Source organism: Lentzea sp. NPDC004782, assembly GCF_040609115.1.
Lineage (GTDB): Bacteria > Actinomycetota > Actinomycetes > Mycobacteriales > Pseudonocardiaceae > Lentzea.
The window spans coordinates 55,532-170,874 of sequence record NZ_JBEXJN010000006.1 but is presented as its reverse complement, the minus strand read 5'-3'; the positions used below and the strand labels follow the sequence as shown (position 1 = coordinate 170,874).

Genomic DNA, 115,343 nt, shown 5'->3' with positions numbered 1-115,343 from the left:
GCTGGTGTCGTCCGGCATCGCGTTCGACCGCCGGGTGTACGAGACGCTGCTCGGCCTCGGCCTGGTCGTGGTGGTGCTGCTCCCCTTGGCAGCACTGGGGATTCGCCGGTACGGCACTCTTGCGGTCGCGGCCGGTCTGCTCGCGTGGAGCGGGCTCGCCGCGATTCCCCCGCCGCAGGAGCTGCCCGTGCCGGGGGTGCCCGTGCTGGCCTCGGCCGGGCGGGTGCCGGTGCTGATCAGCCCGCACCGGCCGGGGCGCAACCTCGTGCACTTCCCCGCCGGTGGCATGTCGGTCAGCGTCGGTGGCGTCGAGGTTCCGGCCGTGCCGCTCGCCGGTGCGGACGGCACGTGGGCGTCGGTCGACCTGCCTGCCGGTCGCGGCTCGCTGACCGTGCGTTCCGCGTCCGGCAGCGCTTCCGTCGAGTTCGACACCGGTACCGCGCCCGGTCCGGCACCGGACGCCGAGTGCGCTTCGGCGGCGTTGGGCGGCCTGATCGCGGGCAGGCGGGACGCGCTCACCTCCTGCCCGGCCGACGGTCTGTCCACCGAGGACTCCGACTCGCTGACGAAGCTGGTGGCGTTCTTGAAGAACAAGGGCGTCACCAGCGTCCGCATCGTCTCGGACTCCTCGCCTCGCGGTGTCGCCGCGGCCGCGCTGGTGGGTTCCGGACTGCCGGTGTCGGACTCGGGTGACGCGCTGGTCGTGCTGTCCGGCTGGTCGCAGGCGTACAGCGCGTTGTCGCGGGCCGGCGTCGAGCAGGCCGAACGCCCGGTCTACCCGCACGGCCTGTACGTGGCGCCGTGGTTGCTGACGTCCGCGATCGCCGGCTCGGTGACCACGCTGGCCGCGCCGCTGCGGTTCGACCCGCGGGAGCGGCTGCCGATCGGGTACGCGGTCGAGGTCGGCAACCGCTTCGGCGGCGAGAACCCGACCCCCGCCGGGTTCCGCTCGTGGCTTGGTGGCCGGCCCTCCGGTGACCAGGTCCAGATCTACGCGGTCGCGCAGGTGACCGCGATGCCGATGGGGCCGGACGAGGCGCACGGCCCCGGCATGCCCATGCAGGAAGAGCTTGCGGGGCAATGGGTCCCGAAAGCCACCGTCGTACCGGTCAGCCCGGTGCTCAGCTGAAGGAGTTCTGCTGTGGTCGCTCAGTTCCTCACCTCGGAGACGCCGATCTGGGTCCTGCCGGGACTCGACCTGGGTTCGGTCCTCGACCCGGCCGTCGGCGTGCCCGCGGCCCTGGCGCCGATCTTCGAACTGCTCAAGTTCATCGGCGGCTGATTTCCCCACCACGAAAGGAAGTTCTCCATGAAGAAGATCGTCACGGCGGCTCTGCTCAGCGGTGCCGTGCTCGCCGGGTTCGCCTCGCCCGCGTTCGCCGACCCGGTCGTGGTCGACAAGCCGGACACCGGCGGGCTGACCGACAAGTGGACGACGGCGCCGCTCGGCGTCCCGGTCTTCGGCCTGATCGAGTCCGTCGTCAAGGCCCCGAACCACATCATCCCCAACTAGTCGCTTGAGGAGATCCCGGTGACGACGCAGTACTTCCCGACATCCTGCGCGGCCCCCGTTCCCGCCCCCGAGGAACCGGTCCGCACCGTCCCGCTCGTCGTCGCCGGGCTCCTGGCGGTCGGCCTGACCTGGTTCGTCTGGGCCTCCTACGGCGCGAAACAGGGCGTGCTGCTCGCGCTCGGTCTCGCGCTGGGCCTCGCGTTGTTCCACTCCCGCTTCGGTTTCACCTCCGCGTGGCGCCAGCTGATCGCCGTCGGCAACGGCGAGGGTGTGCGCGCCCACACCGTGCTGCTCGGCACCGCGGCGACGCTCATCACGTTGATCATCTCGACCGGCTCCGGCCTGTTCGGCTCCGTCCCGAAGGCCGTCGGCACCCCTTTGGGCCTGGCGTTGCTGGTGGGCGCGGTGCTGTTCGCGATCGGCATGCAGCTCGGCGGCGCCTGCGCGTCGGGCACGTTGTTCGCGGTCGGGTCCGGCCAGTCCACGATCGTGCTGACGCTCTTCGGTTTCGTCGCCGGGTCCGTGTTCTACACCTGGGCTTTCCCGCTGTTCGACGGCTGGCCCGCGTTCCCGGCCGTGGTGCTGTCCGAGCACGTCGGCTGGTGGGGTTCCTGGCTGATCACGATCGCCCTGCTCGGCCTCATCGTGCTCGCGACCCGGCTCGTCCAGGCCCGTCGCACCCCACCGCCCGTGGACGTCGTGCCGACCGCGCGTGGTTTCGCCCGCGTGGCCCGCGGCTCGTGGCCGCTGCTGGCCGGGGCGGTGGTGCTGGGCGTGCTGGCGGCGGCGGTGTTCCTGGTGTCGGGCGGCATCTGGGGCGTCACGTTCGCGTTCGCGCTGTGGGGCGCCAAGATCGTGCAGCTGCTCGGGCTGCACCCGGAGACGTGGCAGTTCTGGCAGACCCCGGCCAACGCCAAGGCGCTCGCCGCTCCGATCTGGACGGACAAGACCTCGCTCACGGACATCGGCATCATGATCGGCGCCGCCATCGCCGCGGCGGCCGCCGGGGCGTGGAAAATGCACAGCACCATTCCGTGGCGCACGGCACTGGCCGCCGTGCTGGGAGGAGTGCTGATGGGCATCGGAGCCCGGCTCGCCGGTGGCTGCAACATCGGCGCGTACCTCGGCGGCATCTCCGTCGGGTCGCTGCACGGGTGGCTGTGGGGCGTGTTCGCGCTCGGCGGCACGTGGATCGGGCTTCGGCTCCGGCCGTTGTTCGGGCTCGCGAACCCGAAACCGAGCGACTCGGTGTGCTGATCCAACGGGCGGCCATCGCAGGAGTCCAGGTCCTCGGCCTGGCCGTGTGGTTCTCGATGTCCGCCGTCGTCCCCGCGCTGCGGCACGAGTGGGGCATCAGCGCCGGCGCGGCGGTGTGGTTGACCGCGTCCGTGCAGCTCGGGTTCGTCACGGGCGCGGTCGGGGCCACGGTGCTCAACCTGGCCGACCGCGTCCGCCCGCACCTGCTGCTCGCGGTCTCCGCAGCGGCGGGTGCGGCGCTCACGCTGGTGCTCGGGCTCACCGCGGACGGGCTCGCGTCCGCGGTTCCCCTGCGGTTCCTGACCGGCGTGGCGCTGGCCGGGGTCTACCCGGTGGGCATGAAGCTGATGGCGTCCTGGTCCGAGACCCGCAACCGCGGCCGGGCGCTGGGCGTGCTCATCGGGGCGTTGACGCTCGGCAGCGCGCTCCCCCACGTGTTCGGGCAGCTGCCGTGGCGCGCGGTGCTCGTGACCGCCGCCGCGATCGCGTTCCTCGGTGCGCTCACGGCACTGCTGTTCGTGCGGCCGGGGCCGTTCCTGAACGCCACCACCACCCAGCTCAACCCGCGCTACGCGGTGCAGATGTTCCGCGAGCGCAAGCCGCGGCTGGTGAACCTCGGCTACTTCGGGCACATGTGGGAGCTGTACGCGCTGTGGACGTGGCTGCCGACGTTCCTGCTGAGCTCCCGCGCTCCGGTCGGCCTCACCGTGTTCCTCACGATGGGCGTGGCCGGGTTCACCGGCTGCCTGATCGGCGGCTGGGCGGCGGACCGGTTCGGCCGCGCACCCGCCGCCGTCGGGGCGCTCACGGTGAGCGGACTGTGCTGCCTGCTCTCGCCGCTGGCCTGGGGCACGCCGCTGCTGGTCGCGTTCTGCGCGGTGTGGGGCGCGTCGGTGATCGCCGACTCCGGCGTGTTCAGCGCGTCGCTGAGCGAGGTCGCCGACCCGCGCTACGTCGGGACGGCGCTCACCGCGCTGACCGCCACCGGGTTCGGGCTGACGGTGGTCAGCATCCAGCTCGTGCCGCTGCTCGCCGAGCTCGTGACCTGGCGCTACGCGTTCCTGCTGCTCGTGCCCGGACCGGTGGTCGGCGCGCTCGCCATGCTCAGGACCAGGTCGTAGTAGCCCTCGGGGTTGTCCGCGCCGGACCGTCCGTCGATCAGCTCCCGCACGACGTCGCAGTGCCCGGCGTGCTGTGCGGTCTCCGCCACGACGCGCACGAGCAGGTGCCCGAACGTGGTCCGGCGCTTGTGCTCCGGCCACCACTCGACCGACGCCGGCGCGTCCAGCGGCAGCGCGGCGATCGAGGAATCGGTGTGCCGCCACGCCGCGCGGTAGAGGTCGAGGAGGTGCTCGCGGCTCTCGTCGGGCTTGGCCCACATGTCGCCGTTGTCCCAGATGGACTGGTCCTCGACCCACGGCAGCAACGGACCTGGGCGCCCGACGCTGTCGCCGAGGTAGCCGAACTCGATGCCGATCAGGTGCTTCACCAGGCCGAGCAGGTTCGTGCCGCTGGGCACGAGCGGCCGCCGCACGTCGTACTCACCCAGACCATCCAAAGAGGACACGACGGAGTCGCGCGACGCCTGCAGGTAGTGCTGGAGATCCTCAGCGATCATGCCCCGACACTAGTGCCGCCGGGCCACGACCTCAGCCGGTTTCGCGACGGTCTGCGGTGGCGGCGGCTGCACGTCCGGCGCGGTGCCCCACTGGCTGTACGCGGCAATGAGGTGCTCCTGCTGCCGATCGCCCGACGGCAGGTTCTGCTCGACGCGGACGACACGGCCCTCGTCGTCCTCCTCGACGACGAGCCGCACGGGCCCGTCCACGTAACCGCCGGACCTCGGCACGCCGCCCGCGGTGAACACGTAGCGGTCGTCCTCGTGCTCGACCAGCCGGACCGTCCTGCGGTCGATGTCGCCGAACAGGTTGCCGGGCTGGTAGTCCTTGCCCGCCATCGACAGTTCGACCGCGTACGGACCCACCCACGGCGCGTCGTTGAGCCCCATGCTGGAGAACGTCCTGCCGGGCGGCATGGTGAGGTCGCTGTGCTTCAGGTAGCTGGTGCCGTCCACGGTGATCAAGCGGTAGTCGGTGGTGCGGTACCGGTCCTCGAAGTGCGCGGTGACGTCCTCCTGCGTGGTGCCACCGCCACTGCTGACGTGCTGCACGCCGGCGTAGGTCCGGTTGCGCGGGTCCTTCCCCTCGACCTCGATCGTCACGTCGAACCGCACCGACTGGTACTTCTGCACGGCCCACTGCCACTGACGGAACAGGACCGCCGGGTCGGACGAGGCCGCCGAGCAGGCGGTCAGCACGAACAGCAGGCACAGCGCGGGACGCATGCGACGAGTTTCGCAAAACGCGTCGCCCCGGCATGCCGGAATGAGAAGGTCGGGTACGTGCAGAAACTGATCATCGCCGCCGCGCTCGGCGCCACCCTCGTCGCCACGGCCGTCCCCGCGTCAGCCGGCACCCACCGCGTGGACGCCGCCGCCGGGTGGCTGACGAGACAGATGGCCGACGGCGAGCGGATGGAGACCGAGTTCGGTGGCGTGAAGTACCCGGACCAGGGCCTGACCATCGACGCCGTCTTCGCGTTCGCGGCCGCCCGCACCGCGCGCGAGCACTCCGACCGCGCCATCGCCTGGCTGGCCGAGCCCGACGTGCAAGGCGCCTACCTGGGTACGAACGGCGAGTCGTACGCCGGTGCGCACGCCAAGCTCGCCGTCGCGGCCAGGGTGAAGGGCAAGAACCCGAGGAACTTCGGCGGCACGGACCTGATCGCCGGCCTGAAGGCGTTGCAGGCACCGTCCGGCCGCTTCTCCGACCGCTCGCAGTTCGGCGACTTCTCCAACGCCTTCACCCAGTCCTACGCGCTGATCGCACTGGGCAAGGACATCAAGGGCGCGGACTACCTCGCGAACACCCGGTGCCCCGACGGCGGTTTCCCCGTCACGTTCGAGAGCTCGCCGTGCGTGAGCGACGTCGACGCCACCGCCCTCGTCGTCCAGGCGCTGCGCACGCAGGGCAAGCCGACCGCGAACGCCGTGACGTGGCTGGAGTCCAGGCAGCAGGCCGACGGCGGGTTCCCGAGCGCGCAGGGCGGTTCGAACGCCAACAGCACCGGCCTCGCGGCCCAGGTCGTCGGCGCCCGGTCCGCGGCGAACGCCCGCGACTACCTGAAGTCACTGCAGGTCTGCGACGGACCGGAAGCGGGCGCGATCGCGTTCGACGCGGGCGGTTTCAACAAGGCCAGCGCCCCGCGCGCGACCACGCAGGCCGTGCTGGGGCTGACCCGCGCGAACCTCGCGACGCTGAGGGCCTAACGGCTCCACTTCTGGTTGCTCTGTCCGGTGCAGGTCCACACGATCAACCGCGTGTTGTTCGCCGTTCCCGCACCGGACGCGTCCAGGCACAGCCCGGACTGCACACCGACGATCGTGCCGTCGCTGTTGAACCGCCACTGCTGGTTCGTGGCACCGTGACACGACCACGAGACCACTTTGGACCCCGGCGAGGTGCCCGCCGCGTCGAGGCAGCGGTCGCCGAACACCCGCACCTCACCGTTCGGCCACGACGTCCACAGCTGGTTGGCCGCGCCGTGGCAGTCGTAGAGGATCACGTTCGCGCCGGGCGCGGTGTTCGGCCCCTCCACGTCCATGCACCGCCCGGACCCGTTGCCGCGCAACGAGAAGGTGCTCGACGGGATCGGCGTGCCACCGCTGACCTTGAACACCGCCACGTCGTGCGCGGGCACCGAGGCCGACAGCGAGCTCACGGTCGCACCGGTCCACTGGTCGACGACCGTGAACCCGTCCCCCTGCAAACCGATCTCGGCGAACGACGCGCTCAACGTCGTGGACGCGGTGCCGCGGTTGAACAACCCGACGGCGACCGAACCGTCCTGCAGCGGCTTGACGTAGACGTTGTCCCGCACCCGCCGCCCGCCGGCGCCCAGCGGGTCCTGGTTGATCGCGATCAGCCGGGAGTTCCGCAGCAGGGCGCTGATGTCCGGGGACATCGAGCGGATGTCGTTGCCCGCCATCAGCGGTGCCGCCATCAACGCCCACAGCGCGAAGTGCGACCGCGACTCGGTCGGCGTCAGCCCCGGCCGTCCGGCGACCAGCATGTCGGGATCGTTGAAGTGCCCAGGACCCGTTTGCGCCGCAAGGGGTGCGGTGACGTCGAGTGCGTTGACGACACCCATCGGGTAGCTGTTGGTGTTGCCGTTCTGCCAGATGTCCAGCACGTCCTCGGTCGTGCGCCAGAGGTCCGCGACCTGGCCCCAGTTGTAGTCGTCGCCGGTCACGGCGTGGTAGCTGTTCGGGTTGATGCTGAAGACGATCGGCCGTCCGGTGGCGCGCAACGCGTCGCGCATCAGCGAGAACCGCGCGACCTGCTCGTCACGGGTGCCCTCCGGCGAGCACCAGTCGTACTTCAGGTAGTCGACGCCCCACGAGGCGAACGTCCGCGCGTCCTGCGCCTCGTGCCCCGCGCTGCCGGTGGAACCGGGGTAGGCGTTGCCGCGCTGGGCGCACGTGCGGGCGGTCGGCACCTCGTAGATGCCGAACTTCAGGCCGCGTTCGTGCAGGTAGTCGCCCATCGCCTGCATGCCGCTGGGGAACCGGTCCGCGGACCCGCGCAGCGCACCGGAGGCGTCGCGCTCGGGGTCGAACCAGCAGTCGTCGATCACGACGTACTCGTAGCCCGCGTCCCGCATGCCGCTCGACACCACGGCATCAGCGGTCTCGTGGATCTTCGACTCGCTGATGTCGCAGCCGAACGTGTTCCACGAGTTCCAGCCCAGTGGTGGCGTCGGCGCGGGCTCCTGCGCGGTCGGTGCGACGAGCAGGGAGGCGAGCAGGGCACCCACGACCAGCATCGGTTCCCCCAAGAAGCGAAGATTCTTCACCTTAGCCACCGGCACACCTCGTGGAAACGACTCGGACCAGACCGAAGCTCCACTTTCGGCTGAGTCACCCACAGTGACACCCAGGTCAAGCCCTGATCGCTCAAGCGGCGCTCGAATTTCACCGGAGCAGCCGCTCGTCTAGGACACAAGCTGACCTCAAGCGGTCATACAGTCCTTCATGTCGGGACAAACGAGCGAAGGACAAGACCAATGACCAGCACCGAGACCCTCACCGGCGAGCGCGCGGACCTCCTGGAGACCATGCGGCAGCACCGCTGGTTCCTGACGTTCACCGCACAGGGTCTGACCGACGAGCAGGCAGCGTCGAGCCCGACCGTCAGCGCGTTGTGCATCGGCGGGCTGATCAAGCACGTCGCGGCGGTCGAGGCGAACTGGGTCAAGTTCATCGAGCAGGGCACCGAGGCCATGGCGCACGACCCCGAGTCGACCGACTACGACAACCACGAGGCCAACTTCCGCATGGCGCCCGGCGAGACGCTGGAGAGCATCATCGCCAGGTACCACGAGGTCGCGGCCCACACCGACAAGCTCGTCGAGACCGTCGACCTCGACCTCTCACACCCGCTGCCGTCCGCGCCGTGGTTCCCCGAGGGCAAGACGTGGTCGGCGCGGCGGGTGTTCGCGCACATCATCGCCGAGACCTCGCAGCACGCGGGCCATGCGGACATCATCCGCGAGACGATCGACGGCCAGAAGACGATGGGCTGAAGCGCGCGGCCTCCGTTGTCGATGAAGGGCGCCTTGTTCCACCTGAGGTGGATGAAGGAGCCCTTCATCCACCTCAACGAGCGGGCGACGCGCACCGGTTGTCGGCACGCCGGTCCGCTCAGGGCCGCGGTGCGCTGAAGGTCGAGAGGAACTGGTCCCGGAAGTCGCTCATCTTCGACACCGGGGCCGTCCCTCCCGGCCTGATGCCGTCGTCCCACTTCCAGGCCCCGACCTTCGCCAGCACGGCGGGGTCCTTGGCGACGACGGTGATCGGCACGTCCCGCGACGCTCCCTCCCCGGTCACCATCTGCGCCGGCTGGTGGTCGCCGAGGAACACGAACACCAGGTTCTCGTCGCCGTAGCGCTCCAGGTACGAGACCACCGACTCCAGCGAGTACGAGATCGAGTGGCCGTAGTCGGCGCGCACGGCGGCCGGGTCGCGGCCGAAGATCGACTCCGGCGGGTCGTTCGAGGACGGCATCGTGCGGTAGATCGAGCCGTCGCCGAGCTTGTCCCAGGCCACGGAGTCCGGGGTCGGCGACCACGGCGCGTGTGAGGACACCATCGGGATCGCCGCCATCAGCGGGCCCTGGGCCTTGGCGCGCTCGTTGCGCTGGAAGGACTCCAAGGTGAACTGGTCGGGTGTCGTCGCGTAACCGAACCGCGGTCCGGTGTAGCCGAGGTCCTGCGCCGCGTAGACCTTGTTGTAGTGGAAGAAATCGCCTTCCGGCCACGCCTGCGTGATGCCCGGGACGACACCCACCGAACGCCACGACGCCTCGCGGAACGCCCGCGGCAGCGTCAGCCGGTCGGAAGCCACGAGGTTGCGGTAGCGCTGCTGGTTGTCGATCCACAGCCCGGACAGCAGCGTCGCCTGCGCCATCCAGCTGCCGCCGCCCGCGGTCGGTGAGGTCAGGAACGCCGACTTGGCCGTGTACCCCGCCGCCTTCAGCCGGTCGTTGCCCTGGGCGAGCTTCGCGGAGACCTCGGGCAGATCGAGCGCCGTCTTGCCGTAGCTCTCCACGAACGTGATGACGACGTCCTTGCCCTGCAACGCGGACAGCAGTCCCGGCTGTCCGCGGAACGCGTCGACCGAGGCCTCCGCGGCGAACGCCTCCTGGTCGTGCAACCCCGCCTGAACGCGCCGCGCGTGGTCGACGACCGACGTCGCCGCCGCGTCCGAGTAGACCGGAACTCCCGGCACCGCAAGGGAAACGCACCCCACGACGGCCAGCGCCACCGCGCGGATCGCCGCCGGGCGCCGCCCCGCCGCCACGGAACTGAGGCGCAGCACGGAGATCGAGGCCAGCGCCACGATCCCGGCGACCAGCGCCACGGCGGCCAGCACGGCCAGCACCGAGGCGGCGCGGCCGAACGTCACGTCCACGAAGTCGACGGCGGGCACCAGCAACGGCCAGTCCAGGACCAGGTCGAACGGCCGGTACAGCACCATGTCGAAACCGATGTCCATGATCTTGACGACCGTGAACAGCCCCAGCGCGACACCGCCGGCGAGGGCGAGCGGCTTGCGGAACCGGTCCGGCACGAGCACCAGGACCAGCACGCCGACGAGTGCCTCCAGCGGCACCCGCAGGAACGCCTCGAAGGTGAACTTGTCCAGGTCGCTCGGTGCGATGAGCACGAACACCACGAACAGCGCCGCCAGGAGCGTGGCCGTCCGACGCAGCAACATCCTCACCGAGAATCCCCTTTCCTGACCTATGAGAGAAACGCACGGCGACCCGTGTGCGGTTCAACTGCACTACCATCGAGCCCGTGACCCGCCCGCACGTTCTGCTGAGCGTCGCCGTCAGCCTCGACGGCCACATCGACGATCGCGGGACCGAGAGGTTTCCGCTTTCCAACGCCGAGGACTTCGATCACGTCGACCGGATGCGCGCGGAGTCGGACGCGATTCTGGCCGGAGCCGAGACGTTGCGCCGCGACAACGCGCGGCTGCTCGTCTACAGCGACGAGCGGCGTGCGCGGAGAATAGCGGACGGCAAACCGGAGTTCCCACTGCGGGTCGTCGTGACCAGGAGCGGCGAACTAGATCCTGAGCTGCGGTTTTGGCACTGCGGCGGCGCCCGGCTGGTCTACACCAAGAGCGCGCGGACCACCGTCGGCCACCTGGCCGAGACGAAAATCTTCAGCAATTTCGGAGAAATCCTGGACGATCTGGGCGCGCGCGGCGTGCGAAAGCTCATGGTCGAAGGCGGCACGAGCATTCACACGGCGTTCCTGAGCGCGGGACTCGCGGACGAGATCAGGGTCGCGGTCGCGCCGATGCTGATCGGACAGGCGACGGCCCCGCGTTTCGTGAATCCCGCCGAATTCCCCGGCGGACCGGCCCGCCGATTCCACCTGGAGGACGTCACGAAAGTCGGGGACGTCGCGGTTCTCCGCTACTTCCCGAAAGTCACTTCCGCACCAGCTTGAGCAGGCCGAGGATCTGCTCGCGGCGGTAGACGGCGATCATCAGCGCCCACAGCGCGAAGATGATCGGCAGCACGGCTGCCTTGAAGCCGCCGTTGGTCACCAGGAAGAGCTCGGTGAGCGTCGCGCCACCCATGATCCCGACGAGAGCGAGTGCGGCGATGCCGCAGATCCGCGGGATCACCAGGCCGATCGCGGCGGCGATCTCCAGGACGCCGGTGAGGTAGCGGAACCACTGGCCGAAGCCGATGTCGTCGAACTTGGCGACGAACTGGTCGGTGAACAGCGCGTAGCCGCTCTGCACGAACGTGACGGCCAGAAGGATCTGCAGGATCCAGACGACGACGTTGCCGATCTTCGCCGCGGTTGAGGTCTGCTCAGACATGATGGGATCGTCCCACCGCAACACTGGCGTGACGCCACAGCCAGAGCACGTCGCGGCCGAACGACCACACCAGCGACGCCAGCGCGAGACCGACGAGCACGGCGGCGAACGGCAGCAGGCCCGAGGCCGCCACGACGAGGAAGACGCCCTGCACCGCGGCCACGGTCTTGCGCGCGTAGCTGGCCGGCAGCGGCGCGTTCATCCACCGGAAGCGCCACGACGCGGCGACGAACACGTACCGCATGAGGCCGATCGCGAGCACCCACGGCCCCATCTGCACGGCCACGTACGCGCTCAGCACCAGGATCAGGAACGCGTCGACCTCCATGTCGAACCGCGCGCCCAACGCCGACGACGTGCCGGTGCGGCGAGCGACCTGCCCGTCCACCCAGTCGAGCGACAACGCGACTGCCGCCAGCGTCACGACCAGGGCGACCGGCACGTCCTGACCAGCACGATCGGCCACCAGAGCGGTCACGGCGCCGACCATCAGGCCGCGGGCGAGCGTGACCCGGTCAGCGGGGCCGAGCGAGGCCGTGCGATGACGTTGCATGCCGTAGCCGAGGAACGCCCAGGTGGCGAACCCGTAGGCCAGACCGGCGGCCCAGCCGAGCGGACCGAGGCCGGCCGTGGCGGCGACCACGCCCAGCAGGACCACCTGGCCAGCAGCCCAGACGGCGGGCTCCAAGGAAACGCGGGGCCCCCGCGTTACCCACGAGGAAACGCGGGGCCCCCGCGTGCCGGGAGCAGAGGCGGGCGTCCTCGTGTGCTGAAGTGTGGTCATCAGGTGCTCCTGGTGGACTTCGTGCGGCGGAGGTGTTGTGAGTGACACGTACGGCGAGTGCCTTTTGGCTCAATGAATCCGGAAAAGGGGAAGTTCGGCCGGTCGCGCTGGCCGAACCGGGTCCGGGTGAGGTCGAGGTGCGCACGCTGTTCTCCGGCGTCAGCCGCGGCACGGAAACGCTCGTCTTCCGCGGTGGCGTGCCGGAGAACCAGTACGCGGCGATGAGGGCCCCCTTCCAGGACGGCGACTTCCCGTGGCCGGTGAAGTACGGGTACCTCAACGTCGGCGTCGTCGAACATGGCCCCGAACGACTGCGCGGGCGCACGGTGTTCTGCCTCTATCCACATCAGACTCGTTACGTGGTCCCGGAATCCGCGGTCACGGTCGTCCCGGACGACGTCCCCGCCGAACGAGCCGTGCTCGCGGGCACCGTCGAGACGGCCGTGAACGCCGTGTGGGACGCGCGTCCGTTGATCGGCGACCGGATCGCGGTGGTCGGTGGCGGCATGGTCGGGTCGAGCATCGCGGCGGTCCTCGCCACGTTCCCCGGCGCGCGCGTCCAGCTCGTGGACGCCGATCCCGCCCGTGAGTCGACTGCTCGGGCCTTGGGTGTCGGATTCGCCTTGCCGGACAACGCTCTCGACGGCTGCGACCTCGTCTTCCACGCCAGCGCGACCGAGCCCGGCCTCACCACCGCGCTCGGCCTGCTCGCGCCGGAGGGCCGCGTGGTCGAGCTGAGCTGGTACGGGGACCGCAAGATCGCGGTGCCGCTCGGCGAGTTCTTCCACTCGCGCCGGCTCACGATCCGCAGCAGCCAGGTCGGCGCGGTCGGCCGCCCGGACCGCACCTACGCCGAGCGCATGGCGCTCGCGCTCGACCTGCTCGCCGACGACCGCTTCGACGCGCTGATCACGGGACACAGCCCGTTCGAGGAGCTGCCGGACGTGCTGCCGAAGCTCGCCGACGGGACGGTTCCGGCGTTGTGCCACCGGATTGACTACCGCCACATTAACTACCCTGAGCACCATGTTTCCGAGTGACACCACGGTCGACGTCCGCGACCAGCGCGTGGCGGTGCTCCCGGTCGGCAGCACCGAGCAGCACGGTCCGCACCTGCCGCTGGCCACGGACTCCGTCATCGCGTGGACCATCGCCTCGGAGATCTCGAAGGCGCACGGGGTCCGGTTGCTGCCGCCGATCCAGTTCTCGTGCTCGCAGGAGCACGCCGACTGGCCGGGCACCGTCAGCATCTCCGCGCGCACGTTGATCTCAGTCGTCGAGGACATCACGGACTCTTTGCGGCGCAACGGTGTCACGAACGTCGTGCTGGTGAACGGGCACGGCGGCAACTACGTGCTGCAGAACATCGTGCAGGAGGGTGAAGGTCTGGCGCTCTTCCCCGGACGCGACGACTGGGCGTCGGCGCGGGAGAAGGCCGGCATCGTGACCTCGGCGTACAGCGACATGCACGCGGGTGAGCTGGAGACCTCGATCCTGCTGCACGCTCACCCCGATCTGATCAGGCCCGGTTACGAGACTTCCGACCACCTGGCGGAGGACCGGCGGCACATGCTCACCCTCGGTCTGGCGCCGTACACGGAGTCCGGCGTCATCGGGCGGCCCTCGCTCGCGTCAGCGCGCAAGGGCGAGCTCCTGCTCGCGGGCCTGGTCGACGCGTTCCGCCACTACCTCGACCTGTTCGGTCTTGGCACGGCGTGACGTGACCAGCACGATCGCGCCCGGCAAAGCCGCGATCAGCGCCAGCACGCCGTAGACGATGCCCGTGGTGAAGCCGTGCTGGGCGCCCAGCCCGGCGGCACCGAACGCCACCGCGAGGAAGGCCTCGCGCGGCCCGAACCCGCCGATGTTGACCGGGATCGCCATGATCAGCAGGGCCAGCACCACGACCGGCGCGAGCTGCGTGATCGTGGCGTCCGACCCGGCGGCGCGGGCGGCGACGACGAACATCGCCACGTAGCCGGCGACCGTGGCGACCGACAGGCCGAGCACCGCGGGCCACGTCTTCAGCGAAAGCAACCGAATGCCGTCCGCGAGCGTCTTCACGAGTAGCTGGCGCACCACCCTGACCCGCCAGCCGGCCACGACGAGCACGACGAGGCAGGTGAGGATGACCGCGACGGTGGTGCCGTTCAGCGTGAGGTCGAAGCCTGGCGACGGGTGCACGAGCAGCACCGCGAGCCCGATCCCGATGAGCACCACCTGCCCGGCGAAGCGTTCGAAGAACACAGCGCGCACACCACGTCCGACGTCGCCCGACTCACGCCCGTGGTTGACCGCGCGGTGCACGTCACCGAGCACGCCCGCGGGCAGCACGGCGTTGACGAGCAACGCGCGGTAGTAGTCGCTGACCGCGGTGCGCAGGGACAGCGACAGGCCGAGGCGGCGCGCGATGAGCACCCAGCGGCCGGCGCTGAGCAGCGTCGTCACGAACCCGATCGCCAGCGCGGCGACGACGGAGAACGCGTCGATCGCGCGCAGTCCGTCCAGGAACGCCCCGGTGCCCAGGCGCACGCCCATGGCCACCAGGATCGCCACCGCCAGCAGCAAGCGGAGCCACGGCCAAAGTCGCTTCATCACACAGCCCTCGGTATCGCTAGCAGGTCGACGTGGTGGACCACTGCGGAAGCCTCCGACCTGCGGCGCAGGTAGTCGTCAGCCTCAGCGGCGAGTGCGGGTTCCTGCTCGACGGCCGCACCGACCCAGCCCTTCAGCCACTCGCGCTGCAGGGCGTCGGCGTTCAGGCGCCACGGGCTCGAAGCCGTCCGAACCGAAGCGCCCGCTGCCACGAATGCCTGTTCAGCAGCGGCCGGAGCGTCCGGTCCGAGCAGCTTGCGCCCGTCCACGACGCGGCGCTGGTGAGCGTTGAACGCGTCCTGGTAGGCGGCGTCGAGCGGCTCGGCCGGGTCGAACTCGATCCGGCCTGCCACCGAGAGCGTGAACAGTGCGGGCACATGTGCTTCTACGCATGCAACCGCGAGAGCGTTCATCTCGTCAGCAGTGAGCAAGTCCAGCAGCGCGGAGCACGTGACCAGGTCAGCGCCCGCGAGGTCGGCGGCGGTGAGCTCGGTGAGGTCGCCCTCACGCGTCTCGGCGGTGACGTTCTCGACGGCGCTCATGCCGGCCTCCGCCAGCCCGAGCAGCCGGGGGTCGCGGTCGTGCAGCACCCAGTGCTGCACACCGCCGAGCCTCCCGGCGAGCCATCGTCCCATCGATCCCGTGCCACACCCCAGGTCACGGATCGTCAGCGGGTTTCGGTTCACCAGAGTTGCGCGGACCACGCCGACGAGTTCCGTCGAGCGTGCGTCGGCGTCCGCTTTCTCCCGCAGTGCCAGCCATTCCGGCGCGAAGGTCATGGCCGCAGACTAGCCAGCACCCTCCGCAGGTCCTCTGTGGATCTGTCCCATGTGGACAGATTGGCCCGTCGCGCGAGCGCCCGCGCCCGCAGTTCCGCACGGAATTCCTGATCTTGAAACCAGCGCGTCAGTGCAGCTTCCAACGCATTTTGATCACCCGGCGGAACCAGCAGGCCGCCGTCTCCGAGCGCGTCGGGAACGGCGCTCGCGATGACCGGCAGACCGCGCGCCAGCGCCTCGGTGACGACCATGCCGTACGTCTCGTTGCGCGACGCCAGCACGAACAGGTCAGCCGCGTCGTATGCGCTGGTCAGAGCCTCGCCGGTGAGCGGTCCGGGAAAGCTGACGCGATCGTCTTCCGGCAGCTGTCCGACGAACGGCCGGATCGGTCCGGCGCAGACGAGCCGCCACTCGTAGTCGACCCTCTGCAAGGCCCTGACCAGCAGGTCGTGACCTTTGCGGGGTGTGATCGAGGCAACGCAGAGGAGTTGGCTGACGCCGTCCGTGCCGCGTGCCACCGGTGCCGGATCGGTGCCGGGCACGACCACGTGCACGGTGTCCAGTCCGTGCCTGGCCCTGAGGTCGCGCGCGGCCGTCGGGCTGGTCGCGACGACCGCGCTCGCGGCCCGCAGGACCTGCCGTTCCTTCTCGTCGAGCAGCGCGGCGGTGGTGGGATCGAGGCCGGTCTCGTCGGCCAGCGGCAGATGCACGAGCACGGCGAGCTTCAGCCGCCGCGCGTGCGGCACGACCACCTCGGGCAGACCGCAGCCGACCAGGCCGTCGATCAGCACGACGTCGCCGTCCGGGATGCTCGCAAGCGTTTGCGACAACGCCGTGGTGTCGCTCGGACGCGGCCAGTCACCGGCGACGGCGAGGAGGTTCAGCCCCGCCCCGACCCGCAGGTCGTAGACGTTGCCGCCGCTGGGACTGGCCGGGTCGCCGACGTCAGCCGGCAGTACGAAGTGCACGTTCGTAGCTCGCCCACGCCACATGGGACTCGTGGAGTGTGACGGCGATCGCATCGATGCCGTGAGCGCCCTCACCCAGCGCACCCTCGGCGATCTTGTCCGCGAGCTGGTCCGCGATGTGCTTCGCGAGCCACTCCGTGGACGTGTTGATGCCCGCGAACTGCGGTTCTTCGTCCAGGTTGCGGTAGTTGAACACGGCCAGGACCTTGCTCAGCTCACTCGTCGCGAGTCCGATGTCGACAACGATGTTGTCCGAATCGAGCTCAACACGTTTGAACGTCGCGTCCACCAGGAACGTTGCTCCATGCAGACGTTGTGCCGGACCGAAGACCTCGCCGCGGAAACTGTGGGCGATCATCACGTGATCGCGGACGGTGATGCTGAACAGGGTGACCTCCGCTGTGCGGTCGGGTTACGGTGCGACCTCGCACCCGAGCGTAGCTGCACGCTCGGGAGGCGCCGGGTGGACGAGGGGACCGAGATGTTCGAACAGGCCTTCAACGACGAGGACGTGGCGGAGTCCGACCTGGTGACCCGCCGTGGCACTTTCCGCGCAGTCGCGTTCCGCGCGGACGGCCACGAGCACATGGCGCTCGTCTACGGCAAGACCAAGCTGCGCGAGAACGTGCTGGTGCGCATCCACTCCGAGTGCATGACCGGTGACATCTTCGGTGCGATGCGGTGTGAGTGCGGCGAACAGCTGGACGCCGCCCTGAACACCATCGTGCGCGAGGGCAGCGGAATCCTCATCTACCTGCGCGGTCACGAGGGCCGCGGCATCGGTTTGGTGGCGAAGGTGCGCACGCACGTGCTGCAGGACGCCGGTCTGGACACGCTGGACTCCGCCACGTCGCTCGGGTTGCCCGTCGACGTGCGCGACTACTCCCCCGCCGCACGTGTGCTGCGCCACCTCCGCGTGCAGTCGGTGCGCCTGATGTCCAACAACCCGGACAAGATCGCGGCGCTGGAGAGCAACGGCATCCCGGTGACCGCGCGCGTGCCGTCGTTGATGGCGCCGAACCCGCACAACATCGCGTACCTGACGGCGAAGCGCGACCGGCTCGGGCACGACCTGCCGCAGGTCGACTCGTTCACGCTGCCGCACGCCCGCTGAGCGTTGATTTCTCCGAGTCCGGCGCTCAAAATGTGCCGATGCTGGCGCTGCGGGCCGGGCGTGCCTTCGACGGTGAGCACTCGCTCGCCGGACCGGTCACGGTCCTGACCGAGAACGGCGTCATCAAGGCGGTCGAGCGCGGCCATCCGGACGTTCCCGGTGCCGAGGTCGTCGATCTCGGCACCGCCACCGTCCTACCCGGACTGATCGACACCCACGTGCACCTCGGTGGTGATGGCGCGCTCGGCGCGCTCGACCGGCTTCCGGCCTACACCGCGCGGGAACGCGACGCGGTGATCGGGGAGAGCCTCGACCGGCAGCTGCGGGCCGGGGTGACCGCGGTCAGGGACCTGGGCGACCACGAGTGGTCGGTCGTCGAGCAGCGCGACCGGCACCGGCAGTGCGTTCTCGCCTCCGGGCCGCCCATCACCAGCGCGAAAGGCCACTGCTGGTCGATGGGCGGGGAAGCCGCCGGTGAGGACGAACTGCGCCGTGCCGTGCGCGAGCGGGCAGAGCGCGGAGTCGACGTCGTCAAGATCATGGCCAGCGGTGGCTTCACGACCACGGGCACCGCGGTGAACGGATGTCAGTTCACCGAACAAGAACTGCGTGTGGTGGTGGAAGAAGCCCACCACCACGGCCTGCCGGTGACGGCCCACGCCCACAGCCTCGACGCGGTGCAACGCGCCGTGGCCGCGGGTGTGGACGGAATCGAGCACTGCACGTGCCTGACGGACAAGGGCATCCACGTCCCGGCCGAGCTGATGGACGCGATCGCGGAGGCGGACATCTTCGTCTGCCACACGCTGGGAACCGTGGTGGAGCCACCGCCCCAGTTGCGGGAACTGTGGGCGAAGGTGGGGATGAGCTACGCCCGCAAGGTGGACACGGCGGGCAGGATGTACGACCGCGGCGTGAAAACCGTGGCCGGTACCGACGGCGGGATCAGTGCCGGCAAGCCGCACGGCATCATCGGGGTCTCCGTCGCCGACCTCGTCAAGGGCGGCGTGCCGAACGCGGCCGCGCTGGCCGCCGCCACGAGCCAGGCGGCGAGGGCGCTGAGCGTCAGCAAGGGCGTGCTGAAGCCCGGGTGGGACGCGGACATCATTGCCGTGCAAGGAGATCCCATGCGGGACATCACGGCGCTGCACAACGTCACGACCGTGGTGATCGGCGGTCAGATCGTGACGACCACCTCGCCGGCCGACCGTCGCGAGTAGACGTGCTCGATCGCGTTCAGGGCTTCGGACAACGGAAAAGTCCGGTCCAGCGCCGGCTTGACCGTGCCCGCCTCGATCATCACGCGCAGCTCGTCGTAGACCTCGCCGCGTTCGGCGGACATCAGCGGCACCAGCTTCTGCGACACGAACGGATCCGCCGAGCCGTATCTTCGTTGCACCACAGCCTTCACGCGTCTTCCTCCTCCGGGTACTGGAAAACCTCTTCGAGCGACACCCCGAACACGCGCGCGATCCTGAACGCGACCTCCAGCGAGGGCGAGTACTTCCCCTGCTCGATGGCGATCAACGTCTGCCGCGTCACGCCGATGGCCTTGGCGAGATCCGCCTGCTTCATCTCGCCGTGCGCGAACCGCAGCGCGCGGATGGAGTTCGTGACCTTCGTGGGCTTCACCGCAGTCCCCGCCGGTAGGCCGCGATCTTCGCCATCGAGCCGAAGAGCGCGGACAGCACGAAGCACAGGTAGAGCACGTTGGCGATCCAGAAGTGCGCCACCTCGAACATCGCCAGCACCATCGCCGAGATGCCGCCGATCACGACGAACGACTGACCGACGTGGTCGCCGAACCGGCCGATCTCGCGGTCCCGTTCGTCGACCCGCAGGCCGTCGTTGCGCGCGGCGATGCCGAACCAGACGCCCGACACGATGCCGGCGACGATCCCGAGCGCGGTCGTCCATAGCAACGCGCCGACGTACGGCGTCTCCGCCAACGGCCGTCCATCCATCCGGTTCAGGACGAGCAGCACGTACACGACACAACCGACCACGGCGGACACGGCCAAGGCCCATGCCCGCTTCTCCTCGACCGCCACGGCGCCGCTCCCGATGTCACAGAAACCTGACACGGGCAAGGTAAAAAGAATTGGACACGGTGTCAAACATCTTTGACTTTCGGCCGGACTTGACCGCCGCGTCCGTATGGCGGTCGACTACCGCCGATCGGACCCATTAGCGTGCGGCACATGCTCCGTCCGGTCCTTGTTGCGTGCGCGCTTGCCCTCACGGCGTGCAGCAACGCCGTGACGGCGGAACCACCCGCCGCCACGAGCTCACAGCCGTCGTCCTCGCCGTCACAGCCGCCGTCGCCCAAACCGGCCGCGGCCGTCACCACGCCCGAGGTCTGCGCACTGCCCGACAGCGGCTTCGAGTGCGCGTTCCAGAAGCGCATCAAGGACGCGCAGGCCTACGCCCAGACCAGGCCCGGTACCGTCGGCATCGTGCTGCGCGACCGCAAGACCGGGGCGACGTGGCGCAACGACCACGCGGGCGACATGACGTGGACGGCCTCCACGATCAAGCTCGCGATGGTGGTGAACCTCCTGGAGCGCAACCGGTCCGGCGCGATCACGCTGACCAGCGACGACCGCCGGTTGATGACCGCGATGCTGCACAGCTCCGACGACGACGCGGCCGACGCGTTGTGGAAGCGCTACAGCGGCACGACGTTCAACGCGGCGTTCCCGAAGTACGGCATGACCGATCTGGTGCCGCAACGGGGTTACTCGGCCGCCTTCCCCTACTGGGGCTTCCAGAAGTGCACGGCGAACGACCTCGACCGGCTGATCAACTACGTGCTCGACCGGGTGCCTGCGGACGACCGCGCCTACATCGTCGGGCAGATGCGCCAGGTCGGACCAGAACAGCAGTGGGGCGTCTGGGGACCGGACTCCGGCAACAAGAACGGCTGGTCCGAAGAGGACGGCGGCTGGGTGATGAACTCCGTCGGGTTCGTCGGCCAGGACGCGCGGTACACGGTCGCGATCATGAACAACCTCAGGGGCCAGGGCGGTTACGACGCCGGCCGCCAGACCGACACGGAGATCAGCCGCATCCTGTTCCGGTGACCGTCACGCCATCGGTTCGAAGTGGAACGAGCGGATGAAGCAGTCACGTGGCTGGTTCACGGCGAACAGCACGCAGTCGGCCACGGACTGCGCGGTCAGCACGCCGTCACGGGGTGCGTTGTCGTCGTTGTCGAAGTCCGGCGGGTACAACGAGATCATCCGGATGCCCTCCGGCCGCAGCCGTTGCGACATGATCTCCGCATACCGGCCCTGGCCCGCCTTGGCCGCGTGGAACGCCGCGTGCGCGATGTGCGCCGGATCACTGCGCGACTCGGCTTCCAGCGACACGATCGTCACGACATCGGCACGCTCGGAACGGCGCAACAACGGCAGGAAGCTCTCGGTCGCCAGCACCGTTCCCGCGGTGCCGGACAAGATCGTCCGCACGATCGCGTCGTCGTCCGCCTGCGACTCGGCGAGAAACGCCGCCCCGTTGTTGACCAGCACGTCGACGTGCCCGAGCAACTCCCCCACCTGCCCGGCACAACGCCGGATCGACGCGGCGTCCGTCAGGTCGCACGACAGCGCGTGCGCGCCGGGCAGCGTCGCGGAGGTGCGTTGCGCGGCAGCGAGATCACGTGCCGTGACCACGACCGTCGCGCCCTGTCGCGCGAACCCGCGCGCGATCGTGCGCCTGAAACCCCTGCCACCACCGGTGATCACCACGTTCACACCGGAGAGGGTGCAACCTACATCGCGCTGGAGGTCAAGTTGCTAGCGTGATGGCGACTTGTTCGACACTGGGGAAGGGGTCGCCGTGCCGGACCGGAGGGCACAACTCGAGGAGAAGATCCGCTCGTTCTCCGAGCAGGCCGCCAGGGCGGGTCAGCTCAAGGACAAGATCGCCGAGCTGCGCGGGCAGGCCCGCAGCGGCGACGGCTCGGTGACGGTCACCGTCGCGCCGTCGGGTGCGGTGCTGGGCCTGCAGCTCAGTCCCAACGCGATGAAGTACAGCCACACGCAGCTGCAGCAGGAGATCCTCGCCACCATCAGGGCCGCGACGCAGCAGGCCGCGCAGATGCTGCAGGAGACCGTGGTGCCGGTGCTGGGCGACCAGGCCGACCGCTTCAAGGAGGCGTTCAACGCCCACGCCGGCGTGATGCTGCCGGACGCGCCGCCCCAGCAACAGCAGCAGTACGCGCCGCCGCCCCAGCAGCAGTACGCGCCACCCCCGCCGCCTCCTCAGCACATGTCGAGGTCCGCACCGGGGAACCGTCCGAGGCCCGCGCCAGTCTCAGACGACGACGACTTCGGTGGCAACTCGATCCTGAGGTGATGGGGGAATGACGGGATTCCAGGTGCAGGGCGGTGCGCTGCTCGCGCACAGCTCCGGTTCGAAGGAGGCCGCGGGCCACTTCGGACAGTTGGCGACCCTGCTCGAACAGGCACGGGTGAGCGACGACTGCTTCGGCCCGCTCGGCGAGCTGCTCGCGTTCAAGTACTTCGAGGGCCTGCAGGAATGCCAGGACATGGCCAACAAGGCCAAGACCTTCCTGGAGGGCGTGGCCGAGCGCACCGAGCAGACCGCGCAGACCTACCGCGACGTCGAGGACGCGATCCACCAGGGCCTGCAGAAGCTGGGCTCCGGCGACGGCCCCGGCACGCTGGCCGACCTCAACAGCGCGGGTGACGCCGGCCGCAAGAGCTACCTCGAACAGAACGCCGGTTACGGCAGCTCGTGGGTCAGCTCGAGCGGCGACATCGCGCGGGCGAGCAGCCCGCCGGACGTCGCGATCGCGGCGGTCAACGCGCGCATGGAGCAGCTGCAGCTCGTGATGAGCCCAGGCAAGTCGTTCATCGACAACGGCCTCGGCTTCCTGATCGGCATCGTGATCAGCCCGATCGTCGAGTTCGTGCTCGAACCCGCGATCGGCGACCCGGAGCAGATGCGCAGCACGGCGACCGGATGGGGCAAGGTCGCGGACTGGGTGCAGTCCTCCGGCCAGCACGAGAAGAACCGGGCCGCCGCGACGTCGCAGCCGTGGACCGGCCAGGCGGGCGACAAGTTCCGCCAGCAGATGAACGAGTTCGGCGAGGGCACCGAAGCGTTCGCCAACGAGATCCGCGGCCTGCAGCAGATGCTGGACCTCGCCGCGGACCTCTTCGACGCGTTCGTCGAGACCTGCATCGACATCCTGCAGGAACTCGTGATGGGCCTGATCATCGAGTGGCTGGCCGCGCTGGCCGCCTCGTGGATCACGGCCGGCGCCTCGGTGGGCGCCGCGGGCGCCGCCACCACCGCCGAGGTCACCGGCACGATGGCGCGTCTGGGCCTGAAGGTCAAGCAGCTGCTCGGCAAGCTCATGCCCTTGATCAAGAGGCTCGAGGAGATGCTGCAGAAGCTGCGCAAGGGTCCGTTGAAGAAGCTCGTCGAGAAGGCCGAGGACCTGCGCAACGGCAACAAGGCAGAGAAGTGGCTGATGCGCAAGGTCGACAGCCACCCGCTGGCCAAGATCGTCACCAAGGCCGAAACCGAGATCAAGAGCGGGGCAGAGGCGGCGACGATGGCGTCGAAGACGGGCAACCGCTTCGCCGAGCGCTTCGGCGTGAACGGCGAGGGGGAGAAGGCACTGACGACGAACCTCGTCGAGTCGGGCCTGCGCATGGCGGGTATGGGCGGCACCTCGCGCGTGTCGACCGCGGCCTTCGACAGCGTCATGGAGAACGCGCCCGGCCTGGCGATGGAGCAGGGCATCAAGTACGGCTACAACAAGAGCCAGGACCCGTCCTCCGACGAGGAACGGGCTGAGGCCATGAACCGAGGATTCGAGTACGAGTGATCTTCTCAGCGCCACTCGGCCCCGGCCGCGTCGCCCGGCAGCACGTCTGCCAGGCCGGCGAGACCTTGCAATGGGCGATGTACCGGCGGACCTTCTACTATGCCGTCAAGGGCCTGGACCGGCTCGGCGCACCGAGTCGGTCGTTGCTCGCCAAGGGTATGTCGGCCGTGGGCAGTGGTGTGGCTGAGTTCACACTAGCGCTGACCGGTGGTGGCGACGAGTCCTCCGACAAGGCCCCCGACGCTGATCATCTGATCTTCGGACCGGCCGGTGACTCGCTCGCGGTCCGCACCATGTCGCGGTTCAAACCCGGCAGGCAAGAAAGGCTGTTGTGGGCGTTGACGTCCGAGCGGCTGGTGATCGCCGTTCGGGTCCAAGCGGCCGCTCCGGAACCGGAACCGGAGCCGAAGTCGTTCCTGGGCAAGGCGATCGAGTTCGGCAAGGACATCGGCAAGATCCTCGCCGACAACCGCATGAAGTTCGGCGACAACGTCGAGGGAGAACCGATCGACGTGCCGCAGTACCGGGTGGTCGTGGAGATCCCACGCGCGCAGATCGCAGAAGCCAGGCCGGACCGGGTGGTGCTGGTCGACGGCTCGGGCTTCGAGTTCCTGCTCGAACCCCCGGCGGTGTCCGAGAAGGACGCCGGAATCGTGCGGAAGGAACTGACCAAGCACTGGCTGCGCCGCGGCGAGAACCTGGTCCTCGGCCTGGCACCGGTCATCGGCTACGTGGGCGCCGTCGTCGCCGGTTCCCTGCACGTGCCGTGGACGGCAACCGGCCCGATGCCACCACTGGAGCTGGGCAAACTGCGCTGGCCGCTCCCCGCACCGCCGTCACCGCAGGACTGGCTCGACGACCCGACCCTCGGCTACTGGGTCGAGGCACCCGCCACGTCGAGCCTCGCGATGCAGTTCGCCGACCACTTCGCGTTCAGCCGCGGCAACGCGCGCCTGGCCGTGAGCGACCAGCGAGTGGCCGTGGTGTACCCGACCCACCTGTTCGAGGCCAAGCCTTCCAACGTCTTCACGACGTTCGCGGAGATCCCGCGCACCGCCGTGCGATCCCTGGAAACGGTCTTCACGGGCTGCACCCTGCCGGCGCATCCGGTCGTGCGGCTGACGTTCGCCGACGGCTCCCGCCTGCACCTGCGCCAACCCTGACCCCTCACGCCTGGTGCTCGATGAAGGGCGCCTTCCTCCACCTCAGGTCGATGAAGGCGCCCTTCATCGACCTGAGGCGCGCCTTGTCAGCGCGCGAGGTCGGGTACCTGCGCCACGAGGTCGTCCGGCGCGGACAACCGCCACGCCTCGAACACGAGCTCCGCGAGCTCGTCGGCCTCGATGCCCTCCAGGTACACCACGACCCACCCGAACCCGCCGGACGTGAACTGCTCCTCGAACACGTCCGGCCGTTCGGCCACCAACGCCTGCTGCTCGGACAACGTCTGCTTCAGCCCGACGGTCTGCGTGCGCGGCCAGTAGTAGCCGAACACCTTGCCCCGCACCCGGAAGGTGTCGTACTGCTGCCCGGACGAGCGCTTCGCCTCGGCGAGCCCGTCCACGATCCTGAAGAGTTCCTTGTTCGATGCAGCCACTGCCGACCCCCAAAGCCGAAGGCAGGCAGTATAAATCCGGCCGGTTCGCTCAGCCCTGCCGAGAGGCGGCGGCACTCAGGTGGCCGACGATCAGCGCCGCGTGGGACAGCGGAGTCCGCAGATCGTCGACGTCACCGTTGGTCGTGTAGTCGAGCAGGACGACGTCCGCCGACTCGGCCAGCTCGCGCAGCCGCGCCACTTCCTCCTGCAACCGGTTTTCCAGGACCCAGCGGTACGTCGGCAGGTAGATCTCGTGCCGGGCCGTGCGGTAGTCGAGCAGGCGGTCGCCGGTCAGGCCCGCGCGGTGACCGCGGACCTGACCGAAGCGGCGGACCGTGCGCTTCAGGCCCTTCATGGACCGCACCGAGAGCTTGGACGGGTCCACATCGGAGCTTTCGAAGACCTTCAGCGCCTGCCAGACGCCCTCGACGGACTCGCTGGTGGCGCCTGGCGACATCGGGACCGGGATCTGGCCGTGCGGGTAGAACGGGCTGAAGCGCACCCACGGGTCGGGGCCGCGGGAGGTCACGTCGACCACCAGCGCGTCCGGGCGGGTCACCTTGCGGCGCTTGCTCGCCACTTCGATCGGCACGGGTCGAGGATGGCAGACGGGCGTCAGCGGACGAGCTGGGGTTCGGCGGCCGGTGCGACGCGGCTGCGCTGGGTCAGGACCACGCAGACGACCACGACCGCGGCCGTGGCGAGGGCCGGCCAGCCGACCGGTTCACCGAGGACCAGTGCCGACCACATGAGGGTCAGGACCGGTTGGGCCAGCTGGATCTGGCCGATCTTGGCCACTCCGCCCGCGGCGAGACCCGCGTACCAGGCGAAGAAGGCCAGGAACATCGAAATCAGGGCCACGTAGGCGAACCCGGCCCAGACGACCGGGGTGGCGCGGGAGAAGTCCGCTGTGTACAGCGAAACCGGGATCGTCACGGGCAGCGCGACGACCAGCGCCCAGCAGATCGTGCGTGCGCCGCCCAGTTCGCGAGAGAGTGCGCCGCCTTCCGCGTAACCCAACCCGCACAACACGACCGCGATCAACAGGTAGGCGTCGGCGAGGCTGAGGGAACCCGAGAAACCGCCGCCGGTCGCCACGAACGCCAGCACGGCCAGCAGTCCCGCGCCGCTGGAGAGCCAGAACGCGGTGGGCGGGCGTTCGGAGGCGCGGACCACCGCCCAGATCGCCGTCGACATCGGCAGGACGGCGATCACGACGGCGCCGTGGGCCGAGGTCTGGGTGGTGAGGGCCAGCGAGGTGAAGAGCGGGAAGCCGATCACGATGCCCGCGGCGACGACGACCAGGCGGCGGAGCTGCGTCACCGACGGGAACGGAGCGCGGGACGACGCGAGGTAGCCGATCGCCAGGACGGCGGCCACCAGGGCGCGGCCGAACGCGACGAACCACGGGTCGAGGCCGGCCACCGCCAGGCGGGTCGCCGGGAGGGAGAAGCTGAAACCCAGCACGCCGAGCGCGCCGAGTGTTACCCCCGCTGGCACGATAACGTTACTCTTGGCTCTCATGAATGAGGATAACGCAGCCGTTCGCGTTATCGAGGACCTGAGAGCCACCGCACTGGCCGGGCGCGCGGGCGACCGGATGCCCTCGGTGCGTGACCTGATGACGAAGCACCGCGCCTCACCCGCGACGGTGCAGCAGGCGATCCAGCGCGTGGCGGCCGAAGGGCTGGTCGAGGTGCGGCCCGGGCGCGGCAGCTTCATCGCCCAGCGCACTCCGACCACGAGCCAGGACCTGTCGTGGCAGGCCGTCGCGCTCGGCGAGGGACGGCCGGGCGAGGACCTGGTGGCGAACCTCCTCGCGGTGCCGAAGGCCGAGGCCATCCCCCTGTCCAGCGGGTACCTCGACCCCGACCTGCAGCCGACGGACGCGCTGGGCGCCGCGCTCAGCCGGGCGGCGCGCCGGCCCGCCTCGTGGGGTCGTGTGCCGGTCGAGGGCAGGGAGGAGCTGCGCGCGTGGTTCGCGAAGGAGGCGGGCGGCGAGCTCCGGGCCGGGGACATGACGGTGTGCGCGGGCGCGCAGGAGGCGCTCGCGACGGTGTTCCGCGGACTCGGCGACCGCGGCGACGTCGTGCTCGTCGAGTCACCGACCTACCTCGGCGCGATCGCGGCGGCGCGTGACGCCGGACTCAAGGTGGTGCCGGTGCCCGCGGACTCCGAGGGGGTGCGGCCGGACCTGTTGCGGGCGGCGTTCGAACGGACCGGCGCGAAGCTCTTCTACTGCCAGCCGCTGCACGCGAACCCGCACGGCGCCGTGCTGTCCGGCGAACGACGGCCCGAGGTCATGCGGGTCGTTCGCAGGGCGGGCGCCTTCCTGGTCGAGGACGACTGGGCGCGCGGCTTCACGATCGACGGCAGCGCGCCGGCGACGCTCGCCGCGCAGGACGCCGACGGGCACGTCGTCTACGTCCGGTCGCTGACCAAGGTGGCCGCGCCGGGACTGCGGGTCGCGGTGATCGGGGCGCGCGGGCCGGCGGGCACCCGGCTGAAGAACACGCGGTCCAAACAGGACCTGTACGTCGCGGGTCCGCTGCAGGAGGCGGCGATCGACTTCGTGACGTCACCGGTCTGGCGCCGGCACCTGCGCACGCTCCAGCAGGCCTTGAGGGTCCGGCGCGACGCTCTGGCCCGCGCGGTCCGAGAGCACCTGCCGGAGCTCGAGGTCGCACGGTCGTCCGGCGGCCTGCACCTGTGGGCGGAGCTGCCGCAGGACGTGGACGACCTGGAGCTGACCGCGGCCGCGGCGGCACGCGAGGTCGTGGTGTTCCCCGGCCGGCCGTGGTTCGCCGCTGAACCTCCTGGCGGCTTTCTCCGTTTGACCTACGGCGGAGCGCCCGAGCACGTGCTCACCGAGGGTGTCCGGCGGCTGGCCGATGCGATGTCCGCCGTGCGGCGATGACCTGGTCGAGTGAATTGCATCGTTCGTTAACTTGACTCACTCCAGAAAAGACGGCAGGGTGGGTCCCGTGCCCACGGCCTTCGACTTCGAGCGCATGTTGCGTGGAGCGTCACTTCGGGTGACCGCTCCGCGGATAGCTGTGCTGTCCGCGGTGCACGAACACCCGCACGCCGACACCGACTCGATCATCGGTGTCGTGCGCCAGAACCTCGGCGCGGTCTCGCATCAGGCCGTGTACGACGTGCTCCGCGCGCTGACCGGAGCCGGCCTGTTGCGCCGCATCGAACCTCAGGGCTCCGTTGCGCGTTATGAGGCGCGCGTCGGGGACAACCACCACCATGTCGTGTGCAGATCCTGCGGAGCGATCGCCGACGTCGACTGTGCCACCGGCGCCGCGCCCTGCCTGGACGCATCCGACGACCACGGGTTCGTCATCGACGAGGCCGAGGTCATCTACTGGGGCACCTGCCCCGAGTGCACGACCGCCGCGAAAAGTTCCTGAACACCCGGAAGGATTCCCGTGTCCGACAGCACTGACGCCAAGGTGAGCGAGCTGAACGTGGAGGAGGCTGGCGGCTGCCCGGTCGCGCACGGGCGACTCAGCCACCCCACCGAGGGCGGCGGCAACCGCGACTGGTGGCCCAAGCAGCTCAACCTCCGGATCCTCCGCAAGCACCCCGTCCAGGCCAACCCCATGGGCGGTGAGTTCGACTACGGCAAGGAGTTCCTGACCGTCGACCTGGACGAGCTGGCGCGCGACGTCGACGCCGTCCTGACCGAGTCGAAGGAATGGTGGCCGGCGGACTTCGGGCACTACGGCCCGTTCATGATCCGCATGGCGTGGCACAGCGCGGGCACCTACCGCACGCACGACGGCCGCGGTGGCGCCGGCGCGGGCATGCAGCGCTTCGCCCCGCTCAACAGCTGGCCGGACAACGGCAACCTGGACAAGGCGCGCCGTCTGCTGTGGCCGGTCAAGAAGAAGTGGGGCAAGAAGGTCTCCTGGGCCGACCTCATGATCTTCGCGGGCAACCGCGCGCTGGAGACCATGGGCTTCAAGACCTTCGGCTTCGCCGGTGGCCGCGCGGACGTGTGGGAGCCGGACGAGGACGTGTACTGGGGCCCGGAGACCGAGTGGCTCGGCGGCGACGCCCGCTACAGCGGTGAGCGCGACCTGGAGTCGCCGCTCGCGGCCGTCCAGATGGGTCTGATCTACGTCAACCCCGAGGGCCCGAACGGCAACCCGGACCCGCTGGCCGCCGCCCGCGACATCCGCGAGACGTTCGGCCGCATGGGCATGAACGACGAGGAGACCGTCGCCCTCATCGCCGGTGGCCACACCTTCGGCAAGGCGCACGGTGCCGGTGACCCGTCGCTGGTCGGCGCCGAGCCCGAGGGCGCCACGATGGACGTGCAGGGCTTCGGCTGGATCAGCACGCACGGCACCGGCAAGGGCCGCGACACGATCACGTCCGGTCTCGAGGTCACCTGGACCCAGACGCCCACCCAGTGGAGCAACCTGTTCTTCCAGAACCTGTTCGGCTTCGAGTGGGAGCTCACCAAGTCCCCGGCGGGCGCGCACCAGTGGAAGCCGAAGGACGGCGCCGGCGCCAACACGGTGCCCGACCCCGAGGACGGCACGCTCAACCGCACGCCGATGATGCTCACGACCGACCTGTCGCTGCGCTTCGACCCGATCTACGAGCCGATCTCGCGCCGCTTCCTGGAGAACCCGCAGGAGTTCGCCGACGCGTTCGCCCGCGCGTGGTTCAAGCTGACCCACCGCGACATGGGCCCGATCCAGCGCTACCTCGGCCCGCAGGTGCCGCAGGAGGAGCTGATCTGGCAGGACCGCCTGCCGGTCCGCGACCACGAGCTGATCTCCGCCGAGGACGTGGCCGAGCTCAAGGCCAAGATCCTCGAGACCGGTCTCTCGATCTCGCAGCTGGTCAAGACGGCGTGGGCGTCCGCGTCGACGTTCCGCCAGAGCGACAAGCGCGGTGGCGCGAACGGTGCGCGCATCCGCCTGGAGCCGCAGCGCAACTGGGAGGTCAACGAGCCGGCCGAGCTCGCCCAGGTGCTGCGCGTCCTGGAAGGTGTGCAGGAGGCGTTCAACGCCGCGCAGACCGGCGGCAAGAAGGTCTCGCTGGCCGACGTGATCGTCCTCGGCGGTGCCGCGGCGATCGAGCAGGCCGCCAAGGCCGCCGGCCACTCCGCGGAGGTGCCGTTCCTCGCCGGTCGCACCGACGCCACGCAGGAGCAGACCGACGTCGAGTCGTTCGCGGTGCTGGAGCCCAAGGTCGACGGCTTCCGCAACTACGGCACCAAGGCCAACCCGCTGCCGTCGGAGTACCTGCTGATCGACAAGGCCAACCTGCTCGGCCTCTCCGCGCCGGAGATGACCGTGCTCATCGGTGGTCTGCGGGTGCTGGGTGCGAACTACGGCGGCTCGCAGGCCGGCGTGCTCACGCAGAAGCCCGAGACGCTGACCAACGACTTCTTCGTCAACCTGCTCGACATGGAGACGGAGTGGAAGTCGGTCACCGAGGACCAGGAGAACTTCGAGGGCCGCGACCGCGCCACCGGTGCCGTCCGGTGGACCGCCACCCGCAACGACCTGGTGTTCGGCTCGAACTCCGAGCTGCGCGCCGTCGCCGAGGTCTACGCGAGTGACGACGCGTCGGAGAAGTTCGTCGCGGACTTCGTCTCCGCGTGGAACAAGGTCATGAACGCCGACCGCTACGACGTCTGACCCAGCTCCTCACCGGTACCCCAGGCCACTCCCCCGGCCTGGGGTACCGGTGTTTTCCGGCAACTGCTCACGTTCCACCCTCAGTTTTATGAACTTCGCGAGGTCTGCGCGCTTCATCGCTTGATTCCCTCTTGTCCGATTCGACGCGATCGGGGATTCTTCATCCCGTTCGACCACTGCGTGGACGTCGGGGGACACGCACGACCTTCCCGAACGGGAACTGGGGGCATCACACATGACGCGTCGTTCCGCGACGCGGCACTTCCGTGTGCTCAGAACACGGAGCACGGCCGCGTCGCTCGTTGCCGCACTTGCGTTTTCGCTGGTGCACGTACCCGCCTTCGCCGCACCGCCGCCCAAGGCGACGGCCGTCGACCCGACCTCGCTGCCCGTCCTCAAGGGCGCCGAGGTCGAGGCACCGGCCACCGCGCCGGCGAACCCGGGAGCGGACTTCGGCCCGCTCGCGAAGCGGGAGCACGGGTCGAGCTTCGACCCGGCCAGGTCGACCCTGGCCTCCAGGTCGATGTTCGTCGAGGAGTACACCAACCCGGACGGCACGCGGAGCCTCCGGCAGTCCACGGAACCGTTGAACGTCAAGGACGCTCGCGGTGAGTGGCAGAAGATCGACCCGACGCTGACGGCCGACGTGCCCACGCGCAGGGTCAGGGCCAAGCAGCACCCGCTCAAGCCGTCGCTCGCCGCGACCGCGGACGACCCGGCGCTGGTGAACGTCGAGTTCGACGGCCACGAGGTCTCGCTCGCGCCGGAGCGCAAGGCCCCGAGCACGGCCAGGATCGCGGACGCGACGGCGGAGTACACCGACGTCGCCGCGGACACCGACCTGACCTACGAGGTCACGCCGGGGTCGGTCAAGGAGACCATCAAGCTCAAGAAGGTGCCGTCCACGAACAGGTGGCGGTTCGTCCTGAAGACCGGCGACCTCACCCCGACCGTGACGGAGCAGGGCACGGTCGAGCTGAGGGACGGCCAGGGCACACCGAAGATCGTGATGCCGCCGATCGTCACGTGGGACTCGGCGGGCAACGGCGACACCGCGCCGCCGGCGCAGACCGGTGGCACCTACACCGTCGAGAGGTCCGGAAAGGACTGGACGCTCACGGTCGCCGTCGACGAGGCGTGGCTGAAGGACCCGAAGCGGGTCTACCCGGTCAGCGTCGACCCGACCTTCACCTTCGGTGTCGCGTACGCGGAGTCGTACAAGTCCGACGGCTACGAGTGCGCCAACTGCGGCGTCCAGATCGGCAACGCGCTGGACCGCGGTGACAAGTACTGGCGGAGCTCGATCCGCTTCAACTACGAGTCGTTGTACGGCAAGCGCATCGTGGGCGCGAAGCTCGACATCCAGAACCAGCGTTCGCCGCTGAGCCCGGACAAGACCTGGCCCGCGCACCTGTACCACGCCTCCGCGCTGGACTTCAACGGTCTGGGCGGATACCTGGCGACCGGCAACTTCGGCCAGGTCGGCACGCTCACCGGCGACAGCCTGGTGAGCTTCCTGCAGCACATCGCGGACATCAAGCACATGGCGACGTTCATGGTCGTCGGCCACGAAGCGGCGGGCGTCTGGACCTACAAGAACGCCACCGCGACGCTCACCGTGGACACCGGTTCCGCGCCGCCGGCCCCGACCCTGGTCGGCCCGGCGGACCACAGCGTCATCACCGACACGACGCCGACCCTCGCGGTCAACCGGGTCAGCGACCCGGACGGCGACCCGGTCAAGTACTGCTTCACCGTCGCGACCGGCGCGGACGCCAAGTCCGGCGTCGTGGTCGACTCCGGCTGCCTCGACAGTCCTTCGTGGACGGTGCCACCGGGCGTCCTCCAGGACGGCGTGGCGTACACCTGGCAGGCCAAGGCGTTCAGCGGCGCCACGTCGATGATCCCGAGCGCGGTGTTCCACCTCAAGGTCGACCAGCGCATCGGCGACCGCGGCCCGGCGCCGGTCGACACGCTCGGCCCGATCTCGGTGAACCTGGCCAACGGCAACGTGACGACGTCGGTCGAGTCACCGACGTTCACCACGGTCGGTGGCACGGCGGGCCTGAACATGACGTACAACTCGCAGCAGCAGGAGCAGAAGGGCCTGCGCGCGTCGTACTACCCGGACCTGTCGCGCAACGGTGAGATCGGCGCGCAGCAGCAGCCGGTGCTGGTGCGCACGGAGCCGCAGGTCAACGTCGACTGGGGCGACACCTCACCGTTCGCACCGGCGTTGGAGAAGGACTGGTTCGTGGCGCGCTGGGAGGGCTACTTCCAGGCTCCCGCCACCGGCAAGTACCAGTTCGCCGGCGTGCACGACGACCGCCTGCGGGTGTGGGTCAACGGCAACTCCGTCTACGACCAGGGTTGCTGCAGCGACGTCAACTGGGGTGTGGCCACCGAGGTCGGGCTGACCGCGGGCCAGCGCGTCCCGATCAAGGTCGAGCTCGCGGAGGTCGGCGGACCGGCGTACCTGCGCCTGTTCACCCGCACCTCCGACGGCACCACCGTGCCGTCGCAGATCATCCCCGCCGACTGGCTGCACTCCTCGGACCTGCCCGCACTGCCCAAGGGCTGGACGCTGAGCGCCGACCTCGACGGCAGCGGCACGAGCTACACCGAGGCCAAGGTCACCGACCAGAACATCGTCCTGACCGACGGCAGCGGCGCGAAGCACACGTGGACCAGGAAGTCCGCCGGTGGCTACACCCCGCCCAACGGCGAGGAAGGCGTCATCGCGCTCGACACGGCGGGCCGGGTCACGCTGACCTACGGCACCGACGTGTACGTGTTCAGCTCCGAGGGCAAGCTGGAGTCGCAGTCCACCGCGACCGACACCCGCAAGCCGGCCGCGTTGCAGAACGTCTACGACGGATCTCCCTCGCGGTTGAAGGAGATCAGGGATCCGGTCTCCGGGCGTTCGCACCGGCTGTACTACAACCGCCCCGGCGACGACTGCTACGCGGGCGCCACTCCCCCGCCGGACGCGGAACGCCTGCCGCCGTCGCAGATGCTCTGCCGCATCGTCTACTGGGACGGCAGCCAGACGAGGCTGTACTACCACCGCGGGAACCTCGTGGCGGTGGAGGATCCGGGCAAGGAGCTGACCCAGTTCAGCTTCACGTCCAACGGCCTGCTCGACGGGCTGCGCGACAGCCGGGCCGCCGACTGGGTCTCGCGGGACCCGGCGAACCGCGAGAACGACCGCGCCAACTACATCGTCCACTACGTCGACCACACGGCGACGAAGCCGGTCGCCCGCCAGGTGTACCAGCCGAAGGCGTCGGCCGACGTGGAACGCACCAGGCACGGCTACCGCTACGACCCGGCCAACCGGACGTCCTATGTGGACGCCGACGGTCTGAAGCCGGCCGTCGGGTTCGTCACGAAGGTCGTCTACGACGAGGCCTTCCGGTTGCTGTCCAGCACGGACGCCACCGGCAAGACGGCGTCGTCGACGTGGAGCGTGAAGGACCAGGAGCTGACCACCACGGACGGCGCGGGCCGCGTGTCGACCACGGTGTACGACGCGCAGGACCGGCCGACCGACAAGTACGGTCCGGCTCCCGCGTCGTGCTTCAACGGTCAGCTGCCCAAGCCGGAGTGCGCGGCGACCGTGCCGCACACGAGGACGAACTACGACGAGGGCATCAACGGCCTCGCCGTGTCGTTCTACGACAACAAGAACCTGGTCGGCGCACCGAAGGTGTACAAGACCGGTCTGGCCGCGGACGGTGCGTTCGCAGCGAACTGGGGCGAGAGCGCACCGGTCACCGGCATTCCCGCGGACAACTACTCCCTCCGCGCCACCGGCGAGATCGTGTTCCCCGAGGCGGGCAACTACAAGCTCCGCGTCGTGGCCGACGACGGCGTCCGGGTCTGGGTCGACGACGCGAACGTCATCGACGACTGGATCGACACCGGCGCGAAGTGGCGTGAGGCGACGGTCAACAGCCCGTCGGCGGGCGCCGTGAAGAAGATCCGGGTCGAGTACTACGACCTGGGCAGCCTGGCGCAGCTCGAACTGCACTGGACCACCCCCGGTGGCACCCAGCAGGTCGTGCCGGCGGCGAACCTGAGGCCGAAGTACGGCCTGACCACCTCCACGGTCGGTGCCGAGTCGAACGGGGTGCCCGACTCCGTCACGACGACGAAGTACACCGAGAACGGCCTGGACGCCGCCTACGGGCTCGCGACCAGCACGGTGACGGCGGGCTTCACCCACCGCACCGGCTACGAGGCGGTGGGCACCGGTTACCTGCGCAAGACGGGCAAGACCATGCCCAACGGCGCACAGTCGAGCTACTCCTTCTACGGCGACACCGAGACGCGGGACAACCCGTGCACCCCGGAGGTCGAGGCGATCAACCAGGGCGGTCTCGCGAAGCAGACCAAGCCGGCGTCCGGTCGCACGGACGAGCAGGTGTACGACGCGTCGGGCCGAGTGGTCGCGGAGGGCACGGCCGGCAGGTGGAAGTGCACCACCTACGACGAGCGCGACCGCGTCGTGTCGGTCAAGTACCCGGCGAACTCCTCGTCGGGCGAGCGGACCGTCACCACGAACCACGCCGTCGACGGTGACCCGCTGGTGTCGTCGGCGACCGACCACAACGGCACGGTCACCACGAAGGTCGACCTGCTCGGCCGGGTCGTCGAGCACATCGACCTGCACGGCGTGCGCACCGAGACGAAGTACGACCAGATCGGCCGTTCGGTGTCCGAGACGGTGACCCCGCCGCTCGACGCACCGCAGACCAGCACGTTCACCTACGACGACGCGGGCAGGCTGAAGTCCACGTCGCTCAACGGTTCGGTGCTCGCCACGACGACGCACAACGCGGCCGGTGAGATCGCGTCGGTGTCGTACGCCAACGGCACGTCGCTGTCGGCGGTCGGCAGGGACGCCGCGGGCAGGGAGACGTCTCTGACGTGGCGGACGGCCTCCGGCGCGGAGGTGACGTCGACGGTGACCCGCAGCCGTGCGGGCACGATCGTCGACGAGACCCTCGGCGGCGTGGACGCCCGCCCCGACCAGCCGAACTACGTCTACGACGCGGCGGGCCGGTTGACCGAGGCGTGGGTGCGGGGCCACCACTACACCTACGACTTCACCTCGGGCACGCCCGAGGGTTGTCCGTCCGGTGCGGTGGGCAACGCGGGCCTGAACACCAACCGGGTCAGGCTGGTCGACGAGACCGCTTCGGGCCGGGCCGAGACCGGCTACTGCTACGACGCGTCGGACAAGCTCCTCGGCAGCGTGGGCGCCTCGGCGGTCACGAACGTCAAGTACGACGACGAGGGCAACACGCTGGAGTACACCTCCAGCGGGTCGACCACCCACCTCTCGTGGGACGGTGCGGGCCGCAACATCGGCGCCCGCTCGGTCGGGACGGACCCGGCGGACGTCGCGTACCAGCGCGACGCCACCGACCGGATCGTCCGCCGCGGCGCGTCGCTGGGCGACCAGCACTCCGTGCTGCTCTACGGCTACACCGGCTCCGGTGACACCGCCGACTTCGTGATGGACGCGACGAAGAAGGTCCTGTCGCGGTCGATCTCGCTGCCCGGCGGCGTGCTGCTGACCATCAAGGGGGACGTGCGCACGCACGACCACCCGACGGTGCGCGGCGACCTGACGCTCACCACGGACGCGGCGGGCAACCAGGTCGGCGACCTGCGGCGCTACACGCCGTTCGGCGAGCCGTTGAAGGCGGACGGCACGGTCGACCCGGACAACGTCCCGGACAACCAGCCCGGCCAGCTGGACAACGGCTGGCTCGGACAGCACCAGCGCCCGTACGAACACGCCGGCGCGCTGTCGCTCGTGCAGATGGGCGCCCGTCCGTACAGCCCGCTGCTCGGCCGCTTCCTGTCCATCGACCCGGTGGACGGCGGCTCCGCCAACGACTACGACTACGTCAACGGCGACCCGATCAACGACACCGACCTCGACGGCCGCTGGCCGGACTGGGGCAAGGCCTGGAACGCGACGAAGAACCTCGCGAAGAAGGCCCTCGACAACAAGTACGTCCGCGGTGTCGTCACCGGTGTCGCGGTCGGACTGGTCTGCGTCGGCTCCGCGGGAATCGGCTGCGCGGTCGGCGTCGGACTCGTGGTCGGCGCGAGCCTCGGTGCGGCGAACTGGTACGTCAACCGCCGCAGCGAGAACGTCTGGGGTCACGTGATCCGGGGAGGCATCTCGGGCGCGCTGACGGGCCTGCGCGGTTTCGCGATCGCCAAGTACGCGCAGAAGAAGTGGCCGGTGGCCCGCAGCCACAAGGGCGGCTTCCTCAAGACGTACAAGAACGCGCGCGCACAGTTCAAGCCAGGACTCCTCTGGGCGCTGAAACAGCGAGGGAAGTACCACACCCAGCAGAAGTTCCGGGCTCGCTACCGGTAGAAAGGCGGGGGTCGGCGGTACGTCCGCCGACCCCCTTTTCCATCTCAGGGGAGAACGTTGCACGAGATCCGGGGCAGTGCCCTCATCAACTACTTCGCCGCCGTCGCGTGCGCGGCCTTCGCGGCGATCTTCCCCGCGGGCCAGGTGGTGCGACTGCCCGCCTGGGTGCCGGCGTGGGCGGTGATCCTGGTGATCGGCCTGCCGCTGATGGAGATGCTGTGGCGTTCGGGGCTCAGGCCGCGGCTCGTGTGGAACGAGGGCGGGCTCGCCGTGGTGCGGCCGTTCTCGATGTCGGTGTACCGGTGGAGCGAGATCGCCCGGTTCGAGGAGGAGTTCAACCGGCTCCACATCGTCTTCGCCGACGGCAGCGAGGAAGTGCGGGAGTTCGACCACCTCTGGCTGTGGTCGAAGATCTCCAAGCGGTACGCGGCGCGGAGCGGTCGCAACCAGGCCGCGTTGACGGAGGCGCTGAAGGTGGGTCGTGAGCGCGGAGAGCTGGTGCGCCCGCCTTCGGAGGTTCCGCGCCGGCCGGTGGTGCTCTACCTGCTCATGGTGCCGGCGGTGGTGTTCGGCCAGTGGCTGGTGACGACGGTGTGACAGAACTCGACGAGCTGCTCAGGACCCCCGGCGCCGAACTGGCGCGCGGAACGTTCAACGACGCCGTGGTGGTGCCGGGCGAGTGGGTCGCCCGCTTCCCCCGCACCGACCTGCCCGACGCACGCCGGCGCGCGCGGGCACTCCGGCGGATCGGGCAGCTCGACCTGCCGTTCGCCGTGCCCGAGGTCGTCGAGGACAGGCTGGACCTGCCGCTGGGACGAGCACACGTGGTGATCTCGTACCTGCCCGGCGAACCGTCGGGCACCGCGAGCGACGAGGCGGTGCGCGAGGTCCTCGACGCGCTCGCCGCGGTCGGGCTCGACCCGGAGCTCGTGGCTCTGCTCGATGAACCGCTGCACCACGCGGGCGGCCCGAAAACGGCCGAAACGATCACCGAGCTCGTCTTCCCGCTGCTCACCGCCGACGAACGCGACCAGGCTTCGGGAGTGCTGCGGCGTTACGCGGAGCTACCAGCGGTGGCGGGTTTCGTGCACGGCGACCTCGCCCCGGTGAACCTGCGCTGGCAGCACGGGAGGATCAGCGGAGTCATCGACTGGGACTTCGCCTGCGCGGGTGATCCCGCGCTCGACGCGGCCGCGTTCGCGAACTACGGCTGGCCGCTGGTCCGCCGCGTCCGGCCCGAGCTCTACGAACGGGCGCGCACGCACGCCGCGATGTTCCCGCTGACGGGCGCGGTCTCGGCGATCCGGCGGGGTGGCGATCCGGCGAAGTTCCTCGCCTGGTTCCGCCGCAGGTGCGCGCTCCGCGAACACCCTCCTGCCAGCTGAACGGACCGGGCAACGCGGACTTCACCCGTGCGGAGGACTTGATCACTATGATGGGTGAGTGCCCCTGAGTCGTCGACCACCCGCGCTGCTTGCTGCGCTCGCACTCCTCGGCACGGTCACAGCCTGCACCAGCGCGGCCGCCGGTGACCCGGTCGGTACCCCGTCCGAGCAGCATCCGCCCACGTCGGACAGCGGTCCGCCACCACCACCGCGGGTCCCGCCGAGGATCGATCTCAAGCTCGCGGTGAGCGACGGCAGGCAGAGCCCCGGCACGGTCGTCGCGGGTGTCGAGGACGCCGTCTACAACTACGCGCCCGCCGTGATGGTCGAGGGCGGCAAGGTCCGCGCCTGGTGGTGCAGCCAGATGGGCAGCGCCAAGCCGGACGGCGACGACATCCTGTACAGCGAGGGTCCCGGTCCGGACGGACCGTTCAGCACGGCCCGCGCGGTGTTGTCCGGCAGCGGCACGAGCTTCGACGCGATGCACACGTGCGACCCGTCGCTGATCAAGATCGGCGACACCTACTACATGTATTACACGGGCGCGTCGCGTGACAACCACGCGAACGGCAGCTCGGTCGGGGTCGCGTCCAGCAAGGACGGCCTGAGCTGGACGCGGGAGAACGGCGACCAGCCGATCATCGTCCCGTCCGGTGACACCATCCGGCAGAACACCTACGGCGCGGGCCAGCAGTCGGCGATCTACCTCGACGGCTGGGTGTACCTGATGTTCACCGACACCACCGGCCTCGCCTCGCACCAGAACGGTGCAGGTCAGTACGTGCTGCGCTCGCGCGACCCGATGTTCCGCAAAGACGTCGAGGCGCTGGGGGCGCAGGGCTTCAAGCCGGTGTCGTCGACCAACCAGCCGCGCACCCGGTCCGTGGTCGAGGCGTTCAGCGCGGACTGGATGTGGATCGAGGCGGCGTCCGCGTTCGCCATCGCCCACTCCACCGACGACGGCACCACCGTCACGTTCTGGAACAAGGACTTCACCCGTCACCCGTACGAGCCGGTGCTCATCCCCGGTGCCTGGAAGGAAGGCCCCGGCCTGGTGCGGACCCCGGAGGGCCACGCACCGGTCAACTCGACCGACCCGTGCGGCCGGGTGTCCCTGGACGTGCTGCGCGCCACCGGTGTGAGCGGCACGGGAGCGCCCACGAACATCGGGCACTTCGGTCTCGACGCGACCGGGCTCAAGGGGTGCGCCACCCTCGACGAGGCACGGGCGCTGGAAGGCTTCGCGATGCCCTCCCCCGAACGCACGGCGGACGTGGTGGTGGGCGGCAAGCTCATGCGGTTCGAACGGCGTTCGGTGGCCGAGAAGTTCGCCCGCGGCGTGCTCGGCACCCGCCCGAAGGTCGCCGACTCGCTGAAGGTCGCGGTCGAGGTGCCCGCCGGCGCACCCGCCGTCATCGCCCCGGACGGCGTGGTCGGGATCGTGCTCGACAACAAGCTGTGGGTGGTCGGATCGACCGCGGTGGCGACGCTCAACTCGTCCGCCATCCAACCGGTCTCGGCCGAGGAGTGGGCGCGCTACCAGCGGCTGCCGGACCTCGCTCTGCGCTGACCGGTACCTTCTCCTCCCGTCTGGTTACGTGGATGAAGGGCGCCTTCATCCACACCAGGTGGAGGAAGGCGCCCTTCATCCACGTAACTGGCCCAGCAGGCGGGTTGCGGCACTGGTTCGGAACGGACATGGGGGACCGATGACGGCGACGATCGAGCGATCGAGGGCTTTCGCGGACGGTGTGATCCCGCTGCCCGCCGAGCCTCCGCACGAACGGGCGTGGCTGGGAATCTCTGCCGCGTTCGTGGCGTCGGTGGCGTTCCTGCTGCTGATCCCGGCCGGCTGGGCCCGGCTCGACCACCTGTGGGCCGAAGACGGCGCCAGGTTCATGGTGGACGCGGTGCGGTCACCCGCGCTGTCGAACCTGATCGAGCCGTACGGCGGTTACCTGCACACGTTGCCGCGCCTGGTCGCCCAGGTGGTCGCGGTGCTGCCGATCGAGTGGACCGCCGCCGGGTTCGCCGTCGCCGCGGCGGTGCTGCGGGCGCTGGTCGCGCTGGTCGCGTTCGCGGGCTCGAAGGCGTACCTGAAGTCGACGCCGCTGCGGTTCGCGCTGGCCGCGCTCGTGATCGTGCTGCCGGCGGGCAACTCCGAGACGTTGAACAACATGTCGAACCTGCACTGGTTCCTGCTCTACGGCGCCTTCTGGGCGTTGTTGTGGCGCAACGCCCCGCGCGTGCCGGTGGCGGTGTTCGTGTTCCTGGCCGCCGTGTCCAGCCCGCTGGTGTTCGTGCTGGCACCGATCGCGCTGGTCCGGCTCTTCCTGCCGCGCAAGGAGGTGCCGGTCGCGTTCCTCGCCGGTCTGGTGGTCCAGGCCGCGGCGATGGTGTTCGCGACCAGGACGCCGTACTCGCACGACGAGGTCGACCCGGTGCAGGTGTTGCTGGCGAGCCTGCTGCGGGTGCCGGTGGTGGCGTTCACCGGCTCCGAGCGGGTCAGCGAGTTCTACCCGGCGCACGGCAACCTGGTGATTCTGCTGGCGCTGCTGGTCGCGGCCGTGCCGATGGCGGCGGGGCTGCGGTTCGGCGACCGGGCGGGACGGGCGCTGGTGCTGGTCGCGGCCGCGTACAGCGTGATCGTCATCGTCGCGTGCCTGGTGCTGAACTGGTCGCAGGCCCTGCAGGTGCAGGCACCCGACGTCGTGATGGCCGCGCAGCGCTACAGCATCGCGCCGTGCCTGTTCCTGTTCACCGCGATCTTCGTGGGGCTGGACGCGACCCCGGCCGCGACCTGGGAACGCGCGGTGGTCGGCGGCAGCCGGTGGATCGTCGGGTTCCTCGTGGTGGTCAGCATCTTCTCGCACCTGCGGGCACCCGAGACCGTGCTGAAGGGCATTCCGTGGGACGAGAGCCTGGCACGTGCCCGCGCGGAGTGCGCCGCGGGCGCCCAGGAGGCCCGGCTGGAGCACGAGCCGAAGGGCTGGTTCTTCGTCGTGCCGTGCGGCGCCACGGGCTGATTCGGCGGGCTGTCGAAAACGCGTGTGCTCGTTCGACGCATGGGCATGACGAACTCAACGACCAAGACCCGCAACCTCGACCAGTACGGCAACGCCGCCCTGCCGTGGACTCAGGCGCGCGACCTGCTCGCCACCGAGTCCGCCGCGTCGGACGTCCCGTTCTTCCTGAACACCGTGCGACCGGACGGACGGCCGCACTCCGTGGGCATCGGTGCCGTCTGGTTCGAGGACACCCTGTACTTCGTGAGCGGGCCGGGCACCCGCAAGTCGCGCAACCTCGCGGAGAACCCGGCCTGCACGGTGTCGGTGCGGCTCACCGGCCTCGACCTCGTGCTGGAGGGCGACGCACACCGCGTCACCGACGAGTCCACTTTGGACCGTGTCGCCGCGAGGTACCGCGACTCCGGGTGGCAGGCCGAACGCGAAGGCCAGGCGTTCACCGCGCCCTTCACCGCACCGAGCGGTGGCCCGCCGCCCTGGCACGTCTACCGGATCGCGCTGCGCGCCGCACATGCCGTGGCGACGACGGGACCGGGCGGGGCTACGCGCTGGACGTTCGGCTGAGGAACTCGCGCAACGACCGGGCAGGACGGCCGGAGCACGGCCCGCTCCGGCATCGCCCGCACCAGCGCCGGGAGAGCGCCCATCCCCGTGGCGCTCTCCCGGACCGCGGACGAGCTCAGCGGTGCCACTCGCCGCACGAGCCGCGCTCGAGCGAGGAAAGACTCGACCACCGGCGCCGGATCGGCAACTCCGACCGGCGGGATGAGGTAGCGACCACCACACGCGCGCACTTCAGTGCTGATAGCTGGGGTAGTCGACGTATCCGGCCTCGGTCTGGAACCACGTCTCCCGGCCGGCGTCCACGAGCGGCAGCCCGAGCCGGAACCGTTCGACCAGGTCGGGGTTGCCGATGTAGGCACGACCGTAGCTGATCAGGTCGGCACCGTTGGCGAGCCAGCGCTCCCCCTGCTCGCGCGTGCCCGCGTGCGGACCGATCTGGCCGCCGGGGTTGAGGATGAACGCGGTCGGCCACGCCTTGCGCAACCCCATCAGCACCTCGTCGTCCGCGGTGGCCAACAGGTGGATGTACGCCATGTCCGGCAACGCTTTCAGCAGCTCGCCGTAGAGCGCGGGCACGTCCTCCTCGACGATGTCCTGGACCTTACCGCCCGGTGAGAGCCGGATGCCGACGCGGTCGGCGCCGATGGCGTCCACCGCCGCCTGGGCCGCCTCGACGGCGAACCGGATGCGGCCGGCGATCGAACCGCCGTACGCGTCACCGCGCTGGTTCGCGCTGGAGGACAGGAACTGCTGGATCAGGTACCCGTTCGCACCGTGCAGCTCGACCCCGTCGAACCCGGCCTCGACCGCGCACCGGGCCGCGTCACCGAACGCCCGCACCTGGTCCTGAACCTCGGCGGACGACAGCGCGCGAGGCACCGGCGCGGGCACCACACCGGCCGCGGTGAACACCTCGGTCCTGGCCGCGATCGCCGACGGGCCGACGGGGTGGTGCCCGGCGACGTCGGGGTGACCGATGCGGCCGCCGTGCATGAGCTGGGCGAAGATCCGGCCACCGTTGGCGTGCACGGCGTCCGTGACGACGCGCCAGGCCTCGACCTGCTCGGCGGTGTGGACGCCGGGCATGAACGGACCTGCCTGGCCGACCGCGTTGGGGTGCACGCCTTCGGTGACGATCAAGCCGGCCGTGGCGCGCTGAGCGTAGTAGGTGGCCGTCGATGCGGTCGGCTTGCCGTCCACGGCTCGTGCGCGCGTCATCGGTGCCATCACGAGACGGTTCGGCAGGGTCAGGTTTCCGAGTCGGTAGCTGGTGAGGAGCATGAGCACTACGCTAGAAACCTGACGTTGACGTCAGAGATAGCTTTTGTGGCGGAGGTCTCGTGCGCATCGGCGAGCTGGCGACGAAGACGGGCGTGAGCGTGCGCGCGTTGCGCTACTACGAGGAGCAGGGGCTTCTCGAATCCGAACGCAGTGAGGGCGGGCAGCGGCACTACGGCGACAAGGCCGTCGACCGGGTGCGGATGATCCAGCAGCTCTACGCCGCCGGCATCTCCAGCGCGTCGATCGTGGAGATGCTGCCGTGCCTCGCGACCGGGGTGGCGTCACCGGAGGTGCTGGCCAGGCTGCGGGAGCACCGGTCGTCGGTGGTCCGGCGGATCGACGAGCTGCAGGAGACGCTCCTGCAGCTCGACTCGGTGATCGCCGGGGCGGCCAAGGCCCTCGCGTCCGGGGTGCCGTGCGCGCCCCGCTGATCAGATGGTCGCGGTGTCGATCACGAACCGGTACCGCACGTCGCTCGACTGCACCCGGTCGTAGGCGACGTTGATCTGGTCGGCGCCGATCAGCTCGATCTCCGCGCCCAGGCCGTGCTCGGCGCAGAAGTCCAGCATCTCCTGGGTCTCCGCGATGCCGCCGATCATGGAACCCGCGATCGTCTTGCGGCCGCCGATCAGCCCGAACAGGTTCACCGAGATCGGCTCCTCCGGCGCGCCGACGTTGACCAGCGCGCCCTCGGTCTTCAGCAGTCCGAGGTAGGCGCTGAAGTCGAGCGGCGCGGACACCGTGGACACGATCACGTCGAACTTGCCGGCCAGCTCGGAGAACGTCGACGGGTCGTTGGTGGCGCGGTAGTCGTGGGCGCCGAGCGCGAGGCCGTCGTCCTTCTTGCGCAACGACTGCGACAGCACGGTCACCTCGGCACCGAGCGCACGGGCGATCTTGACGCCCATGTGACCGAGACCGCCGAGGCCGACGATCGCGACCTTCTTGCCGGGGCCGACGTTCCAGTGCTTCAACGGCGAGTACAGCGTGATGCCCGCGCACAGCAACGGCGCCGCCACGTCCAGCGGGAGCGAGTCGGGGATCCGCACGACGTAGTTCTCGTCCACCACGATCTGCTTCGAGTAGCCGCCGTAGGTGACTTCGCCGTTGCGGTCGATGCCGTTGTAGGTCATCGTGCTGCCGTTCGCGCAGTACTGCTCAAGGCCGCGCAGGCAGTAGTCGCACTCGCGGCACGAGTCGACCATGCAGCCGACCCCGACGTGCTCGCCGACGGTGAACCTGGTCACCTCGGAGCCGACCTCGACGACCACACCGGCGATCTCGTGGCCGGGCACCATCGGGAAGATCCCCTGGCCCCAGCCCTCGTTGACCTGGTGGATGTCGGAGTGGCAGATGCCCGCGTACTTGATGTCGATCAGAACGTCGTGCGCGCCGACCGCGCGACGCTCGACGGTGGTGCGCTCCAGCGGTGCCTTGGGTGCGGGAGCGGCGTAGGCAGCGACGGTGCTCATCTGGGTTTCTCCTCGGTTTCGTCGTGTCACCGAGAACGGTGCCGGGACGGCGAGCACCCACCCAGACACCTGGTTTTCGTACGACTGCCGTGCCTACCACTGGCAGTAGCAGGCACGTCGTGACCGGTCCGGGGGATACTCGGGAGCATGACCGATCCGCGCACCGAGCTGAGCGAGTTCCTGCGCAGCCGTCGAGCGCGGCTGTCCCCCGACGACCTCGGCCTGCCCCGCTACGGCAGGACCCGCCGCGTGCCCGGCCTGCGCCGCGAGGAGCTGGCACAGCTCGCGGGCGTCTCCGTCGCCTACTACACGCGTCTTGAGCAGGGCAACGCACGCAACGTGTCCGCCGAGGTGCTCGACTCGATCGCGCGCGCGTTGCAGCTCAACGACGCCGAACACACCTACCTGCGCAACCTCACGCACTGCCCGACCGGCGGCAAGAAGAAGACCGTGCGCTCGCAGGTGCGACCGGCGTTGACCCACCTGCTCGACGGCATCTCCGTGCCCGCGTACATCGGCGGACGACGCTCGGACGTCCTCGCGTGGAACTCGATGGCCGCGGCGTTGTTCGGCGACTGGGGCGCGCTGGAACCGCGCGACCGGAACTGGGCGAGGTTCATCTTCCTGCGGCCCGAGTACCAGACCCTCTTCGTGAACTGGGAGAGCAAGGCCGCCGACGTCGTCGGGTTCCTGCGGATGGACGCGGGCTGCTTCCCGAACGACCCGGAGCTGGCCTCGTTGATCGGCGAGCTGTCGGTGAAGAGCGAGCTGTTCCGGCAGCTGTGGGCCAAGCACGACGTCAAGGAGAAGAGCTTCGGCACCAAGGTGCTGCGGCACCCGCTCGTGGGCGAGATGACGCTGTCGTACGAGACGCTGAAGATGCCGAGCGAGCCGGACCTGTTCCTGAGCACCTACCACGCCGAGCCCGGCAGCCCGTCGGCCGAGGCGCTGCAACTGCTCGCGAACTGGGGCACCGACGCGACCCGTGCCGGGACCTCTGCTACTACTCAGGCATGAGAACGCCGCGGCTGGAGATCGAGTACTGCACCCAGTGCCGGTGGTTGCTGCGGGCCGGCTGGACCGCGCAGGAGCTGCTGACCACGTTCACGACCGAACTGGGCGAGGTCGCGCTGATCCCCGGCACCGGCGGCGTGTTCGACGTGCGGCTGGACGGCGAGACCGTGTGGTCGCGCAAGGAGCAGGACGGCTTCCCCGACCTCGCCGTGCTCAAGCAGCTGGTGCGCGACCGGGTGGCGCCGGAACGCTCGTTGGGCCACACCGACCGCAAACACTCGTAGCGCTCATCGTCCCGTCATGACGCCCATGGCCCGCACCGCCTGACGCCTGCTCGCGAGCCGGGAGACGGCGACCACCATCCGGTTCGCCCTGCCGACGGCGATGCTCGGTGGCGGGTTGCGCCGGTCCAGCGTGCGCAACGCCGTCCGGACCACCAGCTCCGGCGTGTGCATCCGCGCTCCCGCGGCGGCCTCCGGACCCGCGACGTCGAAGAACTCGGTGCTGGTCGCGCCGGGTGAGAGGGCGAGCACCCGCAGGCCGGTGCGGCGGTGCTCCTGCCACAACGCCTCGGTGAAGTTCAGCACGAACGCCTTCGCCGCGCCGTAAACGGCCATCCGCGGGACCGGCTGGTACGCGGCCATGCTCGCGACGTTGACCAGTACTCCGCGCCCGGACGCCACCAGCTCGTCGAGAAACGTCCTCGTCAGCTCCACCACGGCTGAGACGTCGAGCGCGATCTCGGTGCGCAGCGTCTGCACGTCCTCCCTCGCGAACGGCCCGAACGTGCCGAAACCCGCGTTGTTGATCAACCCGGTCAGCTCGAGGCCGCGCCGGCGCAGCTCGGTGGCGAGTCCGGCGACGGCTCCCGGTTCGGTGAGGTCGCACGGCAGCACCGTCACGTCGACGTCTTTCAGCTCGGCCGCGAGCGCTTCGAGCCGGTCCGTCCGGCGCGCGACGAGCACCAGGTCAGCGCCTCTGCGGGCGAGCTCCCTGGCGAACTGGGCGCCGATCCCCGCGCTGGCGCCGGTGATCAGGATCCGCGCGTCCCGGTAGTCGATTGTCACTGGAGTCCTCCTTGGCATTGAGTGCCAAGTTAGCATCAAGTGTCCGAAGGGCGCCAAGGGTCGAGGTGGCACTAAGGTGGAGACGTGTCAGATCGCCTGTGGGACCGCACCCGCCGCCGCGTCCAGGAAGAGGTCGTGGACGCCGCGCTGGCGTTGTTCCTCGAACACGGCTTCGAGGAGACGACCGTCGACCAGGTGGTGGCCGCGGCCGGGATCTCCCGCCGCTCCTTCTTCCGCTACTTCGGCACGAAGGAGGACATCGTCTTCGGCGACCTGGCCGAGCAGGGCCCGGTGATCCTGGAGGCGTTGCGCGCACGCCCGGACGACGAACCGATCTGGGACGCGCTGCGGCACGCGTTCGGGGTGCTCAGCACGCTGGTGCACCCGCGGCGGGGTGCCGCGATCGGACGTCTGGTCACGTCGAGCCCGGCGCTGCGGGCCGCGCACCTGGAGAAACACCTGCGCTGGCAACAGGTTCTGGCGCCGGAGGTGGAACGCCGCGTCGGCACCGGTGGCGCGCCGCCCGGCCTGGTCGGCGAGGCGATCGTGGCCACCGCGCTGGCGTGCCTCGACGCGGCCACCACCACCTGGCTCGGCCAGGGCGGCGACGACCTCGACGAGCTGGCGCGGCTGACCGACCTCGCACTCGCCGCCGTCCGAAGTGGATGATCGGGCAGCACCGGAAGTGGTGAACCGGCACCGTTGATCACGCCTCGGCTCGTAGGGTGAGGTCCGTGCATCCGAATCAGGGTTGGCCACCGCAACAGCCACCACCACCGAACTGGGCTCCGCGGCCGAGCGTCGCGCCCGCGTTCCTCGCGGGTGGACTGTGGTTGCTGGTGTCCGTGCTGTGCTTCGTGCTGGCGGGACTGAACTCAGAGGACGGCAAGGGCATCCGGCAGACACCCCAGGCCGCCGTCGCGTTGCTCGGACTGGCGTTCGGGCGCGGCGTCGTCGGCAACGGTGACGCCGCGATCGTCGCCACCTACGTAGCGGGCGGTGTGGTGCTGCTGTTCGCCGCGCTGTTGCTCGCCCGCCTCGGGTTCGCCCGCTGGATCCTCGCCGGGCTCGGGTTCCTCGTGTCGATCTACTACGTCTTCGCGGTGATCCGGCTGACGATCAACCACGGCGGCACGTTCATCATCGTGCCGGGCGTGGCGTTGATGCTGTGGCTGGCCGCGTCGATGGTCTCGGTGATCCCTCCCGTCGGGCAGGCGATGCGGTGAGTTACACCTTCACGCCGAGGTACCACGAGATCGACGGCCAGGGCGTGATGTTCTACATGTGGTACCTGGGACACGTGGCCGAGGCGGTCGACGCCTTCTTCGCCGACCGCGCCCTGCCGCACCGGGACTGGCCCGGCCTGGGGTTCGACGTCCACGCCGTGCACCTGGACCTCGACTTCCACGCGGGCATCCGGTCGCGGGACGTCGCCGAGGTGCTGATCAGCACGTCCCGGATCGGTGGCAAGAGCTTCACACTCGACTTCGCGTTCCGCCGGGACGGCGAGGCCGTCTGCAGCGGTGGCGTCGTCTACGCCGCGGTGTCCCCAGAGGGACACGGCACCATCGCGCTGCCGGACGTCCTGGTCGAGGCACTGCGAGGCTGACCGGGCCGGACGCACACACGGAGGAGTTCGGCCGATGAACCGATGCGTGATCTTCGACCTCGACGGCACGCTCGTCGACACCCCGCGAGGGATCGTCACGACGTTCGCCGAGGTGTTCGCCCAGCTCGATCTGCCCGAGGTCGACTCGTCGTCGATCCGCGCCACCATCGGGCTCCCGCTGCCCGCGGCGTTCGCGAAGGTGCTCGGTACCGCGCAGGACGAGCCCGTGGTCGCGACGTGCGTCGAGCTGTACCAGTCGACGTTCCGCGGGATCGTGCTGCCGGTGGCGGCGCAGCTGGTGTTCCCCGGCGTGCTCGACGGGCTGCGGTCGTTGCGGGAGGACGGTTTCCTGCTCGCCGTCGCCACCAGCAAGTTCGTCAGGAACGCCGAGGCGCTGCTGGTCGCGGCCGGCCTGCGCGAGGAGTTCTCCGCGGTCGTCGGCGCCGACCAGGTGACGAAACCGAAGCCGGACCCGGAGTCCGGATTCGTTGTACTGCAACGACTCGATGTGTCTCCGGCGAACGCGGTCATGGTCGGCGACACGACGCACGACGTGCTGATGGCGCACGGAGCCGGGATGTCGTCGATCGGCGTCACCTACGGCGTGCACAGCGTCGACCAGCTGCTCGGTGCCGGCCCCACCTGGCTCGTCGACTCGTTCGCCGGAGTCGTGGCCACCGTCGGGGAATGCTCGTGACCTCGATCGACGCACAGCCGGCCGCGGAGCTTCAGCGCACGACGTCGTAGACCAGCTTCTGGATGCCGTTCGAGTACGACTCGCTCTCGACCAGCTTCAGCATCTGCTTGTCCTTGTCGGTCTCGCTGAACAGCCGCTTGCCCGCACCGAGCAGCAGCGGGAACACCAGCAGGTGGTAGCGGTCGATCAGGCCCGCGTCGGACAGGTTGCGGGCCAGCGTCGCGCTGCCGTGCAGGGAGATCGGGCCGCCCTCGGTCTCCTTCAGCGCGGCCACGTCTTCCAGCGACCGCAGGAGTGTGATCTCGCCCCAGTTGTCGACGAGCTGGTCCTCTTCGAGCGTGCTCGACACGACGTACTTCGGCATCGCGTTGTACTTCGGGAAGTAGTCGAGCGTCGGCCACACCGGGGAGAACGCCTCGTAGCTGACCCGGCCCATCATCATCGCCGCGGCCTCGTCCTGCTCGCGGCCCTTGATCTCGTAGGCGGCCTCGTCGAACTCGATGTCCTTGAAGGTCCAGCCGGAGCTGCGGTGGCCGGGCTCGCCGCCAGGTGCCTCGACGACGCCGTCGAGAGAGACGAACGCGGTGGCGATCAGGGTGCGCATCGGAGTTCTCCTTGGGGTGTTCTGACCTGCTGTCATCAGTGCGTCGAACGGGAGATGCCCGGGATCGACATCTCGCGCCGAGAAAGTTTCCGGCATCGGTTCCGGCGCTGCCCATCCGGTCAGGAATCGAGAAGCACCGGTGATCCCCTCGCTCCTACCGTTGTCCACATCAACGACCCGAGAGGACAGCGAAAATGAGCGGCAACAAGCGGATCCGGCAGTTCCACCGCGTGGTCAGCATGTTCTTCATGGCCACCGTGGTCTTCACGGCCGTGGCGCTGACGGTGGACAGCTCCGTCGTGTGGGTGTCCTACGTGCCCTTGCTGCCCCTGTTCGTGCTGATGGGGACCGGCGTCTACATGTGGTTCCTGCCGGCCCTCGCCCGCCGCCGGGCCCGCCGGGCTTGACCCTGCACCAAGGTGCAGGGTTCAGAGTGGCCGCATGACGCGAGATGTGGCCCGGTGGGGCCGGGCAGGTGCCCTGTACGACCTGGTGGCGAGCGCCGCCTTCCTCACGCCGTGGACCGCCGCCGGGATGCTGAGCCTGTTCGGCACTCCCACCTCCGACCCGATGACCCTGCTGTTCGCCACGTTGTTCGGCACCGTGGTCGTGATGTGGTCCATCGCTCGGTGGCGGCGGCCCGAGCCGTTGCTCATCGGCATCGACACGGCCGGACGTGCCCTGTTCAGCCTCTGGTTCGTCTGGGCGTTGTGGCACGGGCAGACCCACGTGCTGGCGGTCTTCCTGGTGCTGGAGCTGTTCTGGGGCGCGGCGCAGCTCCGCGCCCTGGTCCGGAGGTAGTTTCCCGTGGTGCGCATCTCCGAACTGGCCCGCGCCGCCGGCGTGGGCATCAGCACGGTGCGGTTCTACGAGCGCCGCGGCCTCGTCACGCCCACCACCCGCGGCCACGGCGGCTACCGGCACTACGACCACGAGGCGTTGCGGCGGTTGAAGTTCGTCCGGCGCGCCCAGCGGCTCGGCTTCACCCTCACCGAGGTCGAGCAGATCCTGGCCGTGTCCGGGCTCGACACCGACGACCTCGGTGACGTGATCACCGAGAAGGTCACCGAGATCGAGCAACGGGTGCGCGACCTGGAGCGGGTGCGCCGCGCGTTGCTGGAGGTGGCCGCCAACGGCGTTCAGGAGCAGTGCCCGGTCCTCGCCGCACTGGACGGGTCCGCAAAGGACTGAGCCGGGACCGAGTCCCCTCCGTTGCGCCGACCCTCGCGGGCAGGCCTCGCCAGGCGCGTGGTGACGTGGATGAAGGCGCCCTTCATCCACACCAGGTGGAGGAAGGAACCCTTCATCGACAGTGAACGCGAGCTCAGATCAACGTGGAGTGGCCCGGCGCGGGCGGCAGGTCGAGCAGCTGCCCGGCGACGTCGACGAACGCGCCACCGCACTGCCACAGCGTGACGTCGGGATCGACGACGAACGGGTCAGCCGGGTCGACGTCGTCCTGGCGCACGCGGTAGGCGAGCGCCTCCGCCTCGGAGTACGCGAGCACGGTCTCGTTCGTGCCGCGCCACAACCTGCGGAACATCACGGCGTTGACGCACGTCAGTCGGTCCTGGACGACCGTCCGCTGAAATCCGCGCCGCAGCAACAGCTTCATGCACTCTTGGACACTGCTCGCGTTCTGTGCCAAGTCACCCCGCCCCAGCCGATACGGACCACCGATTCTGGCGTCACGCACGCGTGGCCCCCATCGTCCATCACTCGATCAGGTCAAATGTTTCGGGCAGATGCACAACGCCAGTAGCCCTCGTTCGTGCACAGTGCCGACGAATTCGACCGCTTCGGGCGATGGCAAGGGCCAACCGCATGCGCGAGCCTCTGCCGAGTGGTCGACATCCAGGCACCGGACCCGCACGCACCGCTGTACGAGCGGGCCGCACAGCAGATCCCCGGCATCGCCGAGAAGGTGCTGGAGGCGTTCTTCGCCCGATCGGCGGCCTACCGGCAGCTGCCGCACCAGCTCGTCGACCGCGAGATCACCGAGGCGGTGAGCCGCAACCTGCAGGTCTTCCTGCGGACCCTGCGCGAGCAACGGCCGCCGGCACCCGACGAGCTGGCCGATCAGATCGCCACGGCCGTCCGCAGGGCCCAGCAGGGCGTGCCCCTCGACGTCGTGCTGAGCACCTACCACGTCGCCGCGCACGTCGGGTGGACGGCGATGGCCGGTGTCGCCGAGGAGGACGAGGTCGGCGACCTCCTGGCGACCGTGCCGGCGTTGCTGCAGTTCCTGAGCGCCGCCGTGCCCGCCGTCGCCGCCTCCTACCTGACCGAGCAGCAGGCCCTGCACGCGGAACGCCGCGAGGCCGGCCGCGCGCTGGTGGCCGCGTTGCTGACCGGCCGTGAAGCCGAACCGCTGGCCGAGCGGATCGGTCTCGAACTGTCCAGCCACCACGTGGTGCTGGCCGTGCGCGTCGAGGCCGGGCCGCACGGCTCGCTGGTGCGCCGATTGCGCGCCGAACTGCCGAAACACGCGCTGGCGGCGTTGGACCACGACGGCGGCACCGTCCTGCTGCCCACCGCACCCGACACGCTCGACGCGGACCTGGCCGACGCCGCCGACCTGGTCCGCAGGCTGCACACCGCGGCGGGCACCGGGCTGGTGGGCGGGATCGCGGCGGCGGAGAGCCGGGAGGACGTCCCCACCGCCGCGCGTCAGGCCGCCGACATCGCCGAACTGGCACAACGCCTGGGCCGCCCGGCCGGCGCGTACGTGCTGGACGACGTGCTGCTCGAGTACCAGCTCTGCCGTCCCGGCCCCGGCCGCAAACGCCTCGCCCGCGTGATGGACCGCCTGGCCGAACACCCGGACCTGCTGCACACGCTCAGGGTGTTCATCAACTGCGACCACAACCGCCACCGCACGGCCGAAAGCCTGCACCTGCACCGCAACACGCTGAACTACCGCCTGCGCCGCGTCACCGAGCTCACCGGCTACAACCCGGCCGACCCCGCCGACGTCCGGCTGCTGGCCGCGTCACTGATCGTCCACGACCTGCGTCCCTGAGCAGCCGCCCACCCGCCGTGGTGGATGAAGGGCGCCTTCATCCACCTGTGGTCGATGAAGGCGCCCTTCATCCACCACCTGCGCCCCTGACGTCACCGCCAGAAGTCGCAGTGGTGTTCTCGGACCAGGTCGACCGGGCCGACGCGGTCCGGCGCCAGCGACTGGACGTGGCCGAACCGCGGCCAGCCCGGGTCGCCCGTGGCCGCGAACGCCGACCAGTCGTGGATCATCCGTTCCGACAACCGCTGCTGCGCCTCGGTGAACTTGGGCGCACGGCCGCCGAGGTCGAAGAAGTCCCACAGATCGGAGGCGTGCTGGGCACCGAGGTCCATCTGCGGCGGTAGCGGTGAGAGCTTCGGCGGTGCCGGGTCCGCGAACTCGTACTCGAACACCCTCGTACGAGCGGCGAGCCCGCGTGCGGTCGAGTTCTGGGTGCAGGACCACATCCGGTCCGTGACGAGCGCGGCCCAAGCCAGCGCTGCCGACCCGTACCTCTCCGGTGAGTAAACGGCCCTCACCGCCCCTGCGCGCACACCGAACGTCTCCCCGAGCACCGTCTCGAACGTGGCCGCGCTCATCGGCGCGCCGTGGTCGTATGCGGCGATCCACGGCCTGGCCTCGTCCCGGGTCGTCCCGCTCAGCACCGGCACCCGGTGGAACTGTCCTTTCCGGACAGCGTCACCCGGATACGACGGCAGAACCGCTGTACCGTAAGCGGGTTGGCTGAACGCCTGCTGCTGAGCCATCAGCTCGCCGACCGGTTTCCCGCGCAGGCAGGCCACGTCGGCGCACCCGAGCTCGTGCGCGACTTCCGCCCCGTGCGCGGCGACGACGCCCAACGGTTGGAAGATCGTCGCTTCCTGCTCGTGCCGGTACTCGAAGTTGTCGAGCCACCCGGTCTCGCACGACCCGCTCTGCAGCACGGCCTTGTCGAACAACCCGGCCGCACCGGGCGAGGTGAGCTGCGCGCACACGCTCATCGCCCCGGCCGACTGCCCGGCCAGTGTCACGTTGCGCGGATCCCCGCCGAACGCCGCGATGTTGCCCCGCACCCACCGCAGCGCGGCCTGCTGGTCCCGCAACCCGAACGTGCCGGACCCGGCCAGCCCGGGCATCCCGAAGAACCCGAACACCCCGAGCCGGTAGTTGACCGTCACCACGACGACATCACCGCGCTCGGCGAACCGCCGCGCGTCGTAGTTGCTCCCGGCCCCCATGAAGAACCCGCCACCGTGCACCCACACCACGACGGGCTTGCGACCGGCCTTCGACGGTGTCGTCACGTTGAGGTACAGGCAGTCCTCGCTGTCGCTGCCCGCCGGCAACTCCCCCGGCAGCTGCGCGCACGCGGGTCCCGGCGCGGTCGCGTCCCGCACGCCGTCCCAGCGCCGCGGCGGCCGCGGGTCGCGCCACCGCCCCTCCCCCACGGGCGGTGCCGCGTACGGGATGCCCTCGAACACCCGCGTGTGCCCGCTCACTTCCCCTCGCACGGCCCCATATCCCGTGCGCACAACGGATTCGTCCGCTGCGGCCGCCGTCGTCGCGCCGGCCACCAACGCTGCCGCCACGAGCGGCACCAGCCATCGTCGTTCCACCACAACCCCCTCAGTCGTGGTGCCAAGTCCACATCGGATGGGCGGTGCGCCGCGAGCCGCGAAGGTCTACCGCGGTTGCGACGAAAGTGTCACGCGCGCAGGTCCTGAAGCAGTTGCCGCCGTTCCCGCGCTGACCGCACGGGGCGCCGGAAGAACCGCAAGCTCACCGTGGGCGACGATCAGTTCCTCTGGTATGTCAGTCATGAGTGCCGCGAGGTGCTGCGGTTCCGCAGGATGGGGTCGAACGGGCATCTGCTGGTGCTGTTCAAGGGAACACCCGGCGTGGCCCTGACAGCCGGAAGGCCGCCCACCAGCGGTGAGCGGCCTTCCGGAAGTGGGTCAGATCAGTCGCCGTACGGGTTCTGCATCGAGACGTGCACGTGGTCGTAGTGACCACCCGTCACACCCGAGCCGGCGGTGTAGGTGCGCCAGCCCTCGGAGGACCGCGCCACGCTCCAGATCTTGCCCTGCCAGATCACGTAGCGGACGTCGAGCTTGCTCGCGTACTTCTTGAGCCAGTTGGCGAGCTTCCAGCCCTGCTCCTTCTGCGCCGCGTTCGGGTAGGTGCCGATCGCGTTCGAGATGGTGCAGTCGAGAGCGTTGCCGGTGTTGTGGTTGCTCGTCGACGGCTCGTCGTTGCGGTAGTCGCCGACCCAGCAGTCCTTCTCACCGGTCAGCGAGCGGATCTGGTCGTCCACGAACTGCGTGCGCTTGGTGGCCGCCGGCGCACGGGTGGCCGCGGACGGGTACGGGTTGTCCGCCGGAGCACCGTAGGTGCCGCCACCGCCACCGCCGCCACTGCCGCTGTCGTTCAGCTTGTGGGAGGCGTTCTCGTTCTTGAGCTCCGAGTTCAGGTTCGCCTTGGCACCGGCCGCGATGGTCTGGTGCGGGCCGGCGTAACCGCTGTTGAAGTACACCGTGACCGGGTTGCCGGTGCGGTTCCAGACCGAGGCGGCCTCGTTCTTGACGCACAGGCCCTTGCCGTTGCCGTCGCCCTTGAACTCGTAGCAGCTCGGCTGCTCGTCGCCGTAGTCCGAAATCGACGAGTCGAAGTCGGAAACCGAACCCTCCTGGTTGCTGTTGTAGTACAGGCAGAATTCACCCGACTCACAGGAACCGTTGCGGTCGGTGGCCGCGGACGCGGGGGCACCGCTGAAGGACACGCTGATCAGCGCACCCATCATGGCGACGAGGGTCATTCTTTTGAACACGATGTGCCCTTCTCTTCTTCGCAGGATCCGGCCCCGCCGAAACTGCCGGAGCCTGCTTCGCAGGGAAGCTCTTGTTTTCGCTGGAGGCAGCATCTCGGCGGCCGCTGACATCTCGCTGACACCCGCCGTCACCGGACCGTCAGCGCGGAAAACCTGTGGCGCGGGTCCGACATCATGGAGGCGATGTCCATTCAGCTGGCGTTCGGTGTGAAAGCCGGGCCCGGGGTGAGCTGCTGGCTGCCCGCGCCCGGTGGTGAAGCCGTGCCCGCGACCGACCGGGCGGGCGCGCACGCTCCGGGTGCTCCCGTCGCCGTCGGGCCTGCCGACCCCGATGCCGCGCGGGCAGCGGTCGGGCAGCTCTCCCTGCTGACCGGCACGGCCGCGGGCGCGGGCGTCGACCTCGGCGGTGGTTTCACCTCGGCACGGCTGGCGGGTGCTCAGGGCGACCGGCGCGACGCGGTGCTGGCGGCGTTGCGGATCCTCGGCGACGAAGGCGCGCACCGCCTGGGCGACCGAACCTCCACCCTGGTGGCGTTGTTCGGTCCGGCGGCGACCAAACGCGTTGGTGCGGCGGCGAACGCGGCGGTCGCCGAAGAACGCTGGGGAGCTCTGCACCTGGCCTCGGCCGTGTCCGACCTCCTCGGTCCGGAACAGCTCGAACGCGTGCTGGACCTGCGCGCTCCCGAGGGTGCCGACCCGTTCCCGCGCGGTGCCGCGTCCACTCTGGCCGGACACCTGGCGCCGGTGCTGACCGGCTACCGGCCTCCCCGGCGCCTGGCCCTGGTCGTCAGCCTCTGGGACCACGTGTGCGGCGAGCTGCTCGACCGGGAGCGGCGGGCCCGCCGGGCCGCGTCGCAGACCCGCGCGGACCGCATCCCCGGGCTCGAGTCGCGCTACCGGGAGCACTTCGACGAACCGCTCCTGGCGCAGCTGCACCGGTCGGAGGGGCCCGACCCGTCGCTCGCGGTCACGGCGCGCTGGCGCCCGCCGATCTGGTGGACGGCCCAGGAGCTCGGCCGCCTGGTGCACGACGCGATCGCCGCCACCGCGCTGCTCCGGTTCGCCAGGACCCTGTCCGACGAGGGCCTTGCCGCGGCCGTGGCGAAACACCGCGAAGAGCTCGTCGCGGCCGACTGCCTCACCAAGGCCGAGCGCGGCAAGGCCGCCCACCGTCCGGAAGGCGCCATCAGCCACCCGGCACGTCCCGGCAACTACGTCCACGATCTGGCTGAGCGGTTGAGTCCGGAAAGGACGGTCAACCGCAAGACCGAGGCCTATGTGCGCGAACGTGCGGCCATGGCTCGCAACTACGGCGAGGTCGTTCTCGCCGCAGCCGGCTCCGCGCTGCTGGACAACTTCGACGAGCCGTTGCACAACTGCCACGACACCTGCCGGCCGTGGGAGGTACCGCAGCTGCAGAAGTGGCGTGCCGCAACGGGTTTCTCGCGCACGCCGGAGAGCTGGCAACAGCCGCCGCAGGCCGACGCGCACCCCGGCGCCCCGACCGAGCCGCTGGCCCAGCGCCTCGCCGCGGACCCGGCCGCCCAGGAGACCCCGCACGACCTGCTGTGGTTCGGCGACCTGGCCGACGCCCTGGCCCCGTTCTACGGCAACGAACGCGCCGAGATCCGTCCGGACCGCCCCGTTCCGGGAGCCAGGTACGACCAGCCACCACCCGAGCGCGCCGTTTCGGTGCCGCTGGCGGCCGCCGGTGCCGCGCAGCTGGTGATGCTCGGCGCCACGCCACCACCCCGCTGCGGCAGCTGGCGGGACCTGGTCGCCGGCCTCGACGCGGACGCCGCGATCGCCGAGGCGGACACCGGTGCGTTCCCGATCCCCGCCGAGGTGGTGGCGATGGCGGAGCAGCCCGTCGCCGGCTGCTCCGTCGAGCTGGGCCGCAACCCCCGGCAGCTCGCCGAGTGGTCCGGCTACATGGGCAACTGCATCGGCGAGTCCTGGTACGCGGACCGGGCCCACAAGGGCCGCTGCGTCCTCATCGCGTTCCGCGACCCCGCTGACGGCCGGATCGTCGCGAACCTCGACATCCGCCGCCACACCGGCGGCTGGTACGTGCACGAACTGCGTGCCCGCTTCAACGACGACGTCTCGAAGTCGCTCGAAAAGCAGATCAGGGACTGGGTCGACGGCATTCCGGCACCCCGGCCGCCCGCGGCGGAACCCCTGCTGCCCGTGCCACCGGTGCGCGCACGAGGTGGCACTCGCCGTTCCGCGGCGGACCGTCTGCCCGCGGAGCTGGTCAACGCGCTGACCACCGCCGTGGAACGCGAACTGGCCTCGGCCACCTCCGCCCGGCGCACCTACGCCCTGCTGGCACGGTACCTCGGCCGCCACGCCGACTTCGACCCGGAAGCGGCGGTGATCGCGTTGAACCGCGCGGACTCGCTCGCCGAGGTCCTCCGCACGGCCCTCGACGACGGGCTCGACGCGTCGGCCGTCTGGCGGGCGACCGGTGTCCGGCCGCTCGCGTCGGCGGTGGCTCGGCTCGACCCGGACCTGCGTGAACACGACCGTCTCGGCGCACTGGCCGACGGCGCCGCCCTGCCCCGCAGCCTGCGCGCTCTCGTCCGCCGCCCCGAGATCGCTCCGGCCCACGCCGCGGACGTGCTGGCACGACGTCTGCGCGCGGCCATGGGCACCCTGACGACCGATGCGCTGGCCCGGTCGGTGGCCCGCCGTCCGTCGCCCGAACTGGTGTGCGCGCTGGCGATCGCGACCACCTGTCAGTCCACATCGGACAAAACAGTGCCGGTGGCCGGGCGGGGGAAGACCGCGATTCCGGGCTTCCCGGTCAGCGACCTGTCCGACGAACACGGTCCGTGGCAGCGCGCACTGCCCGCGGCGGCCGAGCTGGGCGCACCCGTGGACCTGTTCTGGCAGGGCGTTGCCGACCACGGCCTGCGCGTCCCCGCGACTCTGCTGGGCCAGGGCGGCTGGCCCGCGCTGTGGAGCCGGGCACACCGCTGAAACCGGTTTTCGATAGGCCGGCGATATGCGACCGCTCGTAGCATCGGCACATGCGTGTGTTGATCGTGGAGGACGAGCCCTACCTGGCAGAGGCCATCCGCGACGGGTTGCGACTGGAAGCGATCGCGGCGGACCTCGCGGGCGACGGCGACACGGCCCTGGAGCTGCTGAGCGTCAACGCCTACGACATCGCCGTGCTCGACCGCGACATCCCCGGGCCGTCCGGTGACGAGATCGCCGCGAGCATCGTCGCGTCCGGCAGCGGCATGCCGATCCTGATGCTCACCGCCGCCGACCGGCTCGACGACAAGGTCTCCGGGTTCGCGCTCGGTGCCGACGACTACCTCACCAAACCGTTCGAGCTGCGCGAGCTCGTCGTCCGGCTGAGGGCTCTCGACCGCAGGCGCGCGCACAACCGGCCGCCGGTGCGGGAGATCGCGGGCCTGCGGCTGGACCCGTTCCGGCGCGAGGTCTACCGCGACGGCCGGTACGTGGCGCTGACCAGGAAGCAGTTCGCGGTGCTGGAGGTCCTCGTGGCGGCGGAGGGCGGCGTGATCAGCGCCGAGGAGCTGCTGGAACGGGCGTGGGACGAGAACGCCGACCCGTTCACCAACGCCGTGCGCATCACCGTCTCGGCGTTGCGCAAACGGCTGGGGGAACCGTGGATCATCGCCACCGTGCCCGGCGTCGGCTACCGCATCGACACCGGAGGCGACCATCACTAGGGAACCCGGTTTGAGCGTCCGCCTCAAGCTCACACTCAGCTACGCCGGTTTCATCATGGTGGCGGGTGGCTTGCTGCTCGCGGTCGTCTGGGTGTTCCTGCTGCGCTACGTGCCCGCGGAGCTGCACGCGTCGCTGCGCGTGCCGGACCGTTCCGAACTGGAGCGGGCCTTCCTCCCGAAAGCGCAGTGGGCGATGGTGTTCCTGCTGATCTTCGGCCTGGTCGGCGGCTGGATCCTCGCCGGCAGCATGCTCGCGCCGCTGACCCGCATCACCAACGCCACCCGCCTGGCCGCGAACGGCTCGCTCTCCCACCGCATCCACCTGGAGGGCCGCGCCGACGAGTTCCGCGAGCTCGCCGACGCGTTCGACACCATGCTCGAACGCCTCGAAGCCCAGGACGCCGAGCAACGCAGGTTCGCCGCCAACGCCTCGCACGAGCTGCGCACCCCGCTGGCGATCACGCAGATGCTCCTCGACGTCGCCCGCAACGACCCGAACGGCGACACCGGCGCACTCGTGGAGCGCCTTCGGTTCGTCAACACGAGGGCCATCGACCTGACCGAGGCGATGCTCCTGCTCACCCGCGCCAGCCAGCGCTCGTTCGCGCGCGAGCACGTCGATCTCTCCCTCATCGCGGAGGAGGCCGCCGAAACCCTCCTCCCCCTCGCCGAGAAACGCGGTCTCACCATCGAGACCTCGGGCGACGTGGCCCCCACCCTCGGCTCGCACGCACTGCTGCTGCAGATGACCACGAACCTCGTGCACAACGCGATCGTCCACAACCTCCCCGACGAGGGCACCGTGTGGATCACGACCAGCGTGGACGCCGAATCCGTGGTGCTCACCGTGGAGAACACCGGCGAGAAGCTCACCGCCGGCCTGGTCTCGACGCTCACCGAGCCGTTCCAGCGCGGCACCCAGCGCGTGCGCACCGACCACGCCGGCGTCGGCCTGGGCCTCGCCATCGTCAAAAGCGTTGCCCAGGCCCACGACGGAACCCTGACCCTCACCCCGCGGGCGGAAGGCGGCCTGCGCGTCACCGTCCGGCTCGGCTACGCGAGCGGGAAGTCGAAGTAGGTGTCCGGGTACGGTTCGTCTTTCAGCGTGTAGTGCCACCACTCGCTGTCGTAGCGCCGGAACCCGCAGGCTTCCATGACCGAGCAGAGGTGCCGGCGGTTCTCCGCCTCCACCGGCGTGATCCCGCTCGCCCCGTGGTGCGAGATCGGGTCCATCAGGTCGTGGCCGCCGCCCGTGGCCGCGAGCTCGCCGGTGTCGAGGTGGTAGAGCGTCAGGTCGACCGTGCTTCCCCGGCTGTGCCCGGACTTCCTGGCCACGTAGCCCAGTTCGAACATCTCGGCCCGGCTGATGTTCGGGTAGTGCCGCGATTTCGTCCGGCCGTCGTCCGGCAGCGTCGACCAGCGCAGGAAGCAGTCCACCGCGCGCTGGGGCCGGTACCCGTCCCAGAGCAGGAGGCCGAAGCCCAGTGACGCGGCCTTCTCCTGCGCCGCCTCCAGTGCCGCGCACAGCGCCGTCGTGCCGACGATCCGGTTCGCCAGATAGCCGTCCACGGGTTTGCCCGTGAAGTTGTCCCACGTGGCGTACTTGGCGTCCCAGCGAATGCCCGGCACCACGTCGTCCACGTAGGCGAAGTCCGTCCTCATCGGACTGTCCCCGCCAGCGCGACCAACCGGTCGATCACCTCGCCGAGCGGCAGCCCCGCGGCCGCCATCATGCGCGGATAGCGGCTGTAGGACGTCAGGCCGGGCAAGGTGTTGACCTCGTTGAGAACGACCGTGCCGTCGTCCTTGAGGAACATGTCCACCCGGGAAAGCCCTCTGCAGCCCAACGCCCGGTACACGACCTTCGCGGTCTCCTGCACCAGCGCCCGCGACCGCGCCGGGATCTCGGCCGGAACGATGAACGTGGCGTTCTCCGAACCGCTCTCCGGCTCGCTCTCCTGGTGGATCCGGAAGAACCCGTGCGACAACGCGACCTGGTCCACCTCGCCCACGACGAGATCGGCGTCGTTGCCCAGCACCGCGCACCCGATCTCGTGCCCGGCCACGGCCTCCTCGATCAGCACCTTGGAGTCGTACTGCCTGGCGATCTCCACCGCGCTGCGCAGCTCGTCCGCGCCGGACACCTTGCTGACCCCGAACGACGACCCCGACCGCGCGGGCTTGACGAACACGGGGTAGGTGAACCGGCCGGGATCGACGTCCTCGTGCGCCAGGACGGTCGCGAACGTCGGCGTCGCCACTCCCGCACCGGCGGCGACGAGGTAGGTGAGCGACTTGTCCATGCACAGCGCGGAACTCTGGACGTCGCACCCGACGTAGGGGATGCCGGAGAGCTCCAGCAACCCCTGCACGGCACCGTCCTCGCCGAGCTTGCCGTGCAGCACGGGCAGCACGACGTCCAGGCCGATCTCCTCATACCGGCCCTCGTCCAGGACGAGCAGCCCGCGGAACCCGCTGTCGAGTGACAGCACGACCGGACGGCCCTCCCATTCCGGCTCGGGCCCGTCGCAGAGCCGCCACGCGCCGCTTTGGGTGATGCCTATCCAGAACACCTCGTGCTTCTCGGTGTCGAGGTGCTTCGCGACCTCCTTCGCGGACTTGACCGAGACGGGGTGCTCCTCGCAAGCACCTCCGAAGAGAATGCCGATCCTCATATCCAGTGCCGCCTTTCGCTTTCGAAGTTCAAGCAGTTGATGAGGCTGTTCTGCACGGTGTCCCGCAACGCGTGGTCCGTGTAGTAGGCGGTGTGCGGGCTGACGACGACGTTGGGCAGCCTCTGCAACCGCAACAGCGGTTCGCACTCGACGGGCTCATCCCGGTGATCGGCGTAGAAGACGCCCTCCTCGCCTTCGAGGACGTCCAACGCCGCGCCGCCGAGCCTGCCGCTTTCCAGCTCCTCCACGAGCGCCTCGGTGTCGATCAGCGCGCCACGGCCGGTGTTGACGACGAACGCGCCGTCTTTCAGCTGCGCGATGCGTTTCGCGTCCAGGAGGTGATGGGTCTCGTCGTTGAGCGGCGTGTGCAGCGTGACGACGTCGCTCTCTCGCACCAGTTCGTCCAGCGAGACGAACCCGGCGGCAGCGCGGCTGTCACAGGCCAGGACGCGGCAACCGAAGCCGCGCAACCTGCTCATGACGGCCGCGCCGATCCGTCCGGCCCCCACCACCCCGACGGTCAGGTCGCGCAGCTCCCTGCCCCGCACGCCCAGCCGGTAGTCGTGGGAGTCCACCCGGCGAATGACGGCCTTCGCGTCGCGGACCGCCATCAGGATCAGCATCAGCGTGTAGTCGGCGACGCTGTCCGGTGAATAGGAGACGTTCTCGACCGAGATGCCGATGCTCTCCGCGTAGGCGACATCGATGTGGTTGCACCCGATGCTCCTCGTGGAGACGTACCTGACGCCGGTCTCTTTCAGCGCGCGAAGTGCGGAGTTCGCCACCCGAGTCTTGTGGCCGACGCTGATGCACCGGTTTCCCGAAGCCAGTCCGGCGTTGGCTTCGGTGACGGCCGCCTCCGTGACGGTCGGCACCACACCGAAACGAGGCGCCAACTCGCGAAACAGGACGGCCTCGTCCTGCTCACATCCGTAGACCGTGATCCCAGTTCGCAGCGCGGCAACCGTTCGCGCTGGTTCGCGGTAGTGCATGCCCCGAGTCAAGGCAGCACGACGTTGCCGGTGCGTATGCGGTTTTCGATATGTCGCGGATACGCGCCGGCATCAGGCCCTATTCACACGCGATGCCGTCGTTGTCGCGGTCGAGCGCGGGCCGGTAGCCGGGCTGCCCGCGGTGCAGCGGCGCCGCCCCGGCGGCCCTGGCCGCCGCGCAGGTCGCGTAGTACACGGACGCCGGCGCGGGCTGGGGCTGGGGTTGCGGCTGTGGTTGGGTTTGTGGTTGCGGCGCAACGGGTTGCGGCGCCGGCTTGGTGTCGAGCCCACCGCACGACGGTCCCCAGAACCCGAGCCCGGCCTGCTTGGCAACGCCCTCTGCCTGGACGATCGCGGTGTCCGCGTCGGCCACCGCCCGTGCGACACCTTGCCCCACCGCGAGAACCGCGTAGTCCTTGCCGTCGGCCAGCAACAGCCGTGAACCCGAAACCGTGACGGCCTTGCCCACCAACGTCTTCGTCGCGAACTCGGCCGACGAAGCGGCCCAGCACTCACCCGGCGACGCCAACCCGTGCACCTGCACCGTGGTGCCGTTCGACAGCACCACGGTTCGACCGTCCACAACGGACCCGACTGTCACCGGCGGCGGAGTCGTGGTGGTTGTGGTGGTCGTCGCCGTGCTCGTCGTCGTGGCGGTCCCAGAAGCCGCAACACGCGCAGATTGCGGCGTGCAAGCCGTGATGCCCACCAACAAGAGCACCGCGGGCACGGCGATGCGGGCGTTCTTCGGCAGCTGTCGCCAGGACACGAGTGCGGTCACGGCCGTCACATCGGGACACCGGCCGCACAGCGTTACCAGCGTCACCCGGACGGCCCATCACAGCGCCGAGGAAGGGGCGGACACCTCATCCGGCCTCCACCCCTTCCACCACCGGCTCAGATCTGCAGGTCGCCCTCGATGCGCTTGAGGTGGTGCCGGGCCAGCGCGAGGTTCGCGACCTCTCTGTCCAGCACGAGGTACAGGAACAGCGACCCTCTGGCCTTCACGCCGCTCATCAACCGGATCAGGTGGTACTGCCGGTGCAGCGTGATCAGGATGTCCTCGATGGTGTCGTTCAGCCCGAGTGTGGACATCACTCTGAGCTTCGACCGGACGACCTCCGTGTTCCCGGCCGCGGCCACCTCCAGGTTCAACCAGTCACCGCCGCCGCTGGTGCCGAGCGACATCCCGCTGTCGTAGTCGACCAGCGCCACACCGACGGCGCCGCCGATGGCCATGGCCTCTTTCAACGCGGTATCGATGTTCATCAAATCCCACTTTCCTGTGTCAACTGGCGGTCGTGTCCGAACACGTCTCCACACGGACGCCATTGATGAGAGCAATGAGCTGAAGGTGGACATGTGCCACCGTCAGCATTGTTCCGACTGAACAGCACGTTCCCCGAGGGCGTCCTCGATCATCCTGACGATATGACCTCTTCCTTCATTTCGGCGGATCGCGCGCTACGGTGTCAGAATCGACCCGACGCGCTCGATCACAGGCCGGGACTCGTGGAGCAGGCGCCCGAGGTTCAGTCCTTTGTCCCCGAGCGCGACCATCAGCGACATCCGGCCGATGGCGTACACGGCCATGTAGCCCGTGCTGCCGAACACCACGGTCTGGCTGAGCGTGCCCAGACCGATCACCTCCGCCGCCTGACGCGCGATGCCGAGATCGGCGGCGGCGAGTGCCGAGATGTGCGCGGGGTCGACGTTCTTCGCCACATCAGAGATGATCGGAATCCCGTCGGATGCGGCAATTACCGTGTCGGTCACCCCGGTGACATTTTCGCGAAGCTTCTGCAGCTCGACGGCCAGGGCGTCGTAGTCCAACACACTTCCCTTCTGCTTCGGAAAGGTCGAAAAGTTCAGCCAGGTCGTTCCACCCCGGCCGGTGCCGAGCCTGCTTCCGTCCGAGCGTGCAACGAAGCCAGGCTCCCGTGCGCAAAACTGAACGACGCCGCCGGTGACGCGATCTCCAACAGCCCTTCACCGAGCATGCGCGAAACCTCGACGGTGACCGGGTAAAGACCCCGGCCGACCGCGAACGCGATGTCCCGCGCACTGCGCCGTCCGGTGGCGTGCGCGATGATCTCCCGTCGTTCCGCGGTGGAACCGGCCGATTCCGCGCCGGAGGCGGCCACCACGCGGTCCCGGTACGGGGACAGGGGAAACGGCAGCGACGCAACCGCGTCCAGCCGGCGGCCCGTCTCCGACAGCAACACGTCCGGGGCCAGGCCGTCGGTCAACGGCAGAAGCGGTTCGTCGACGGAGTCGTCGACGACACATCGCTCGACGTCACCGACGGCGGCGGCGAACGCCCCGTCCCGCAGGGCGGCCGCGGCGAGAACCTGAGCCTCTGCGGCCCCGATGGTCCCGCGGGCGACCAGCACCGCCTGCAGGGACCGCGTCTGGACGCTCTCCGCCAGCGCCGCGGCCCAGCTTTCCGCGCTGACCCTGCCGGAACTCAGCAGCAGCGTCTCCACTCCCGGTGAACCGGGGCTGTCCACCGCGATCACCACGCCGTCGCACAAATGGAACAGCCCGCCGGCATTACCCACGACCCTCAATGTTCCGGTGACCCGATCAACGTGACACTGCTCCAAGGCATGCGCGAGAACATCGAATGCGGCCCGACAATCACGTCTCAGAGATCACTCCAATCGGCCACCTCTCTCTCATCGAAAGAGTGACCGTCATTGTTACCCGCAGGCCGCCAATACCGAGCCCTCACGGCGAACGCCACACGATCGAGTGAAACATTCCAGCCCGCCAAGAAAGGCGCAACATGAAGCACTTTTATTTCGATAGCCAACCGATGCATTTCAAAGAAATCGGCGGCGAGGTTGATCCGGCGGAACCGCGGGCAGTGCTGCGGGTCAGCCCGGTTCCGCGGCCGGCAGGTGCAGCACGGCCGTTCCCCTCACGTGGGCGAGGCGTTCGAGAATCCAGGCGGGCTGCTGCCGGACCCACCGGGCAACCACGGCCTTCTCCTCGTCGCGGTCGTAGTCGTCCAGGACCACGACCGCGCCAGGGGCGAGAGCCCCCGCGAGCAACGGCACCGCCGGATACCGGGCGAGAGGAGCCGTCCACCCCGGCGGACCATCCACGAACAACAGACCGCAACCGCTCAGGTCCCGCCACGCCGATTCCGCGTACCAGGACCAGATCTCGCCGTCGACGGTGTGCTGCTCCAGCGGAGCGAGCCGCACCTGCGCGATGTCACCGAGCCCCAGCCGGCCGACTTCCCGCACGACGCGTTCGTGGTAGCCGGGATCGTGCTCCAGGCTCACCACGCGGCCGGGAACGCCGAAGGTGCGCAGAGCCGTGGCCAGCCACAGGGTGGAAGTTCCGCTGCCCACTTCGACGACGAGCGAGGGCCGCCGCGACCGGATCAGCTCCACGAGGTGCAGCAGCAGATCCGGGGCCGCTGCCCACCCGTCGCCCGACGGGATGGGCGCAGCAGGTCGGAGCGTGTCCTCCAGCCGTGCCAGAAGTCGCTCGTCCTCGATCCGCACGCTGTTCCCTTCCCCCGAACCGGCCGACTGCTCGAACGCTACCCGGCGATCACCTCCAGGGCCGCCACTCCGCCTCGTCAGCGCGTGTGTCGGTCGAGCCATCCCAGGACACGCGCCGGGTTGTGCTGGAAGTGCAGGTAACCGTCCCAGCGCCGAGTGGTGCCGTGGATCCAGAAGAGCTCCTTCGGCAGTCCAGGAATGGCGTCGAACATCGCTTCCACGTCGGACGGGCGGGTCATCAGGTCGTCATGGACCTGGTAGACGAGCGCCGGCACGCAGGCCCTGCGCGCCGCGATCACAGGGGACATGTCGTCGAGACTGAAGCCGGTGCGCTGCCTGATCCTGCGGTCGAGCTCGTCCATCAGATCGTGCGGAAGGCCGGCGCGCTCCAAGCCCCGCTCGAGGACCACCCGCGGTGACAGCGGCTGGCAGGCGACCAGGCCGCGGACGCCGGCGAACGCCTGTGGCGCTCGCCGCATGGCGAAGAAGGTGGCGTTGGCTCCAAGGCAGCGGCTGAACAGAACGATCTTCAGGTGCCGGAGGTCCCGGCGGGATCGAACGTAGCCGAGTGAGCCGATGACGTCGCGCGACTCGAAGATGCCGCCGGTGGTGACTCCACCGTCCGCGGTACCGCTGTGACCGAAGTTGCGCAGGTCGTAGGCGAGCACGTGGTAGCCGGCGTCGTGCAGGACCGCGATGTCCGGCACCAGGTCGACCTCGACGTCGTTCCCGGTCGCGGCGAAGGTCGAACGCCAGGGGTCCAGGTGCGCCGGCAGCCCGGAACGGCTGAAGAAACGCGGGTGGTTGAGCACCACGATCGTGTCGGCGTGCTCGGCCTGGACGAACCACCCCTCCAGACGCGTCCCGTCCTCGGACGGGAACGTGACCTCCTCGAACCTCAGACCGTGCTCGGCGGGGGTGTGCAGGACAGGCGACCGAGCCGAGACGCTGAAGTCGTCGGCGATCCTGTTCAGCACCGAGTCGAACTGCTCCACGCGGGCAGGCACGACTCACGCTCCTGTCCGGGTCAGTCCGCCGTCGACGTGGATGATCTGGCCGGTGATGAAGTCCGCGGCGTCGGAGACCAGGAACCCCAGGACGTTGCCGAGATCGGCAGGGACCGACAGTCGCCTGATGGTCTGCATCGCCGAGATCCGGGTGAGGACCTCGTCCGCGGTGGGGCCTTTTTCCCTGGCACGGCCCAGAAATCCTTCGGTGGCCACGACGCTGGGGGCGATCGCGTTGACGGTGATCCCGCTGTCGCCGAGCTCGTTGGCCAGTGCCCTGGTCAGTCCGTGCACACCGGCTTTGCTGGTCAGGTAGGCGAGATCCCTGCCGTGCAGCAGCGTGCTGGCCGACCCGGTGTTGACGATGCGCCCCCACCCGGCAGCCCTCATCCCGGGGCTGAACGCCTGGGCGAACCGCAGGATCGGTTCGACGTTGACCGCCTGCACCCGCCGCCACAGATCGATGGTCACGGCCTCCAGATCGGCGACGGGGAAGATCCCGGCGTTGTTGACCAGGATGTCGACGCGGCCGAAACGGCCCAGCACGGTCGCGACGACGGTGGCGACCTGGTCGGATCGGCTGACGTCACAGACCAGCCCGAGTTTCGCGCCCCCGCCGGCCAGACCTGCCAGGCCGCCGGTCGGGTCGTCGACGTCGACCGCGACGACGTGGGCGCCGTCCGCGGCCAGCCGCTCGACGTAGGCGCGTCCGATCCCGCGCGCGGCCCCTGTGACCACCGCGGTCTTCCCCGCCAGCGTCATGGTCGCGTGCCCGGAGTGAAGGTGAGCCCGATCTGGGTGGCGATCCCGAAGTGGTCCTCGAGGTGCCAGGTCTGGACGATCCGGCCGTTCTCCAGCCGGTGCAGGTCGGTGGCGCGGAACTCGACCCGGTTGCCGGTGCCGGGAACACCCAGCAGCTCGCCGGTGTGAACGCCGCGCCCCACCGAGCGCACAGCCACCCGGTCGCCGGAAGCGACGACGTCCTCGATCGTCACGGTGAGGTCGCTGAACACGCCGCGCAGATGCGTGATGGTGTCCTTCCACCCCTGGGCACCGGGCCCGGTCCGCAACGCGGGAACCGCCTCCCAGCCAGGAGCCAGCGCTTGGTCGACCAGTGCCGTCTCGCCGGTGTTCAGCGCCTCGTAGAAGTCGCGGACGAGGGTGTCGACGTCCGCGGCGGCGTTCGTGGTCATGTGCACTCCGTGAGAGCAACGGGGTGACCGGCGACAAGAATGAGCCGGCCACCGACAGAACCAATGTAAACTCAACCGTACCGTTTACTTTTGAGGGATGCAAGATGACCACAGGTCCGCGGGGCGGCGGCCAACGGCGCGGCGACGAGCTGCGACGTCACATCCTCTTCGTGGCCAAGGACGTGTTCCTGGCCGTGGGCTTCGAGCGAACCTCGATGGACACCGTCGCAGCACGTGCGGGAACGTCGAAGCGGTCGCTCTACGCCCACTTCGAGACCAAGGACAAGCTGTTCGACGCGGTGCTGGACCTGGTGCGCGAGCTGTACCTGGGCAAGCTGCGCACGCCCGACGCCTACGCCGGCGACCCCGCCGACATCACCGAAACGGTCACCCGGTTCTGCGGCCGGTTCCTCCAGCTGATGACCTGGGAAGCCCAGGTGCGGACCTGCCGCCTCAGCATCGCGGAGGCCGAACGCCTCCCGCACAGCTCGCGGGCCTACTTCGACGCCGTGTTCGCCACGACCTACCAGCGGCTGGCCTCCTACCTGGCCGACCACCACGGACTGGACAGCGCCACCAGCACGGCACTCGCGCAAGACCTGCTCAACCGCACCGTGCTGCCGTCCCTGCTGCGCACGCTGCTCGGCGTCGAGGACGTCATCACGACAACCCACTCACCAAGTGCGACAGACCTGGCCGCCGACGTCGACCTGGACGCAATCCGCACAACGGTCAAGGCACTCCTGCCGACCGGCGTCGAGAAGGCTGGCTGAGCAGTCCGCCGGCGCCTCGAACGTCGCACCGGCCGCGCCGCCTACTCGCCGCCAGGCGGAACCGACTTCCTGACGTCCACGAGGATGTCGACCACGTCGCACGCCAGGGCGGCCAGCTCGTCGACCTGTTCGGCGAGGTCCATGTCGGTGAAGGTGAAGCACGCGACACCGCCGGCGACGTCCACGGCGGGCGGCTGGTACGACTTGAGCTGGGCGAGAACCTTCTTCTCGGCGTCTCCCGCGACCAACGGTGCCAGACTGCCCGACATCTCGTAGCCCCTGGAGGCCTCGGGCGGGTCCATTCGCAGATCTCCGTGCAGCTCCGGCACGTCCACCGCCACCACGAGGCCCAAGACGGTGACTGCTCCGACGGGGACGCCTTGATAGCGACTGGAGGGCACTGTCGAGGAGAAGACAGCGGCTCGCACGGTCCGCCCTTCCCGGGTTACCGCCACCGCCGCGCGCCGCGTCCGTTCAGTGGCGCTCATCCGCCCCGCCGCCACGTCCTCGTCGTCGGGGACCTGTCGCCAGCCGGGCTTGCCCGCCTGGCGCCGGAGCGCTCCGGTGGCCGCCGCGGCCGAGCGGAGCAGCGCGGACCGCTGCCCGGCGTTGATGATCGAGTACACGGCTGTCGTGATCAGGAGGAAGACTCCGATCAAGGCCACGACCAGCAGAAAATCCATGCGTCCTCCGAGGAGCGTTCGCGCGGCACGGCTCCCCGGTGGCGGGGAGCCCTCATTGGACTACGTCACCGGCGTCGTTTCGCTCTTGTCCGGGCAGAGTCACCTTCTTGACGTAGAGCTGGTCGAGTGCTTCGGGAGCGAGGTGGGGCAGGACGAGGTCGTCCGCGATCCGCGTCGCGTGAGTTGTTCCCACAACGTGGTCCTTCCTGTCGATCGTCGGTTTCCGGGCGCCGTCGACCGGTGCGGCCGCGTGTGCGGGCCCGTGTCACGGGGATTTCGTTGCGCGGTAGGCAGGTAACGCCGCGCAGAGGGTGGCCAGGTCGCGGCCCGCGCTGTGGACTGTCGCGTCAGGACGGACGACCGCGGCGTGGGCGGAGCCGCGGCGCAGCCAGCGGTGCAGGGGGCTTCCCGGCCCGGCCACCACGAGTACGGCTCCGCGTTGTTCGATGTCCACGCGCTGCGCGGGCGACGGCTCGGCGACGCTGACGACGGCGAACCGGCCTGCTGCCACGTCATCGAAGCGCCGGCCGCCGTCGACCGGTGCGTTCGGGCATTGCCGGCCCGCCAGGGAATGCCCCAGGCGCGGGCGCACCACCAGGGCGGAGCGGTGCAGGGCCGGGGTTTCGGTGGCGAGCACGCGCTTGCGCAGGCCGGGCACGAGGTGCAGGCGGGGTGCCGCGACGCGGCGCAGGAGGTTGCCGAGCTCGCCGCCTTCGGTCATGGCGGTGCCCATCAGCTTGGCGAGCCGGATCATGGCGGTGGCGTGGGGTTTGCGTTCGGTCTCGTAGCTGCCGAGGACGGTTTCGGCGAGCGTGCCGTCGAGCACGCCGGCGAGCTTCCAGGCGAGGTTCACGGCGTCGCGCATCCCGGCGCCCATGCCCTGCCCGATGAACGGCGGGGTGAGGTGAGCGGCGTCGCCCAGCAGGAAGACGCGCCGATCGCGCCAGCGGTCGGCGACCTGGGCGCGGAAGGTGTACTCGGCGACGCGGACGATCTCGAACTCCTCGGCCGGCGCCTCCCCCGTCCACGGCTTGATCAGCGGCAGCAGCGCGGCCGGTTCGCGGTAGTCGTCTGCCGTTTCACCGGCGGCCAGCTGGAACTCCCAGCGGTAGCGGTTCTCTCCGACGCGCATGTAGGTGGCGGCGCGGGAAGGGTCGGAGACCTGGTGCACCCCTTCCCAGGCACCGAGTTCGGCGTCGGTGCGGACGTCGACGACGAGCCAGCGCTGGGTGAACCCGAGGTCGCGCATGACGGCGCCGATCGAGGTCCGGGTCAGGCTGTTCGCTCCGTCGCAGCCGAGGACGTACCGCGCGCGCACCGAGTCCGGCCGGCCGGTCGAGTCGGTGAACTCCACGCGCACACCGTCGAACTCCGGGACGAGTGAGGTGACCTCCGCGCCGCCGTGCAGCGTGGCGGCGCGGTGTCGCCCGAGTCCCTTGCGCAGGAGCGCTTCCAGCTCGGGTTGGTCGAACATGCTGGCCTCGGGGTAGCCGTGCCGGCCGTGCGCCGCGTCGCGCCGGAACTCCGCGAGCACGTGCAGGTCCCGGTCCACGAGCCGCAACCCGTTGCAGCGCCAGGAGATCTGCGAGAACTCCGCGAACAGGCCGAGCCTGCCGAGAATGCGGCAGATCTCGTCGTCGAGGTGAACGGCGCGCGGCTGGGGGTAGATCGTTTCCCACCGGTCGAGGACGAGCGACTCGATGCCGTGCTGGGCCAGCAGGGCGGCGGCGGTGAGACCGGTCGGGCCCGCGCCGATGATCACCACGGGTACGTCGGTCACGAGGCACCTGCCAGGCGCCAGCCGATCGCGTAGCGGCCGAGGACCGCCTTGATCGCCGGCTCGTCGGCGTCGCCCGAGATCCGCACCACGGCGATGACCGAGCCCTCGTCGATCTCGGCGTCCACCTCGAGCACGCCGGGCAGGCCGGCGAGGGCGCCGGTGAGCTCGCGGCGGGTGGCGTCGGCGCGCAGGGCGGGCTTGTACGGCTTGCCGAGGTCGGTGAGCGGCAGGGCGTCGAGCACCGTGACGGTCTTCGGCGCGGCCGCGGACTCGGGGACGTGGTCTCGTGCCCAGTCGTACAGCTCCTGTTCGGTGACCGCGGAGCCGGAAGCGAGCGTCACGTAGGCGACGGGTACCTCGCCGGAGTGGGCGTCCGGCCGGCCCACCGCACCGGCGGCGGTGACCGCGGGGTGGGCGAGCAGGGCGTCCTCGATCAGTGCCGGGTCGATGTTGTGGCCACCGCGGATGATGAGGTCCTTGGCGCGACCGGCGAGGTACACGAACCCGTCGGAGTCGAGACGGGCGAGATCACCGGTGTCGAGCCAGCCGTCGACGAGCTTGCCGAGCCCGTCGAGGACGTGACCGTGCTCGTCTTGACCGGTGACGTAGCCGGCGAACACCGCGGGGCCGCTGATCGCGAGCACGCCGGTGCGGCCGGCTGGGAGGTCTTCCCAGGTGCCGTTCTCGTGGACGCGGACGGTTTTCATCCGCTGGTAGGGCAACCGTTGACCGACCGAGCCGGGCCGGGGCGCGTCGGGGAAGCTGCGCGCGCTCGCGCAGGTCGCTTCGGTGAGGCCGTAGCCTTCGACGAGCGTGATGCCGGTGTGGGCCTGGAAGTTTTCGCGCACGGACGACGGCAGCGGAGAGGCGCCGACCATGGCGAAGCGCAGGCTGCTGATGTCCGCGTTGACGGGGCACTGCGCGAGCACCGCGTAAACAGTGGGGACCGCGCTCATCGTGGAGATCCGGTAGTACTCGATGATCTTCCAGAACTCGCCGTAGAGCGGGACGTCGCGATAGCCCAGCGGCCCGGCCCAGACCACGTGCTGTCCCTTGAACAGCGGCGTGAGCAGGGTGACGACGAGTGCGTTGACGTGGAACAGCGGCAGCGCGGCGAAGAGGGTGGCGTGCTCGTCGAGCAACGAGTTGGCGGCCAGCATCCAGGCGTCGGCGATCTCGCCGGCCTGCGTGTGCGCGGCCAGTTTCGGCGCGCCGGTGGTGCCGCCGGTCGGGAAGAGCGCCGCCAGGTCCTCCGGGCGGGGCGGTTCGCCGAAGAACGCCGACGAGTCGTGCCACGCCGCCAGCTCACTGAGGTAGCCGACGCGGATTCCGGGCAGGCGCGGCAGGTCCGGGGCCGGCTCGGCGGCGCCGGTGGGCCGCAGCACCAGGAGGAAGTCGACCTGGCCGTCCTGGGCCAGGGCCTGCGCGGTCTCCCAGACGGCCGGGGACAGCTCGGGACCGGCGGTGACGAGCACCCGCGCGCCGCAACGACGCAGGAGCTGGGCGAGATGCTTGCGCGACAGGCCACCGTTGAGGGGCGCCGCGATCCCGGCGAGCTGCGCGGCCAGGGTGGCGGGCACCAGCTCGGCGGTGTTGGGCGACATCAGCGCCACCGCGTTCCGCCGGCGGACACCGATGCCGTGCAACAGATTCGCGTACCGGTGGACGTCACCGAGCAGTTCGGCGAAGGTGCGCTGCTCGGGTTCACGCCAGCGCGCGGCTTCCGGCAGCACGGTGATCGCGGTGCGGTCCGGCCATTCGGTGGCGGCGCGGACCAGGAGGGCGTAGGTGGACGCGGGAAGGCCGCGTGCCGCCAGCGGCACGGCTTCGATCGCGGCGACGTCGGTGGGGGCGGAGTACTCCGGCCACAGCAGGCTCTCGGTCATCGGGCGTACCTCACCACCGTGCGCTGGGTGCCCAGGTCGATTGCGCCGTCCCGGGTGGCGACGGTGGCCTCGATGACGTCGCCGTCCTGGAGGTAACGGGGATTCCGCTCCTGGCCGCGGAAGAACAGCTTCCACTTGAGCGCCGGCGGCAGGAGGGAGCCGACGATCTCCGCCGGCTTCGGCGGGGCGGACAACGCCGTGCCGACCGGGGTGCCGGTCAGGACGAGGTCTCCCGGATCGAGCCGTTGGAAACGGGCGAGGGCCCGGAGGGCCTCGGCCGGGTGGTAGATCATGTCGGTGACCGACTGGTCCTGGCGGGTTTCGCCGTTGACGGTCAGTTTCAGCCGCAGGTCGGTGAACCGCTTGAGCTCGTCGGCGTCGAGCAGGACCAGCGCGGGCCCGGTGGGGGTGAACGTCGGGTAGGACTTGGCCTCGTAGAACTGGGTCTGGGGCAACTGGATGTCGCGTGCGGAGATGTCGTTGGTCACCACCAGGCCCGCGACGAAGCCGGAGACGTCCTCGCCGATCTCCGTGCCGACCGGGATCTCCGCGCCGATGACGAGGCCGATCTCGACCTCGTAGTCCAGGAGCCGCACGTGGGCCGGGCGCACCACGTCGTCGTGCGGACCGCTGATCGAGCCGGACGACTTGCGGAAGAACGTCAGCGGCACGGTGTCCGGGTTCCCGCCGGTGTCCTTGACGTGCGAAGCGAAGTTGGTCATCTGGGCGACCAGCCGGCACGGGGCGGTGACCGGCGAGACGAGCTCGAGGGCCTCCGCGTCGACCGTGTCCCCGCTCGCCGCCGCAACGTCGAGGGCTTGCCGGTCGGCCAGCAGTTGTGCGGTGGTCGTCGCGCGGGTGGCGACCTTGGCCGCCCCTGCCGGGGTGGCCACCCACCAGGCGTCGGCGGTGCGCAGGACGGAAATGCTCATGACACAGCTACTTTCAGCAGGCCGCGAAGGCGGTCGAAGTCGAACTCGTTCTCCTCGCGCAGCGCGCCGATGACGGCGCGCAGCTCGCCGAACGCCTCCCGGCCGGGTTTGACGCCGAGGAAGTCCTTGGTGGCGGGCGGGCCCCACTGGGCCAGTCCCGACGCGGTCATCGGCGCCCAGCCGGGTTCGAGCGTGCAGTCGAACATGTCGCCGTCGCTGAAATGCTCGACGAGGAAGCCGTCGGGGTCGCGCCAGTAGTCGAACAGCTGGCTGCCCTGGATGTGCCTGCCGATGCCCCACGATCGCCGGTAGCCCTGGTCGAGCAGGTACTCGCCGCCGGCGGCGAGTGAGTCGAGGTCCGGCACCTGATAGGCCGAGTGCACGTACCGGTTCGCCGGTCCCAGCACCAGCGCGAGGGTGTGGTGGTCGGCCGGGGTGTCGCCGCGGTCGCAACGGATGAAGCTCATCACCGGGCCCCGTCCGCGCTGGCCGGGGTAGAAGAGGAAGTCGCTCACGATCAGCCCCAGGTGGCTGAGGTACCAGTCGAGCGTTTCGCGGTACTTCCTGGTCTGCAGCACGACGTGACCGAGCCGCTGCACCTTGACCGGTTCCCGCCGCGGCCGCTGGGTGGCGTTCACCCGCGCGATGTCGTGCCCGAAGTTCAGGGTCAGCGGCTCCTGCCCAGGCAACGCCGGAAGCTCGTGCGTGCCGGACACGACCCGCACTCGGGCGCCGCTCGGGTCGTGCAGGTCCACGGTGACCCCACCGAGGCTCTCCGGCAGGCGCGTGACCTTGCGCTCGGTGGCGTCCGCCAGGCGAAGCACGTCCGCCGGGTCAGCGGCCCGGAACGCCTGTCCGGCGAACCGCGAACGCGGGCCGCGGCGGATCAGGACGCAGGGCGCACCGGGTTCGGTGCCGCGCAGCTGCAGTTCGTCCGCGGTGCGCAGCGAGGTGGTGAAACCGAAGGCGTGCGCGAACAGTTCGGCCTTGCCCAGGTCCGGCTTCTCGAACTCCAGCCACGCCAGGTCGTGCACCTTGATGACCGGATTGCCCGCCCTCCCCCGGTGTTCCCCAGGTAACGCACCCTGCTCGCTGTGCAGGTCAGCGTGGGGATCGTGGTGATCGATCATCGCCCCTCCCATATTGTTGACGATATCGTCACTTCCGATCGCATCGTCAGTCAAGAGGTTCTGACGATTTCCTCAGTTCTGTGACGATCAGCTAGGGTGCCCCTGGGAGGCGAGGGCATGACCGAGCAGGCGACCGGCGACCGGTTGACGCGGCGCAAGGCGCGGACACGTGCCGCACTGCTCCAGGCGGCCCGGACCTTCATCGCGGCCGGGAACACGAACGTCCCGATCCTGGAGATCACTCAGGCCGCCGACGTCGGGATGGGCTCGTTCTACAACCACTTCGAGAGCAAGGAACAGCTCTACCAAGCCGCGGTGGAGGACGCTCTTGACCGTTACGGCGCCTTGCTCGACGAGCTCACCGCGGAGCTGGGCGACCCGGCGCTGGCGTTCGCGCAGAGCTTCCGGCTGAGCGGCCGCCTTCACCGGCTACAGCCCGAACTGAGCCGGGTGCTGCTGAACAACGGACTCACCCTGGCCGCGTCCGAGCGCGGGTTGGCGCCCAGGGCTCGCCGGGACATCGAGGCCGCCGTCGCAGCGGGCCGGTTCACCGTGCGCGACCCCGAACTCACCATGGTCACTGTGGCCGGCGCGATGCTGTGCCTCGGCCGGCTGCTGCACGACCAGCCCGACCGTGACGCTGCGGCGGCGACCGACCAGGTCGCCGAGGACCTCCTGCGCATGCTCGGCCTTGCCGCCGACGAAGCTCACGAACTCTGCCGGCGTCCCCTGCCCGAGCCCGCCGCGTAGTCCCTCCCCGCCTACCTGCCCCAACTCGCACTTTGTCGCACCCTCTGGTCGGCGTGCCCACGTTTCACTCGACTGTGCGAAACGATACATCGCGTATCGGATACATACTGGATTACGATACGCCGTGTATCCAAGACGGTGGGAGCAATGATGAGAGCAATGGTCTCGGCCGGGGTTGGCATGGCACTGGTTCTGACGACGGGAGCCTGCGGTGCCGGTGACGCCACCGGCACCGCCTCGGCGGTGGACGGTAAAGCGCAGGAGCTGGCGCAGTCCCTGACGGCGAAGACCGACCGGAAGACGTCGCGGTTCACCTACGACTTCTCCGCGGCCGGTCAGCACCTGACGGGGAAGGGTGAGGGGCGCTACTCCGGTGCGGACAGCGCGATTTCGACGACCACGACCGTCTCCGGCGAACCCGCCGAGGTCCGGATCGTCGACAAAGCCGGGTACGTGAAACTGCCGAAGGCGGCTGGCGCGGGCGGCAGGGCCTGGGTCAAGGTCACCGCCGACGGCAAGACCGACAAGGTGATCGGCGCGTACCTGGACGCGGCCGAGTTGAGTGATCCCAGTCAGCTGATCGCGCAGATCCAGAAGTCCGGCAAGGTCGCCGGGAGCGAGCAGGCCACTCTCGACGGGAAGCAAGTCACCCACTACCGGGTGGACGTCGAGGCCACCGTTTCCGCCGAGCTCTGGGTCGACGGAGACGGACTGCCGGCCCGGATCACCGAGACGTTCAGCGGGATCACGTCGCAGTCGATCACCGTCGACTACCGCGACTGGGGTGCCGCTGTCAGCATCCAAGCGCCGCCCGCCGACCAGGTGGGTGAACTGTGAGCCCGGCCCGGCGCGCATTGAAGGTCTCGGCGACCGTCGCGCTTCTCGCCACCGGCCTGCTCACCGGCTGCGGCCCAGATCTCGCCGGCACCACGGCCGACGGTGAAGGAACGCCGACGAGTGCACTGCCGACAGAACAGCTCACCGTTTCCGCCGACCAGGCGGGGCGTCAGTGGCCGGCAGCTTCGGCGGCCACGATCAAGCCCGGTGTGCAGACCTACACCACGGGATCGGGTCAATGCACGGCGAACTACGTCTTCGTCGACGAGACGGGAAACGTCTACCTCGGCCAAGCCGCGCACTGCGCCAGTACAGGCGAGAGCAACGAGACCAACGGCTGCAGCGCGGGCAGTCTTCCGCTCGAGACCGCGGTGACCTTCAACCGCGGGGGCTCACCGGCGGCCAGCGGTACGGTCGTCGGGACCGGCCAGCTCGCGTACAGCAGCTGGCTGACCATGCACAAGCGAGGCGAGAAGGACCAGAACGTCTGCGCCTACAACGACTTCGCGCTGGTGAAGGTCACAGCGAAGGACTACGGCAAGGTCAATCCGAGCCTGCCGTACTGGGGCGGCCCCAACGGCATCAACACCACGGGTGCCAATCCCGGCGACCGCGTCTACAGCTACGGCAACTCCAGCCTCCGGCTGGGCATCACCGAGCTTTCACCGCAGACCGGCCAGATCACGCAAAGCCAGTCCACCGGCGGTTGGACACACGCCTTGGCCGCCCCCACGCCCGGAGTCCCCGGCGACAGCGGCAGCGCCTTCCTCGATCGCGGCGGGAACGCCCTCGGCACCCTGTCGACGCTGGGCCTGTCACTGCCGATCATCAACAACATCGGCGACATCGGCCGCGAACTCGCCTACGCCCAGGCACATTCCGGCATCCCCGGGCTCAGGCTCGTCCTCGGCACCGAGCCGTTCACCCCGAACCGCTGACCCTACCGACCCGGAGCGATCAAGGCCGTGAACAGCCGGGGAAGCACGTCGGTCAGATACCGGCTGTCGGCCTTGTCGGGGAGGTCGTCGAGGATCGCGCGTTCGAGCATGGTCTCGTAGAGGGCCACGATCGTGACGACAGCACTGCGCGGATCGACCGTCAGCCGCAGGTCCAGCCGGCCGAGCAGGTTCTGCAGGATGTCGCCGAGCGCGTCGTGGAACCGGCCCTCGGCGGCCGCGGCCGGCTCGCGCAGTTCCGACTGCCGCATTGCCTGAGCGCGGAACTCGGCGTTGAGCAGGTACCACGTCTCGTCGGCGGCGAGGGACTCCATGAACAGGATGCCGGCCTCCTGCAGCACCCTGTCGACCGTGCCGGGCGAGCCCGGCTCCGCGGCGCGGGTGGCCTCGTCCACGGCGACGCGCAGCCGCTCGGCGCGCTCCTTCATCCTCACCTCGTAGATCGCCAGGAACAGCTCTTCCTTGCTGGCGAAGTTGGAGTAGAAGGCACCTCGGGTGAAGCCGGCGCGGTCGCAGATCAGCTCTACCGGGGCATCACGGATGCCCAGCTCGGTGAACACGTCGTAGGCCGCCGCCATGACCCGTCGCCGGGTCTCCGCGCGCCGACGGGTCATGCCCTTCGGGTTGCCGAGACCCGCGCCGGTGGTCGCCATGTCGCTCACCTTACTTTCGCCGCCTCACCCGGAGGAGTGACGGGCTACACGTTGCATCGGATACATGATGAATTACGATACACCGTGTATCCGACGTGTTGGGAGTCCTCGTGTCGTCGTTCCTCTACCGGCTGGGCCGCGCCGCCGCCCGTGCTCGGGTGCTCGTGCTGGCGCTGTGGGTGGTGGTGCTGGCCGCGGCCGGCGGAGCGGCACTGGTGTTCAACCACGGCACCGACGACGCGTTCGCCATCCCCGGCTCGGAGTCGCAGGACGCCCTGGACCACCTCGGCCGGGTCTTTCCGGAGGTCAGTGGCACGTCGGCTCAGCTGGTGCTGGTGGTCGGGGATGGCGCGAAGGCCGACACGCCGCAGAACCGCGCGGCGGTGGCGCAGGCGGTGACGCGGATCGGGAAGCTGGACCAGGTCGCGACCGTCGTGAACCCGTTCGACGCGAGCGTGCACGGCGCGGTGTCGGGTGACGGCCGGGCCGCGTTGATCGCCGTGCCGTTGAAGGTGCAGCTCGCGAAGGTCGACCCGGCCACGAAGACGCAGCTGTCCGCGATCGCCGCGGATCTCGGGGCCGCCACCGGCGCGAAGGTCCACACCGGCGGCGACGCGTTCTCGAACCGGGTCCCGAAGCTCAGTCCGACCGAGGGGATCGGCCTGATCATCGCCCTGCTGGTGCTGGTGCTGATGTTCCGTTCCCTGATCGCCGCGGTCATGCCGTTGCTCACGGCGATCCTCGGGGTCGGGGTCGCCATCGGGCTGATCTTCCTCGCCACGCTGGTCACCCCCATCTCCTCGACGGCGCCGATGCTGGCGGTGATGATCGGGCTCGCGGTCGGCATCGACTACGCCCTGTTCCTGATCTCGCGGCATCGCGACCAGCTCGGCGAGGGGCTCGACGTCGAGGAGTCGATCGCCCGCGCCGCCGCCACGGCGGGGTCGGCGGTCATCTTCGCCGGCCTCACCGTCGTCATCGCCCTGCTCGGCCTGGCCGTGGCGGGGATCCCGTTCCTGACCACCATGGGCGTCGCCGCCGCGGTCGCCGTGGCCCTGGCGGTCGCGATCGCCGTCACGCTGGTGCCCGCGCTGATGTCCTTCGCGGGCAAGCGGTTGCGGCCGCGCGCCCCCAAACCGCGACGGACCCCGCGCCGGCGGAAACCCCAGATCGCACGCTGGTGGGTGCGCGCCGCGACGAAGGCGCCACTGGTCACCGTGCTGGTCGTGGTCGCCGGGCTGGCCATCTGCGCGATCCCCGCGACCTCGTTGCGGCTGGCGTTGCCGGACAACGGCACCGAGGAGCACGGCAGTCCGGCCCGCGACACCTACGAGGTGGTCAGCGAGCACTTCGGACCCGGCTACAACGGCCCGTTGATCGTCACCGCCGACATCATCACCAGCACCGATCCCGTCGGCCTGGTGAACAGGATCGCCGACGAGATCCGGCACGTCCCCGGCGTCGCCTCGGTCCCGCTGGCCACCCCGAACCCCAAGGGGGACACCGGAATCATCCAGGTCGTCCCCGCGACCGCGCCGGACTCCGCGCAGACCGGCGAACTGGTCACACGGCTGCGCGGGCTGGAGCCGCACTTCCGCGACGCCTACGGGACGCAGACCGCCGTCACCGGCATCACGGCCGTCGGGATCGACGTGTCCACCCAGCTCGGCAACGCCCTGCTCCCGTTCGGGATCCTCGTCGTCGGGCTCTCGCTGATCCTGCTCGCGATGGTGTTCCGCTCGATCTGGGTGCCTGTCAAGGCGACCGCCGGCTACCTGCTCTCGGTCGCCGCGGCGTTCGGCGCGACGTCGTTCGTGTTCGTGCAAGGACATCTCGCGGACGCGCTCAACGTGACGCACACCGGCAGCGTGATCAGCTTCCTGCCGATCATCCTCATGGGTGTCCTCTTCGGACTCGCCATGGACTACGAGGTCTTCCTCGTCTCCCGGATCCGCGAGGACTACGTCCACCACGGCGATCCGCACCACGCGATCGAGTCCGGGTTCGTCTCCGCGTCCCGGGTGGTCGTCGCGGCGGCGGTGATCATGTTCGCGGTCTTCGCCGCGTTCGTGCCGGAAGGCAGCGCCACCATCAAACCCATCGCCTTCAGCCTCGCGATCGGCGTCTTCGTCGACGCCTTCATCGTGCGCATGACCCTGGTGCCCGCGGTGCTGGCGCTGCTGGGACGCCGCGCCTGGGGGCTGCCGCCGAAGATCGACCGGGCGCTGCCGGTGTTCGACGCCGAGGGCGACGCCCTCATGCACGAACTGCGGCTCGCCGACTGGCCCGCCCCCGGCAGCGCCGAGGCGATCAGCGCCCGCGGCCTGCGGCTGGAGGACGACCGGGGCCGCCCGGTCTACACCGACCTCGACCTGCATCTGCCCCGCGGGGAAGTCCTCGTGCTGCACGGCACCGGTGCCTGCGGCAAAACCGCCCTGCTCTACACACTCGCCGGGCGCGTCACGAAGTTCTCCGGAGACCTCAAGGTCCTCGGCCGCGTGCTGCCCCAGCACACCCACGCCCTGCGCCGCGACGTCGCCGTCGTTGCCTGCCGGGACACCGGAAACCCGGCCCGGCAGATCGCCGCCGCCCTCGACGACGACGCCGCACTGATCGTCGTCGACGACGTCGACCTCGTGCTCCGCACCGACGTCCGCGACCAGGTCCGCGCCCTGCTCGCCGCCGGGGCCGCCACCTTCGTGCTGACCTGCCAGGACCCCGAACGCATCCGGGACCTGCTGCCCGGCCACGTCACCCACCTGCACGCCCTCACCGCCGCCCAGCCCGTCGAGGTCTTCTGATGCTCAAGCCCTTCGCCAACTCCGCCCGTGCCCTCGCCACGGGCCCGCTGACCTGGCGCACCTGGACCGGCCTGATCGCCGTGCCGCTCATCGTCATGGGCCTGCTCACGTGGGCGTTCTGGGCACCCGACACCAACCACGGCACCGCCAGGGCCGCCGTGGTCAACAACGACGAACCCGTCCAGGTGGGCGGCCAGACCGTTCCGCTCGGGCGGCAGCTGGCGGGATACCTCACCCACAGCGAGGATTCGGCCTACGACTGGGTCCTCACCGACGCCGACGACGCCGCCGCAGGCCTCGCCGACGGCAGCTACGCGGCCACGGTGACGATCCCGAAGGACTTCTCGGCCCGCGCCACCTCCAGTGCCACCGCCAAACCTCTCGAAGCCCAACGGGCACAGGTGCGGGTGCGGACGTCCGGCGCGGCCGGCGTCAGCGACCCCGGCCTGGCCGACCAGATCGCCCAGGCCACGCAACGCACGTTGAACCAGCAGGTCGTGGAGACCTATTTGGACAACGTGTACGTCGGATTCACGACCCTGCACCAGAAAGTCGGCCAGGCCGCGGACGGCGCGAGCCAGCTGGCCGACGGAACCCGCCGGCTGTCCGACGCCGCCGGGCAGCTGAGCGCGGGCGCCGACCAGCTCGCCGCCGGGACCGGCCGGCTCGCCGACGGCTCCGGCAAGCTCGCCTCCGGACTCACGCAAGCCGAGCGGGACACCGCCCAACTTCCGGCCCTCACCCGTCAACTGGCCGACGGCGCCAACCAGGTCGCCAACGGCAACGAACAGATCGCCACCGCGGTCGTGCCGCTGGCCAACCGGATCATCAACGCCATCGACACGCTGCCCTCGGCGGGCAGCGCGGCCCAGCAGTTCCGGCAACTCGCCGACCAGTGCACGGCAAACGGCGGTTCGGCCTCGTTCTGCGACGAGCTCCGCCGGACCGCGGACCGGTTCACCACCGACGCACAGAAGATCGACAACGCCAAAGCAGGCGTCCGCGCCAACGCCGTGCAGGTCCGCGACTCCGTCCAGGCACTGGCGACCGGGGCCCGCAAGGTCGCCGACGGCAACGCCCGGCTCGCCGCGAAGTCCGGGGAACTGGCCTCCGGCATCGCCTCCGCCGCCAGTGGCGCGAGGCAGCTCGACAACGGCGTCCAGCAAGCGAACTCCGGCGCGCAGCAGCTCGCCTTCGGAGCCGCACAGCTGAAGGACGGGGCCAGGAAGGTCGACGACGGCGCCGGGGAGCTCGCCGCCCAGCTGGGCAAGGGCCGTGACCAGGTGCCGAGCTACACCGACGCCGAACGCGCGCACCTCAAGACCGTCGCCGCGAATCCCAGCACCGCCACGACGGACAGCACTCCGATCGGCACCCTGGCCCTCACGCTCTTCGCCGCACTCGCCCTCTGGGCGCTGGCCCTGGCCACCTACATCGTCACCCAAGCCGTGCCGGACGGCGTCCTGACCGCGCGCGAGCCCACGTGGCGGATCATCCTCCGCGCCGCCATCCCCGGCGCGACCGCGGCGGGCATGGCCGCACTCGCCATCACCGCGATCGCCGTCCCCGTCCTGAAACTCGGCTTCACCGGCACCATCGGCTTCCTGCTGATCGCGCTGCTGGCCGCCTCGGCGTTCGTCGCGCTCAACCAGGCCGCCGCGGCGATCTTCGGCCGCGCCGGCCGGATCGCCTCTCTGGCCGTGCTGGTGCTGGCGAGCGCGACCGGCGTCGTCTCGACGCTCCCCGGACCGCTCTACTCACTCGCGAACTACCTCCCGACCCACGGCGCCGTCCTTGCGCTGCGTGCCGCGGCCACCGACGGCACCGGCCTCACGACCGGGATCGCCGAGCTCGCCGCGTGGCTGGTGATCGGCACCCTCGTCTCGATCCTGATCACCGATCGCCGCCGCTACCTGTCCGCCAGGAGCCTCCGGCTTCGCCACCCGCACCCGCTCGCGACCGTCTGACCGAGAGAGGACCGCTCATGTGAGCGCCCCGGCCGGCCCGCAGGAGTCGAAAAGCCTCGTAGTCCGGTTGATGACAGATGACCTCCGGGCCCCGCCCGCCTCGATCACCGCGCCGATGATCCGCCACGGCCCGGCTCTCACCTCACCGCCGCGTGGACGGGATGCCGCCGGGGCGAACTCACCGACCTGCACCGCGGCAACGTTGATCTCGACCGAGGTGTCCTGATTGTCGACGCCCGCAGCGGATCTCCGCACGAAAGCGCACACGCGATGGCTCGGCTCACCCTGCCGCCGTTCCTCATCACCATGCTGCGCAAGCACCTCGAACGACATGACAACGAGATCGTGTTCACCGCCGAGAGCTGGAGGTGGTGTGTGCCCATCCCTTTGGAGATCCAACGCTTTCCGGGGCGGCATTGAGGATGTAGGTCCCGAACCCTGGGTCGAACTTCAGTTGGTTCACGGCGGCACTTCGCTGTCTCGTGCGACCTGCGCCGGCTCGGCTACGCCAACACCACCGTCGCCACCATCATCAAAGTCCTCTCGATGATCCTCACCGACGCCGACGACGAACACCTCATCCCCACCAACCCCATCCACCGCTACCGACGACGAGGACAACGCAGCCACCGCATCGAATCCGAACGCGTCTGGGCAACACCCACCGAAGTCCTCCGCATCACCGAACAAGCCTCCGCGCTCGGCGGAGAGATTGACAGCCTGCTCGTTGTGGCCGCTGCGTGGACCGGACGCCGCTGGGGCGAGCTCACCGGTCCACGACGAGACAACGTCGACCTCGACCGCAGTGTCCTGATCATCGATCCACGCACCGGGGCACTACACGAGAGTGCGCACACGCGCTGGCTCGGATCACCCAAGACCGCGTCATCCGCGCGCACGATCACCCTGCCACCGTCCCTCATCACCATGCTGCACAAGCACTTTGAGCAGCACGACAACGAGTTCGTGTTCATCACCGAAGGCGGAACATGGTTGTGGCGCAGCACCTTCATCCGCCGCGTACTCAAACCCGCGGTCAACGGCAAGGAAGGACATCTCGCCTAGGTAGGTCGTTCCGCTGGGCTTGTGCCTGCCCGCGGTGATCCCGCCTTCCGACTCCACGTCGAACTCCGAGGCGACTTCGTGGTCGTTGGTGTGGTGGGTGCTGCAGTTGCTGCCGTCGTCCATGCAGCTGGTCGGCAGCAGACCGGTCGGGTCGCTGTAGGTGATCGGTGAGTTGTTGGCGTAGGCGTAGCCGTTCCACTGCTGCGGATCGGCGGCGTCCATCACCGGGTCCACCGAGACGAACCGGCCGATCGCCGGGTCGTACTCACGCGCACCGATGTGCGTCAGCCCGGTGTTGTCCAGCGTGCCACCGACAAACCCCTTGTCCAGCCGCGCCGGCCAGGTCCCGCTACCACCACGAACCTCGCCGAACGGCAGGGTCCGGCGGGTGCTCACGGTCTGGTTCAGCGCGTTGATCGTGATTTGCGCGGTGCCGTGCTGATCGGACGACATCCACGTCAGACCCGTCGACGTGCGCATCGCGACGGTCTGGCCCGCGTGCGAGTAGTAGCGGGTGCAGGTCTTCGCACCACCCGACGTCGTGTAACGCAGTTCCTGACCCGGCAGGTACAACGTGCTACCGGTCGGATCGCGCCGGATCAACCGGACGCCATCGGCGTCGTAGACATACGACGACTGACCAGACTCATCGACCGTGGTGGCGACAGAAGCCCCGCCAGGACGCACCTGACGAGGCTTCAACTTGCCGCTGCTATTCAGCGCGAGGGATGCGAGATCGGACAGTGAGGCTACACCTCACCCTCCAGCCAACGTTCGAATGGCGCGATCTCCGCCAATTCGGAATTGATCGCCTTCAACCCTCCAGCGAAGTCTACGGCCAATTTCGAGAGCATCGCGACTAGTTCACTTTGTTCAACAGTCTCGCACTCTGGGTTTGGAACCCAATTGGTCCGCGATTCGCAGTGAATCATCACGAGATCCTCGCGCGGACGGAAGGTCAAAGTCCTCTCGATACCCTGCGAGTAGAGATCCACCTCGACTTCGCGACGGTCGCGCACACCCTCCAGAAGCGACGGAAGCTGCTCCATGAAGGCAGACAAGTCATACGCGACATCGAGCGACCACTCTTCACTTCCGAAGCCGCCAATGTGGAATGTGCTGCCTCCAGCGTCAGAGAGGACACCACACGCTTCCATGACCAGGGTTTCGTAATCACCACCCGGCTCCAGATCTACTGAAGCAAGAGCCACTGCACCAGACGGCACAGCCGGATTGAACGACACAGAGAAGCCCATCTCTCCAGCCTCCTAGTTCGGACCAATGATCGGAAACCCCGTCTTGTACAGCCCATTTCGACTCGGGACGATGGTAGCCGCCCGTGCTTGAACGATACTCCCATCCGGCATAATCACCTGCCCCAACCCGTCCGGAATGCGCACCGACCTGGGCCCGGCTCCTTCGACATGGACCCCCTTCAAGAACTCCGCAGCGGCATCATTATCCAGCCACTGACCTTGCTGATTCCCGGTGCTACGAGCACGATCGGTCAGAGCCTTCGTGTTCTTCGCTCCAGCGCCATGAGTCTTGAATGTGTGACCCCACGTTTTAACACTATTGGCTTCCCAATTTATACATCCGCTGCTGTTGTGAACAAGTACCGGCGTTGCCCCGGCGAGTACATAGTACGTGTGGATGCCATCGACGCTGAGGTTTCGAACGCGCTTGAACTCGATCCGCTCCTTGATCTCGGTGACCTCTACGCGCGGGCCGGTCGAGGTCTGCAAGGCCGAACCTGTGTGAAGATATTTGGCGTCGACCCACTGCTTCTGGTCGGGCAGCCAGAACGGGTGATTGTCGGTCGCGACGATCTTGCCGTTACCTGTCTCGATCTCGACGAGGTTCTTGAAACCCTCGCCGATGATCGTCGCGGTCACTTCCCGTGCGCCCGACTCCCCCGTTTCCGGGTCTGTCGCGAGCACCTGGTCGCCGATCTTGATCTCATCGATGCGCTTGGTCGAGCCATCCGCCATCAACACTGGTGTATCGCCAGCAAAGCTATTGCAGTCGCGTACAGCGGACCTAGTGGCATTCCACGATGACCCGATGCGCGTCGACGGTGTCGCTACAGCGCGCAACGCCGCACCAGCTGAGGCACCGGCGGTGAGCATGGTCGAATTCAGCTCAAAGTTCGAGGCGCCCATTGCGCCTGTTACGGCCCCCTTAGCAAGCGACACGCTTAGCTTGAATTCGCTGCTGCAGAGAGATGTCTGGTATGTGCAAACCTCTTCCGCCAGTGCGAGTAGCTGATAGGTGCTGAACTCGCCGTACTCGCCCTCAGGAGTCTGGTACCGGTCGGAGGTCCGCTGGAACGCTCGCATCGCCCTCGCAAGCACGAAGACATCCGGACCGCCGGAGGGCAGTTCCTTGTCGCCTAGGTAGGTCGTTCCGCTGGGCTTGTGCCTGCCCGCGGTGATCCCGCCTTCCGACTCCACGTCGAACTCCGAGGCGACTTCGTGGTCGTTGGTGTGGTGGGTGCTGCAGTTGCTGCCGTCGTCCATGCAGCTGGTCGGCAGCAGACCGGTCGGGTCGCTGTAGGTGATCGGTGAGTTGTTGGCGTAGGCGTAGCCGTTCCACTGCTGCGGATCGGCGGCGTCCATCACCGGGTCCACCGAGACGAACCGGCCGATCGCCGGGTCGTACTCACGCGCACCGATGTGCGTCAGCCCGGTGTTGTCCAGCGTGCCACCGACAAACCCCTTGTCCAGCCGCGCCGGCCAGGTCCCGCTACCACCACGAACCTCGCCGAACGGCAGGGTCCGGCGGGTGCTCACGGTCTGGTTCAGCGCGTTGATCGTGATTTGCGCGGTGCCGTGCTGATCGGACGACATCCACGTCAGACCCGTCGACGTGCGCATCGCGACGGTCTGGCCCGCGTGCGAGTAGTAGCGGGTGCAGGTCTTCGCACCACCCGACGTCGTGTAACGCAGTTCCTGACCCGGCAGGTACAACGTGCTACCGGTCGGATCGCGCCGGATCAACCGGACGCCATCGGCGTCGTAGACATACGACGACGCACCGGAATCGTCAGCCGACGTCGCTACTCGCCCCTCGCGATCCCACGTCATGGTCTGCGTACCACCAGACGGCGACGGACGAGTGAGCGTGTTACCAACAGCGTCGTAGGTGTAGGAAGCCTTGCGAGAACCGGTGTTGTCGGTGGTCACCGTGCTGGCCAGGCTGTGCTTGCCAGGCGTCGGGAAGTACTCGGTCGTGCGGTCGCCCGCACTGGTGCCGTGCTCGATCAGTTTCTCGCGGTCGCCCGCGGCGTTGTAGGTGAAGGACTGCCAGTACTTCGACGGACCGCCAAGGGCGGCCACCGTGCGCGCGTCACCGCAGTTGCCCGAACCCGGCGTCCACGCCTCGGTCACCCGGCGCACGTGGTCGGTCGTGAAGCACTGCGTGTCGCCACTGATCGAGTCCGCGATGCGGGTGACGTTGCCGGCGGGGTCGTAGCTGTACGACACCTTGGCCACGTCGGTGGGGCCGGTCTGCCTCGAGGTGTAGATCTGGCTGAGGCGCCGGGTGTACTGCTCATAGCCGCGGACGACGGTGACGGTACGACCACTGCCCAGCAGGGTGGTGCTCGCGAGTTCACCGAACGACGTGTAACCGGTGCCGGCGACGAGCTCGGTCGGTGTCGCGGTTCCGTAGGCGGTTTTCTGCGTGCTCGGCTGGTTCAGTGCGTCGTAGCCGTACTCCAGTGTTTCCTTCTTGAGATCGCCGAGCGCCGACAGGTGCATCACGTTCAGCGAGCCGTTGCCGTAATAGTTGTATTCGTAGCTGTACGTGCCGCCAAGCCCGGTTTCTCCTGCGGGGATCGTGAAGTCGATCTCCAGCGGCTGGTAGGCGGCGTTGAACCGGGAGTGCTCCGTGACGTAGTCACCAAGCTCACCGTGCCGCACCGACTTCACCTGCACGCCGTTGACAACGGTTCCGTCGGAGAGCGTGTCGTAGAACCACTCCGCGCGGGGCGTTCCGGTTGGTGAGTCGTCGCGGATGCTCGTCTTACGACCCAAGGTGTCGTAGGTGAACGCGACCGCCTTGCCCAGCCCGTCCTTTATGGACACGAGCTGGTCTGCGTCGTCATAGGTCGATTCGGTGGTGCCCTTGTCCGGGTCGACCGCACGAACCTTGTGGCCGCGCACGTCGTAGGCGTACTGCCACTTCTTGCCCGACGCGTGGACGACCTCGGTCAGCTGATCGCGGAGGTCGTAGGTGTACTTGGTGGCATCGAAGCCCGTTGCGCTGCCCGCGACCGCACCCGCGTGGTACTGGCGCAGCTCGGACTTGCGGCCCAGGGCGTCGATCAGCGTTGACGACACGATGCCGCCACTCGGCGGGGTCACGTCGGTGCGGTCGCCCGCGTAGTAGGTGGAGGTGCGGAACAGTTCGTTGCCGCCGGGGCTGGCGACCGGCACGTCCGACTTGAGCGCCTGGATGATCTCGCGACCGGCGCCGTCGTAGGTCGTCGTCGTTGCCGAAGGAATGGTGTCGGTCGGCACGAACAGGTCAGTGCCGGGAGCTGTGTTCGCGAGGTAGGCGTTGTTGGCTCGCTTGGCCCGGCCCGCCGAGTCGTAGTAGACGTCGGTGATGACGTTGTTGGACGTGCCGCCCGCGGCATCCGGTGTCTGCGTCTGACGCGGCCGCAGCAACCCGTCGAACAGCTGGTACGACGTGACGTACTGAAGTGCCGTGTTCAACGTGCTCGTCGCGACGGCGACGGACCCGTCCGCCCGGTCCCGGTAGGAGAACTTCTTGGCTGCCGGTCCGGACCGGTCGAATCCGATGGGCCACACCGCCGTCGTGCGGCCGAGGCCGTCGTAGGCGTAGTCGGTCTTCCGCTGGTTCGGGTCCATAACGGACAGTGGCGAGCCCCAGGCGGGCTCGAGGACGGTCTTGGTCACCCAGCCCACCGAGTTGGTCGCGGTGAGGTCGGTGACCGGCCCGCCCGCAGCCGGCGTGTACGCGATGGTCGAGGTGCCCTTGGGGTCGGTCGTCTTCGTGGTCCGGCCGTAGCTGTCGCGCTCGGTCACCTGGTCGGTCACGTACGCCGACACACCACCGGTGTAGGACTTGAGGCTCTCGATCGTGCTCGGCTCACCCTTGGTCGGAGCGACACCGTGGCCCTGGCCGTCGTAGTAGGTCTTGACGTCGCCGACGAAGTCCGTGTCCTTGAGGCCGGCCGGTGCCTTGGCATGGGCGCAGTCGACCAGGTAGTTGCGCTTGCGCGACACCGCGCTGGTCAACCATGCCGACGTGTTGCGGGCGTAGTCGATCAGCGTGCACTTCTCGTCGCCGGTGACGTTGTCGTCACCGCGGTCCTCAGTCTGCGTGGCCATGCCGTAGACCTGGTCGAAATCGGTCACCGAGCTGGTGGTGCGATAGCCGCGGCCGCTGTCCAGTGCGACACGCGTGTGCTTGCCGGCCACGGCGGAGAACCGGGCGTTGACGGTGACACCGTTGATCGTGCGCGACGCGGTCGCGTTGGACTGCCAGGGCTCGCTGACCGTCGCCGACACCTCGGCGCCACCGTTGTAGACGATCTCTTCACGGACCATACCCGCGAACGCGTCCTCGTCGACCGCCTCAGGAACGGCGCCGACGGCGACCGCCGGCATCGACGCGGTGCGTGTGCCGGACGGCAGCTTGTCGCCGTTCATACCGCGGAAGTAGCGCTTCTCCGTCAGCGTCTGCTCTTCCGGATCACCCTTGCGCGTCTTGACCGCGCCATAGCCGCGCCACACCGACCAGGTCTTGTCCTCTGCCTTGATCAGACCGTCGTCGTCCGTGTAGTGCCACGCCGGGTTGCCGACGTACTCGTAGTCGGTGACCACCCGCACCGAGCCACCGGTCAGGTCGGCCTCCTGCACACTTCTCACCACGTACTTGTGGAAGAAGTCCCAGATCGGGCTCGTGTTGCCCTCGGGAGTCCATCGCACCGGGTAGCACCGCAGGTTGTTGTCCTGCAGCGCGTTCACGTCCGGCATCCGCGACCCCGGCACGCAGTCCGCGTCCGCGTAGGTGACGTCGATCCTGCCACCGGTCTCGGTGAAGATCGTCTTGAGCCGCCACCACTTCATCGCCGCGAGCTGGTCGGAGTGCGTGTCGACGCGGTTGCTGAGCTGAATGCCCTGGAACCGGACGTCCGGCACCGGCGTCTCCCCGCCGACCAGGCCGGCGTGGGAGATCTTGTCCAGCCACAACCCGGCACGCGTGCCGTCACCGGGATCCGGGAACGAGTGCCCCAGCGTCCACTTCTCCACCGGGCTACCGCCGGTCTTCGTGGTCACCGATACCAGGCGCTTGGTCGTCCAGAACGTCGGCGACCCCACCCGGCACGGGCTGGTCGTGCATTCCTGGTCCCAGGGTGTGTCCGGCCAGTGCGTCGCGTCCCTGGTGCCACAGTCAGCCAGACACCGGTCAGCCGATTCGAACACGACCTGCATCGGCGCGGTCTCGGTCCGGTCGGAACGGGTGCCGTAGTCGATCTGCTTGAGCACCGACGCCCGGTCGTACTCCGCCAGATCGGTCGCGCTGTTGTTGCGTGCGTACTTGTTGGTCTGCTTGTCGTAGCTGTACGTCATCGTGTTGCCGTGCAGATCGACGACGTACTCGAGGTTCCACCGATACGGCTGTGAACAAAACGAGTCCTTGAACAACGCCGCCGCACACGGCTCCCCGGAGTGGTTACCCGCCACCGGCACGTTGAGCACCGACTGCGCGCTACGTCCGAACCAGTGCTGCGTGCCGTCCGGCGTCGTCACCACCCAGTGCTCGCCGTTGCGGGCACCGTTGTTCGCGTTGACGCCGAACTCCACACGGGTGCCGTCGTCGTTGCGCAGCCGCCAGCGATTCGACGTCGGGCTTTCCTTGATCAGCTCACCGGCGTGGCCCTGCATGGACAACGTCGCGTTCTCGTTGCGCCAGCACAGGTCGCCGGTCTTCTCGGTGTTGCGCGCGCCGTCCTTCATGTCGTCGCCGCAACCGACGTACCTGCGTTCGATGAAGTTCGCGCCGAGCTCGAACCCCTCGCCGATCCACGACGGCTGGTTGTTCGAGGCCGCCATCCGCCCGTCCACGCTCGCCGACGAGTACTCCAGCGCCAGAGACGGCGTCGGGCCGCCCAGCGAAGGCGGCATCCGCAACGGATAGTTCCACGTGAACGCACCCGTGTTCGACCCGGCCGACCACGTCGCCGACGGCGACAAGCTCGTCGCCTTGTAGCTGCCCGAACCACTCGACGTGCCCGCGGCCAACGCCATGAACGCACCACCGGAAGGCGACGCCTCAGTCGCGGTCACCGTCCCCTTCGCCACGTCGTTGCGCGACGCGACGGGCTTGCCGGCGCACTCCGGCTTCTCCGGCGTCCGCAGCGCACACCCGGGCAACTCGACCAGCCGCAACCGGGAAGCCCAGTCACCGCCATGCGCCCAGCGGTACGAGGAGTAGTTGACTTCCACCTTCGCCGGGCCGCCGGAGACCCTGAACAACACGCCGTCCACACCGGCGGCGCGGGTCTTGTCCCGGTCGAACGTCTCGATCTTGATCTTCGGCGTCGACTTCGCGGCTCCGTCGGCAACAGCAACCGACACAGAGGTGTCGCCCACCCGCGCCGACTTGTTCACCAGCACCGCAGCGAGATCGACCTCAGCTACCGAGGCTTCCGGCCACATCGGCGCCGCACCGGCGAAATCCTTACCGGTGCGCACGTTCTCGACCTGCCGCACATCGGCTTTCTTGCCGGTGATCAATCGTTCCTGCTTCGGCACAGGCGGTCTGTACGGCGCGGCCGGGATGGGCGAAGCGGTGAACATCGCGGACGCGAGCGACGCGGCGAGTGCGACAGCCAGTCCACGCTTAAATCGGGCTGTGAGCATGACACAACTCCAGTTCAGGGCAGGGTGCGGACTGGTCAGCTGAAGAACACGCGGGCGGGCTCGTTCCAGCCCGCGCCGATCCCCTTGGGTTCCTCGGTGTAGGGGAACCCGGTGCGGCCATCGAGGCCATCGACGTTGCGGTACGACCACACGGTCCCGTCCGTGCGGACGGCGATGATCTCCGCCTTGCCGTCGCCGTTGATGTCGGCGAACCAGGTGCGGTCAGGCGTCCAGCCGTAGCCGATGTCCTGCGACGTGTCGTAGGAGCCGTAGCCGAGCCCGCCCAAGTTGCGGAACGCCGAAACGGACTGATCGGCGTTCACCGCGATGAGCTCGGCCTTCCTGTCTCCGTTGAGATCTGCGAACCGGACACGGTCCGGAGTCACGCCGGTCGGGAGCACCTTGACGATCACCGGGGTGGTCGCGAACGCGGTCGGCTGGCCGAGCTCGTTCAGACCGAACAGGTTGCGGTACACGCGGACCCGACCGTCGTCGTCGATCGAGACGCGATCCGCTCTGCCGTCACCATCGATGTCGACGAACCGGATCCGTGCGGTCTCCCCCGGCGCCGAGCCGATCACAGTCATGTCCCCGAAGGGGAACCCGTTCATGCCGTTGACGTTCTTGAACGCCTTGATCGCGCCGTTCGCATCGACGGTGATGGTCTCGGACTTGCCGTCGCCGTTGATGTCGGCGAACCAGGTGCGGTCGGCCGCGAAACCGGAGCCGACCAACTGCGCGGCGTTGGGGTAGACCGCGGTATCGCTGACGTTGAGGAACGCACGCACGCTCCCGTCGGCGTCCACCGAGATGATCTCCGCCCGCGCGTCGCCGGACAGCGACGCTCCCTGAAGCGCTGTGGTCTCGAGCACTCGCGGAGCGAGCACGCCCTGATAGACCTTCAGCTCGTCGATGTTGCCGCTGAAGTACTCACCCACGCTGCTACGGCCGACCGACAGCACCCCGGTGGAGTTCCAGCCGACCACACCAGTGACCGTGCTCCTCAGCGCGTCCACGGCGTACTCGTCCGCGTCGTTCACCTTGTAGCCGACCGAGAGCTTCAGCGTCCGCGCGCCGGCGTCATAGGTGACGACGAGGTGAGTCCACTTGTTCGCGACAGCGTCGCCCTTGGCCTTCCACCACGTCGACGGACTGGCCGCCGCGTTCGGCATCTCGGCACTCCACTGCGAGCCGTCGTACTTCAGCGTGAACGGGTCCACACCAGACGGACCGCGCTGCACGACGACGGTGCGCGGCGTGCCGGTGCCGCTGAGTTTGGCCCACACGTCGACCGAGAACGACTGGTCCGTGTTCAGCACGGGCTCGGTCGTGCTGGCCGAACCATTGGTGCCGTTGAGTTCCAAACTGTAGTTGCCCTTGAGGCCCGCACCCCATTTGGCGCCACCGGCGAGGTTGAGCTTGAGAGCACGCCGGTACTGCGTGTAGTCGCCGGCGACCGACCCGGAGCCCTCGTCGAACATCCAACGTCCAACACCCCCCACCACGGAAGCGTCGGTCATCGCCAGCGTCTCCTGCGGGGTGATCGCGCGGTTCCACGCCCGCACCTCCGCCACATCGCCAAGCCACGGTTCCGCAGGCGCGGAGTTGCGCATCGCCTTGCCGATCCACAGCTGACCGCCTGCGTTGAAACCGTTGTCCACCACGTCGATGGTGCGTTGCAACGCACCATCGACGTACAGCCGGACTTCCTTGTTCACACTGTCGAACGTGGCGGTCAGGTGGGTCCAGACGCCGACGGCAGCCGGAGCGTCGGACTTCGCAGCCTTCTGTGTGGCATTTCCCGTGTCGTTCTCCGCCAACGCGAACACCCATTTGTGCTCGGCGGCCTCGTAGCCGAGCCGGAATGCGGACGTCGCGGAACCCTGCTGGCTCACGACTGTGCGATTCACTGTGTCATCGGTGAGTCGAATCCACGCGGAGACGGAGAAATCCTTGCCAGTATCGAGGACTTTCGCCGTGGTCGCGCCGTTGGCGACCGCGCCGTTGAACCCGATCGCGCCCATGCCGCCAACGGCACGTCCGACCCGGCCGGTGTCCAGGCCCGTCAGCGCGAGGTCGTGGCCATTGCCTGTGGCGTCCAACGCGGGATCGTCAGCCGTGAACCACTGCGCCTCATTGGGCTTGCCGCCCGCCACCGTGAAGCCGAACGTCCTGCGCGTAGCCAGGCCCGCACGGTCGACCGCCTCGACGAAGAGCGTCTTCGGACCGGATGACGGCGGTGTCCAGCGGATCGGGGTGCTTGGGGCGATCGTCATCGATGGTGGATCCGTGAAGCCCCAACGGTATTTCACGACATCAGTGGAGGTGCTGGAGAAGGTGAAGGTGTCCGCAATGCCGAGTGCGCCGCAGCCTTCCGCAGGACAGCCTGTTGTCTTGTAGACGGAGGAGGTGAAGGACGGTGCGTCGGGTGGGGTGATGTCGACGGTGAACTCGCACCAGTTCGACGCCGACCCCCACGCCCGCCCGTCCGAGGCTGTTACGCGGTATTCGTAGTTGCCGGTGGTCAGGCCGCGGCCCGCGATGGTCGACTTCTCCGGGCCGGGCTGAGTGCCTACCACACCGGGGTAGAAGAACCAGTCCGGCGAGAACGGCACCTGGGCGACGATGTCGACCGCGCCGTCGCCGTTCAGGTCGGGCATGGTGCGCGGGTTCGTGCCCTGCCAGCCCCAGCCGATCAAGTACCGCGAGGGGTCCCCGGTGTAGGCCGCGCGCGTGCCGCTGCCCAGGTACAGCCACAACTCGCCGCTCGCTTCCCAGTACGCGAAGATGTCGGGCTTGCCGTCACCCGTGCGGTCGGCGACGCCGGCGAAGGTGAAGCCGTTCCAGCCCCAGCCCAGCGTCGTCCGGTCCTGAGTGGACGGTGCACGTTTGCCCTCGCCGGGATAGATCCAGAGCACACCGTCGGGGTCCCTGGCGATCACGTCCTGGTTGCCGTCACGGTCGTAGTCGGCGACACCGGCATAGGTGAAAGCGCCCCAGCCCCAGCCGATCCGCACCCGGTCCTGACCGGAGGGGCCGCGTTTGCCCTCACCGGGGTAGACGTACAGATCTCCCGTGTCGTTCTGGCGTGCCAGGATGTCGAGCTTGCCGTCGTTGTCCCAGTCGGCGACACCCGCGATGGTGAAACCGCTCCAGCCCCGGCCGATCTCCACCCGGTCACCGGACTTCCTGCCGGTGGGTGTGTCCACTGTCGGCAGCAGATACAGCACGCCGTCGAGGTCTCTGATCAGCAGGTCGGTCTTGCCGTCGTTGTCCCAGTCCCCGGTGCCGACCAAGGTGTCGGCCGCCTCCACAACGCCGCTCAGCAGACCGTCCGGCTTGGGCACCGAGTAGTCCGCAACAGTGCCGTTGCCGTACGGCGACCGGTCGACCTGCGTGACCGGTGCGCGAGAACCATCGGGCCGGATACGCCGCCACTCGAAGCGGGCGGTCATGGTGTCCCCGCCATCGGGGTCACTGACCCGGCCGCGAATCGTCGGCGTGGCGGTCGGTACCACCGGGCGGGCGTCACCGGTCGCGCAGCCCTTGCCGTCCACGGTGATCTGGTCCGGCTGGTTCGGGACCGAGTTGTAGTCGATCGCGAGCACGGCACTACCCGGGTTGAAGCGCTTCCAGTAGTCGACGCGGCTTTCGTCGACGTGCAGTGCGACTGTGATGTTGTGCCAGCCGGTGTTCACCGCATTGCTGACCACACCGGTGAATTCGAACTCGACATCGCCAGGTGCCGCGCAGTTGTTCGTCGCGCCGACCTTGCGGTTGGCCGGGCTCGTCGAACTCCAGGCGTCGCCCCACCAGTTCGGCTGGTTGTTCCAGTTCGTACCGCCGCTGAACTCGTCCGCGACCCGCACCGTCGCGTTGGAGCCGTTACCGCTACAGGTGAACGCCCACCGCTGCTCAATTCGGAACGACGCACCCGTGACGATCTTCCCCTTGACCCCGGAGATGTCCATCCGGAAGTACGAACGAACCTTGTAGGTCGAACTCAGGCATTTCCCTTCCGACGAGACGCTGTCACAGATCAGGCCGGTACCCGCCGGGCCCTTGTCGCCGGCATCACCCAGGTAGTAGTTGCCCTGGTTGTTGCGGCCCTGCCAGTACGTCCAGGTCGGATCCTTGCTCGACACCAGAGTCCACGCGTTGTCCAGCACCCGGCCTGACCACGGCGGATCGATCATGACCGGGTACTGCGTCGCCGCATCGGCCAGCATCGCGGCATCCGGAACAACACTGATCTCGCCGTTCTGCACAGCGATCGGCATCGCCGCCGTACGCTGCCGCGGCGGCTCCGCCGACGCCGACCTCGCCGAAACACCCGCTGCTCCCGTGCCAGCCGAGTCCCACATGAGCGGGGTCGGCGACATGAACACAACACGACCGGACGCGTCCTTGGCCTCCAGCCCACCACCGGCGGCCTGCGTCGTGACGCCCTTCGTAGCGAACCCGAACGTCACCTTGGAGATCTTCGGGTTCCTCGCGGCCTCCCGGTTCTTCACGACCAGGATCTGCGAGAAGCCCTGCGCCGAAGCCGTGAGCTTCAAGTCCACACCCGGCAGGACCTCGGCATAGGTCGCGGCCGCACCGGACAACACCGGCCTGGGCAACGGACCCAACGGCCACGTGATCGACAACTCGTGATCACCATCACGCAGCCGCGCCGCAGGCCCCGTACCCCCGTTGGAGAACTCGACGGGCAGCACCACCGCAGCGGGCGCCACCATCGTTCCCACCGCGCGCAGGGTCGTGTCGATCCGAGCCCACGAACCGTTGGCCTGACGGGCCCAACGCGGCTCCACCGACTGCTCCGTGGTGAAACCACCACCTGGCTTCGCGAACGTCTGCGCGCTCTCCGCACGCAGCTCGACAATCTCGACCCGACGACCACACCGCGACGCCATCGCCGCGGCCGCCACCGCAGTCGGCTGCTCGTCAACACAGGCAGGCTCAGCCGCACCAGCCGACGGAACGACGAATGTAGACACAACTGCGAACGTCACGAACGCGCGCAAGGCAAAGCCCTGCGCCACCCCGGCGCGTGTCAAGTAAAGCCCCCCGCTATCCGCGCATGCCCCCCGACAACACGCGAACCCCCTTGCGACAGCCGAGTCTGCCCGGCGAGATAGAGATTGACAATGAGGCCGAACAGGTGACGTTCGGCTCATACTCTTCTACTAACAGTAGGGCGGCGCGGCTCAGGTGCTCAGCCAGCTCAGCCGAACATCCCGAGCGAGGTTGAGCTCGGACCCCGCCGAAGCGAGAGCAGACAGCCCCTTTTCGGGAGGGGAACACGCCGAGCCGACCCTGGGGCAAGGTCCTGACGTAGGCACCAACGTCACGGTCAACTGAGAGTGGTCAGGCACCGATCGGCTTGCGAACCTCAGCGGCCTTCGCCGGCCCGTACTTGGCAAGCAGTACTTCATCGATCATCTGGGCCTGGCTCAGGTTCTTCTGCTTGGCAACCGCGCCCAACGTGGCGTCGGTGAAGTCGAACATCGACGGCAGCTCGAACCTCCACGCGCCATCCTCACGAAGGAAGCTGAGAAACACCGTCGTCTGCGCGCGGGCCACGCGGACCTTCCCCAACGCCTTGCCGTCGTTGATCGTCAGATCGCCCAGCGTGATGGCACTGACACTCTCCCCGCTGACCAAGCCCTGGCCGATGACAGCCTTCACCAGGTCACGCGGAGACGCAGTACGTAACACCACGGGATCCAACTCGCCCCGCATCGTGTACGCGAGGATCCTGCCACTCGGGACCAGCGCAGCGACCTGCTGCTCAGCACCGGTGAGCGCGACCTTTCTGATCTTGTCGTACTCGCTGAACGTGCTGCTGGACAGCACCGATACGGCGGCCGCACCATCCTTGGCCACTACGGCCTTCCTGAAAGTCTCGAAGGCGACACCAATTGCCTGGGAGGCGTCAACGACCTGCGACGTGGACGGCGCGCTGGAAGGTGTAGTCGGTGCCGAAGTACCGCACGCCGCGCCGAACAGGCACACAACTACCACAAGAAGTCGCTTCACCAGCGGAGCGTAGCCAGGCAACAGGCATCGAGAACAAAAAACAGAAAGTTCGACGCGGCCGCCAACGCACTTGTGTCGTAGGTCGATAGCGCCGCTGACCGTCAAGCCATCGAAGACCTCCCCGAGCAGGCGAAATCACGTAGCCGAGCTTGGCGCCAGCGGACGTCGCGTTGTCTTGGCGTGATGATCGGGCGTCTTCGCCGAGGTTGCGCGAAATACCAGGATCGATTACCGGGCGGGCTTGCGTTCAAGGAGCTCGGGGCGCACAACTGAGACCTCTCACTACAGCTACTCCCGGGGGTCGTCATGGCTTGGTCAGAACAGATCGGCATGCAGTCATGGCGAGTCAGCTACCGCACCGGCGACGGACACACCGCATCCATCTCCGGCTTCACCACCCCAACGCGCCGCCGACAACTACGCCGCCGACATCGAATGCGACCAACGCCGCAACACCTGGCTCGACCCCACCCGCGGCCGCACCACCGTCGCCGACTGGGTCACCACCTGGTTCGCCGCGCTCGACCTCGACCCACGGACGATCGACAACTACCGCAGCGTCCTGCGCTGCCACATCCTGCTCCGCTGGGGCGCGACACCTCATCAACGCGATCACCGCGCTCGGCGTGAACAAATGGATCAGCGACCTGCGCCGGCTCGGCTACGCCAACACCACCGTCGCCACCATCATCAAAGTCCTCTCGATGATCCTCACCGACGCCGACGACGAACACCTCATCCCCACCAACCCCATCCACCGCTACCGACGACGAGGACGACGAGGACGACGCAGCCACCGCATCGAACGCGAACGCGTCTGGGCAACACCCACCGAAGTCCTCCGCATCGCCGAACAAGCCTCCGCGCTCGGCGGAGAGATTGACAGCCTGCTCGTTGTGGCCGCTGCGTGGACCGGACGCCGCTGGGGCGAGCTCACCGGTCCACGACGAGACAACGTCGACCTCGACCGCAGTGTCCTGATCATCGATCCACGCACCGGGGCACTACACGAGAGTGCGCACACGCGCTGGCTCGGATCACCCAAGACCGCGTCATCCGCGCGCACGATCACCCTGCCACCGTCCCTCATCACCATGCTGCACAAGCATCTTGAGCAGCACGACAACGAGTTCGTGTTCACCGCCGAAAGCGGAACATGGTTGTGGCGCAGCGCTTTCATCCGCCGGTACCGATCCGCCCCGGCCTGACCTTCCACGGACTGCGGCACAGTCACAAGACGTCGCTGATTGCTGGCGGTGCTCCCGAAATCGCCCAAGTACGAAGACTCGGCCACCACCTGCCCAACCGCGTCACCGAGGTCTACTCCCACGTCGCACCCGAAGTAGAACTCCGACTCCTCAACGACCTCCAACGCCGCTGGCATGAAGCCGACCTGAATATCCGAACGCACCCAACCGCGCCAGAACCCGCAGAACGCCATGTTTCGGGTCCGCTTGCGGCGTAAGCAATACCGCTGCCCCTCACACCGTTAGGGCGCGACGATCACCCAGTCCAGCGACCAGCACGACGATCAAACCGGAGAATCCTGCTCCAGAAGTGCTCCATAGGGGCAACACACCACGATCACCAAAGATCAACCCCAGAACAGCAAGAAACCCGCCTGACCAGCGGAAACCGCTCGATCAGACGGGCTCTCAATTCAAGTGGAGCTGAGGGGACTCGAACCCCTGACCCTCACACTGCCAGCGTGAGCCGGGGCAAGCCTTCACCTGCGGCGATTACGAAACCGCTGGTCATCACGGATCTGTTCACCGTCGTTGAATGCAGTCTAACGCCGTTCAGACCATATGAACTCTCCAGATTTCTCCAGACCGATCCAGTGTGAGATTTCACCAGGGGGTGCTCTCATCACGCAGCCGACGCTCCAGAGCAGCCGCCCCGCACCGGCTACGGAGGCGTCCCGCTAATCTCGCGGATCGGCGATCGAGTGGGGAGAACTCGTGAAGGCACCGACCGGGCGATGGCGGATCGTGGACATGACGAACTGGGACTCCGACGACGTCGACCTGGTCGAGCCGGGGTTCATCAAGTTCGCGAAGGACAGGACCGGTGAATTCGGCTTCATCGCCGTCCGCGGCTGGATGGACTGCCGGTGGTCCGAACGCGACGGCCGCCCCTTCGTCGAGTTCAGCTGGGAAGGACACGACGAGGGCGACCAGGTCAGCGGGCGCGGCTGGGCGGCGCTGGCCGACGACGGTTCGCTTGCCGGGCACCTGTTCTTCCACCTGGGTGACGACTCGGGATTCCAGGCGAAGCCGTACGGGAGCGTGCGTTGAGCGAGTACCAGTACTACGAGTTCGTCGCGATCGACCGGCCCCTCGACGCACAGGAACAGGCCGAGGTGGGCGCGCTGTCCACCCGCGCGGAGATCACCGCCACCAGGTTCGTCAACGAATACCACTGGGGCGATTTCCGCGGCGACCCCAACCAGCTGATGGAGCGCTACTACGACGCACATCTCTACTTCGCCAACTGGGGCACACGGCGAATCATGCTCCGCCTGCCCCGCAACCTGCTCGACCTGGACGTGGCCGGGCAGTACTGCGTCAGCGACCAGGTCACGGCCTGGACTGCCGGCCAGCACCTCGTCCTCAGCCTGACCAACGACGACGAATCCGGCGACTGGAACTACGAACCGCAGGCCTCACTGTCGTCCATCATCGGCATCCGCGACGAACTCGCCACCGGTGACCACCGTGCGCTCTACCTGGCTTGGCTGGCCGACTACGGCGTCTGGGAACACGACGAAGACGCCTTCGACCAGGACGAGGACGACGAACTCGAACCACCTGTGCCGCCTGGCCTGCGCACGCTCACCGCGCCACAACACGAGCTGGCCGAGTTCCTCCGCATCGACAGGGACCTGCTCGCGGCAGCCGCCGAAGCAAGCCCGCCTCTCGACGTTCCCGCCGACGACCCCGAAAAGCTCGCGGCCTGGTTGACGCAACTGCCCACCGACGAGAAGGACCGGCTACTGCTGCAAGTCGCCCAGGGACACGCTGCGACTGTGCGAATGGAGATACTGCGCGGATTCCGCGACATCATGGCGCCGTCTGTCCCTTCACCCGGCCGCCGCACCGTGGCCGATCTCCTGGACAGCGCTCGGCTCAGGCGTGACGACCGGCAGCGCCAGGAAGCCGCGCAACGCGCCGAGAAGGAAGCCCGCCGCGAACACGCCCGAGCCCTCGCCCGCCAGAAACGACTGGACGACCTGTCCCACGACGAAGAAGCCGCCTGGGCCAAGGTCGAAGCACTGATCGCCACCCGCAAGCCCACCGAGTACGACGCCGCTGTGGCCTTGCTCAGCGATCTCCAGGCGCTGGCCGAACGCGACGACCGGTTCGACACCTTCACCTTGCGCAGCATGGCGTTGCGTGACGCGCACGCACGCAAACCCAGCCTCATCGACCGCCTCAACCGTGCCAGGCTGTGAACTGACCGTCGTCGAGCTCGTCCTCCCAACAGCCGAACGGTGCTCCGCCTGCGGTGTAGCCCACGACGAACATCCTTCGGCCATCCACCCAGACCCAGTCCGGGTCGTCGGGTTCGTCGACAGGTCGGCGTTCCTCACGTGGTACCGGGGGCGGTCGCCGCGACCACTGCGACGCAGTGGCCGGGAGCGGAAAGCCGATCGCGGTGAGTTCCTCGTACGCCGTGTAGCGGTCGACGCCGTACCACTTGGCGTACGTTTTCACGGTGACCCGCGCGCCGGAACGGGCCCAGACCCGTGCGGAGTCCAGCCGGGCCGGCTTGCGCAGGCGGTGCCGACGTGGCTGCACCACCTTGTCAGCCCAGGCCGAGAGCGGCACGCAGGCGGTCTGGGCTCATGAGACCAGGTTGGTCAGGGTGGCTGGGGAAGGAGTCCAGTAGCCGGATCAAGTCGTCACGCCGGGTGGGATCGGCGGCGGCCTGCCGGGGCGTGTGTCCGGCCAGGGCGGGGATGGGCTCGTCCAGCCACTTCCGCTCGTAGTCGCGGATGAACTGATCAAGCACAGCCGCTGCCCTGGGATCAACCGGGTCCCCGCCGGAGTGGCTCCTGGACGTGAGAGCCGCCGCTTCGCGGGTGTCGCGCGCGGGTTGGCGGGACTCCTCGACGACCGTGAGCGTCGGATCGAGCTTCCGCAGTGTGTCCAGCACCCGATCGAGCCGGGCCTCGCTGTTGGTGTGCACGGTCAGATCAGCCCCGTCGAGGCTCAGGGTCGCGCGGACAGGCCCGTCCGTGACGCTTTCGATCCACTGTGGAGTGTGCGCGTCGGCACGGCGTGCGTAGGTCTCGTCCAGTTCGGCGACCAACGCGGCCGGATCACCGGTCCGCAGGGTGACTTCGCACAGCACCAACGGGTCGCCTTCGGTGTTGCGCAGTGCTGGCGGCGCGAACCGCCGGGTGAGGAAGGAGACCAGATCGATCGGGTCGGGCTCGGCGTCCAGCAGCGAGATGAGTTCGTCGCGCTCGTGCAGCTCGACAGGTTCGATGCCGCCGAAGATCTGCATCGTGTCGCCGGCGGGCACGATCCGAGCACAGAACAGCGCACCCACCTTCAGCTGACGACTGGCGGTGCGCTCCCGGACCTGGTGCACGTCGCCGGTACGCACGTCTCGCACCGTCAAGCTCTCGCCGCGGTGGACCTGTTCGACCTCGAACACCGAGCGATCGACGAGCAGCCACTGCTCGGCCAGCAGCCGCTCGTCCTCCGGCAGCAACACACCCCGAACAGACACGAACTCCGCGAACCCACCGCCCTCGAACAGCACCGCGTCAGTGACCAACGGGTCCTCCAGCGCATCAAGCAGACCGTAAGGACTGTCGCTGAACGCCGCCCGCTCTCGCGCGACATCCGCCATCTCGACTCGCCAGGGACCGTCCGCCAGGAACAAGCCCGCCTTCCGGTACAGCCACCCAGCGCGCTCGTCCAACGGGAGCTGCTCACGGTGAAGGTGGCACTTCTTGTACTTGCGACCGGAACCACACCAGCACGGATCGTTGCGGCCGACGTCCGACCGGGGCTCAGCCTCGAACTGCTCAAGCAACCCGACCAGCGGATGGTCCGACGAAACCCCGGCGCGGCGCAGCAGATCAAGCGCTCTGGTCGCATCACCGCGATCGCCGGCGTAGCGAGCGAGGGCGCTCAAGGCCAGTGGCCACTGTGGATCCAGCGACTCCGCGGCCTCGTAGTCAGCCTCGGCCGCGGCAACGTCACCCAGCCGCTCGTGGGCTTTGCCACGCAGCCACCGCAACGCCGGCCGAGCAGTGCGCGGCGCCAGCGGCTCGAGCGTCTCGGCGAACAATCCCAGCGCCGCCGCGCCGTCACGACCAGTTCCGATCGTCTCGGTCAGGACCGCCGCGGCCACGACGGGTTCGGCCAGCATCGGCAGCACTGATCGGACCACAGCGCCCGGACCGGTGCCGGAAGACTCCGGCTGGCCAGTCAGCTCGGTGGCGAACGTGGTCAACGCGGCGTCACCGCCACCCTCGTACGCATCCGACGCCGCGGCGTGCAAGTCGGCAACGCGCTCGTACAGCGCCACGATCGTCAGTACCGCGACCGCCTCGTCGTCATCCAGATCGTGCCGCGCGGCGATCGCCTCAAGCCGCGCGTTCGCGCGCCATCGCCGGAAGTCGAACCCCGGCGGGGCCAGCCACTCACCGTCGCACACCAGCCCGCACGCCTCGAGCACCTCCCCGAGCGGAGGCAGCGGCTCGGTGAACAACGTGGGATCGTCCGCGCACGCCGTCCAGACCGCCGCATCCAGCAACACGGGTTCGTCTGATTGTGCTGCCAGCACCTGCGACAGCCGATGCCCAACGGCGACCAGCCCATCCGTCGGCACCGCCTCGTCCGGCGCGGCCTCCAGCCGCAGCCCCTCCCCCGTGACCCGCACCGCGATCATGTCGCCCTCGTTCAGCCCCTTACCCGCCAGATAGCCGACCGGCAGCAACAGAGCGCCGAGATCATCCACAGCCTCTGGCGGCACGCCGCGCGCCTCCAGCGCGTCGTCGTCGAGCCCCGGCAGCACCCCTACCACCGGCGAGCCGTCAACCAGCTGCTGATAGCTCACGTGCTCGGTCAGCATGTCAACCGGACACAGGTCCAGGCTGGACTCGAGAAAGTCGTGCTCGATCTCCAGCGCGCTCAACCGGCGCGTGAACACCCGGCCGGTCAGCAGAGCCGGCAACGACACCCACCGCTCGTCGGTGAGCACCGCCAGCACCCCGGAACCGTCGTCCAGCGCCTCCGCCAGCACCTCGTCCGCGTCGGCTCCCAGCACCACACCACGGTCGTTCAGGACGGAAACAAGCTGCCCCTCCGTCATCGGCCCGTGCTCGGCCAGCACACCCGCGATGACGTCGACCAGCGTCGAACCCGTGGGAAGAAAGGAGTCGGCCACGGCCGAACACAGTACTCACCCCAGCAGACCGGGCAGATCTCGCCAGGGCCGCTACCGTGGTCCGAATGCTGGAACTCAGCCGACTTGACCTGGATGAGATCGCACAAGCGCTGTCGGACCAGACCGACTACGAACACCGCTGGCTGATCAACCCGGACACCGGGGAAGTACTGCTCTGGACCTCCGACCTGGGCATCGATGGCAAAACACTTGTCGACCTCGACGACCTGGACGAAATCTGCATCGACCCACTGCCCTCGTACATCTGGTACCAGGACATGGCCGACTTCGCCGAACTCGTCAGCGACGAACGCACCCAGCGGCGACTCATGCGGGCGATCGATGGAAAAGGCGCCTTCCGCAGGTTCAAAGTCGAGCTGCACGAGGAGTACCCGGAACTACTGCCGACCTGGTACGCCTTCCGCGACACCCGAGCTCGCCACCGCGCTGTCCAGTGGCTCGCCGACAACTCGCTCATCGACAACGACACCGCCACCCAGTACATCGCCGAACACCCCGCTCCAGACGTTCCATAGACAGCCGAGTTGTTCCGCGCCCTCAACCCGGTCGACTTGCGTTCATGACCGCACAAGCGCACACCAGACCAGACCAGCAACTCTCCCCACACTGGAGCCTGTCATGGCCTGGACAGAACAAATGGGTCCGCAATCCTGGCGAGTCCGCTACCCCACCGGAGACGGACACACCGCCTCCATCTCGGGATTCACCACCAAGCAAGCCGCCGACAACTACGCCGACGACATCGAGAGTGACCAGCGCCGCAACACCTGGCTCGACCCGAGCCGAGGCAAGACCACCGTCGCCGAATGGACCGCCACCTGGTTCGCCGCCCTCGATCTTGACCCACGCACCGTCGACAACTACCGCAGCATCCTGCGCTGCCACATCCTCCTCCGCTGGGGGCGGCACCCCACTCGCCGCCATCACCGCACTCGGCGTCACCAAATGGATCAACAACCTCCACCGGCTCGACTACGCACCCACCACCGTCGCCAGCATCGTCAAACTGCTGGCGATGATGCTCACCGACGCCGCCGACGAACGCCTCATCCCCGACAACCCCATCCGCAGGCGACGCCGCCGCGGAGGCCGCGCCCGCCGCATCGAACGCGAAAAGATCTGGGCCACCCCAGAAGAAGTCCTCCGCATCGCCAACCAAGCCACCCTGCTCGACGGCGAAGGCGCCGGACTACTGATCATCACCGCGGCCTGGACCGGCTGCCGCTGGGGCGAGCTCACCAGACTACACCGGGACAACCTCAACCTCGACGCCGGCACCCTCACCATCGACCCGCTCATCGGTGCCCTACACGAAAGCACCCACGAAAGGTGGCTCGGCCCGCCCAAGACCGCCGCCTCCGCCCGCACCATCACATTGCCGCCGTTCCTCATCGGTCTGCTGCGCTCCTACCTGCAACGGCACACCAGCGACTACGTGTTCACCACACAGAGCGGAACCTGGCTGTGGCGCAGCACCTTCATCCGCCGCGTACTCGGCCCGGCCGTCAACGGCAACCGTGATCACCCCGGTGCCCACGTCCACACTCAGCCCATCCGGCCAGGACTGACGTTCCACGGACTACGGCACAGCCACAAGACCTGGCTCATCGCCGGCGGTGCACCCGAAATCGCCCAGGCCCGCCGACTCGGACACCACCTGCACAACCGCGTCGTCGAGGTCTACTCCCACGTCGCGCCCCAAGTCGAACAACGGCTTCTCAACGACCTGCAACGCCAATGGACCACCGCATCGGCCATTGTTCGAATGCACCCCACCGCACCGGAACCCGTACCGCGCCGATTCATCGGAACCTCTGCGGCATAACGAATTCACTGCCCCTCACACCGTTGGCATGAGGGACACCGCAACCACCGAGGCCACACCACCGCGAGACGATCATGCTGGAGAATCTTTCTCCAACTCTCCTCCACAGGGTCAACACACCCGCGACAGGAAGCGATCAAGACCAGAACACAAAGAACCCGCCTGACCAGCGGAAACCGCTCGATCAGACGGGCTCTCAATTCAAGTGGACCTTGGGGGAACTTACTACAACACAAACCCCCACGTAGAAGCCCTAGAGACGCTGCTCCAGAAGCTACCCGACCCCGCAACGCCCGCTCCGCCGCCTGCTGACCGGCCAAAACCAGGTCGGGCTCGGCAACTGGACGTCGCCCGGACCCAAACGCTGATCCGGGATTATCTGGCGGGTGCCACGACCTATGAGCTGGGTTCCCAGTTCGGTATTGATCGGCGAACGGTCAGCAACATCCTCCGCAGGAATGGCGTGCAGATGCGCCGACGTGGCCTGTCCTCTGACCAAGTCGATGACGCCATCCACCTTTACCGCCTTGGTTGGTCACTGGCGCGGGTCGGCGAGCACCTGAACGTAGACCACACCACCGTCTTGACCAAGTTGCGGGAGCGCGGCGTCCCCACCCGCGACTCGCACGGGCGACCCCGATCTTGAACGGTGGTCAGCTGCCGCGCCGTCGTCCTTCATCGACGTCGCGGCGGCGCCGGGGTCACGCGCCAGCTGGCCGTCGGTGCGTCCCAGCCGCGACGATTGGTGAACGGGAGGTAGTCGCAGCCTTGGTCGACCACAACCACCACCTCATCCGCGACGGCCAGATCTTGTTGTCCGACAGGGTTTCTCCCGCATCCCGGTCAAACAACTCACCGCGCAGAGATGCCTGAACCGGCTACGACCGGGCGGCAAAGACGAGACCTGCCGCAACGGCAACCTCGGCGGAGCGCCCCTTGGATCGAATCGCCATGGTCATGGCTTACAGGTCGCAGGAGGGAAACCCGCGGTCGCCCAGCAGCAGCACGTCCAGGCCGAATCGCGAGCTGGCGGGTCTGCACGCCTCTCGGCAGCCTCAGTCGCAGCGAAGCAGACGTCGTTGTTGTGTGGCGCATCACACCTGCCCTGGTGTTCGCCCGTTCGATCCAGAGCTAGGCTCGCCGTTAAGTGAACTTAGTTAGGCTAACGCTGGAGAGGTTGGGGAATCACCGTGCACGTCACCATCGACGAAGAGGAATGCTGCGCGGCGGGTCAGTGTGTGCTGGCCGCGCCGGAGGTCTTCGATCAGCGGGACGAGGACGGCATCGTCGTCCTGCTCGACGCCGAACCGGACGAGAGCCGGTACGCCATGGTGCGGGACGCCGCGGCGGTGTGCCCCGCGTTGGCTATCGTGGTGCACGAATGACCGGGGTGGTCGTCGTCGGCGCTTCGGCGGCGGGACTGTCGGTGGCGGAGACGTTGCGGCGGCAGGGTTTCGACGGCCGGATCACGCTGATCGGTGATGAGCCGGAGCTGCCGTACGACCGGCCGCCGCTGTCCAAGGAGATCCTGTCCGGCCGGTGGCCGGACGAGCGGGTGTGGTTGCGGGACGAGGCCGCGATCGCCGGTCTGGAACTGGATCTCCGTCTCGGGGTGCGGGCCGACGGGGTCGATCCGGCCGCGAAGACCGTCACGCTCGCTGACGGGGTCATGGTGAGTTATGAGAATCTCGTGATCGCGACCGGGGTGCGGCCGCGGTGGCTGCCCGGTACCGAAGGTGTGCCCGGTGTACATGTCCTGCGCACGCTGGCCGATGCCCGGGCCCTCAAGGTCCTGCTCGCGCGGCAGCCGCGGCTGGTGATCGTCGGCGCCGGATTCCTCGGCGCCGAGGTCGCCTCGGTCGCGCGCACGGCGGGCGCGCAGGTCACGCTGGTCTCCGATCTGGAAGCTCCGCTGGCTGATGTCCTCGGCCGCGATCTCGGCGCGCTGTTGATCGGCGCGCACCGGGAGCACGGTGTCGAGGTCGTCACCGGGGTGCTGGTCGAGCAAGTGTTGACCGCCGGCGGGCGCGCCGCCGGAGTGCGGCTGGCCGACGGCCGGACCATCGAGGCGGACGCGGTGCTCGTGTCGATCGGCTCGGTGCCGAACGTGGAGTGGCTGGCGGGCAGCGGCATCGAGTTCGGCAACGGTGTGCTCTGCGACGAGTTCTGCCAGGCGGGTCCCGGCGTGTGGGCGGCTGGCGACGTCGCCTCGTGGCGGCATCCGGCCCTGGGGACGCGGCTGCGGATCGAGCACCGCACCAATGCGGCCGAGCAGGGGATGGCCGTCGCCCGCAACATCCTCGCCGGCGGTGATCCGGTGCCGTTCGCGCCGGTGCCCTACATCTGGTCCGACCAGTACGACTTGAAGGTCCAGATCTACGGGCTGCCCCGGGGCGCCGACCGGTTCGCGCTGACCGAGGGAAGCGTGGACGAGCGCAGCCTCGTCGGCCTCTATGGCAAGGACGACCGGGTGTGCGCGGCCGTCGGCATCAACAAGATCCGGGCCGTCCGGGCGGCTCGCGCGCTCGTCGCGGCACCGACCTCCTGGGACGCGGCTTTCCGCAGGGAAGGAACGACAGTATGAGCGAGCAACGAGCCGGCGTCATCGGGCTGGGCATGATCGGCGGCGGGGTGGCGGTCAGCCTCGCCCGCCGCGGCCGGGTGCCGGTGGTCTACGACATCCGCCCGGACGCGGCCGACCACCTGGCCGGGGTCCCGGCGCCGGTGGCGTCGCCGGCGGAGGTGGCGCGCGCCAGCGACGTCGTCCTGGTCGCCGTGGTGGACGCGGACCAGGCCAGGACGGTGCTCTCCGGCGAGCAGGGCTTGCTCTCCGGTGCGCGCCCCGGCTTGGTCGTAGTGCTGCTGTCCACGGTCGCGGTGCCGGTGGTCCGCGAGCTGGCCGAAACCTGCGCCCGGGCCGGCGTGGAGCTGTTGGATTGCGGTGTGACGCCGGGTGACAAGGCGGCGGAGAACGGCCTGGTGGCCATCCTCGGCGGCGCGGAGTCCACAGTGGAACGCGCGATGCCGGTCCTGGCGGACTTCGCCAAGTGCGTGGTCCACTGCGGACCGCTCGGCGCCGGGATGGCGACCAAGATCGCGCGCAACGTGATCACCTACGGCACCTGGCGCGCCGTCCACGAAGCCAGCACGCTCGCCGAGGCCGCGGGAGTGGACCCGGCGAAGCTGCTCACCGTCATCGACGCGGCGGACCCGGAAGGCGCAACCCTGCTGTCGTGGCAGCGCATGCGGCTGGCGGGGAAGCCGGAGACACGCGCGCTGGTGTCCCAGGTGGAACGGTTGCTGGACAAGGACCTCGCGGCCGCGCAGGACCTGGCCGGCCGCGTCGGGGTTGCGGTGCCCCTGGTCGACGTGGCCCGAAAACACGGCAAGGAAACACTGGAAATCCGGGTACGGGAGGACGCATGACCACAGTGGACACCGGGAGCAGGCGGCGGGGCCTGAAGGTGATGGACGAGGTGTACGGCACCGGCTTCACCGACACCTTGCCCAGCGAGTACACGCCGATGCTCGAAAAGACCGTCGAGCACCTCTTCGGTGAGATCTGGAACCGGCCCGGGTTGTCCATCCGCGACCGCCGGCTCCTGGTCATCGGCGCCACCGCGGCCCTGGGCCGGGCAGACCTGATCGAAATCCAGGTCCGCGGCGCGCTCGCGAACCGCGAGCTGTCCGCGGAGGAGCTCCGCGAAGCCGTGCTCCAGCTGCAGTACTACGTCGGCTGGGGCAACGGCAGCCAGGTCCACAACGGAGTGGAAGTCGCGCTGCGCACGTACGAGAAGGAGGACAAGCGATGACCGTGGACCTGCCCGCGATGCCCGTCCAGCGGCAACGGCTGCTCGACCCGCCCCTGGAGTACCACCAGCTGCAGGAGGAACAACCCATCGTCCGCGTCCGATTCCCCAGCGGACGGGTCGGCTGGCTGGTCACCCGGTTCGACGAGGGCAGCCAGGTGTTCTCCGACCCCCGGATGAGCGCCCGGCGTCCACGGCACGACGTACCCGAGGAAGAGGGCCACGACGCGGAGTCGAACGAGCCGGCCGAGGCGGTCAACCCGACCTTCGTGATGATGGACGAGCCCGACCACGGTGCCTACCGTCGGCTGCTCACCGGCCGGTTCACGCCGAAAGCCGTCCAGCAGAAGCTCCAGCCCTACATCGACCGGATCGTCACCGAGCACCTCGACGCCATGGAGAAGGCCGGCGCCCACGGACCGGTCGACCTCGTCGAACACCTCTCGTTGCCGATCCCGTGCCTGGTGATCTGCGAGCTGCTCGGCGTGCCCTACACCGACCGCGACCAGTTCCACCACGCCACCGAAGTGATGATGGACATGAGCAAAACCCGGGCGGAGCGCGCCGGCGGGGGCCGGTGGCTGCAGCAGTACATCACCACCCTGGTCGCCGCCAAGCGCGACGACCCGGACTCCGCCGGCCTGCTCGCCGAACTCGTCCGCACCAGCCAAGAGGACGGCTCGGTCCTCACCGACACCGACCTCGTCGACATCGGCGTGCTGCTGCTGTTCGCCGGGCACGACACCACGATGGCGATGATCGGCCTCTCGGCGCTGACGCTGCTCACCCACCCCGAACAGCGGCAGTACCTGACCGAGCACCCCGACCGCGTCGGCCCGGCGGTCGAGGAACTGCTGCGCTACCTGACGATCGTCCAGTTCGGACTCGGCCGGGTCGCCAAGGAGGACCTGGAGATCGGCGGCCGGCCCATCGCCAAGGGCGACCTGGTGGTGGTCGCGATGCCGGCCGCCAACCGCGATCCGCGCACGTTCGACAATCCCGACGTGCCCGACTTCGACCGCAAGATGACCCGGCACCTGGCCTTCGGCTACGGCGTGCACCAGTGCCTCGGTCAGAACGTGGCCCGGGCGGAGCTGAAGACCATCCTGCCGCGGCTGTTCGAACGGTTCCCCGGCCTCCGGCTGGCCACCCCGCCGGAGGAGGTCGAGATGGACACCTACGGCACCAATTACGGCGTCCGCAAGATGCTGGTCACCTGGTGACACCCAGGTCCCGTGGCCGCGGCGTGGCGGCTGCGGGACCTGCCACGTCCGTCCGTTCGGAGAGCGCACCGGCTATCGTGAAACGTCAGTGCAGGCAGATGTGAGGTGAGGTACCGGTGGACGGCGTCGGCAGGCGGCGGAGCCGCCGGGGTGAAGGAGAGCAGCTGCGGGCGGACGTGCTGGCCGCCGTCAACCGGCTGCTCGACGAGTGGGGCAGCGACGAAAAGCTGACCATGCGTGCGGTCGCCAAGGAAGTCGGCGTCGCCGCGCCGAGTATCTACCTGCACTTCTCCGACAAGTCCGAACTGGTCTGGGCCGCTCTGGCGGACAAGTACGAGCAGCTGGCCCAGCAGATGCGGCAAGCCGATCTGACCGCGGCCGCGCCCGGTGCCCGTGAGCGGCTGCGCGCACAGGTACACGCCTACTGCGACTTCGCCCGGACGAACGCAGGCCACTACCGGTTGATGTACGAGATCCGGCAGCCACCGGTCGAGATCTCGAAGGCGGGCAGGCACCCGGCCCGGCTGGTGTCCCGCACCCTGCGCCAAGCGCTGGCCCGCTGCGCCGACGAGGGCTATCCCCTGACCCAACCACTGCACCAGGCGGCCAACACACTGTGGACAGGGCTGCACGGACTGGTCTCGATCCAGCACAGCCTCGCCATCGAATCACCCCCGGCCATCCTGAAGGGAATGGCCGACGGACTGGTCGACATCCTCGTCAGCACGCAGCGCGGCGACGGGCCACCGTACCCGCCCCAGACCGAAGTGGACAGATTCGTCGCCACGATCATCGACGATTCCGCACTCTGACGTCGAGGGCGGCGCCCGGCGTGGTCGTGGCGTCATGGGGCAGCAGACCGGTTCCGTCTCCGCCGGAGACCTCACCTGATGCGGTTAGGCTGGCGCAATGGGCACGACTGCGGATCAATCGGCATCGGTCGCCCGGCGGGAGCGCAATCCTCGTGGCCAGGGTGACCGGCTGCGCGATGACGTGATCGCGGCGTTGGCGCGCATCGTTTCCGATGACGAACGAATGCGACCGGTATCGGTATCGCTGCGCGAACTCGCCTGGGAAGCCGGTGTGACCGCGCCGGCGATCTATGCGCATTTCGCCAGTGTCAGCGAGGTCGCCTGGGCCGCGGCCCAGGCCGGGTTCGCCCAGCTGGTCGCGGCGATGGACATGGCCGACGAGCAAGCCGCCGACCGATCGGCGGCCGACCGGCTGATCGCCCAGGCCCACGCCTACTGCCGGTTCGCGGTCGAGCAACGTGGCCACTTCCGCCTGATGTTCGCAGTGGAGCCCGCCGTGATCGGGGCGCGACTGGAGGACGCCGCGCCGCCGGTGCGCGAGGTGCTCCAGCGGTGGCAGCGGGCGGCGGCGCGGCTGGGAGAGGACGGCGTGACCATGACCGACACCGCCACGGCGGCGATGTACCTGTGGAGCGCCGTGCACGGACGGCTGGCGCTCACCCCGTTGCTCACCTTCGCCGGAGAACCAGGCGATGTCCACCAGTTCGTCGAGCAGGTCGTGCACGAGATCATCCGTGTCCGGCATCGCTAGGCCGGGTTGACGCGGTCGGCCTGGCCGGCGATGAAGGCGTTCCAGTCGGTGGCACGCCCGACCAGCACGTCCCGGACCTGCGGGTGGGTGTAGAGCATGAAGGTGTCGGCCAGGATCGCCTCGGCGACCTGCTCTCCCACCGTTTCCGGTTCCAGCAGGGCGAACTGGTCACCGGGGCCGCGGGTTTCGATGTCGGGCCCGAAACTGCGCAGTGTCGAGAGCACGTTGGTCTTGACCGGACCGGGGCACAGCACGGTGACGCCGATGCCCTGCGGGTGCAGGTAGAGGCGCAGCCCTTCGGAGATCTGCACGATCGCGGCCTTGGTCGCGGCATAGGGCAGCCGGTCATAGGCGTAAGTGAACAACCCGGCGAAAGACGCGGTGTTGACGATGTGGCCGTGGCCCTGCTCGATCAGCAGCGGCAGGAACACCGCGTTGCTGCGAACCACGGACATCAGGTTGACAGTGATGATCCGTTGCCATTCGGCGACCGGCAGGAACTCGGGCCGGCCGCGGGTGAGCACGCCCACGTTGTTCATCACCACATCGACGCGCCCGAAGCGGTCCAGCGCGAACCGCCGCAGCTCGTCGAACGCGGCGTCCTCGCCTACGTCGCATCGCACCCCAGCGGCCTGACCGCCGGCGCCGGTGATCTCGGCAACGACGGCGTCAGCCGTCTCGGCATTGACGTCGGCAACCACGATGCACGCGCCGCGCCGGGCGAGGGACCGGGCGGTGGCCCGACCGATCCCACTTCCTCCTCCGGTGACAATCGCGACCTTTTCCCGCAACGAATCCATGTTTCCCGTCCTTCCTGGCCGGCCGTGACTGTCCGCCACGCGACCAGCCACACGAGGGTCGCTTGCGACACTATCTAAACAGCTGTAAATTTAGCAATGTTTAGTCATCCGATAGGAGGTTCGCCCGTGAAGGTGACCATCGACGAGGCCAAATGCTGCGGGGCCGGCCAGTGTGTGCTCGTCGCGCCCGCGGTGTTCGACCAGCGGGAGGACGACGGGGTGGTGATCCTGCTCGACGCGGAACCACCCGCCGCCGAACACGGCAACGTCCGCGAGGCCGCGACGGTGTGCCCCGCGGCCGTCATCTCGATCCAGGAGTAGGGAGAGCATCCAGTGACCCAGGCAACCGAAGCCGCCGCGGCATCACTGCCGGCGCCTCGCCAGTGCCCCTATGCCCCGCCGGCTTTCTACGCCGAGACCCGCGAGTCCGGCCGTCCCCGGCGCGGCACCATCTGGGACGGCAGCAATCCGTGGCTGGTCGCCACCCACGACCAGGTCAAGCAGGTGCTCGGCGATCCCCGGATCGGCGCCGACGTGACCGACCCCGCCTTCCCCAACACCGACGCCGCTCAGCCTCACCTCCAGGGGGACATCTTCTTCCGCAAGGACGGCGAGGAGCACCTGCCGATCCGCCGCCTCCTCAACCCCGACTTCACCGTCAAGCAGGTCGAACGGTGGCGCCCCCGCATCGAGCAACTGGTGGACGAGGCCATCGACGACCTGCTCACGCTGCCCCGCCCGCTGGATCTGGTGCGGCACTTCGCGTTGCGGATCCCGACCGAGGCCATCTGCGAACTGCTCGGCGTGGACCTGGCCGACAGCCCTGTTCTGACCGACAGCGTCCTGGCGATCACCGACATGCACGCCGCCACCGAGGAGAAGGTCGCTGCGAT

General features: G+C 68.9%; 111 protein-coding genes and 1 pseudogene (2 of these 112 running past the window's edge). 61 read left to right on the top strand and 51 right to left on the bottom strand.

The features are described 5' to 3' along the window. The 5 genes in view from ABZV40_RS08260 to ABZV40_RS08240 are tightly spaced (at most 27 nt apart) and all read left to right on the top strand, a layout consistent with a single transcriptional unit that may run on beyond the window. Positions 1–1,129, top strand: partial view of a hypothetical protein gene (locus ABZV40_RS08260; protein WP_355437454.1) — the 3' portion only. The gene continues 476 nt to the left of window position 1, outside the view; only the last 1,129 of its 1,605 coding nucleotides appear in the window; its start codon lies off the left edge, out of view; its stop codon occupies positions 1,127–1,129. Positions 1,130–1,141: 12 nt separating this feature from the next. Next, positions 1,142–1,282, top strand: a complete 141-nt coding sequence (locus ABZV40_RS08255) for a hypothetical protein (RefSeq protein ID WP_355437452.1) — start codon at positions 1,142–1,144, stop codon at positions 1,280–1,282. A gap of 27 nt (positions 1,283–1,309) precedes the next feature. Then, positions 1,310–1,513 carry a hypothetical protein gene (locus ABZV40_RS08250; protein ID WP_355437450.1) on the top strand — a complete coding sequence of 68 codons (204 nt, stop codon included), beginning with the start codon at positions 1,310–1,312 and terminating at the stop codon, positions 1,511–1,513. An 18-nt stretch (positions 1,514–1,531) separates the two neighbouring features. Next, positions 1,532–2,770: a YeeE/YedE family protein gene (locus tag ABZV40_RS08245; RefSeq protein ID WP_355437448.1), complete on the top strand. Its 1,239-nt coding sequence runs from the start codon at positions 1,532–1,534 to the stop codon at positions 2,768–2,770. After that, positions 2,764–3,891, top strand: a complete 1,128-nt coding sequence (locus tag ABZV40_RS08240) for an MFS transporter (protein WP_355437446.1) — start codon at positions 2,764–2,766, stop codon at positions 3,889–3,891. The genes ABZV40_RS08245 and ABZV40_RS08240 overlap by 7 nt, the downstream gene beginning before the upstream one ends. On the opposite strand, the gene ABZV40_RS08235 is transcribed toward ABZV40_RS08240, so the two are convergent. Both ABZV40_RS08235 and ABZV40_RS08230 read right to left on the bottom strand, forming a co-directional pair. Further along, positions 3,822–4,388: a DinB family protein gene (locus ABZV40_RS08235; protein ID WP_355437444.1), complete on the bottom strand. Its 567-nt coding sequence runs from the start codon at positions 4,386–4,388 to the stop codon at positions 3,822–3,824. The two genes, ABZV40_RS08240 and ABZV40_RS08235, sit on opposite strands and share 70 nt — an antisense overlap. A 9-nt stretch (positions 4,389–4,397) precedes the next feature. After that, a complete protein-coding gene (locus ABZV40_RS08230) occupies positions 4,398–5,114 on the bottom strand; it encodes a hypothetical protein (protein ID WP_355437442.1) in 717 nt (238 codons plus the stop codon). A gap of 57 nt (positions 5,115–5,171) precedes the next feature. On the opposite strand from ABZV40_RS08230, the gene ABZV40_RS08225 reads away from it, so the two are divergent. Next, positions 5,172–6,098, top strand: a complete 927-nt coding sequence (locus tag ABZV40_RS08225; RefSeq protein ID WP_355437440.1) for a prenyltransferase/squalene oxidase repeat-containing protein — start codon at positions 5,172–5,174, stop codon at positions 6,096–6,098. Here the strand turns inward: ABZV40_RS08225 and ABZV40_RS08220 are convergent. After that, on the bottom strand, positions 6,095–7,684 hold the full coding sequence (locus tag ABZV40_RS08220; protein ID WP_355437438.1) for a ricin-type beta-trefoil lectin domain protein: 1,590 nt from the start codon (positions 7,682–7,684) through the stop codon (positions 6,095–6,097). The two genes, ABZV40_RS08225 and ABZV40_RS08220, sit on opposite strands and share 4 nt — an antisense overlap. Before the next feature lie 210 nt (positions 7,685–7,894). On the opposite strand from ABZV40_RS08220, the gene ABZV40_RS08215 reads away from it, so the two are divergent. After that, on the top strand, positions 7,895–8,413 hold the full coding sequence (locus ABZV40_RS08215) for a DinB family protein (RefSeq protein WP_355437436.1): 519 nt from the start codon (positions 7,895–7,897) through the stop codon (positions 8,411–8,413). Between the two features lie 118 nt (positions 8,414–8,531). Here ABZV40_RS08215 and ABZV40_RS08210 read toward each other — a convergent pair whose 3' ends face one another. Continuing rightward, on the bottom strand, positions 8,532–10,106 hold the full coding sequence (locus ABZV40_RS08210) for a sulfatase-like hydrolase/transferase (protein WP_355437539.1): 1,575 nt from the start codon (positions 10,104–10,106) through the stop codon (positions 8,532–8,534). An 83-nt stretch (positions 10,107–10,189) separates the two neighbouring features. On the opposite strand from ABZV40_RS08210, the gene ABZV40_RS08205 reads away from it, so the two are divergent. Beyond that, positions 10,190–10,852 carry a dihydrofolate reductase family protein gene (locus tag ABZV40_RS08205; protein WP_355437434.1) on the top strand — a complete coding sequence of 221 codons (663 nt, stop codon included), beginning with the start codon at positions 10,190–10,192 and terminating at the stop codon, positions 10,850–10,852. On the opposite strand, the gene ABZV40_RS08200 is transcribed toward ABZV40_RS08205, so the two are convergent. Beyond that, complete coding sequence (locus ABZV40_RS08200) at positions 10,833–11,234, bottom strand: DoxX family protein (protein ID WP_355437432.1); 402 nt, start codon at positions 11,232–11,234, stop codon at positions 10,833–10,835. The two genes, ABZV40_RS08205 and ABZV40_RS08200, sit on opposite strands and share 20 nt — an antisense overlap. Continuing rightward, positions 11,227–11,892, bottom strand: a complete 666-nt coding sequence (locus ABZV40_RS08195; protein ID WP_355437430.1) for a CDP-alcohol phosphatidyltransferase family protein — start codon at positions 11,890–11,892, stop codon at positions 11,227–11,229. The genes ABZV40_RS08200 and ABZV40_RS08195 overlap by 8 nt, the downstream gene beginning before the upstream one ends. A 167-nt stretch (positions 11,893–12,059) precedes the next feature. On the opposite strand from ABZV40_RS08195, the gene ABZV40_RS08190 reads away from it, so the two are divergent. Next, complete coding sequence (locus ABZV40_RS08190) at positions 12,060–13,058, top strand: zinc-binding alcohol dehydrogenase (RefSeq protein ID WP_355437428.1); 999 nt, start codon at positions 12,060–12,062, stop codon at positions 13,056–13,058. Beyond that, complete coding sequence (locus ABZV40_RS08185; protein WP_355437426.1) at positions 13,045–13,737, top strand: creatininase family protein; 693 nt, start codon at positions 13,045–13,047, stop codon at positions 13,735–13,737. Before ABZV40_RS08190 ends, ABZV40_RS08185 begins: the two co-directional genes overlap by 14 nt. Here ABZV40_RS08185 and ABZV40_RS08180 read toward each other — a convergent pair. Genes ABZV40_RS08180 through ABZV40_RS08165 form a run of 4 tightly spaced genes read right to left on the bottom strand, consistent with a single transcriptional unit; the run spans position 13,651 to position 16,748 of the window. Then, on the bottom strand, positions 13,651–14,613 hold the full coding sequence (locus tag ABZV40_RS08180; protein WP_355437424.1) for a lysylphosphatidylglycerol synthase transmembrane domain-containing protein: 963 nt from the start codon (positions 14,611–14,613) through the stop codon (positions 13,651–13,653). The genes ABZV40_RS08185 and ABZV40_RS08180 overlap by 87 nt on opposite strands. After that, entirely contained in the window at positions 14,613–15,392 is a 780-nt protein-coding gene (locus ABZV40_RS08175) for a class I SAM-dependent methyltransferase (RefSeq protein WP_355437422.1), read from the bottom strand. Before ABZV40_RS08175 ends, ABZV40_RS08180 begins: the two co-directional genes overlap by 1 nt. Then, positions 15,389–16,360 (bottom strand): glycosyltransferase family 4 protein, encoded by a 972-nt coding sequence (locus ABZV40_RS08170; protein ID WP_355437420.1) that lies wholly within the window; start codon positions 16,358–16,360, stop codon positions 15,389–15,391. The genes ABZV40_RS08175 and ABZV40_RS08170 overlap by 4 nt, the downstream gene beginning before the upstream one ends. Further along, positions 16,338–16,748, bottom strand: coding sequence for a 6-carboxytetrahydropterin synthase (locus tag ABZV40_RS08165; protein WP_355437537.1), 411 nt, complete (start codon positions 16,746–16,748; stop codon positions 16,338–16,340). Before ABZV40_RS08165 ends, ABZV40_RS08170 begins: the two co-directional genes overlap by 23 nt. A gap of 75 nt (positions 16,749–16,823) precedes the next feature. Here ABZV40_RS08165 and ribA point away from each other — a divergent pair, with 75 nt between their 5' ends. Together ribA and ABZV40_RS08155 are read left to right on the top strand one after the other, a co-directional pair. Next, the gene (gene ribA, locus ABZV40_RS08160; protein WP_355437418.1) at positions 16,824–17,474 is read left to right on the top strand and encodes a GTP cyclohydrolase II; all 651 of its coding nucleotides are present in this window, start codon (positions 16,824–16,826) and stop codon (positions 17,472–17,474) included. Positions 17,475–17,512: 38 nt separating this feature from the next. Beyond that, positions 17,513–18,694, top strand: coding sequence for an amidohydrolase family protein (locus ABZV40_RS08155; RefSeq protein ID WP_355437416.1), 1,182 nt, complete (start codon positions 17,513–17,515; stop codon positions 18,692–18,694). On the opposite strand, the gene ABZV40_RS08150 is transcribed toward ABZV40_RS08155, so the two are convergent. Genes ABZV40_RS08150 through ABZV40_RS08140 form a run of 3 tightly spaced genes read right to left on the bottom strand, consistent with a single transcriptional unit; the run spans position 18,652 to position 19,525 of the window. Continuing rightward, positions 18,652–18,885, bottom strand: a complete 234-nt coding sequence (locus ABZV40_RS08150; protein ID WP_355437414.1) for a zinc-binding dehydrogenase — start codon at positions 18,883–18,885, stop codon at positions 18,652–18,654. The two genes, ABZV40_RS08155 and ABZV40_RS08150, sit on opposite strands and share 43 nt — an antisense overlap. After that, a complete protein-coding gene (locus ABZV40_RS08145) occupies positions 18,882–19,049 on the bottom strand; it encodes a helix-turn-helix transcriptional regulator (protein ID WP_355437535.1) in 168 nt (55 codons plus the stop codon). The genes ABZV40_RS08150 and ABZV40_RS08145 overlap by 4 nt, the downstream gene beginning before the upstream one ends. 53 nt (positions 19,050–19,102) lie before the next feature. Further along, entirely contained in the window at positions 19,103–19,525 is a 423-nt protein-coding gene (locus ABZV40_RS08140) for a hypothetical protein (protein ID WP_355437412.1), read from the bottom strand. 150 nt (positions 19,526–19,675) lie between these two features. On the opposite strand from ABZV40_RS08140, the gene ABZV40_RS08135 reads away from it, so the two are divergent. After that, a complete protein-coding gene (locus ABZV40_RS08135) occupies positions 19,676–20,557 on the top strand; it encodes a tat pathway signal sequence (protein ID WP_355437410.1) in 882 nt (293 codons plus the stop codon). A 3-nt stretch (positions 20,558–20,560) separates the two neighbouring features. Here ABZV40_RS08135 and ABZV40_RS08130 read toward each other — a convergent pair whose 3' ends face one another. Next, the gene (locus ABZV40_RS08130; protein WP_355437408.1) at positions 20,561–21,229 is read right to left on the bottom strand and encodes an SDR family oxidoreductase; all 669 of its coding nucleotides are present in this window, start codon (positions 21,227–21,229) and stop codon (positions 20,561–20,563) included. 85 nt (positions 21,230–21,314) lie between these two features. Between ABZV40_RS08130 and ABZV40_RS08125 the strand changes: the two genes are divergently transcribed. Genes ABZV40_RS08125 through ABZV40_RS08115 form a run of 3 tightly spaced genes read left to right on the top strand, consistent with a single transcriptional unit; the run spans position 21,315 to position 24,500 of the window. Further along, on the top strand, positions 21,315–21,833 hold the full coding sequence (locus tag ABZV40_RS08125) for a YbaB/EbfC family nucleoid-associated protein (RefSeq protein ID WP_355437406.1): 519 nt from the start codon (positions 21,315–21,317) through the stop codon (positions 21,831–21,833). Positions 21,834–21,840: 7 nt separating this feature from the next. Continuing rightward, a complete protein-coding gene (locus tag ABZV40_RS08120; RefSeq protein ID WP_355437404.1) occupies positions 21,841–23,337 on the top strand; it encodes a WXG100 family type VII secretion target in 1,497 nt (498 codons plus the stop codon). Beyond that, positions 23,334–24,500 carry a hypothetical protein gene (locus tag ABZV40_RS08115; protein ID WP_355437402.1) on the top strand — a complete coding sequence of 389 codons (1,167 nt, stop codon included), beginning with the start codon at positions 23,334–23,336 and terminating at the stop codon, positions 24,498–24,500. The genes ABZV40_RS08120 and ABZV40_RS08115 overlap by 4 nt, the downstream gene beginning before the upstream one ends. 86 nt (positions 24,501–24,586) lie before the next feature. Here the strand turns inward: ABZV40_RS08115 and ABZV40_RS08110 are convergent, their stop codons facing one another. The 3 genes from ABZV40_RS08110 to ABZV40_RS08100 are packed head-to-tail and all read right to left on the bottom strand — an operon-like array spanning position 24,587 to position 26,434. Next, positions 24,587–24,934 (bottom strand): MmcQ/YjbR family DNA-binding protein, encoded by a 348-nt coding sequence (locus tag ABZV40_RS08110; RefSeq protein ID WP_355437400.1) that lies wholly within the window; start codon positions 24,932–24,934, stop codon positions 24,587–24,589. 49 nt (positions 24,935–24,983) lie between these two features. Continuing rightward, a complete protein-coding gene (locus tag ABZV40_RS08105; RefSeq protein ID WP_355437398.1) occupies positions 24,984–25,526 on the bottom strand; it encodes a hypothetical protein in 543 nt (180 codons plus the stop codon). 23 nt (positions 25,527–25,549) lie between these two features. Further along, positions 25,550–26,434: a DMT family transporter gene (locus tag ABZV40_RS08100; protein WP_355437396.1), complete on the bottom strand. Its 885-nt coding sequence runs from the start codon at positions 26,432–26,434 to the stop codon at positions 25,550–25,552. A gap of 22 nt (positions 26,435–26,456) precedes the next feature. Here ABZV40_RS08100 and ABZV40_RS08095 point away from each other — a divergent pair, with 22 nt between their 5' ends. The 9 genes from ABZV40_RS08095 (at position 26,457) to ABZV40_RS08055 (ending at position 41,981) form a co-directional block, all read left to right on the top strand. Next, entirely contained in the window at positions 26,457–27,851 is a 1,395-nt protein-coding gene (locus tag ABZV40_RS08095; RefSeq protein WP_355437394.1) for a PLP-dependent aminotransferase family protein, read from the top strand. Between the two features lie 67 nt (positions 27,852–27,918). Beyond that, on the top strand, positions 27,919–28,353 hold the full coding sequence (locus ABZV40_RS08090; RefSeq protein WP_355437392.1) for a Fur family transcriptional regulator: 435 nt from the start codon (positions 27,919–27,921) through the stop codon (positions 28,351–28,353). 18 nt (positions 28,354–28,371) lie between these two features. Beyond that, positions 28,372–30,603: a catalase/peroxidase HPI gene (katG, locus tag ABZV40_RS08085; protein WP_355437390.1), complete on the top strand. Its 2,232-nt coding sequence runs from the start codon at positions 28,372–28,374 to the stop codon at positions 30,601–30,603. 325 nt (positions 30,604–30,928) lie between these two features. Beyond that, the gene (locus ABZV40_RS08080) at positions 30,929–37,006 is read left to right on the top strand and encodes a PA14 domain-containing protein (protein WP_355437388.1); all 6,078 of its coding nucleotides are present in this window, start codon (positions 30,929–30,931) and stop codon (positions 37,004–37,006) included. 57 nt (positions 37,007–37,063) lie between these two features. After that, the gene (locus ABZV40_RS08075) at positions 37,064–37,603 is read left to right on the top strand and encodes a PH domain-containing protein (RefSeq protein ID WP_355437386.1); all 540 of its coding nucleotides are present in this window, start codon (positions 37,064–37,066) and stop codon (positions 37,601–37,603) included. Beyond that, positions 37,600–38,391 (top strand): phosphotransferase, encoded by a 792-nt coding sequence (locus ABZV40_RS08070; RefSeq protein ID WP_355437384.1) that lies wholly within the window; start codon positions 37,600–37,602, stop codon positions 38,389–38,391. Before ABZV40_RS08075 ends, ABZV40_RS08070 begins: the two co-directional genes overlap by 4 nt. 58 nt (positions 38,392–38,449) lie before the next feature. Next, a complete protein-coding gene (locus ABZV40_RS08065; RefSeq protein WP_355437382.1) occupies positions 38,450–39,961 on the top strand; it encodes a beta-xylosidase in 1,512 nt (503 codons plus the stop codon). Between the two features lie 139 nt (positions 39,962–40,100). Further along, the gene (locus ABZV40_RS08060) at positions 40,101–41,417 is read left to right on the top strand and encodes a hypothetical protein (protein ID WP_355437380.1); all 1,317 of its coding nucleotides are present in this window, start codon (positions 40,101–40,103) and stop codon (positions 41,415–41,417) included. A 45-nt stretch (positions 41,418–41,462) separates the two neighbouring features. Continuing rightward, positions 41,463–41,981, top strand: coding sequence for a pyridoxamine 5'-phosphate oxidase family protein (locus ABZV40_RS08055; RefSeq protein WP_355437378.1), 519 nt, complete (start codon positions 41,463–41,465; stop codon positions 41,979–41,981). A 231-nt stretch (positions 41,982–42,212) separates the two neighbouring features. On the opposite strand, the gene ABZV40_RS08050 is transcribed toward ABZV40_RS08055, so the two are convergent. Beyond that, complete coding sequence (locus tag ABZV40_RS08050; protein WP_355437376.1) at positions 42,213–43,262, bottom strand: alkene reductase; 1,050 nt, start codon at positions 43,260–43,262, stop codon at positions 42,213–42,215. Positions 43,263–43,321: 59 nt separating this feature from the next. On the opposite strand from ABZV40_RS08050, the gene ABZV40_RS08045 reads away from it, so the two are divergent. Continuing rightward, positions 43,322–43,693 (top strand): MerR family transcriptional regulator, encoded by a 372-nt coding sequence (locus tag ABZV40_RS08045; protein ID WP_355437374.1) that lies wholly within the window; start codon positions 43,322–43,324, stop codon positions 43,691–43,693. Here ABZV40_RS08045 and ABZV40_RS08040 read toward each other — a convergent pair whose 3' ends face one another. After that, a complete protein-coding gene (locus ABZV40_RS08040) occupies positions 43,694–44,734 on the bottom strand; it encodes an NAD(P)-dependent alcohol dehydrogenase (protein ID WP_355437372.1) in 1,041 nt (346 codons plus the stop codon). Positions 44,735–44,881: 147 nt separating this feature from the next. Here ABZV40_RS08040 and ABZV40_RS08035 point away from each other — a divergent pair, with 147 nt between their 5' ends. Then, positions 44,882–45,751, top strand: coding sequence for a helix-turn-helix transcriptional regulator (locus ABZV40_RS08035; RefSeq protein ID WP_355437370.1), 870 nt, complete (start codon positions 44,882–44,884; stop codon positions 45,749–45,751). Next, positions 45,748–46,032, top strand: a complete 285-nt coding sequence (locus tag ABZV40_RS08030; RefSeq protein ID WP_112265552.1) for a SelT/SelW/SelH family protein — start codon at positions 45,748–45,750, stop codon at positions 46,030–46,032. The genes ABZV40_RS08035 and ABZV40_RS08030 overlap by 4 nt, the downstream gene beginning before the upstream one ends. A gap of 3 nt (positions 46,033–46,035) precedes the next feature. Here ABZV40_RS08030 and ABZV40_RS08025 read toward each other — a convergent pair whose 3' ends face one another. After that, positions 46,036–46,815 carry an SDR family oxidoreductase gene (locus ABZV40_RS08025; protein ID WP_355437368.1) on the bottom strand — a complete coding sequence of 260 codons (780 nt, stop codon included), beginning with the start codon at positions 46,813–46,815 and terminating at the stop codon, positions 46,036–46,038. Positions 46,816–46,899: 84 nt separating this feature from the next. Between ABZV40_RS08025 and ABZV40_RS08020 the strand changes: the two genes are divergently transcribed. From ABZV40_RS08020 to ABZV40_RS08005, 4 genes are all read left to right on the top strand, one after another. Next, a complete protein-coding gene (locus ABZV40_RS08020) occupies positions 46,900–47,484 on the top strand; it encodes a TetR/AcrR family transcriptional regulator (protein WP_355437366.1) in 585 nt (194 codons plus the stop codon). A 65-nt stretch (positions 47,485–47,549) separates the two neighbouring features. Then, on the top strand, positions 47,550–48,041 hold the full coding sequence (locus ABZV40_RS08015; RefSeq protein WP_355437364.1) for a hypothetical protein: 492 nt from the start codon (positions 47,550–47,552) through the stop codon (positions 48,039–48,041). Beyond that, complete coding sequence (locus ABZV40_RS08010; protein WP_355437362.1) at positions 48,038–48,424, top strand: acyl-CoA thioesterase; 387 nt, start codon at positions 48,038–48,040, stop codon at positions 48,422–48,424. The genes ABZV40_RS08015 and ABZV40_RS08010 overlap by 4 nt, the downstream gene beginning before the upstream one ends. A 34-nt stretch (positions 48,425–48,458) precedes the next feature. After that, positions 48,459–49,121, top strand: coding sequence for an HAD family hydrolase (locus ABZV40_RS08005; protein WP_355437360.1), 663 nt, complete (start codon positions 48,459–48,461; stop codon positions 49,119–49,121). A gap of 31 nt (positions 49,122–49,152) precedes the next feature. On the opposite strand, the gene ABZV40_RS08000 is transcribed toward ABZV40_RS08005, so the two are convergent. Continuing rightward, on the bottom strand, positions 49,153–49,725 hold the full coding sequence (locus tag ABZV40_RS08000) for a dihydrofolate reductase family protein (protein ID WP_355437358.1): 573 nt from the start codon (positions 49,723–49,725) through the stop codon (positions 49,153–49,155). Between the two features lie 194 nt (positions 49,726–49,919). Between ABZV40_RS08000 and ABZV40_RS07995 the strand changes: the two genes are divergently transcribed. From ABZV40_RS07995 to ABZV40_RS07985, 3 genes are read left to right on the top strand one after another with little or no spacing between them, the layout of a single operon-like run. Further along, positions 49,920–50,132 (top strand): hypothetical protein, encoded by a 213-nt coding sequence (locus tag ABZV40_RS07995; RefSeq protein WP_355437356.1) that lies wholly within the window; start codon positions 49,920–49,922, stop codon positions 50,130–50,132. Between the two features lie 34 nt (positions 50,133–50,166). Continuing rightward, positions 50,167–50,526, top strand: coding sequence for a hypothetical protein (locus ABZV40_RS07990; RefSeq protein WP_355437354.1), 360 nt, complete (start codon positions 50,167–50,169; stop codon positions 50,524–50,526). Positions 50,527–50,535: 9 nt separating this feature from the next. Further along, the gene (locus ABZV40_RS07985) at positions 50,536–50,916 is read left to right on the top strand and encodes a MerR family transcriptional regulator (RefSeq protein WP_355437352.1); all 381 of its coding nucleotides are present in this window, start codon (positions 50,536–50,538) and stop codon (positions 50,914–50,916) included. Positions 50,917–51,049: 133 nt separating this feature from the next. Here the strand turns inward: ABZV40_RS07985 and ABZV40_RS07980 are convergent, their stop codons facing one another. Continuing rightward, the gene (locus ABZV40_RS07980) at positions 51,050–51,340 is read right to left on the bottom strand and encodes a hypothetical protein (RefSeq protein WP_355437350.1); all 291 of its coding nucleotides are present in this window, start codon (positions 51,338–51,340) and stop codon (positions 51,050–51,052) included. A 228-nt stretch (positions 51,341–51,568) separates the two neighbouring features. On the opposite strand from ABZV40_RS07980, the gene ABZV40_RS07975 reads away from it, so the two are divergent. Continuing rightward, positions 51,569–52,747 (top strand): helix-turn-helix domain-containing protein, encoded by a 1,179-nt coding sequence (locus tag ABZV40_RS07975; protein ID WP_355437348.1) that lies wholly within the window; start codon positions 51,569–51,571, stop codon positions 52,745–52,747. Positions 52,748–52,839: 92 nt separating this feature from the next. Here ABZV40_RS07975 and ABZV40_RS07970 read toward each other — a convergent pair whose 3' ends face one another. Beyond that, positions 52,840–54,342: a carboxylesterase family protein gene (locus tag ABZV40_RS07970; RefSeq protein ID WP_355437346.1), complete on the bottom strand. Its 1,503-nt coding sequence runs from the start codon at positions 54,340–54,342 to the stop codon at positions 52,840–52,842. A 344-nt stretch (positions 54,343–54,686) separates the two neighbouring features. Then, positions 54,687–55,553 (bottom strand): peptidase inhibitor family I36 protein, encoded by an 867-nt coding sequence (locus ABZV40_RS07965; RefSeq protein ID WP_355437344.1) that lies wholly within the window; start codon positions 55,551–55,553, stop codon positions 54,687–54,689. Between the two features lie 183 nt (positions 55,554–55,736). Here ABZV40_RS07965 and ABZV40_RS07960 point away from each other — a divergent pair, with 183 nt between their 5' ends. Genes ABZV40_RS07960 through ABZV40_RS07950 form a run of 3 tightly spaced genes read left to right on the top strand, consistent with a single transcriptional unit; the run spans position 55,737 to position 60,341 of the window. Continuing rightward, on the top strand, positions 55,737–58,538 hold the full coding sequence (locus ABZV40_RS07960) for a hypothetical protein (protein WP_355437342.1): 2,802 nt from the start codon (positions 55,737–55,739) through the stop codon (positions 58,536–58,538). A 50-nt stretch (positions 58,539–58,588) separates the two neighbouring features. Next, entirely contained in the window at positions 58,589–59,263 is a 675-nt protein-coding gene (vanR-Sc, locus tag ABZV40_RS07955) for a VanSc-type vancomycin resistance response regulator transcription factor VanR (protein ID WP_355437340.1), read from the top strand. Then, the gene (locus ABZV40_RS07950; RefSeq protein WP_355437533.1) at positions 59,256–60,341 is read left to right on the top strand and encodes a HAMP domain-containing sensor histidine kinase; all 1,086 of its coding nucleotides are present in this window, start codon (positions 59,256–59,258) and stop codon (positions 60,339–60,341) included. The genes vanR-Sc and ABZV40_RS07950 overlap by 8 nt, the downstream gene beginning before the upstream one ends. Here ABZV40_RS07950 and vanX read toward each other — a convergent pair. From vanX to ABZV40_RS07895, 11 genes are all read right to left on the bottom strand, one after another. Beyond that, positions 60,317–60,925, bottom strand: a complete 609-nt coding sequence (gene vanX / locus ABZV40_RS07945; RefSeq protein WP_355437338.1) for a D-Ala-D-Ala dipeptidase VanX — start codon at positions 60,923–60,925, stop codon at positions 60,317–60,319. The genes ABZV40_RS07950 and vanX overlap by 25 nt on opposite strands. Then, complete coding sequence (gene vanA / locus ABZV40_RS07940) at positions 60,922–61,938, bottom strand: D-alanine--(R)-lactate ligase (RefSeq protein WP_355437336.1); 1,017 nt, start codon at positions 61,936–61,938, stop codon at positions 60,922–60,924. The genes vanX and vanA overlap by 4 nt, the downstream gene beginning before the upstream one ends. After that, entirely contained in the window at positions 61,935–62,930 is a 996-nt protein-coding gene (locus tag ABZV40_RS07935; protein WP_355437334.1) for a D-isomer specific 2-hydroxyacid dehydrogenase family protein, read from the bottom strand. Before ABZV40_RS07935 ends, vanA begins: the two co-directional genes overlap by 4 nt. A 79-nt stretch (positions 62,931–63,009) precedes the next feature. Continuing rightward, a complete protein-coding gene (locus tag ABZV40_RS07930) occupies positions 63,010–63,711 on the bottom strand; it encodes an excalibur calcium-binding domain-containing protein (RefSeq protein WP_355437332.1) in 702 nt (233 codons plus the stop codon). Between the two features lie 116 nt (positions 63,712–63,827). Continuing rightward, on the bottom strand, positions 63,828–64,199 hold the full coding sequence (locus tag ABZV40_RS07925; RefSeq protein WP_355437330.1) for a hypothetical protein: 372 nt from the start codon (positions 64,197–64,199) through the stop codon (positions 63,828–63,830). A gap of 195 nt (positions 64,200–64,394) precedes the next feature. Then, a complete protein-coding gene (locus ABZV40_RS07920) occupies positions 64,395–64,766 on the bottom strand; it encodes a roadblock/LC7 domain-containing protein (RefSeq protein ID WP_355437328.1) in 372 nt (123 codons plus the stop codon). 32 nt (positions 64,767–64,798) lie between these two features. Beyond that, on the bottom strand, positions 64,799–65,491 hold the full coding sequence (locus ABZV40_RS07915) for a hypothetical protein (protein ID WP_355437326.1): 693 nt from the start codon (positions 65,489–65,491) through the stop codon (positions 64,799–64,801). Positions 65,492–65,809: 318 nt separating this feature from the next. Then, on the bottom strand, positions 65,810–66,448 hold the full coding sequence (locus ABZV40_RS07910; protein WP_355437324.1) for a class I SAM-dependent methyltransferase: 639 nt from the start codon (positions 66,446–66,448) through the stop codon (positions 65,810–65,812). Between the two features lie 77 nt (positions 66,449–66,525). After that, on the bottom strand, positions 66,526–67,455 hold the full coding sequence (locus ABZV40_RS07905) for a hypothetical protein (RefSeq protein ID WP_355437322.1): 930 nt from the start codon (positions 67,453–67,455) through the stop codon (positions 66,526–66,528). 3 nt (positions 67,456–67,458) lie between these two features. Then, positions 67,459–68,217, bottom strand: coding sequence for an SDR family NAD(P)-dependent oxidoreductase (locus tag ABZV40_RS07900; protein ID WP_355437320.1), 759 nt, complete (start codon positions 68,215–68,217; stop codon positions 67,459–67,461). Beyond that, complete coding sequence (locus ABZV40_RS07895; RefSeq protein ID WP_355437318.1) at positions 68,214–68,648, bottom strand: ester cyclase; 435 nt, start codon at positions 68,646–68,648, stop codon at positions 68,214–68,216. Before ABZV40_RS07895 ends, ABZV40_RS07900 begins: the two co-directional genes overlap by 4 nt. A gap of 104 nt (positions 68,649–68,752) precedes the next feature. Here ABZV40_RS07895 and ABZV40_RS07890 point away from each other — a divergent pair, with 104 nt between their 5' ends. Further along, entirely contained in the window at positions 68,753–69,421 is a 669-nt protein-coding gene (locus ABZV40_RS07890; RefSeq protein ID WP_355437316.1) for a TetR/AcrR family transcriptional regulator, read from the top strand. A 41-nt stretch (positions 69,422–69,462) separates the two neighbouring features. On the opposite strand, the gene ABZV40_RS07885 is transcribed toward ABZV40_RS07890, so the two are convergent. The 6 genes from ABZV40_RS07885 to ABZV40_RS07860 form a co-directional block, all read right to left on the bottom strand. Next, positions 69,463–70,104 (bottom strand): hypothetical protein, encoded by a 642-nt coding sequence (locus ABZV40_RS07885; RefSeq protein ID WP_355437314.1) that lies wholly within the window; start codon positions 70,102–70,104, stop codon positions 69,463–69,465. 52 nt (positions 70,105–70,156) lie between these two features. Next, complete coding sequence (locus tag ABZV40_RS07880) at positions 70,157–70,297, bottom strand: hypothetical protein (protein WP_355437312.1); 141 nt, start codon at positions 70,295–70,297, stop codon at positions 70,157–70,159. 72 nt (positions 70,298–70,369) lie between these two features. Then, entirely contained in the window at positions 70,370–71,884 is a 1,515-nt protein-coding gene (locus tag ABZV40_RS07875) for a bifunctional 3-(3-hydroxy-phenyl)propionate/3-hydroxycinnamic acid hydroxylase (protein WP_355437310.1), read from the bottom strand. After that, positions 71,881–73,770: an acyl-CoA synthetase gene (locus ABZV40_RS07870; protein ID WP_355437308.1), complete on the bottom strand. Its 1,890-nt coding sequence runs from the start codon at positions 73,768–73,770 to the stop codon at positions 71,881–71,883. Before ABZV40_RS07870 ends, ABZV40_RS07875 begins: the two co-directional genes overlap by 4 nt. Next, on the bottom strand, positions 73,767–74,702 hold the full coding sequence (locus tag ABZV40_RS07865) for a fumarylacetoacetate hydrolase family protein (RefSeq protein ID WP_355437306.1): 936 nt from the start codon (positions 74,700–74,702) through the stop codon (positions 73,767–73,769). The genes ABZV40_RS07870 and ABZV40_RS07865 overlap by 4 nt, the downstream gene beginning before the upstream one ends. After that, positions 74,699–75,832 (bottom strand): VOC family protein, encoded by a 1,134-nt coding sequence (locus tag ABZV40_RS07860; protein ID WP_355437304.1) that lies wholly within the window; start codon positions 75,830–75,832, stop codon positions 74,699–74,701. Before ABZV40_RS07860 ends, ABZV40_RS07865 begins: the two co-directional genes overlap by 4 nt. Before the next feature lie 117 nt (positions 75,833–75,949). Between ABZV40_RS07860 and ABZV40_RS07855 the strand changes: the two genes are divergently transcribed. The 3 genes from ABZV40_RS07855 to ABZV40_RS07845 all read left to right on the top strand — a co-directional run bounded on the left by ABZV40_RS07855 (position 75,950) and on the right by ABZV40_RS07845 (position 78,357). Further along, positions 75,950–76,582 carry a TetR/AcrR family transcriptional regulator gene (locus ABZV40_RS07855; protein ID WP_355437302.1) on the top strand — a complete coding sequence of 211 codons (633 nt, stop codon included), beginning with the start codon at positions 75,950–75,952 and terminating at the stop codon, positions 76,580–76,582. Between the two features lie 180 nt (positions 76,583–76,762). Beyond that, the gene (locus ABZV40_RS07850; RefSeq protein WP_355437300.1) at positions 76,763–77,419 is read left to right on the top strand and encodes a hypothetical protein; all 657 of its coding nucleotides are present in this window, start codon (positions 76,763–76,765) and stop codon (positions 77,417–77,419) included. Further along, positions 77,416–78,357: a serine protease gene (locus tag ABZV40_RS07845; protein WP_355437298.1), complete on the top strand. Its 942-nt coding sequence runs from the start codon at positions 77,416–77,418 to the stop codon at positions 78,355–78,357. Before ABZV40_RS07850 ends, ABZV40_RS07845 begins: the two co-directional genes overlap by 4 nt. 2 nt (positions 78,358–78,359) lie before the next feature. Here ABZV40_RS07845 and ABZV40_RS07840 read toward each other — a convergent pair whose 3' ends face one another. Beyond that, positions 78,360–79,028 carry a helix-turn-helix domain-containing protein gene (locus tag ABZV40_RS07840; protein WP_355437297.1) on the bottom strand — a complete coding sequence of 223 codons (669 nt, stop codon included), beginning with the start codon at positions 79,026–79,028 and terminating at the stop codon, positions 78,360–78,362. 95 nt (positions 79,029–79,123) lie between these two features. Here ABZV40_RS07840 and ABZV40_RS07835 point away from each other — a divergent pair, with 95 nt between their 5' ends. Further along, complete coding sequence (locus ABZV40_RS07835; protein WP_355437295.1) at positions 79,124–81,829, top strand: MMPL family transporter; 2,706 nt, start codon at positions 79,124–79,126, stop codon at positions 81,827–81,829. Continuing rightward, the gene (locus ABZV40_RS07830; RefSeq protein WP_355437293.1) at positions 81,829–83,796 is read left to right on the top strand and encodes a YhgE/Pip family protein; all 1,968 of its coding nucleotides are present in this window, start codon (positions 81,829–81,831) and stop codon (positions 83,794–83,796) included. Before ABZV40_RS07835 ends, ABZV40_RS07830 begins: the two co-directional genes overlap by 1 nt. A 15-nt stretch (positions 83,797–83,811) precedes the next feature. Here ABZV40_RS07830 and ABZV40_RS07825 read toward each other — a convergent pair whose 3' ends face one another. Further along, positions 83,812–84,129, bottom strand: coding sequence for a hypothetical protein (locus tag ABZV40_RS07825; protein WP_355437291.1), 318 nt, complete (start codon positions 84,127–84,129; stop codon positions 83,812–83,814). A 213-nt stretch (positions 84,130–84,342) separates the two neighbouring features. On the opposite strand from ABZV40_RS07825, the gene ABZV40_RS07820 reads away from it, so the two are divergent. Next, complete coding sequence (locus ABZV40_RS07820) at positions 84,343–84,861, top strand: hypothetical protein (RefSeq protein ID WP_355437543.1); 519 nt, start codon at positions 84,343–84,345, stop codon at positions 84,859–84,861. A 34-nt stretch (positions 84,862–84,895) separates the two neighbouring features. Beyond that, a complete protein-coding gene (locus ABZV40_RS07815; protein WP_355437541.1) occupies positions 84,896–85,021 on the top strand; it encodes a hypothetical protein in 126 nt (41 codons plus the stop codon). A gap of 38 nt (positions 85,022–85,059) precedes the next feature. Here ABZV40_RS07815 and ABZV40_RS07810 read toward each other — a convergent pair. The 5 genes and pseudogenes from ABZV40_RS07810 to ABZV40_RS07790 all read right to left on the bottom strand — a co-directional run. Continuing rightward, positions 85,060–85,314 (bottom strand): annotated as a pseudogene (locus ABZV40_RS07810) (RHS repeat-associated core domain-containing protein); the annotation flags it as partial. 296 nt (positions 85,315–85,610) lie between these two features. Continuing rightward, a complete protein-coding gene (locus ABZV40_RS07805) occupies positions 85,611–86,117 on the bottom strand; it encodes a hypothetical protein (RefSeq protein WP_355437289.1) in 507 nt (168 codons plus the stop codon). Positions 86,118–86,129: 12 nt separating this feature from the next. Continuing rightward, complete coding sequence (locus ABZV40_RS07800; protein ID WP_355437287.1) at positions 86,130–92,651, bottom strand: polymorphic toxin-type HINT domain-containing protein; 6,522 nt, start codon at positions 92,649–92,651, stop codon at positions 86,130–86,132. A 143-nt stretch (positions 92,652–92,794) separates the two neighbouring features. Then, positions 92,795–97,819 carry a LamG-like jellyroll fold domain-containing protein gene (locus ABZV40_RS07795; RefSeq protein WP_355437285.1) on the bottom strand — a complete coding sequence of 1,675 codons (5,025 nt, stop codon included), beginning with the start codon at positions 97,817–97,819 and terminating at the stop codon, positions 92,795–92,797. A gap of 310 nt (positions 97,820–98,129) precedes the next feature. After that, on the bottom strand, positions 98,130–98,801 hold the full coding sequence (locus tag ABZV40_RS07790) for a hypothetical protein (RefSeq protein ID WP_355437283.1): 672 nt from the start codon (positions 98,799–98,801) through the stop codon (positions 98,130–98,132). Positions 98,802–99,427: 626 nt separating this feature from the next. Between ABZV40_RS07790 and ABZV40_RS07785 the strand changes: the two genes are divergently transcribed. From ABZV40_RS07785 to ABZV40_RS07775, 3 genes are all read left to right on the top strand, one after another. Further along, on the top strand, positions 99,428–100,009 hold the full coding sequence (locus ABZV40_RS07785; protein ID WP_355437281.1) for a hypothetical protein: 582 nt from the start codon (positions 99,428–99,430) through the stop codon (positions 100,007–100,009). 753 nt (positions 100,010–100,762) lie between these two features. After that, entirely contained in the window at positions 100,763–101,098 is a 336-nt protein-coding gene (locus ABZV40_RS07780) for a hypothetical protein (protein WP_355437279.1), read from the top strand. Then, a complete protein-coding gene (locus ABZV40_RS07775; protein WP_355437277.1) occupies positions 101,095–102,255 on the top strand; it encodes a hypothetical protein in 1,161 nt (386 codons plus the stop codon). The genes ABZV40_RS07780 and ABZV40_RS07775 overlap by 4 nt, the downstream gene beginning before the upstream one ends. On the opposite strand, the gene ABZV40_RS07770 is transcribed toward ABZV40_RS07775, so the two are convergent. Both ABZV40_RS07770 and ABZV40_RS07765 read right to left on the bottom strand, forming a co-directional pair. Continuing rightward, positions 102,236–102,601, bottom strand: a complete 366-nt coding sequence (locus tag ABZV40_RS07770; protein WP_355437275.1) for a hypothetical protein — start codon at positions 102,599–102,601, stop codon at positions 102,236–102,238. The genes ABZV40_RS07775 and ABZV40_RS07770 overlap by 20 nt on opposite strands. Positions 102,602–102,608: 7 nt before the next feature. Then, entirely contained in the window at positions 102,609–105,209 is a 2,601-nt protein-coding gene (locus ABZV40_RS07765; protein ID WP_355437273.1) for an SEC-C domain-containing protein, read from the bottom strand. A gap of 65 nt (positions 105,210–105,274) precedes the next feature. Here ABZV40_RS07765 and ABZV40_RS07760 point away from each other — a divergent pair, with 65 nt between their 5' ends. The 9 genes from ABZV40_RS07760 (at position 105,275) to ABZV40_RS07720 (ending at position 113,650) form a co-directional block, all read left to right on the top strand. After that, on the top strand, positions 105,275–105,745 hold the full coding sequence (locus tag ABZV40_RS07760; protein WP_355437271.1) for a UPF0158 family protein: 471 nt from the start codon (positions 105,275–105,277) through the stop codon (positions 105,743–105,745). A gap of 323 nt (positions 105,746–106,068) precedes the next feature. Then, positions 106,069–107,055 carry a tyrosine-type recombinase/integrase gene (locus ABZV40_RS07755; RefSeq protein ID WP_355437269.1) on the top strand — a complete coding sequence of 329 codons (987 nt, stop codon included), beginning with the start codon at positions 106,069–106,071 and terminating at the stop codon, positions 107,053–107,055. A 1,190-nt stretch (positions 107,056–108,245) separates the two neighbouring features. Then, on the top strand, positions 108,246–108,440 hold the full coding sequence (locus ABZV40_RS07750) for a ferredoxin (protein WP_355437267.1): 195 nt from the start codon (positions 108,246–108,248) through the stop codon (positions 108,438–108,440). After that, entirely contained in the window at positions 108,437–109,639 is a 1,203-nt protein-coding gene (locus ABZV40_RS07745) for an FAD-dependent oxidoreductase (RefSeq protein WP_355437265.1), read from the top strand. The genes ABZV40_RS07750 and ABZV40_RS07745 overlap by 4 nt, the downstream gene beginning before the upstream one ends. Then, positions 109,636–110,481 (top strand): NAD(P)-dependent oxidoreductase, encoded by an 846-nt coding sequence (locus ABZV40_RS07740; RefSeq protein WP_355437263.1) that lies wholly within the window; start codon positions 109,636–109,638, stop codon positions 110,479–110,481. Before ABZV40_RS07745 ends, ABZV40_RS07740 begins: the two co-directional genes overlap by 4 nt. After that, positions 110,478–110,867 (top strand): carboxymuconolactone decarboxylase family protein, encoded by a 390-nt coding sequence (locus ABZV40_RS07735; RefSeq protein ID WP_355437261.1) that lies wholly within the window; start codon positions 110,478–110,480, stop codon positions 110,865–110,867. Before ABZV40_RS07740 ends, ABZV40_RS07735 begins: the two co-directional genes overlap by 4 nt. Then, positions 110,864–112,087 carry a cytochrome P450 gene (locus tag ABZV40_RS07730; RefSeq protein WP_355437259.1) on the top strand — a complete coding sequence of 408 codons (1,224 nt, stop codon included), beginning with the start codon at positions 110,864–110,866 and terminating at the stop codon, positions 112,085–112,087. The genes ABZV40_RS07735 and ABZV40_RS07730 overlap by 4 nt, the downstream gene beginning before the upstream one ends. Positions 112,088–112,203: 116 nt before the next feature. Continuing rightward, entirely contained in the window at positions 112,204–112,899 is a 696-nt protein-coding gene (locus ABZV40_RS07725) for a TetR/AcrR family transcriptional regulator (protein ID WP_355437257.1), read from the top strand. Positions 112,900–112,996: 97 nt separating this feature from the next. Then, positions 112,997–113,650, top strand: coding sequence for a TetR-like C-terminal domain-containing protein (locus ABZV40_RS07720; protein WP_355437255.1), 654 nt, complete (start codon positions 112,997–112,999; stop codon positions 113,648–113,650). Here the strand turns inward: ABZV40_RS07720 and ABZV40_RS07715 are convergent. Further along, positions 113,647–114,450 carry an SDR family NAD(P)-dependent oxidoreductase gene (locus ABZV40_RS07715; RefSeq protein ID WP_355437253.1) on the bottom strand — a complete coding sequence of 268 codons (804 nt, stop codon included), beginning with the start codon at positions 114,448–114,450 and terminating at the stop codon, positions 113,647–113,649. The genes ABZV40_RS07720 and ABZV40_RS07715 overlap by 4 nt on opposite strands. Positions 114,451–114,576: 126 nt before the next feature. Between ABZV40_RS07715 and ABZV40_RS07710 the strand changes: the two genes are divergently transcribed. Both ABZV40_RS07710 and ABZV40_RS07705 read left to right on the top strand, forming a co-directional pair. Next, positions 114,577–114,771 carry a ferredoxin gene (locus ABZV40_RS07710; protein WP_355437251.1) on the top strand — a complete coding sequence of 65 codons (195 nt, stop codon included), beginning with the start codon at positions 114,577–114,579 and terminating at the stop codon, positions 114,769–114,771. A gap of 12 nt (positions 114,772–114,783) precedes the next feature. Then, a protein-coding gene (locus ABZV40_RS07705) for a cytochrome P450 (protein WP_355437249.1) crosses the window boundary here: on the top strand, positions 114,784–115,343 show its 5' end (the start). The gene runs 646 nt beyond the window's last position; only the first 560 of its 1,206 coding nucleotides appear in the window; the start codon lies at positions 114,784–114,786; its stop codon lies beyond the right edge, outside the window.

Excerpts from the sequence above, each read along its gene's own strand:
- ABZV40_RS08250 (WP_355437450.1), top strand. The coding sequence starts at position 1,310 with ATGAAGAAGATCGTCACGGCGGCTCTGCTCAGCGGTGCCGTGCTCGCC.
- vanR-Sc (WP_355437340.1), top strand. The coding sequence starts at position 58,589 with ATGCGTGTGTTGATCGTGGAGGACGAGCCCTACCTGGCAGAGGCCATC.
- ABZV40_RS08095 (WP_355437394.1), top strand. The coding sequence starts at position 26,457 with ATGAATGAGGATAACGCAGCCGTTCGCGTTATCGAGGACCTGAGAGCC.
- ABZV40_RS08060 (WP_355437380.1), top strand. The coding sequence starts at position 40,101 with ATGACGGCGACGATCGAGCGATCGAGGGCTTTCGCGGACGGTGTGATC.
- ABZV40_RS08180 (WP_355437424.1), bottom strand. The coding sequence starts at position 14,613 with ATGAAGCGACTTTGGCCGTGGCTCCGCTTGCTGCTGGCGGTGGCGATC.
- ABZV40_RS07995 (WP_355437356.1), top strand. The coding sequence starts at position 49,920 with ATGAGCGGCAACAAGCGGATCCGGCAGTTCCACCGCGTGGTCAGCATG.
- ABZV40_RS08005 (WP_355437360.1), top strand. The coding sequence starts at position 48,459 with ATGAACCGATGCGTGATCTTCGACCTCGACGGCACGCTCGTCGACACC.
- ABZV40_RS07885 (WP_355437314.1), bottom strand. The coding sequence starts at position 70,104 with ATGGATTTTCTGCTGGTCGTGGCCTTGATCGGAGTCTTCCTCCTGATC.
- vanX (WP_355437338.1), bottom strand. The coding sequence starts at position 60,925 with ATGAGGACGGACTTCGCCTACGTGGACGACGTGGTGCCGGGCATTCGC.
- ABZV40_RS08215 (WP_355437436.1), top strand. The coding sequence starts at position 7,895 with ATGACCAGCACCGAGACCCTCACCGGCGAGCGCGCGGACCTCCTGGAG.
- ABZV40_RS07935 (WP_355437334.1), bottom strand. The coding sequence starts at position 62,930 with ATGCACTACCGCGAACCAGCGCGAACGGTTGCCGCGCTGCGAACTGGG.
- ABZV40_RS07895 (WP_355437318.1), bottom strand. The coding sequence starts at position 68,648 with ATGACCACGAACGCCGCCGCGGACGTCGACACCCTCGTCCGCGACTTC.
- ABZV40_RS08050 (WP_355437376.1), bottom strand. The coding sequence starts at position 43,262 with ATGCTCCTCACCAGCTACCGACTCGGAAACCTGACCCTGCCGAACCGT.
- ABZV40_RS07715 (WP_355437253.1), bottom strand. The coding sequence starts at position 114,450 with ATGGATTCGTTGCGGGAAAAGGTCGCGATTGTCACCGGAGGAGGAAGT.
- ABZV40_RS07805 (WP_355437289.1), bottom strand. The coding sequence starts at position 86,117 with ATGGGCTTCTCTGTGTCGTTCAATCCGGCTGTGCCGTCTGGTGCAGTG.
- ABZV40_RS08230 (WP_355437442.1), bottom strand. The coding sequence starts at position 5,114 with ATGCGTCCCGCGCTGTGCCTGCTGTTCGTGCTGACCGCCTGCTCGGCG.
- ABZV40_RS07990 (WP_355437354.1), top strand. The coding sequence starts at position 50,167 with ATGACGCGAGATGTGGCCCGGTGGGGCCGGGCAGGTGCCCTGTACGAC.
- ABZV40_RS07840 (WP_355437297.1), bottom strand. The coding sequence starts at position 79,028 with ATGGCGACCACCGGCGCGGGTCTCGGCAACCCGAAGGGCATGACCCGT.
- ABZV40_RS07740 (WP_355437263.1), top strand. The coding sequence starts at position 109,636 with ATGAGCGAGCAACGAGCCGGCGTCATCGGGCTGGGCATGATCGGCGGC.
- ABZV40_RS07925 (WP_355437330.1), bottom strand. The coding sequence starts at position 64,199 with ATGAACATCGATACCGCGTTGAAAGAGGCCATGGCCATCGGCGGCGCC.
- ABZV40_RS08155 (WP_355437416.1), top strand. The coding sequence starts at position 17,513 with ATGCTGGCGCTGCGGGCCGGGCGTGCCTTCGACGGTGAGCACTCGCTC.
- ABZV40_RS07865 (WP_355437306.1), bottom strand. The coding sequence starts at position 74,702 with ATGAGCATTTCCGTCCTGCGCACCGCCGACGCCTGGTGGGTGGCCACC.
- ABZV40_RS07960 (WP_355437342.1), top strand. The coding sequence starts at position 55,737 with ATGTCCATTCAGCTGGCGTTCGGTGTGAAAGCCGGGCCCGGGGTGAGC.
- vanA (WP_355437336.1), bottom strand. The coding sequence starts at position 61,938 with ATGAGGATCGGCATTCTCTTCGGAGGTGCTTGCGAGGAGCACCCCGTC.
- ABZV40_RS08235 (WP_355437444.1), bottom strand. The coding sequence starts at position 4,388 with ATGATCGCTGAGGATCTCCAGCACTACCTGCAGGCGTCGCGCGACTCC.
- ABZV40_RS07850 (WP_355437300.1), top strand. The coding sequence starts at position 76,763 with ATGGCACTGGTTCTGACGACGGGAGCCTGCGGTGCCGGTGACGCCACC.
- ABZV40_RS08040 (WP_355437372.1), bottom strand. The coding sequence starts at position 44,734 with ATGAGCACCGTCGCTGCCTACGCCGCTCCCGCACCCAAGGCACCGCTG.
- ABZV40_RS08185 (WP_355437426.1), top strand. The coding sequence starts at position 13,045 with ATGTTTCCGAGTGACACCACGGTCGACGTCCGCGACCAGCGCGTGGCG.
- ABZV40_RS07720 (WP_355437255.1), top strand. The coding sequence starts at position 112,997 with ATGGGCACGACTGCGGATCAATCGGCATCGGTCGCCCGGCGGGAGCGC.
- ABZV40_RS08145 (WP_355437535.1), bottom strand. The coding sequence starts at position 19,049 with ATGAAGCAGGCGGATCTCGCCAAGGCCATCGGCGTGACGCGGCAGACG.
- ABZV40_RS07730 (WP_355437259.1), top strand. The coding sequence starts at position 110,864 with ATGACCGTGGACCTGCCCGCGATGCCCGTCCAGCGGCAACGGCTGCTC.
- ABZV40_RS07745 (WP_355437265.1), top strand. The coding sequence starts at position 108,437 with ATGACCGGGGTGGTCGTCGTCGGCGCTTCGGCGGCGGGACTGTCGGTG.
- ABZV40_RS07830 (WP_355437293.1), top strand. The coding sequence starts at position 81,829 with ATGCTCAAGCCCTTCGCCAACTCCGCCCGTGCCCTCGCCACGGGCCCG.
- ABZV40_RS08175 (WP_355437422.1), bottom strand. The coding sequence starts at position 15,392 with ATGACCTTCGCGCCGGAATGGCTGGCACTGCGGGAGAAAGCGGACGCC.
- ABZV40_RS07855 (WP_355437302.1), top strand. The coding sequence starts at position 75,950 with ATGACCGAGCAGGCGACCGGCGACCGGTTGACGCGGCGCAAGGCGCGG.
- ABZV40_RS07820 (WP_355437543.1), top strand. The coding sequence starts at position 84,343 with ATGATCCTCACCGACGCCGACGACGAACACCTCATCCCCACCAACCCC.
- ABZV40_RS07890 (WP_355437316.1), top strand. The coding sequence starts at position 68,753 with ATGACCACAGGTCCGCGGGGCGGCGGCCAACGGCGCGGCGACGAGCTG.
- ABZV40_RS07760 (WP_355437271.1), top strand. The coding sequence starts at position 105,275 with ATGCTGGAACTCAGCCGACTTGACCTGGATGAGATCGCACAAGCGCTG.
- ABZV40_RS08210 (WP_355437539.1), bottom strand. The coding sequence starts at position 10,106 with ATGTTGCTGCGTCGGACGGCCACGCTCCTGGCGGCGCTGTTCGTGGTG.
- ABZV40_RS08200 (WP_355437432.1), bottom strand. The coding sequence starts at position 11,234 with ATGTCTGAGCAGACCTCAACCGCGGCGAAGATCGGCAACGTCGTCGTC.
- ABZV40_RS07735 (WP_355437261.1), top strand. The coding sequence starts at position 110,478 with ATGACCACAGTGGACACCGGGAGCAGGCGGCGGGGCCTGAAGGTGATG.
- ABZV40_RS07900 (WP_355437320.1), bottom strand. The coding sequence starts at position 68,217 with ATGACGCTGGCGGGGAAGACCGCGGTGGTCACAGGGGCCGCGCGCGGG.
- ABZV40_RS08120 (WP_355437404.1), top strand. The coding sequence starts at position 21,841 with ATGACGGGATTCCAGGTGCAGGGCGGTGCGCTGCTCGCGCACAGCTCC.
- ABZV40_RS08135 (WP_355437410.1), top strand. The coding sequence starts at position 19,676 with ATGCTCCGTCCGGTCCTTGTTGCGTGCGCGCTTGCCCTCACGGCGTGC.
- ABZV40_RS08000 (WP_355437358.1), bottom strand. The coding sequence starts at position 49,725 with ATGCGCACCCTGATCGCCACCGCGTTCGTCTCTCTCGACGGCGTCGTC.
- ABZV40_RS07825 (WP_355437291.1), bottom strand. The coding sequence starts at position 84,129 with ATGTCGTTCGAGGTGCTTGCGCAGCATGGTGATGAGGAACGGCGGCAG.
- ABZV40_RS07870 (WP_355437308.1), bottom strand. The coding sequence starts at position 73,770 with ATGACCGAGAGCCTGCTGTGGCCGGAGTACTCCGCCCCCACCGACGTC.
- ABZV40_RS07980 (WP_355437350.1), bottom strand. The coding sequence starts at position 51,340 with ATGAAGCTGTTGCTGCGGCGCGGATTTCAGCGGACGGTCGTCCAGGAC.
- ABZV40_RS08055 (WP_355437378.1), top strand. The coding sequence starts at position 41,463 with ATGACGAACTCAACGACCAAGACCCGCAACCTCGACCAGTACGGCAAC.
- ABZV40_RS08030 (WP_112265552.1), top strand. The coding sequence starts at position 45,748 with ATGAGAACGCCGCGGCTGGAGATCGAGTACTGCACCCAGTGCCGGTGG.
- ABZV40_RS07860 (WP_355437304.1), bottom strand. The coding sequence starts at position 75,832 with ATGATCGATCACCACGATCCCCACGCTGACCTGCACAGCGAGCAGGGT.
- ABZV40_RS08035 (WP_355437370.1), top strand. The coding sequence starts at position 44,882 with ATGACCGATCCGCGCACCGAGCTGAGCGAGTTCCTGCGCAGCCGTCGA.